Source organism: Chitinophaga filiformis (genome assembly GCF_900102545.1).
In the GTDB taxonomy this organism is placed as follows: Bacteria; Bacteroidota; Bacteroidia; order Chitinophagales; family Chitinophagaceae; genus Chitinophaga; species Chitinophaga filiformis.
The window spans coordinates 115,343-230,685 of the sequence record NZ_FNBN01000004.1; the positions used below are offsets into that span (position 1 = coordinate 115,343).

The 115,343-nt window shown below is 45.9% G+C and carries 91 protein-coding genes and 2 tRNA genes (2 of these 93 running past the window's edge); 37 read left to right on the forward strand and 56 right to left on the reverse strand.

Going from position 1 to position 115,343, the window contains the following annotated elements:
* Nucleotides 1-441, forward strand: the end of a protein-coding gene (locus BLR32_RS18265) for a sensor histidine kinase (RefSeq protein WP_089834292.1). The gene continues 657 nt to the left of window position 1, outside the view; only the last 441 of its 1,098 coding nucleotides appear in the window; the start codon falls outside the window, past its left edge; the stop codon is at nt 439-441.
* Nucleotides 425-841, forward strand: a complete 417-nt coding sequence (locus tag BLR32_RS18270; RefSeq protein WP_089834293.1) for a response regulator — start codon at nt 425-427, stop codon at nt 839-841. Before BLR32_RS18265 ends, BLR32_RS18270 begins: the two co-directional genes overlap by 17 nt.
* 10 nt (nt 842-851) lie before the next feature.
* Here the strand turns inward: BLR32_RS18270 and BLR32_RS18275 are convergent, their stop codons facing one another.
* Nucleotides 852-3,140, reverse strand: a complete 2,289-nt coding sequence (locus BLR32_RS18275; RefSeq protein ID WP_089834294.1) for a tetratricopeptide repeat-containing sensor histidine kinase — start codon at nt 3,138-3,140, stop codon at nt 852-854.
* Between the two features lie 925 nt (nt 3,141-4,065).
* On the opposite strand from BLR32_RS18275, the gene BLR32_RS18280 reads away from it, so the two are divergent.
* Complete coding sequence (locus BLR32_RS18280) at nt 4,066-5,625, forward strand: BACON domain-containing protein (RefSeq protein WP_218124218.1); 1,560 nt, start codon at nt 4,066-4,068, stop codon at nt 5,623-5,625.
* A 56-nt stretch (nt 5,626-5,681) separates the two neighbouring features.
* On the opposite strand, the gene BLR32_RS18285 is transcribed toward BLR32_RS18280, so the two are convergent.
* Nucleotides 5,682-5,755 (reverse strand) — tRNA-Ala (locus tag BLR32_RS18285).
* Nucleotides 5,756-5,908: 153 nt separating this feature from the next.
* On the opposite strand from BLR32_RS18285, the gene BLR32_RS18290 reads away from it, so the two are divergent.
* The 3 genes from BLR32_RS18290 to BLR32_RS18300 all read left to right on the forward strand — a co-directional run bounded on the left by BLR32_RS18290 (nt 5,909) and on the right by BLR32_RS18300 (nt 11,393).
* The gene (locus BLR32_RS18290; RefSeq protein WP_089834296.1) at nt 5,909-6,466 is read left to right on the forward strand and encodes a GNAT family N-acetyltransferase; all 558 of its coding nucleotides are present in this window, start codon (nt 5,909-5,911) and stop codon (nt 6,464-6,466) included.
* A 48-nt stretch (nt 6,467-6,514) separates the two neighbouring features.
* Nucleotides 6,515-7,828, forward strand: coding sequence for an amino acid permease (locus BLR32_RS18295; RefSeq protein WP_089834655.1), 1,314 nt, complete (start codon nt 6,515-6,517; stop codon nt 7,826-7,828).
* Nucleotides 7,829-8,078: 250 nt separating this feature from the next.
* Nucleotides 8,079-11,393, forward strand: a complete 3,315-nt coding sequence (locus BLR32_RS18300; RefSeq protein ID WP_089834297.1) for a TonB-dependent receptor — start codon at nt 8,079-8,081, stop codon at nt 11,391-11,393.
* 399 nt (nt 11,394-11,792) lie between these two features.
* Here the strand turns inward: BLR32_RS18300 and BLR32_RS18310 are convergent, their stop codons facing one another.
* Complete coding sequence (locus BLR32_RS18310) at nt 11,793-13,721, reverse strand: gamma-glutamyltransferase family protein (RefSeq protein ID WP_089834299.1); 1,929 nt, start codon at nt 13,719-13,721, stop codon at nt 11,793-11,795.
* A 183-nt stretch (nt 13,722-13,904) separates the two neighbouring features.
* Between BLR32_RS18310 and BLR32_RS18315 the strand changes: the two genes are divergently transcribed.
* A complete protein-coding gene (locus BLR32_RS18315; RefSeq protein ID WP_089834300.1) occupies nt 13,905-14,387 on the forward strand; it encodes a DUF4240 domain-containing protein in 483 nt (160 codons plus the stop codon).
* 44 nt (nt 14,388-14,431) lie between these two features.
* Here the strand turns inward: BLR32_RS18315 and BLR32_RS18320 are convergent, their stop codons facing one another.
* Nucleotides 14,432-14,791: a SnoaL-like domain-containing protein gene (locus BLR32_RS18320; RefSeq protein WP_089834301.1), complete on the reverse strand. Its 360-nt coding sequence runs from the start codon at nt 14,789-14,791 to the stop codon at nt 14,432-14,434.
* A gap of 248 nt (nt 14,792-15,039) precedes the next feature.
* On the opposite strand from BLR32_RS18320, the gene BLR32_RS18325 reads away from it, so the two are divergent.
* The 8 genes from BLR32_RS18325 (at nt 15,040) to clpX (ending at nt 23,636) form a co-directional block, all read left to right on the forward strand.
* Complete coding sequence (locus BLR32_RS18325) at nt 15,040-16,041, forward strand: AraC family transcriptional regulator (protein WP_089834302.1); 1,002 nt, start codon at nt 15,040-15,042, stop codon at nt 16,039-16,041.
* Nucleotides 16,042-16,057: 16 nt separating this feature from the next.
* Nucleotides 16,058-17,227, forward strand: coding sequence for a M20 metallopeptidase family protein (locus tag BLR32_RS18330; protein WP_089834303.1), 1,170 nt, complete (start codon nt 16,058-16,060; stop codon nt 17,225-17,227).
* A 35-nt stretch (nt 17,228-17,262) separates the two neighbouring features.
* Entirely contained in the window at nt 17,263-18,462 is a 1,200-nt protein-coding gene (locus BLR32_RS18335) for an MFS transporter (protein ID WP_218124220.1), read from the forward strand.
* Nucleotides 18,463-18,887: 425 nt separating this feature from the next.
* Nucleotides 18,888-19,805 (forward strand): arginase family protein, encoded by a 918-nt coding sequence (locus BLR32_RS18340; protein ID WP_089834304.1) that lies wholly within the window; start codon nt 18,888-18,890, stop codon nt 19,803-19,805.
* Between the two features lie 106 nt (nt 19,806-19,911).
* Nucleotides 19,912-19,993, forward strand: a tRNA-Leu gene (locus tag BLR32_RS18345).
* A 232-nt stretch (nt 19,994-20,225) separates the two neighbouring features.
* Nucleotides 20,226-21,602 (forward strand): trigger factor, encoded by a 1,377-nt coding sequence (locus BLR32_RS18350; protein ID WP_089834305.1) that lies wholly within the window; start codon nt 20,226-20,228, stop codon nt 21,600-21,602.
* Nucleotides 21,592-22,293 carry an ATP-dependent Clp endopeptidase proteolytic subunit ClpP gene (clpP, locus tag BLR32_RS18355; protein ID WP_089834306.1) on the forward strand — a complete coding sequence of 234 codons (702 nt, stop codon included), beginning with the start codon at nt 21,592-21,594 and terminating at the stop codon, nt 22,291-22,293. Before BLR32_RS18350 ends, clpP begins: the two co-directional genes overlap by 11 nt.
* A gap of 107 nt (nt 22,294-22,400) precedes the next feature.
* Nucleotides 22,401-23,636: an ATP-dependent Clp protease ATP-binding subunit ClpX gene (clpX, locus tag BLR32_RS18360; protein WP_089834307.1), complete on the forward strand. Its 1,236-nt coding sequence runs from the start codon at nt 22,401-22,403 to the stop codon at nt 23,634-23,636.
* A gap of 69 nt (nt 23,637-23,705) precedes the next feature.
* Here the strand turns inward: clpX and BLR32_RS18365 are convergent, their stop codons facing one another.
* The gene (locus BLR32_RS18365) at nt 23,706-24,443 is read right to left on the reverse strand and encodes a hypothetical protein (protein ID WP_143011519.1); all 738 of its coding nucleotides are present in this window, start codon (nt 24,441-24,443) and stop codon (nt 23,706-23,708) included.
* Nucleotides 24,444-24,576: 133 nt separating this feature from the next.
* Here BLR32_RS18365 and BLR32_RS18370 point away from each other — a divergent pair, with 133 nt between their 5' ends.
* Entirely contained in the window at nt 24,577-24,786 is a 210-nt protein-coding gene (locus tag BLR32_RS18370) for a hypothetical protein (protein WP_089834309.1), read from the forward strand.
* A 408-nt stretch (nt 24,787-25,194) separates the two neighbouring features.
* Here BLR32_RS18370 and BLR32_RS18375 read toward each other — a convergent pair whose 3' ends face one another.
* From BLR32_RS18375 to porX, 7 genes are all read right to left on the reverse strand, one after another.
* Nucleotides 25,195-26,820 carry an NADP-dependent glyceraldehyde-3-phosphate dehydrogenase gene (locus BLR32_RS18375; protein WP_089834310.1) on the reverse strand — a complete coding sequence of 542 codons (1,626 nt, stop codon included), beginning with the start codon at nt 26,818-26,820 and terminating at the stop codon, nt 25,195-25,197.
* A 280-nt stretch (nt 26,821-27,100) separates the two neighbouring features.
* Complete coding sequence (locus BLR32_RS18380; protein WP_089834311.1) at nt 27,101-28,240, reverse strand: acyl-CoA dehydrogenase family protein; 1,140 nt, start codon at nt 28,238-28,240, stop codon at nt 27,101-27,103.
* A complete protein-coding gene (locus BLR32_RS18385) occupies nt 28,237-29,241 on the reverse strand; it encodes a ComEA family DNA-binding protein (RefSeq protein WP_089834312.1) in 1,005 nt (334 codons plus the stop codon). Before BLR32_RS18385 ends, BLR32_RS18380 begins: the two co-directional genes overlap by 4 nt.
* 196 nt (nt 29,242-29,437) lie before the next feature.
* On the reverse strand, nt 29,438-29,800 hold the full coding sequence (locus BLR32_RS18390; protein ID WP_089834313.1) for a hypothetical protein: 363 nt from the start codon (nt 29,798-29,800) through the stop codon (nt 29,438-29,440).
* Between the two features lie 413 nt (nt 29,801-30,213).
* Nucleotides 30,214-30,978: an MBL fold metallo-hydrolase gene (locus tag BLR32_RS18400; RefSeq protein WP_089834315.1), complete on the reverse strand. Its 765-nt coding sequence runs from the start codon at nt 30,976-30,978 to the stop codon at nt 30,214-30,216.
* A complete protein-coding gene (locus BLR32_RS18405; protein WP_089834316.1) occupies nt 30,975-31,322 on the reverse strand; it encodes a hypothetical protein in 348 nt (115 codons plus the stop codon). The genes BLR32_RS18400 and BLR32_RS18405 overlap by 4 nt, the downstream gene beginning before the upstream one ends.
* A 31-nt stretch (nt 31,323-31,353) precedes the next feature.
* On the reverse strand, nt 31,354-32,907 hold the full coding sequence (gene porX / locus BLR32_RS18410) for a T9SS response regulator signal transducer PorX (protein ID WP_089834317.1): 1,554 nt from the start codon (nt 32,905-32,907) through the stop codon (nt 31,354-31,356).
* Between the two features lie 294 nt (nt 32,908-33,201).
* Between porX and BLR32_RS18415 the strand changes: the two genes are divergently transcribed.
* The 10 genes from BLR32_RS18415 to BLR32_RS18460 all read left to right on the forward strand — a co-directional run bounded on the left by BLR32_RS18415 (nt 33,202) and on the right by BLR32_RS18460 (nt 43,964).
* Nucleotides 33,202-34,428 carry an HD domain-containing protein gene (locus BLR32_RS18415; RefSeq protein WP_089834318.1) on the forward strand — a complete coding sequence of 409 codons (1,227 nt, stop codon included), beginning with the start codon at nt 33,202-33,204 and terminating at the stop codon, nt 34,426-34,428.
* Nucleotides 34,429-34,528: 100 nt separating this feature from the next.
* Nucleotides 34,529-35,578, forward strand: coding sequence for a UDP-3-O-(3-hydroxymyristoyl)glucosamine N-acyltransferase (gene lpxD / locus BLR32_RS18420; protein WP_089834319.1), 1,050 nt, complete (start codon nt 34,529-34,531; stop codon nt 35,576-35,578).
* 33 nt (nt 35,579-35,611) lie between these two features.
* Nucleotides 35,612-37,027: a bifunctional UDP-3-O-[3-hydroxymyristoyl] N-acetylglucosamine deacetylase/3-hydroxyacyl-ACP dehydratase gene (locus tag BLR32_RS18425; protein ID WP_089834320.1), complete on the forward strand. Its 1,416-nt coding sequence runs from the start codon at nt 35,612-35,614 to the stop codon at nt 37,025-37,027.
* Between the two features lie 9 nt (nt 37,028-37,036).
* Nucleotides 37,037-37,831, forward strand: coding sequence for an acyl-ACP--UDP-N-acetylglucosamine O-acyltransferase (gene lpxA / locus BLR32_RS18430; RefSeq protein WP_089834321.1), 795 nt, complete (start codon nt 37,037-37,039; stop codon nt 37,829-37,831).
* Nucleotides 37,828-38,445, forward strand: coding sequence for an ABC transporter ATP-binding protein (locus BLR32_RS18435; protein ID WP_089834322.1), 618 nt, complete (start codon nt 37,828-37,830; stop codon nt 38,443-38,445). The genes lpxA and BLR32_RS18435 overlap by 4 nt, the downstream gene beginning before the upstream one ends.
* 77 nt (nt 38,446-38,522) lie before the next feature.
* Nucleotides 38,523-39,824, forward strand: a complete 1,302-nt coding sequence (locus BLR32_RS18440; RefSeq protein WP_089834323.1) for an MFS transporter — start codon at nt 38,523-38,525, stop codon at nt 39,822-39,824.
* Between the two features lie 35 nt (nt 39,825-39,859).
* Entirely contained in the window at nt 39,860-40,699 is an 840-nt protein-coding gene (locus BLR32_RS18445; protein WP_089834324.1) for an MBL fold metallo-hydrolase, read from the forward strand.
* A gap of 99 nt (nt 40,700-40,798) precedes the next feature.
* Nucleotides 40,799-41,149, forward strand: coding sequence for a co-chaperone GroES (locus BLR32_RS18450; RefSeq protein ID WP_245705459.1), 351 nt, complete (start codon nt 40,799-40,801; stop codon nt 41,147-41,149).
* A gap of 152 nt (nt 41,150-41,301) precedes the next feature.
* A complete protein-coding gene (locus BLR32_RS18455) occupies nt 41,302-42,864 on the forward strand; it encodes a helicase HerA-like domain-containing protein (RefSeq protein WP_089834325.1) in 1,563 nt (520 codons plus the stop codon).
* Nucleotides 42,865-42,917: 53 nt separating this feature from the next.
* Complete coding sequence (locus BLR32_RS18460; protein WP_089834326.1) at nt 42,918-43,964, forward strand: Gfo/Idh/MocA family oxidoreductase; 1,047 nt, start codon at nt 42,918-42,920, stop codon at nt 43,962-43,964.
* 67 nt (nt 43,965-44,031) lie between these two features.
* Here the strand turns inward: BLR32_RS18460 and BLR32_RS18465 are convergent, their stop codons facing one another.
* Nucleotides 44,032-45,936 (reverse strand): RecQ family ATP-dependent DNA helicase, encoded by a 1,905-nt coding sequence (locus BLR32_RS18465; protein ID WP_089834327.1) that lies wholly within the window; start codon nt 45,934-45,936, stop codon nt 44,032-44,034.
* Between the two features lie 51 nt (nt 45,937-45,987).
* Complete coding sequence (locus BLR32_RS18470) at nt 45,988-48,093, reverse strand: heavy metal translocating P-type ATPase (RefSeq protein ID WP_089834328.1); 2,106 nt, start codon at nt 48,091-48,093, stop codon at nt 45,988-45,990.
* A gap of 194 nt (nt 48,094-48,287) precedes the next feature.
* Between BLR32_RS18470 and tsaE the strand changes: the two genes are divergently transcribed.
* Nucleotides 48,288-48,710 (forward strand): tRNA (adenosine(37)-N6)-threonylcarbamoyltransferase complex ATPase subunit type 1 TsaE, encoded by a 423-nt coding sequence (tsaE, locus tag BLR32_RS18475; protein ID WP_089834329.1) that lies wholly within the window; start codon nt 48,288-48,290, stop codon nt 48,708-48,710.
* A gap of 67 nt (nt 48,711-48,777) precedes the next feature.
* Nucleotides 48,778-49,995: an alanine dehydrogenase gene (locus BLR32_RS18480; protein ID WP_089834330.1), complete on the forward strand. Its 1,218-nt coding sequence runs from the start codon at nt 48,778-48,780 to the stop codon at nt 49,993-49,995.
* On the opposite strand, the gene BLR32_RS18485 is transcribed toward BLR32_RS18480, so the two are convergent.
* From BLR32_RS18485 to BLR32_RS18500, 4 genes are all read right to left on the reverse strand, one after another.
* Nucleotides 49,992-51,236 (reverse strand): outer membrane beta-barrel protein, encoded by a 1,245-nt coding sequence (locus tag BLR32_RS18485; RefSeq protein ID WP_089834331.1) that lies wholly within the window; start codon nt 51,234-51,236, stop codon nt 49,992-49,994. The two genes, BLR32_RS18480 and BLR32_RS18485, sit on opposite strands and share 4 nt — an antisense overlap.
* A gap of 72 nt (nt 51,237-51,308) precedes the next feature.
* Nucleotides 51,309-52,109 carry an undecaprenyl-diphosphate phosphatase gene (locus BLR32_RS18490; protein ID WP_089834332.1) on the reverse strand — a complete coding sequence of 267 codons (801 nt, stop codon included), beginning with the start codon at nt 52,107-52,109 and terminating at the stop codon, nt 51,309-51,311.
* Between the two features lie 94 nt (nt 52,110-52,203).
* Nucleotides 52,204-52,470: a DUF3098 domain-containing protein gene (locus BLR32_RS18495; RefSeq protein WP_089834333.1), complete on the reverse strand. Its 267-nt coding sequence runs from the start codon at nt 52,468-52,470 to the stop codon at nt 52,204-52,206.
* 25 nt (nt 52,471-52,495) lie between these two features.
* Nucleotides 52,496-53,371 carry a cell division protein FtsX gene (locus BLR32_RS18500; protein ID WP_089834334.1) on the reverse strand — a complete coding sequence of 292 codons (876 nt, stop codon included), beginning with the start codon at nt 53,369-53,371 and terminating at the stop codon, nt 52,496-52,498.
* Between the two features lie 139 nt (nt 53,372-53,510).
* On the opposite strand from BLR32_RS18500, the gene leuS reads away from it, so the two are divergent.
* Entirely contained in the window at nt 53,511-56,279 is a 2,769-nt protein-coding gene (gene leuS, locus BLR32_RS18505; RefSeq protein WP_089834335.1) for a leucine--tRNA ligase, read from the forward strand.
* Between the two features lie 133 nt (nt 56,280-56,412).
* On the forward strand, nt 56,413-57,087 hold the full coding sequence (locus tag BLR32_RS18510) for a peptidoglycan DD-metalloendopeptidase family protein (RefSeq protein ID WP_089834336.1): 675 nt from the start codon (nt 56,413-56,415) through the stop codon (nt 57,085-57,087).
* A 2-nt stretch (nt 57,088-57,089) separates the two neighbouring features.
* On the opposite strand, the gene BLR32_RS18515 is transcribed toward BLR32_RS18510, so the two are convergent.
* Entirely contained in the window at nt 57,090-58,388 is a 1,299-nt protein-coding gene (locus BLR32_RS18515; RefSeq protein ID WP_089834337.1) for a M28 family metallopeptidase, read from the reverse strand.
* Between the two features lie 102 nt (nt 58,389-58,490).
* Here BLR32_RS18515 and ruvB point away from each other — a divergent pair, with 102 nt between their 5' ends.
* On the forward strand, nt 58,491-59,516 hold the full coding sequence (gene ruvB, locus BLR32_RS18520) for a Holliday junction branch migration DNA helicase RuvB (protein WP_089834338.1): 1,026 nt from the start codon (nt 58,491-58,493) through the stop codon (nt 59,514-59,516).
* Nucleotides 59,517-59,716: 200 nt separating this feature from the next.
* On the opposite strand, the gene BLR32_RS18525 is transcribed toward ruvB, so the two are convergent.
* The 7 genes from BLR32_RS18525 to BLR32_RS18555 all read right to left on the reverse strand — a co-directional run bounded on the left by BLR32_RS18525 (nt 59,717) and on the right by BLR32_RS18555 (nt 66,037).
* Nucleotides 59,717-60,628 carry a bestrophin family protein gene (locus BLR32_RS18525; RefSeq protein WP_089834339.1) on the reverse strand — a complete coding sequence of 304 codons (912 nt, stop codon included), beginning with the start codon at nt 60,626-60,628 and terminating at the stop codon, nt 59,717-59,719.
* A gap of 20 nt (nt 60,629-60,648) precedes the next feature.
* Nucleotides 60,649-61,128 (reverse strand): hypothetical protein, encoded by a 480-nt coding sequence (locus BLR32_RS18530; protein WP_089834340.1) that lies wholly within the window; start codon nt 61,126-61,128, stop codon nt 60,649-60,651.
* Between the two features lie 159 nt (nt 61,129-61,287).
* Nucleotides 61,288-62,661 carry a HAMP domain-containing sensor histidine kinase gene (locus BLR32_RS18535; RefSeq protein ID WP_089834341.1) on the reverse strand — a complete coding sequence of 458 codons (1,374 nt, stop codon included), beginning with the start codon at nt 62,659-62,661 and terminating at the stop codon, nt 61,288-61,290.
* Nucleotides 62,658-63,371, reverse strand: coding sequence for a response regulator transcription factor (locus BLR32_RS18540; RefSeq protein WP_089834342.1), 714 nt, complete (start codon nt 63,369-63,371; stop codon nt 62,658-62,660). Before BLR32_RS18540 ends, BLR32_RS18535 begins: the two co-directional genes overlap by 4 nt.
* Nucleotides 63,372-63,469: 98 nt before the next feature.
* A complete protein-coding gene (locus BLR32_RS18545; RefSeq protein ID WP_089834343.1) occupies nt 63,470-64,171 on the reverse strand; it encodes a response regulator transcription factor in 702 nt (233 codons plus the stop codon).
* 120 nt (nt 64,172-64,291) lie between these two features.
* The gene (locus BLR32_RS18550) at nt 64,292-65,080 is read right to left on the reverse strand and encodes a DUF3108 domain-containing protein (RefSeq protein WP_089834344.1); all 789 of its coding nucleotides are present in this window, start codon (nt 65,078-65,080) and stop codon (nt 64,292-64,294) included.
* Between the two features lie 9 nt (nt 65,081-65,089).
* The gene (locus BLR32_RS18555; protein WP_176842337.1) at nt 65,090-66,037 is read right to left on the reverse strand and encodes a lysylphosphatidylglycerol synthase domain-containing protein; all 948 of its coding nucleotides are present in this window, start codon (nt 66,035-66,037) and stop codon (nt 65,090-65,092) included.
* Nucleotides 66,038-66,113: 76 nt separating this feature from the next.
* On the opposite strand from BLR32_RS18555, the gene ruvC reads away from it, so the two are divergent.
* Together ruvC and BLR32_RS18565 are read left to right on the forward strand one after the other, a co-directional pair.
* The gene (gene ruvC / locus BLR32_RS18560) at nt 66,114-66,674 is read left to right on the forward strand and encodes a crossover junction endodeoxyribonuclease RuvC (protein ID WP_245705460.1); all 561 of its coding nucleotides are present in this window, start codon (nt 66,114-66,116) and stop codon (nt 66,672-66,674) included.
* Nucleotides 66,675-66,831: 157 nt separating this feature from the next.
* A complete protein-coding gene (locus BLR32_RS18565) occupies nt 66,832-67,536 on the forward strand; it encodes a response regulator transcription factor (RefSeq protein WP_089834347.1) in 705 nt (234 codons plus the stop codon).
* Here BLR32_RS18565 and BLR32_RS18570 read toward each other — a convergent pair.
* From BLR32_RS18570 to rsmA, 4 genes are all read right to left on the reverse strand, one after another.
* Complete coding sequence (locus tag BLR32_RS18570; protein ID WP_089834348.1) at nt 67,514-67,909, reverse strand: HIT family protein; 396 nt, start codon at nt 67,907-67,909, stop codon at nt 67,514-67,516. The two genes, BLR32_RS18565 and BLR32_RS18570, sit on opposite strands and share 23 nt — an antisense overlap.
* A 90-nt stretch (nt 67,910-67,999) precedes the next feature.
* Nucleotides 68,000-68,473 (reverse strand): transcription elongation factor GreA, encoded by a 474-nt coding sequence (gene greA, locus BLR32_RS18575; protein WP_089834349.1) that lies wholly within the window; start codon nt 68,471-68,473, stop codon nt 68,000-68,002.
* 175 nt (nt 68,474-68,648) lie between these two features.
* Complete coding sequence (locus BLR32_RS18580; protein ID WP_089834350.1) at nt 68,649-69,578, reverse strand: NAD(P)-dependent oxidoreductase; 930 nt, start codon at nt 69,576-69,578, stop codon at nt 68,649-68,651.
* On the reverse strand, nt 69,575-70,324 hold the full coding sequence (gene rsmA / locus BLR32_RS18585; protein ID WP_089834351.1) for a 16S rRNA (adenine(1518)-N(6)/adenine(1519)-N(6))-dimethyltransferase RsmA: 750 nt from the start codon (nt 70,322-70,324) through the stop codon (nt 69,575-69,577). The genes BLR32_RS18580 and rsmA overlap by 4 nt, the downstream gene beginning before the upstream one ends.
* 113 nt (nt 70,325-70,437) lie before the next feature.
* Here rsmA and pdxA point away from each other — a divergent pair, with 113 nt between their 5' ends.
* Nucleotides 70,438-71,511 carry a 4-hydroxythreonine-4-phosphate dehydrogenase PdxA gene (gene pdxA / locus BLR32_RS18590; protein ID WP_089834352.1) on the forward strand — a complete coding sequence of 358 codons (1,074 nt, stop codon included), beginning with the start codon at nt 70,438-70,440 and terminating at the stop codon, nt 71,509-71,511.
* 61 nt (nt 71,512-71,572) lie between these two features.
* On the opposite strand, the gene BLR32_RS18595 is transcribed toward pdxA, so the two are convergent.
* From BLR32_RS18595 to BLR32_RS18645, 11 genes are all read right to left on the reverse strand, one after another.
* Nucleotides 71,573-72,424, reverse strand: a complete 852-nt coding sequence (locus BLR32_RS18595) for a class I SAM-dependent methyltransferase (RefSeq protein ID WP_089834353.1) — start codon at nt 72,422-72,424, stop codon at nt 71,573-71,575.
* A 180-nt stretch (nt 72,425-72,604) separates the two neighbouring features.
* The gene (locus tag BLR32_RS18600) at nt 72,605-73,252 is read right to left on the reverse strand and encodes a hypothetical protein (RefSeq protein ID WP_089834354.1); all 648 of its coding nucleotides are present in this window, start codon (nt 73,250-73,252) and stop codon (nt 72,605-72,607) included.
* A gap of 56 nt (nt 73,253-73,308) precedes the next feature.
* Entirely contained in the window at nt 73,309-75,459 is a 2,151-nt protein-coding gene (locus tag BLR32_RS18605) for a TonB-dependent receptor (protein WP_089834355.1), read from the reverse strand.
* A 190-nt stretch (nt 75,460-75,649) separates the two neighbouring features.
* Nucleotides 75,650-77,227 (reverse strand): F0F1 ATP synthase subunit alpha, encoded by a 1,578-nt coding sequence (gene atpA, locus BLR32_RS18610; RefSeq protein ID WP_089834356.1) that lies wholly within the window; start codon nt 77,225-77,227, stop codon nt 75,650-75,652.
* A gap of 87 nt (nt 77,228-77,314) precedes the next feature.
* Nucleotides 77,315-77,875, reverse strand: coding sequence for an ATP synthase F1 subunit delta (atpH, locus tag BLR32_RS18615; protein WP_089834357.1), 561 nt, complete (start codon nt 77,873-77,875; stop codon nt 77,315-77,317).
* Nucleotides 77,876-77,974: 99 nt separating this feature from the next.
* On the reverse strand, nt 77,975-78,469 hold the full coding sequence (atpF, locus tag BLR32_RS18620) for a F0F1 ATP synthase subunit B (RefSeq protein ID WP_089834358.1): 495 nt from the start codon (nt 78,467-78,469) through the stop codon (nt 77,975-77,977).
* A 118-nt stretch (nt 78,470-78,587) separates the two neighbouring features.
* Complete coding sequence (gene atpE, locus BLR32_RS18625; protein ID WP_012788904.1) at nt 78,588-78,869, reverse strand: ATP synthase F0 subunit C; 282 nt, start codon at nt 78,867-78,869, stop codon at nt 78,588-78,590.
* Nucleotides 78,870-78,914: 45 nt separating this feature from the next.
* On the reverse strand, nt 78,915-80,054 hold the full coding sequence (atpB, locus tag BLR32_RS18630) for a F0F1 ATP synthase subunit A (protein ID WP_089834359.1): 1,140 nt from the start codon (nt 80,052-80,054) through the stop codon (nt 78,915-78,917).
* Nucleotides 80,055-80,181: 127 nt separating this feature from the next.
* Entirely contained in the window at nt 80,182-83,949 is a 3,768-nt protein-coding gene (locus tag BLR32_RS18635) for a transglutaminase family protein (RefSeq protein ID WP_089834360.1), read from the reverse strand.
* A 54-nt stretch (nt 83,950-84,003) separates the two neighbouring features.
* Nucleotides 84,004-85,677: an ABC transporter ATP-binding protein gene (locus BLR32_RS18640; protein WP_245705461.1), complete on the reverse strand. Its 1,674-nt coding sequence runs from the start codon at nt 85,675-85,677 to the stop codon at nt 84,004-84,006.
* Between the two features lie 161 nt (nt 85,678-85,838).
* On the reverse strand, nt 85,839-88,034 hold the full coding sequence (locus BLR32_RS18645; protein WP_089834362.1) for a hypothetical protein: 2,196 nt from the start codon (nt 88,032-88,034) through the stop codon (nt 85,839-85,841).
* Nucleotides 88,035-88,159: 125 nt separating this feature from the next.
* Between BLR32_RS18645 and BLR32_RS18650 the strand changes: the two genes are divergently transcribed.
* The 3 genes from BLR32_RS18650 (at nt 88,160) to BLR32_RS18660 (ending at nt 90,960) form a co-directional block, all read left to right on the forward strand.
* A complete protein-coding gene (locus tag BLR32_RS18650; RefSeq protein ID WP_089834363.1) occupies nt 88,160-88,906 on the forward strand; it encodes a DUF1003 domain-containing protein in 747 nt (248 codons plus the stop codon).
* A gap of 171 nt (nt 88,907-89,077) precedes the next feature.
* On the forward strand, nt 89,078-89,761 hold the full coding sequence (locus tag BLR32_RS18655; RefSeq protein ID WP_089834364.1) for a response regulator transcription factor: 684 nt from the start codon (nt 89,078-89,080) through the stop codon (nt 89,759-89,761).
* A gap of 152 nt (nt 89,762-89,913) precedes the next feature.
* Entirely contained in the window at nt 89,914-90,960 is a 1,047-nt protein-coding gene (locus BLR32_RS18660; protein ID WP_176842362.1) for a sensor histidine kinase, read from the forward strand.
* Between the two features lie 3 nt (nt 90,961-90,963).
* Here the strand turns inward: BLR32_RS18660 and BLR32_RS18665 are convergent, their stop codons facing one another.
* From BLR32_RS18665 to BLR32_RS18735, 15 genes are all read right to left on the reverse strand, one after another.
* Nucleotides 90,964-92,271, reverse strand: coding sequence for a porin (locus BLR32_RS18665; RefSeq protein ID WP_176842338.1), 1,308 nt, complete (start codon nt 92,269-92,271; stop codon nt 90,964-90,966).
* 70 nt (nt 92,272-92,341) lie between these two features.
* Nucleotides 92,342-93,826, reverse strand: coding sequence for an MBOAT family O-acyltransferase (locus BLR32_RS18670; RefSeq protein ID WP_089834366.1), 1,485 nt, complete (start codon nt 93,824-93,826; stop codon nt 92,342-92,344).
* Entirely contained in the window at nt 93,823-95,097 is a 1,275-nt protein-coding gene (locus BLR32_RS18675) for a GDSL-type esterase/lipase family protein (protein ID WP_089834367.1), read from the reverse strand. The genes BLR32_RS18670 and BLR32_RS18675 overlap by 4 nt, the downstream gene beginning before the upstream one ends.
* Complete coding sequence (locus BLR32_RS18680) at nt 95,069-96,490, reverse strand: SGNH/GDSL hydrolase family protein (protein WP_089834368.1); 1,422 nt, start codon at nt 96,488-96,490, stop codon at nt 95,069-95,071. The genes BLR32_RS18675 and BLR32_RS18680 overlap by 29 nt, the downstream gene beginning before the upstream one ends.
* 44 nt (nt 96,491-96,534) lie before the next feature.
* Nucleotides 96,535-97,065 carry a glucosaminidase domain-containing protein gene (locus tag BLR32_RS18685; protein WP_143011520.1) on the reverse strand — a complete coding sequence of 177 codons (531 nt, stop codon included), beginning with the start codon at nt 97,063-97,065 and terminating at the stop codon, nt 96,535-96,537.
* Between the two features lie 211 nt (nt 97,066-97,276).
* Entirely contained in the window at nt 97,277-99,025 is a 1,749-nt protein-coding gene (gene aspS / locus BLR32_RS18690) for an aspartate--tRNA ligase (RefSeq protein ID WP_089834370.1), read from the reverse strand.
* A gap of 86 nt (nt 99,026-99,111) precedes the next feature.
* Entirely contained in the window at nt 99,112-100,167 is a 1,056-nt protein-coding gene (locus BLR32_RS18695) for an NAD(P)/FAD-dependent oxidoreductase (protein WP_089834371.1), read from the reverse strand.
* Nucleotides 100,168-100,206: 39 nt separating this feature from the next.
* Nucleotides 100,207-102,579 (reverse strand): ABC transporter permease, encoded by a 2,373-nt coding sequence (locus BLR32_RS18700; RefSeq protein WP_089834372.1) that lies wholly within the window; start codon nt 102,577-102,579, stop codon nt 100,207-100,209.
* A 4-nt stretch (nt 102,580-102,583) separates the two neighbouring features.
* Nucleotides 102,584-103,978: an alpha/beta hydrolase-fold protein gene (locus BLR32_RS18705; RefSeq protein ID WP_089834373.1), complete on the reverse strand. Its 1,395-nt coding sequence runs from the start codon at nt 103,976-103,978 to the stop codon at nt 102,584-102,586.
* A gap of 242 nt (nt 103,979-104,220) precedes the next feature.
* Nucleotides 104,221-110,337: an alpha-2-macroglobulin family protein gene (locus tag BLR32_RS18710; protein ID WP_176842339.1), complete on the reverse strand. Its 6,117-nt coding sequence runs from the start codon at nt 110,335-110,337 to the stop codon at nt 104,221-104,223.
* Nucleotides 110,338-110,557: 220 nt separating this feature from the next.
* A complete protein-coding gene (gene sucD, locus BLR32_RS18715) occupies nt 110,558-111,439 on the reverse strand; it encodes a succinate--CoA ligase subunit alpha (RefSeq protein WP_089834375.1) in 882 nt (293 codons plus the stop codon).
* 64 nt (nt 111,440-111,503) lie between these two features.
* The gene (locus tag BLR32_RS18720) at nt 111,504-112,307 is read right to left on the reverse strand and encodes an ABC transporter ATP-binding protein (protein ID WP_089834376.1); all 804 of its coding nucleotides are present in this window, start codon (nt 112,305-112,307) and stop codon (nt 111,504-111,506) included.
* A 78-nt stretch (nt 112,308-112,385) separates the two neighbouring features.
* Nucleotides 112,386-113,129, reverse strand: a complete 744-nt coding sequence (locus tag BLR32_RS18725) for an MlaE family ABC transporter permease (RefSeq protein ID WP_089834377.1) — start codon at nt 113,127-113,129, stop codon at nt 112,386-112,388.
* A gap of 56 nt (nt 113,130-113,185) precedes the next feature.
* Nucleotides 113,186-114,217: a hypothetical protein gene (locus tag BLR32_RS18730; RefSeq protein WP_089834378.1), complete on the reverse strand. Its 1,032-nt coding sequence runs from the start codon at nt 114,215-114,217 to the stop codon at nt 113,186-113,188.
* A gap of 112 nt (nt 114,218-114,329) precedes the next feature.
* A protein-coding gene (locus BLR32_RS18735; protein WP_089834379.1) for an NADP-dependent malic enzyme crosses the window boundary here: on the reverse strand, nt 114,330-115,343 show its end. 1,269 nt of this gene lie beyond the right edge of the window; 1,014 of the gene's 2,283 nt are visible here — the last part of the coding sequence; its start codon lies beyond the right edge, outside the window; it ends in the stop codon at nt 114,330-114,332.

A 115,343-nucleotide genomic window follows, 5' to 3' on the forward strand; every position in this document is an offset into this window, starting at 1 on the left:
CTTATCCAGGAATGCATCGGATCCTTCCGTCATCAGAATACTGCAATACAATTCGAGGTGAACGTGGATCAGCCGGTTGACTTCAAGGGAGATACCTTCCGTATCAGTGTTATTCTTAATAACCTGATCTCGAATGCGGTAAAATACCAGAAACCGGATGAAAGCCATCCGAAAGTAACACTGTCAGTGAAGGTAGAGCCTCATAAAGCGACCATGTCCATCGAAGATAATGGGATAGGTATACTCAGTGAGCATCTCAACAACATCTTCAAAATGTTCTTCCGTTCAAAAAATAATAATAAACCAGGTAGTGGTATTGGTTTGTATATTGTAAAAGAAGCGCTGAATAAAATTGGCGGTACTATCAACGTTGAATCAAAGTATGGAGAAGGTACACAATTTGAAATAAGCATTCCCAACAGAAATGATTTCGATTCCTGATTTACGTGTAATACTGATAGATGACAATGAAGTAGATCTGCTGCTGCATGAGCGATTGATCACGCTGCAGCAGATCAGCAGAACTGTGCTTGCCTTCAACAACGCAAACAAAGCGCTTGAGTTCCTGTCTTCCAATATTACCCTGCCAAAAATACCGCCTACCGTACTGCTGCTGGACATACAAATGCCGGAGATGGATGGCTTTGAATTCCTGGAAGCATTTTACAGCTATCCCGCCAGGATCAAGTCGCAATGTCATATTATTATGGTATCGTCTTCGCTTGACTATGGAGACCTCAGCCGTACCTATGCCAATCCAATGGTGTTAAAACTATTAAAAAAGCCACTGCTGGCGTCGGAACTGAAAAGTGCTATTGCTGAAATTTTTAAGGATATGTAATAACAACGTTCTACACATAATCAGTTACATTTTCCTCAATAGCTACCGGTTCATCAAAAGTTTCCTTTTCCTGATATTTAAAACTGATAGTAATAGCAACACCGTGACGACTCTCAATATGTAAACTTCCGTCCAATTGCTCTGCCAGCGTATGCATCAGCATCATACCCATTGAGCCCCGCTGAGTAGGTATCTCCCCTTCCGGAAAGCCCTTCCCGTTATCGGCGATTACAAGAGTGAGATAACCTGTATCTGCCGGCTGCAGGGAAACAATGATGGTACCATTGCCGGTAAACGCATATTTAATAGCGTTGGTAATGGCTTCGTTAAGAATCAATCCTACCGGTACTGACTGGGCAACGTCAAGTTTCACCGGCGCTATCTGAAGATCGAATTTTATCCTGTTGACATCTGAGAAACCATCTTTCAGAAATACTATAAGCTCGTTAATATAGTTACGCATATCTATCAGCGCCATATTGTCTGACTGATAAAGCTTCTGATGGATAAGAGAGATCGCCTGCATCCGGTAACGGCTTTCCCTGATAGCATTCAACGCATCTTTGTCACCAAGAAATGCAGCCTGGGTATTCAGCAGGCTCATAACAATCTGAAGGTTGTTTTTAACACGGTGATGAATTTCTTTAACCAACCATTCCTTTTCACCCAGTAGTTTATTCTGAGCGGCAATCAACTCCTGTAATGATTGGTTTTTGCGGTTAATCTCGTCCTGCTGTTGTTTTAGTTGCCGGTTGCTCTGCAATTTCAGCTGATAACGATTGTAGCCTAACAGCAATAACGCAATAAGCATACCTGCGCCGCCAATGATCACATTCCTGGTAAAACGTGCCGCCTGCGCTTCCTGTGTCAACAATTCAATATTCCGCTGTTTCAGTATCAAAGCCTGATCTTTCTGCTCGGTTTCAAACTGCACCTGCAAGTAACCGATCTTCTGCATTTTGGCTATATTAAACAAGGAATCATTCGCCAGTTTATACAGCCGGAAATGCTCAAGCGCTTCCTGGTAGTTGCCCAGGGCAGAATCCGCAGTGTAAAGGAAGGAACATGATTTTGCCCGGAAAGACAGGTTGCCGTTCTTGCTTGATGCTGCCAGCATTACCTGGGCATACTGGTGCGCTGTATTGTATTGGTGAATGCCGAGGTAATAGTTGACCAGTGCTGTATAGACGAATTCCAGGAAGGCATCATCAGGATGCATTGCGCGCCGCATATCCTCCAGCTGTTGCGCATAGACTGCCCCGCTCTTAAAATCACCCAATAAGCAGTAGGTATTTAACATGCATTCCCACATCAGAATCTTATTCTCCGGGCTTTTCGGTGGATAATAACGCTCTTCCTGTTTCAATATCTTCAACGCTTCCCCAGGTTTATTCGTCTTCTGGTAGATCTGACCAATATTACGGGCCAGTATCTGCATGGCGGGAGTGTCCTTTAACCTGAACGCAATTTCCTGGGCCTTTTGATAGCTCTGCATTGCCTTAGGAAGATCCACTACCCTGGCATAGACCATTCCTAACCTGTTATAAATTGTACAAAGTTGCGTTGTGCTGTCTCCAACTGCCTGTGCTGTTTTTAATGACAACAACGCATATTTCAGCCCATTATCAGAGTCTCCCACCTGACTATACATTGCACCCAACAGGTTATATATACCTTGCAGCTCTTTAACATGTAGCTGTTCGAAAATGACCAATGCCTGTAGCAATACTTTTATCGCTTCTTTGTAGTCAGGAAGGAAGGAGTAATAGTCGCCAAGCCTGTAAAGCGCGTTTGCCTGTTTTAATTTCGAACCTGACTCTCCGTAAAGTGCGGCTGCGTCACGATAATACTTAAGCTTTATATTGAGCGTTTCAATATCCACCGGTGGATAGTAGTCACACAATTCCATGTACGCATCAGCAAGCAATTCCTGTTGCTTCTGTGCCTTAAAAATAGCCTCCGCTTTCAACGCATCATCCTTCCCTTTCATATCACCCTGTTCACGCAGGATCTTCGAATGAAGCAGATAACTTTGACCTTCCCATACCTTATTACCGATACCTACCGCAGATTTAAGCACTTTGGCAGCACATATTGAAGCAGTATCTATGTCACCCCGCTCAGTGCCTGGCCTGTTGATATATGAATTACCTGTATTGAACAGCATCCGCAGATCAGCTGTATCCGGACGCTCCTTCCTCAGGAGCTGCTGCAAGACCGATGGAGACACTTTATCCTGTGCCAGACATGGGATCAAACAACTCATCATACAATAGAAGAGCATGAGTAATCTGTTCATAACTTAATTTATTTTAACATCTCTATTAGGTCTGCTGTATAGCGCTATCGGCGCTGAGTTAAACAAGCTATGGAAGAATTAATTACAGATAGCAATACTTCAAACTGGCGTTAATTGTCCCTTGTACAGTTATAAGCATAGTATGCTTTGGTATCTCTGCCGACTTAATTTCCTATTAAGCAGCGGTTCTTTTACAGTTATGGTTCAAATAAAATATGTGTATGAAATCCTCCTGTAAGTCTGTGATTTTGCCGGCGATTGTCAGCGTGGGAGGATCATCTGTCCCATTTCGCATTTCCAGGCTACTATCATAACGTGTAAACTATTCAGCTATTACATGTACAGTTTGTGATTTCCGACTTATCCGGCATCACTATCTTGGCTGATATACTAAAATATTTCCCGCAAAGTTGCTCCTGCTTTTCAGCGTATTCTACGACCAAAATAATTATCTAGATTACCCTGAAACTCAATTATTAGGAGCCGAAGATACAAATCTCTTTTAATTTTTTACCCTCAACTGCCTCCCTGCCTCTGAATGGCAGTTCTCACCGACCAACATCCCATACTGAAACCCGAGCTATTTAGCGCACATAAAAAAAGAGGTTATATCAAATTACCTGATACAACCTCTTCCCCGAGAATACCTCCTCTTATTGCAATAATGTTACTACCCCCTTTCGCTCTACTTCACCACAAAGTGTCTTAGCTTTAATAAAATATACGTATGAACCTATAAGTTGCAATACACCTTTACAAGCCCCAAAGCCCTCATTAGCACTGAAATGCCCTAAAACAAAGATTAGCTTGTTATTATACAAACATAAAAACTTATTTATATTTGTATTATTAACTGTCTATTTAACATTTTTTACCCAGACACCCAGATCTCAATATGAATTTTACTAAAACCCTGATACCTCTTTTGTGTTTAGTTGTAATAGTTCTAATAAATGCCTGTAAAAAAAGCAGCAGTGACGGCGGCGCTGCAGGCACGCTTTCAGTAAGCAGAGCGGCCATTGATCTTGATACAACTGCCGGATTCACCGATACACTAACGATTCATTCAACCTTGTCATGGAAGGCTACCCTTTCCTCAGGCGCCAGTTGGTGCAAACTAAGTAAGGCCAACGGCGATGCAGGCGATGCGGCTCTAACCATTACCATACTTTCAAATAATGGCACTGCTACCGCACAAACAGCTGTTATTACATTCACGGCAACCAATGGCCAGGCATCTCCCGTTACAGTGACCCTGACACAAAAAGCGTTTCCCATAATCAGTCAGTTGGTGGGCGGCTCTAAATGGGATTTCGCTTATGATGTGAAAAAAACATCCGATGGAGGAATGATCATAGTCGGTTCTACGCAAAGCGCAGACGGTGATTTAACCAACAACCAGGGATCTGAGGATATAATGGTGGCAAAGCTCGATGCTTCAGGCAACAAACAATGGGTAAAAACATTTGGCGGATCGGCTTCTGACTATGCCAATGCTGTTACACCCACCACGGATGGCGGCTATATGGTAGCGGGCATTACTTCAAGTTCAAATGGCGATATGCCAGCTAACCTGGGAGGAGGTGATATTGTGGTGATAAAACTGGATAACTCGGGAAATAAATTATGGGTGAAAACTTTCGGCGGATCGAAAATCGATGAAGCGACCAGCATCATAGCAACTCCAGATGGCGGTTATGTATTGGCCGGACGTACCGTAAGCACAGATGGTGAGGGAACCGGCAATCATGGTGACAGTGATATTATGATCATAAAACTCGATGCTTCGGGTAATAAGCAATGGGCAAAAGTGCTGGGCGGCACTACAAACGACTTATGCGGCCATTTGATAGCAACTGCCGATGGCGGCTATGCCCTTTGCGGATATTCTACCAGCGCAAACGGCGACATCAGCATTAATAAAGGCAGTTTTGACTACCTGTTAATGAAACTGGATGCTTCCGGTAACAAAGTATGGGATAAAACATTCGGCGGGTCAGATACCGATTATGGCTATGATTTAAGAGTTACTACCGATGGGGGATATGTCATCACCGGATATACCGAAAGCAGTGATGGGGATGTAAACAACTACCATGGCAACACAGATATCTGGGTTGTAAAAACAGATGTATCAGGAGATAAGCAGTGGACCAAAACCATTGGCGGATCGAAACAGGATTATTCGTATTGCCTTACCGCTACTCCCGATGGCGGGTGCATTATTGGTGGCATGAGCACCAGTACCGATGGCGACCTTACCGGTAACCGGGGCACTATTGATTTGTTAGCTATAAAAATAAATGCCGCAGGCAATAGCCAAACAATCAGAACATATGGCGGGTCGTATGACGATGAGCCTTTGGCTATGATTGAATTTACCAGTGGGAGATATGTATTCGCGGGTACTTCTGCCAGCTCAAATGGAAATGTAGGTAACAATCATGGCGGTTACGATGCATGGGTACTAAACCTGCCTTTCTAAATCACCTGTCCAAATAAAAAGCCTTCCCGACAACTCGGGAAGGCTTTTTACTTCTGTGGAGAATACCGGAGTCGAACCGGTGACCTCTTGCATGCCATGCAAGCGCTCTAGCCAACTGAGCTAATTCCCCGCATAATGGAGTGCAAATGTATACTTTTTCCTGAAATAGTCAAATTTTACCCTAAAAATCCATTTCCCGCTGAAAATCAGCTTTCCCCCTATTAGGGGATGCACTATTCCTGCCCATTTTTGTTTCTTTACACAATCGGAAACCGGATAACCTATGTACATAACTAAATTTATCAGTTCAGACGACGAATTAAGACAAGTTGCCGAACTATCCAGGCTGAATTCAGCCGAGAGTATTACAGAGGAGGAGAAAGCCGAGCAAGGCTATGTTTCCTGGAAATATACTTTCGAAGATCTCAAAGCACTCCATGAAATCGCCCCTTCTGCCATTATCAAAGACGGTGACAAAGTGATCGGCTATCTGCTGGTACTCGTGATGGAATCTGCTGCCGTATATGCACCTCTCAAAGATGCGCTGAAACTGTTTGATGGCCGGTATTACAAAGGAAAATCACTCATGGATTACAAAGTATATTTCCTGGGCCAGACCTGTATTGACAGCAACTACCGCGGCAAAGGTCTCTTACGACAATTGTACCAGTTTCATAAAGATAACTTCGAGTCGGTATACGACTTTGCACTTAGCTCCATAGCCAGAGACAATCCGAAGTCCATGATGGTACATGCCAGGCTGGGCTTCCGCACACTCTTCCCTTTTACTGATGGTGGAAAAGAATGGGATGTGGTAATATGGGATTTTAATCTCGGATAATCCGATATTTACAGCCAATCTCTATCCTGCCGCATGAAAGAAACAGCTATGGAAAAAAACAAACTCGGTCTCTGGACAAGTACATCACTCATCGTTGGTAATATGATCGGAGCCGGGATCTTCCTGGCGCCCGCTGCACTTGCCTCATTTGGCAGTGTCAGTCTGCTGGGATGGGTGATTTCAGCTATTGGTTGTTTCTTCCTGGTAAAGGTATTCGGCAATCTAAGTAAACTGGTGCCGAATGTAACCGGCGGCCCGTATGCCTATACCCGTCGCGGCTTCGGCGACTATATGGGCTTTTCCATTGCCTGGGGATATTTCCTGGCCGTCTCCTGCGCCAATGCAGCTATCACCATCGGGTTCGTCAGCGCATTGAGCACCTTCATACCTGCGTTGTCTACCAATACCTTCAGTGCAGTAGGCACTGGTCTCGGCACCATCTGGTTACTGACCTGGGTCAATAACAGGGGTATCCGAACTTCCGGTTCCGTGCAGATGGCCACCACTATTCTCAAGCTGATACCGCTATTACTGGTGGCCTTCGGGGGCCTGTTCTTTATCAAAGCTGCCAACTTTCCAGCCTTCAATAGTAGCGGCACGTCGCTGTTCACTGCCCTTTCCAACACCGTTACCTTCACCATGTTCGCCTATGTGGGTATTGAATCTGCCACCATTCCGGCAGAGAAAGTGCAGAATCCGCAGCAGACCATTCCAAAAGCCACCTTATTAGGATTATTGATCGTTACGGTAGTCTATGTGTTAGGCACAGTCAGCGTAATGGGTATCATTCCCTCAGAGCAGCTGAGAAAAACAGTGACACCTTTTGCTGATGCAGCCGTAATTATGTGGGGCAATAATGCCCGCTATTGGGTGAGCGCAGGTGTAGCTATAGCCGCCTTCGGAGCATTGAATGGCTGGATGCTGGTGCAGGGGCAATTACCCTATGCTATTGCGAAAGACAACCTGTTTCCGCAGATATTCAGTAAAGAGAATAAAAGAGGCGTCCCTTATGTAGGCACCCTGTTCAGTAGTGTACTGATATCCATTCTCATGGCAATGAATTACACCAAAGGACTGGTAGAACAATTCAAGTTCCTGGTCTTACTGTCTACCCTGTCTGTCCTCATACCCTACCTGTTTTCAACAGCTGCTTACTTTATATTGAAAATCAAAAGCGGCGTACTAAAGACAAGCGAATGGATACAATGTATCTTACTATTCGCCATTTCGTTTAGCTATGTACTCTGGGCAATTGCAAGCGCAGGGCAACAGACTATATACTATGGATTTCTGTTGCAGATGATCGGAATACCTTTGTATTTGTGGATGGCAGCAAAAAAAGAGAACTCCTTATTTCAGTAATACACTCATTCCTTATATAATGAGTATTTCGATAAATACTCATAAAAAAACAGCACTCAGCGACGTACTTGCCGCTCCGGCAGATTTACCCCTAACGCACCTCCGAATTCAGCTAACTTGCCTCCAAAATCTTTTCGTAGGGCACAATTCTGAAGACAATCTGTCGAATCAAAATCTAAATAATTTGTTAACGCACTAACTGCTGTTTTGTGCGAATTTTTTGAGTATTTCGAACAATAAATCAAACTGCATGCTTTTCAAAAAATGTCTGTCGGCCATTATCGGGCTGATTAGCCTACCTATGCTATTATTCGCCCAGGAGACTACCTCCGAGATCCACGGGCAAGTGAAGGATGGGCAAACGGGAGTTCCCGGCGCTGTCGTTATTGCACTCCACAATCCAACCGGTACAAAGTACATGACAACCACCCGTAAAGACGGGCGCTACAACGTACCAAACGTCCGCGTAGGGGGACCTTACACCATTTCAGTATCCTATATCGGATACAAAGACCAAAAGATCGAGAATGTCATACTCTCCCTGGGACAAGAGTATACCGGTGATTTCAACATTGTACCTGACACTAAACAGCTGAATGAAGTTGTAGTAAAATCAGGTAAACAGGACAAAACATTCAACAACAACCGTACAGGTGCACAGGAGATCATCAGCCGTGATCAGCTGGAAAAACTGCCTACCATCAACAGGTCTGCTCAGGACTTCACAAGACTGGAGCCAACTGCCTCCAATCCTATAGGTGGACAAAGCTTCGGCGGCCGTAGCAACCAGTACAACAACTTCACCGTAGATGGTGCCAACTTCAACAACTCATTCGGGTTATCTGGTACTCTCGGCGGACAAGCAGGTGCGCAGCCTATCAGCCTGGACGCGATCGATCAGATCCAGGTAAATATTGCGCCTTATGACGTACGTCAGGGTGGATTCTCCGGCGCTGGTGTAAATACCGTTACCAAAAGCGGTACCAACACCTTCAGAGGATCTGTTTACACTTACTTCAAAAACGAAAACACACAGGGTTACAAGGTAGGGAACGTAGTCGTACCGAAAACTGACCTTTCTTTTAGTATTCGTGGTGCTTCCATCGGTGGACCAATCATTAAGAATAAATTATTCTTCTTCGTGAATGGTGAATCATCCCGTCAGACAGCTCCTGCTACCAGCTGGATCCCTTCTGATGCTTCACATGCACCCAACCCGGGTGGTGTTTCCACCGCCAATGCAGATACGTTAGCGGCCCTGGCCACTTTCCTGAAGGATACTTACGGGTACGATCCCGGCGCTTATTCCGGTTATTCCTTTAAGACTAACAGTGATAAGATCACTGCAAAGATCGACTGGAATATCAACGATCATAATACCCTGACCTTAAAGTACAACTACCTGAAATCAATGTCTGACCAGTTTGCAAGTACCAGCAGACCGGCAGGTGCTACAGGTGGTCAGCCTGGCTTTAATGCGATGCCTTTCTACGGAAGCGGATATGTGATCAACAACAATTTCAACATCTTCATCGCAGAACTGAACACCCGTTTCGGTAACGCTGCATCCAACAAGTTCCAGGTTGGATACACTGCGCTGCGTGACTACCGTACGCCTCACTCCAGCTCTACCACAATGCCGTTGGTGGATATCCTGAACAACGGTAACATCTATACTACTTTTGGTTACGAGCCGTACACTTATAACAACACCCTCAATACTGACGTATTCCAGATCTCTGATATCTTCACTTTCTACAAAGGTGCTCACGAGATTACAGTAGGTACACAGGATTATTACAGAAAATATAAGAATGCATTTGCTCCGGGTTACCAGGGCGCTTATCAGTTTGCAAGTCTGACTGATTTCTACAATAGCGCTAAGAACGGTGCACTGAATGCAAAAAGCTATTACCTCCAGTACTCTGCATTATCTGATGGTTCCTTCCCATGGGCATATGCAGGTTCTACAGAACTGGGCTTATTCGCACAGGACAAATGGCGTGTATCAAACAATTTCACGCTTACTTATGGTCTGCGCTTTGATATGACGATCTACAAACAGGACTTTGAAGACAACCCACAGTTCAATGCACTGAAGTTTAAAGACGGTAAGAGCTATGATATCGGAAAAGCTCCGGGTAATGCATTGCTGGTATCTCCACGCATTGGCTTCAACTGGGATGTACTGGATGATAAGACCTTACAGGTTAGAGGTGGTTTAGGTATCTTCTCTGGTCCTCCACCATTTGTATGGATCAGCAACCAGGCCAGCAACAACGGTGTACAGTGGGGTTCTTTCACCAAAAATGGTGTAGCATTCAGCGCTGATCCTAATGCGTACCGCCCTGAATCAGCCTCTGCGAACACAGCTTATGCCGTTGCATTGACCGACAAGAATTTCAAATATCCTTCCGTACTGAAAACCAGCCTTGCAGTGGATAAAAAGCTGCCTGGTGACTGGGTATTCACCGTAGAAGGAACTTACTCCAAAGATATCAACGCTGTATACTTCCAGAACATCAACCTGAATGAAACCAACGGTTATGCACTGAGTAACGGAGGCGATAACAGGATGCGTTACAATACATCCCTGACTACCTCTCTGAATACCAGCAATAAATATTATTCCGCAGGTACTTCACTGGCCGATCCTAATATCGGTAATGCTATCCTGATGAGCAATACCAGCAAAGGATATGCTTACAATATCACCGGCCGTGTACAGAAAACGTACAAGAATCTGTATGTAAGCGTAGCTTATACACATGGTGATGCACGCAACGTAGCAGAAACAGGCAGCACCGCTTCTTCACTGTGGAGCGCCCGTGCTGTAAGTGCAGATCCGAATGCAGCAAACCTGACATATGCATCTTACAGGCTGCCTAACCGTATTATCGCAATGGCTTCCTACAAAGTATCATATGCTAAATACTTTGCTACTTCCTTCGGTCTGATCTACGAAGCTGCACCTGCAGGTGTAACTTCTTACACTTATAATGGTGACCTGAATGGTGATGGTTTCAACAATGACCTGATGTATATTCCTACCAACGACAAAGATATTAATCTGATCAACGTAGGTTCTTACAACGCTACTACCCACACCGGTAGCACTACAGGTACTGCAAACGATCCAAGAACTGCTGCCCAGATCTGGACACAGCTGAACAACTTCATCAACCAGAGCGATTACCTGTCTTCTCACCGTGGACAAGTAGCAAAGGCGAATGCAGTAACTTTACCGTTCTTCAAAAAAGCAGATGTTAACATTACTGAAGACATCTCTGTTAAAACCGGTAAAGAGCGTCACACGCTGCGTTTATCCCTTGATATCATCAACGTGGGTAACCTGTTGAATAAAAACTGGGGTATCGTAAAATCTACTACAGTAACCAACCCACTGAAGTTTGAAGGTATCGCTGCTGATGGTAAAACACCGCTGTTCTCCTTCCCTTATTCGGATGCGAGCAACCAGGTGCACTACTCCAACAGCTTTGCCAACAACACAGGTATTACTTCACGCTGGCAGATGCAATTCGGCGTAAGATATATCTTCAACTAAGCATTAAAACATGTTAAAGAGGATGAACTCAAAATAAACGAAGGTCCTCAGAATCGCTTAAATAACTACCTGGCTCCATCAGGTATACGAATGAAAACAGGGTGTATCGTACTTTTGATACACCCTGTTTTTTATTATGGATATGGCGAAAAAAAAACAGTCCCGCATAAATGATGCGAGACTTTTGATCTAATTCAGGATTGTTTAATTTGAGGTTGAACATACAATACTCTACAACTTGTTCTTACAATTTTTACCAGTCGATCATACAGTTGAACACTGTGTTAATTGCTGATACAAAAATCATAAAAACGAAGGCCCATTCAAATGATCTAAGACAAGAAAGCCACTTGACATTTATCAAGTGGCTTTTCTGTATATATAATGACTCATCTGAAACTACCATCCAATACCGTAGTCCTCGCCATGGTTACTACTTCCTCCCCACAACGAACCATGCTTACTATCTAATAAAATAGCATTAACAGGACCGCTTGTACGTTCACCGAAAGAGGTGATATATCCCATTTTCTTTAGTGTAGCGCGTACTGATTCCGGTGTATTATTATTCAGTAATATGCTGCCGGGATGCGGCATGCGTTCCTTTGTACTGGTACCTCCCAGCGATAACCACAGCTGATTGGTATTAATATTGGCCGCCTCTGTGGCTTGTTGTACTGTCATACCAAATTCCACTACATTCAGGAAGAACTGTAACAGGTTCTGATCCTGTGTATCTCCACCCTGTACAGCAAAAGAGAGGTACGGTTTCCCATCTTTTAATGCCATGGATGGCGTCAGTGTTACCCTTGGGCGTTTCCCAGGCGCTATCACATTGAAAGGGCATAAAGCGCTGTCAAGTACAAAACTCTGCAAACGCTGGCTCATACCCACACCTGTATGTCCTGCAATACATGCCGGTGTCCATCCACCACTGGGGGTAACAGATACCACCCAGCCCTCTTCATCAGCTGCTTCCACACTGGTAGTACCTCTCCAGAGACGGTCCATATAGAGACTATCTGTATCATTAGCCGCATACATCTGATCTGTAAGCGGCACATTCAGCAGACTGGTAGCGTCATGTTTCGGAACAAAACCTTCCGGCTTTTTCTCAAGGCTTGTATCTGTCAGGGAGCTGCGTTGCTTTAATAGTCGCAGATATGGATTGGTGCCGCCTTCAAAAGGATAAGGATCTCCCGGAGCTGCAGCAGGGTCATTATGATCAGGATTGATCTGTTTTGCCCTCTCCTTTGCATATGCCTTGCTGAGCAGTCCTTTGATCGGCGTTTTAGTGAAATAAGGATCTCCGTAATAGAAGTCCCTGTCCGCAAAGGTCAGGTTCATCGTCTGATACAGGGTATGTATATATTGCGCAGAATTATATCCCATTCCCTTCAGATCAAAATTTTCCAGGATATTCAGACTTTGCAGCAACATCGGTCCTTGTGTCCAGGATTGGAGTTTATATACTTCAATGCCTTTATAATTTACATGCAGTGGCTCCTCCTCTATCGGTTTCCACTTTGCCAGGTCCTGCTCTGTGATCAGCCCTCCCTGTTCCCGGCAGCCACGTACAAATTCCTTTGCTATATCTCCCTTGTAAAAACGCTCGTAAGCGGCCATAATAGCCTCTTTACGGGACTTTTTATTCTTCAGTGCGGCCTGTTCTGCCTCCACCATTTTTGTGAGGGTAGCCAGCAGGTCTTTCTGCACAAAGATCTCTCCTGCTTCCGGCGCCTCTCTTTTCTCACCCGGGTGGGTCAGGAATACTGCTTTACTGTAGGGCCACTCTTTCAGGCGATCTTTGCTTCTTTCCATACTATTGGCCGTCTGGGCCTCGATAGGATAACCGGCGGCCATTTCCATGGCGGGCGCCAGCACTTCTTTCAGGCTCAGGGTACCATATTCTGCCAGCATATAGCACAGGCCTCCGGGAGTACCCGGCGTTACTGCTGCCAGCGGCCCATATTCCGGCGGGAAATTGTATCCTTTACTTTTAAAGAACTCCACCGTAGCCCCGGTAGGCGCTACACCAAGAGCGTTGATAGCAATGACCTTTTTAGTTTTCGGATTAAAGATCAGGGCCTGTGTTTCCCCGCCCCAGCTTAACACATCCCACATCGTGCAGGTGGCTGCCAGCATGGCGCAGGCTGCATCTACGGCATTACCGCCTTTCTGGAAGATCATCGATCCTGCTGTAGCCGCCAATGGTTTGCCGGTCACCGCCATCCAGTGTTTGCCATGTAACGGAGGCTTCTGAGTTTGCTGTGCGCTCGTTGCCAGTCCGAGGGAAATAAGGGTGGCAAGAAAAAAGAGACGTTTCATAAAATAATATGCGATTTAGAAATGTTATTATTCTGGTCATCGACAAAATAGGAAAATAGGAGGTATACTAGGAAAATATGGGATGAACTTTGCTATTACTCCGTTGTTATACTAAAAGTGCCCACGTAAATACATTGGTTATGCCTGGTGCACTTATTCCACGATATTATAAATCTGTCTTTTATGAACGCAACAAGATTCTGGGAAATCATTGAAACCGCGTGGACAACAGATAGAGATTTATTTAATTTAAGAGAAACAGCGCTTACGACCAATGATCCCACTCTAATCAGGCAACTTGGAAATATCGTTTCCGATCAGATTGCCAGCCACATCAGAAAACAGCTCCTTTATATGGATGAACGGGAGCTGACCAGGTTCAATCATGTGATGGAAGAAAAGCTCTTCCATATAGACCGCGAAGAGATCCATGAACGTGTCAACGGATCAGATGAGGGATTTCTTCACCGACGATGCTTTATAGTAGGCATGGGGGAGAGATACTATGATATGATTGACGACAATCCTGCTGCCGCCACCATGAATGTGTCCGCAGGGGACATAGGATTCATCGGCTACAGTGTATATGAGGAAAAATTCGGTGAAGAGTTTGAACGATATTGTCTCCATTGTATTGAGTCCGGCTCCAACTCGAGGGGCTGGTAACAAGAGAAAGGGCCGCGCTGATCTGCGGCCCTTTTTTATTTTCACTACATATAGAACTGTTCGGAAATTACCTTTCCGTCCTTTGTAGTGTACACACAGAGTTCCTCCATGTTCATTCTGCCCCGTCCTTTCATCGTCATGTCCATCTTCAGCACAAAGGCAAATGAATTACCTGCAACAACCGGTGTAGAAGTATCTACGCCATGTACTTCCTCTACCATGGACATGAATTTGTTTCCTTTCTCAAAGATTTTGTCAAGGCCCTTTACTTCCTTTTCAAATTCGGGTGTAGCCTCAGGTTCAATACTGATGCAATCCTGGGCATACAACTCTTTCTGTGCAGTTTCAAATTCTCCTTTTTTGCATAGCTCCGCAAGGCGGGTGGCGATTTCTTGTGTAGTCATGTTTGGTGGATTTGGAGTTTGTTCTAAGTTAACATAATCCTGAGAGTTATTGTTTGTTGAGGCCGATACAATACATATGCTTGCCACGAAGGAGATCTTTCTATACGCTTTTCAAACAAAAGACGCGATAAAGCATACGCTGCGATCGATCTGAAGTTTCATCGCAGTACCGGGATATATATTTGGGTAGTAACCTGAATTTATACAACCAGAATTATTACAGTCACTCACCGGTTAAATGCCTGAACATGACCTCCAGCTTATATCCCCCTGCGCTGCATTTTGGGATCCCTGAAAAAATGCAGCCACATGTGCGGGTCTCCGCAAGTTTGCCGGACAGATATCAGCAATACCGGATTGCACAATCGACAGATACCACGTATGTAGAAGCACCATTCGGCAGTTATATTACCCAGGAGATCAGAGATCCCAATTGGATTATCAGCTGGCAACAATGCTTTGTAAAGGAAAAGATAAGATTGCGCCCATCCGTGTCACAACCCATGCTGGCAATGTATTGCATCCTGCAGGGCAACATTTCCTGCCGGCTGCAGGGAAAAGGAAAACTGATGATGATCGAAAAGGAATTCGGCATCTACTACATCCCTTCTCATTCCCAGAATATCGCTGACCTGCGGCCGGGATATTATGAAATGATCTGCATTTCTTTTTCCCCCGCCTTTGTCCGGAAATTCATCACCCATCATCCCTCCTTTGAAGAGATCTATCAGCAGCAACAGCGGCAGGCCCGCAGAGCTGCCTTATTACCTGCTATCAGGATGGATGTATCTGATCTGAAAGTGCTGCATGAAATGCGGCATGCGTCGGAAGACCAGGAACTGGCGCCTTACCTGGAGTCAAGGTTGAACGACCTGCTGTCCCTCTATTTCAGCGCGCTCACCCCCAAATATCTCCAGAACGGCGATCAGGCCCAGAAACTGCGTCAGATATGCATATACATCCAGAATCACTACCACCAGCCGCTCAGCATAGCAGAGCTGAGCAAACAGGCTGGCATGCATATCAACACTTTCGAACGCGCATTTAAAGAGTTGCTCAGTGTTTCTCCCCGTGGGTATATTGAACACCTGCGATTAAAAAAAGCAGCCTCTCTCCTGTCGCAAACCACACTCAGCATCAAAGAGATCAGTTACAGCACCGGCTACCGGGGCGCGAATTATTTCACCGCTGTTTTCCGTAAGCGTTACCGTTGTTCTCCGAGAGAATATCGGAAAAACCGCTTAACTTGACGGAAATTGCTGATTGATGGACGCACAATTAACGGACAGGCTTATTGATATCAGAAGACAAATTCATGCACAACCGGAGTTAGGGTACGAAGAACAACATACTTCCAGCCTGGTGAAACAGGAGCTGGACCTGCTGGGAATAGATTACATCTCCAACATTGCGGGCACTGGCGTTATTGCGTCCCTCACTCGGGGAAACGGACCTTGTGTGGCCATCCGTGCAGATATGGACGCCCTGCCGATGCAGGAAGAAACAGGTTTGCCGTTTGCCTCAAAGGTGAACGGGAAAATGCATGCCTGTGGCCATGATCTCCATACAACGATGCTGATAGGTGCAGCAGCACTACTAAAACAGACCGACTTCCAGGGAACGATAAAACTACTCTTTCAACCTTCAGAAGAGGGCCCCGGCACTGATCCTGAAAAGAAGAGCGGTGCACGCCGCTTTGTGGAAGCAGGTCACCTGGACGATGTACAGGCGGCCCTGGGCCTGCATGTAGACCCTTCCCTTCCTGTAGGACAGATTTCTTACGCCATTGGCCCTGCCCTGGCATGTACAGGGTTCTTCACCATTGAAGTGAAAGGCAGGGCGGCACATGCCGGCGCCTCTCCCCAGCTGGGCATTGATGCGGTAGTTATCGCATCCCAACTGATACAGACAGCACAAACCATCATCTCCCGGCATACGCCTCCCATGGAAACGGCTGTGCTTTCTTTTACGAAGATCAACGGGGGCGTTGCACCCAATGTAATAGCCGACAGGGTTGTACTGGAAGGTACCATCCGGGCGCTGAATCTGGACGTTTACGAAGAAGTGATCGACCGCCTCCGGAAGCTGGGTGAAGGGCTGGGGCTCATCAATCAGGCAGAGATCATTTTTGATCTGTATTTCAGCATTCCCAGCGTGCTCAATAATGACAAAGTACACAGCAAACTGCAAGGCAGCCTGAATGGCATTTTCGGGCAGCAAAATGCCCTGGAAAAGATTCCTCTGCTGGCAGGCGAAGATTTCTGTTATTATTCACGGAAAGTACCCTCGATGTTTTACCTGCTGGGTGCGCAGGACCCGACATCTCCCGGCTACTATCTCCATCATCCTAAAGTGATCTTTAACGAGCAGTGTATCCCCCTGGGAGCATCCTTCCTGGCCAAAGGGGCCGTTGAGCTCCTCGACGGCTTCCGCTAATTGTCGTAACTTGCGGCCTCATTGACTGAAACAGGATGGAGCACAAACATTTAGGAAAGGGAGATACGGCGTTTATGGCGGCTTGTACAGGACTTATTGTTGCCAACATTTACTATTGCCAACCACTGATCGTTCTTATTTCAAAAGAATGGGGATTACATGAAAGCGTTGCCGGCAGGGTTACCTATCTTACCCAGATAGGATATGCACTCGGGCTGTTACTGATCGTACCCATGGGAGATATCCTGGAGCGTCGGAAACAGATCCTGATCAGCACCGCGGCTACCGTACTGGCGCTGTTACTGGCTGCCACTGCCCCGAATTTTCTCACCCTTCAGATAGCCAGTGTACTCATTGGCACTTCCTCCATCGTTCCACAGCTTATTCTGCCACTGGCTGCCCATCTGACACACGACCACAAGCGAGGCAGTACTATCGGTACCATCATGGCAGGTCTACTGGTCGGCATCCTGGCATCCCGCAGTCTTAGCGGGACAATCGGATCATTATATGGCTGGCGGGCGATGTATTACATTGCGGCAGGGGTCTGTCTGGTACTGCTGTTATTGATGCGGTTACGTTTCCCTAAGAGTCAGCCGACATTTAAAGGTCACTACGGCCATCTGATGAAGTCCGTTGCACATTATGCCATGACACAGCCCTTACTTCGGCAGGCAGCGGTTACCAATGCCCTGTCCTTTGCAGTGGTAAGCGCCTTCTGGGTAACGATGGTGCTTTTCCTGTCCGGAGCGCCATTCGGGTTTAAATCCTTCGAGATCGGCCTTTTCGGCCTGGCAGGAGCCGCCGGTGCCCTTGCCGCTCCTCTGATCGGCAAGATCAGCGATGGCCGCGATCCGGGTAACAACATCATTATCGGGCTGATCTGTGAATTGCTCAGCTTCATAGGATTCTATTTTACCGGCAGCGGTATCTTCCTGCTGCTGGCCGGCATTATCATACTGGACGTGGGGCACCAGTCTGTCCAGGTTACCAACCAGACTATCATCTACTCTATTCTTCCTGAAGCCAGGAACCGCTTTAATACCGTCTTTATGACCTCCACCTTTATAGGCGGTGCTACCGGCTCGGCTTTCGGGCTGTTCCTCTGGAATATTGGTCACTGGCCGGCTGTATGTGTCGGCTGTAGCGGAGTTGTCCTGATAAACATTTTCCTCTTCTTCAGAAATAAGGCAAAAGCCACCCGAAATGCGGAATTAGCCGTTCAAAAAGCCTAAGAATACAGTACTGTTCGCCGACCAGCGTTCGCTCTGGTATCGATCTGTTATTTATTCGTCGCCGTCACTTTACCGGCATTTTATCGGTATTTCATCGGCATTTCCATATCGCTTCACCAGCATTTCCATATCATTTCACCGTCATCTCTATATCGAATGGATATACATATGACGGTGAAATGATATCCAGATGACGGTATAGCGATATGGAGATATAGAGAACAGATCGAACACTGAAGCAGTCTACGTTGCAGACGAACCCCATTTTCTTCCCCTGACGGGCGTTCCAACTGAAGGGTATTTATTCACTTTCAGCATTAGGTTTTTGGAAATTTCTGCGGACTGCGTCCTTGTTTTACCAGAAAGCCCTTATCTTCGGTTAACAACCAAATTTTTGCCCTAACATAGATCCCAAAACAGTCACCATGCGCCATTTCATGATCATTGAGGCTCCATCCAACCTCGGTTTGAAGGAATTACGCCCGGGTGTGGAACCAGGTGTCCGGCTGCTACCAGAGGCCCTGCGTAAAACAGAACTGGCCAGAGAGGCTGGCATCACTCACGTTATTTGTATACCAACTTTGCCTTACAGCATGGATATAGACGGGGAAAGCGGCGTCCGTAACGCAGAAGCCATTGCCGCCTATAGTGAGAAACTGGCCGCCAGGGTCAGGGAAGCTGTAGACAAGGATGTTATCCCGATAGTGATAGGCGGGGACTGTAGTATTCTCATTGGTAATGCGCTGGGATTGAGAAGCACGGGCAGGCATTATGGCCTGTTTGCCATGGACGGCCATCACGACTATATGTGGCCTGAACATTCCGGCACTGCCGGAGCGGCAGGAATGGCCCTTGCCATCGTATCGGGAAAGGGGCATGCAAAACTGACAGACATCGGGCAATTACGCCCATATATCAGGGAAGAGCATATTTATGCATATGGCAACCGGGAGCTGGACGCCGACTATGTGCAATTGATCACTGACAGCCAGGTTAACTATTATGACCTGCTGACCATCCGGGAGCAGGGCACACGTGCCATTACCTCCCGTTTCCTGACAATGATCGGCCAGGCGGGGCTGGACGGCTTCTGGATTCACCTGGATGTGGACGTACTGGATAATGATATCATGCCCTGTGTTGACAGTCCGCAGCCTGGGGGACTGTCTTACCGGGAATGGGAAGAAACCCTGCAACCGCTGATTGCCTCACGGTACTTTAAAGGCATGAACATTACTATCCTTGACCCGAGCATGGACCGGGACAACAGGTATACAAAAGCCTTCTCTGAGCGTTTGGCTGCACTGTTAAGGCCGGCAGTTAAGGGTTTGAGTAACAGTTAAAAAAACTGGGCCCTACATTTTTTTTAATAAATAAAAAAACAATACCTTCGCAGTCCTTTTCTCAGCATGTGCATGCTGGGAAATGAAGTTCTTAAAAATACTGAATGCGGGTGTGGTGAAATTGGTAGACACGCCAGACTTAGGATCTGGTGCTTCACGGCATGTAGGTTCGAGTCCTATCACCCGCACTTTTTTTGACGCTTAATGCCCGATGCTGACCGCTTAACGCAGACTCTGCCTCAGCATTAAGCGTTTTTTTTATCCGGCAATCCGGTACCCAGCTTCAAATTATTGCCATTAAGGCGCTAAGTCACCTAGTAACTCCCACATAGCTGCCATTCCTTCGTGCCTTTGTGACTTCATGGCAGAAAATTCAAACAAGGAATTATTATTGCTTCATACAAGAACATTTAAACTATTATGGCAACCGTTACCAGAGAAAACATCGGTTTATTGAATGATAAGATCACTGTGAAAGTGAGCCAGGAAGACTACCTTCCAAATTTTGACAAGGCAGTAAAGCAACTCAGCAAAACCGCTAATATACCTGGATTCCGTAAAGGCATGGTGCCTGCTGGCATGGTAAAGAAAATGCACGGTCAGGCCATTTTTGCAGATGAAATACTGAAAACTGTTGAAAAAGAGCTGATGGGATATCTCCAGAATGAAAAAGTGGAAATATTCGCACAGCCACTCTCCCTGGATAAAGAAGCGAAAACTTTCGACCACAATAATCCATCTGAATACAATTTTGACTTTGAAATAGGTCTGAAACCAGCTTTCGAGGTTACTCCGCTGGTGTCTGGCAAGACTACCCTGACCCGTTACAAGATCAAAGCTACCCCTGAAATGCTGAACGAAGAGATCGAGCGTCTGCAGTTAAGAGGTGGTAAATCCAACGAAGTTGAGTCCGTTAGCAGCCCTGATAACGTTCTCGGCCTGAATGTTGTTGAAACAGATGCTCAGGGTACTGCTGTAGAAGGTGGTCTCCAGAAAGACATCTCTTTCCTGGTGAAAAACTTCAGCGCTGCTACCCAGGCAGAACTGCAGGGTAAGAAAAAAGACGATAGCATCGTGGTACTGGCTTCTGCAGCTATTGACGCTGACAAGCTGGTTTGGTTCCAGCATGATATACTCGGCCTGCACGAGGATATCTCTGCGAAACATTACAAACTGACTATTACCAAGGTAGAATTAATAGAAAAAAGAGAACTGAACGAAGAGTTCTTCAAAGAAGTGTTCCCTGCTGAAGAAATCACTACTGAAGCAGCCTTCCGCGAAAAACTGCAATCAGAAATAGAAAAATCCTGGGATGCCGAAAGCCGCAACCGCCTGCACAACGACCTGTTCGAAGTGCTGGTTCACGAAACGCCGATAGAGCTGCCTAAGGATTTTCTGAAACGTTGGCTGCAAACCGGCGGCGAAAAGCCAAAAACCGCTGAAGAAGCTGACAAGGAATATCCAGGTTTTGATCATCAGTTGCGCTGGACATTAATCAGCGATAAACTGATCCGCGAAAATCAGCTGGACGTTTCTTTCGACGAAGTGAAAGAAGCAGCCAAACAGAAAGTACTGGGCTATTTTGGTGGCGCTGCCGCTACCGATGGTGCAGACTGGCTGGATAGCTACCTGGAGCGCCTGCTGCAGGATGAGAAATTCGTGGACCAGACCTACCGCGAGATGGTGACTCAGAAATTGTTTGATTGGGCAGAAAATAAGGTAAATGTGAAGGAAGAGGAAGTAACAGCCGAAGAATTTGCTAAATTACCTAATAAACATCACCATCATGAACATTAATAACGAATTCAGGAAATATGCCATCCAGCATAGAGGGATCAGCAGCCTGGTAGTAGATAGCTATACCCGTCATCAGATTAATGCCTTAACGCCAAACATCATCGAGGAACGCCCGATGAACATGGCGATAATGGATGTGTTCTCTCGTTTGATGATGGATCGTATCATTTTCATGGGAGACCCTGTAAATGACTACGTAGCCAATATTATCACCGCACAGTTGCTGTTCCTGGAGTCTACCGACCGTACCCGCGATATACAGATGTATATCAACAGTCCCGGTGGTAGCGTATATGCAGGCCTTGGTATATATGACACCATGCAGATCATCGCTCCTGATGTAGCTACTATCTGTACCGGTATGGCCGCTTCTTTTGGCGCCGTATTGCTGGTAGCAGGTACAAAAGGTAAGCGTACTGCGCTGAAACACGCCAGGGTTATGATTCACCAGCCTCATGGTGGTGCAGAAGGCCAGACCTCCGATATCGAAATCACTGCACGTGAGTTCGTTAAGCTGAAAAAAGAGCTGAACGAGATCATCGCTACCCATTGCGGCCAGCCAGTGAAGAAAGTAGAGAAAGACTCTGACCGTGACTACTGGATGACTGCCGACGAAGCGAAAGAATACGGCATCATCGATGACGTACTCACCAGGAATCCAAGAAAACAGCAGGAAAACAATCCGCAATAACAGATTACGGAAAAAGTAAATTGAAAAAGGGTGCGAAATGTGTTTTTTGCACCCTTTTTCATTTCATGAAGTTCCCCTTTCCCCCATTTAACGTACCTTTGTAAGCTATGAAAGAGTCTAAAATCCGTTGCTCATTTTGCAACCGTTCAAAAGATGAAGTGCAAATACTGATTGCCGGTGCAGAAGGTCATATCTGTGAGAACTGCGTAGCAAACGCGCAGGAGATCATAGAACAGGAACTGTTTCAGCAGCAGGGCAAGAAAGCGCCCTCCCACTTTGTTCCTAAAGTGGCGAAACCTGTCGAAATCAAGAAGTTCCTGGACGAATATGTGATTGGTCAGGATGATGCAAAGAAAATACTGGCAGTAGCCGTATATAACCACTATAAACGACTGAACCAACAGGTTGGGGATGACGATGTAGAGATCGAGAAATCAAACATCATCATGGTCGGTGAAACCGGTACAGGTAAAACCCTGCTGGCTAAATCCATCGCCCGCCTGCTCAATGTACCCTTCACCATCGTAGACGCTACCGTGTTTACAGAGGCAGGTTACGTAGGTGAAGACGTGGAAAGCATCCTTACCCGCCTGCTGCAGGTTTGTAACTACGACGTGGAAGCTGCCGAAAGAGGTATCGTATACATCGACGAGATAGATAAGATCGCCCGTAAAAGCGATAACCCTTCCATCACCCGCGACGTAAGCGGTGAAGGCGTGCAACAGGGTCTCCTGAAGCTGCTGGAAGGTACAGAAGCACTGGTTCCCCCACAAGGTGGCCGTAAACATCCTGAACAGAAACTTATCAAGGTAAATACCCAGAATATCCTGTTCATCTGCGGTGGTGCGTTCGACGGTGTGGATAAGATCATCAGTCGCAGGGTACAGACCCACTCTATCGGTTTCAATGTGAATACTGACAGGGAAGAGGAAAACAAAAAGCACATCCTGCGCTATGTAAATTCTCAGGACCTGAAATCATTCGGATTGATCCCTGAATTACTGGGACGTCTGCCGGTGGTGACCTACCTGAACTCTCTCGACTCCGATGCACTGAAAGCGATCCTGACAGAACCTAAGAATGCCCTTGTAAAACAATACAAGAAGCTGTTCAAGGTAGAAGGTATCGAGTTGGTAATAGAAGATCATGCCGTGGATTATATCGTGGAAAAAGCAATGGAATACAAACTGGGCGCCCGTGGTCTCCGTTCCATCTGCGAAGTGGTACTGAGCGACGCTATGTTTAACCTTCCTTCTTCCAGCGAAAGCACTTTTGTGCTGACAAGAACTTATGCAGAAGAAAGACTGGATAAGTCTACGCTGGTGCAGCTAAAAGTTGCCTGATCAAACTAAATATAATGAAGAAGGCGTCCGTTGTCACGGACGCCTTCTTCATTTATGATACAATCAGGCTCACGGCGTTCTATCCTGCCTGTCACTTACGTTCTGTTTAGTCGTTCCTTTGCAAATTTGATAAAATGACATGCTACCGATATTAAACAGCGTAGTATCGTATCCACGTCCAGCTTCGGTTCCAGCCATTTCCTTCAATATTCTCTTACTTATCCATTCCGGTTGCCTTTTATGGATACTATCATTAGCAAACAAAGTGTCAAGGTCATGACAGCTATAGTTTTTACTATTTATTTCAGATGCCGGCTGTAGTTGAATAGCTGTTTCACTTATGTTGGTCACTTTCGTCCAGAGAAGCCCCTGACCACTGACATTAAATTCGAAATAGTCATTCAACGTCGGATGCATGATATTTCCTATCTCCACTTCATTCTCATGCTTCCGGAATGCCCTGTAGTCCCGTTCTTCAATATAGTCCCGTACCTTCATCGATAAAAAAAGGGCCAAAGGAACGGTTAAAAAGAGAATAAAGCCTATATACGCCCGCCAGGGCACCCCCTTCTCATGCTTCTCAATAAGCTCGTCTTCTAGGGAAGAATCTGTTATTGCGATCAATTTATTATCATCAGTACGGGCCACCCATTCATAGTAGCCGGGTAATGTCGGAATGAAGAAAAAATGCAGATAATACTGATGCAGCTCAAATTGCCTGATAACCGGAGGAACCGCCACAGCTAATTCTGACGGCAACACCTTCTTTCGGATATATCGCCTGCGGCCAAATATTATGAAATACATAGGGTAGGATTTATGCTGACTTAAGTCAGTTTTTGTATGCCAAAGAAAACAGAAATTATTCATATATAATTCCGGTAAACCTTTATTTCCTCTTTTTTTCATTTCTCGTTACCTTTAAATCAAAGCATACGATATGGACCTCTTAAAAGAACTCAAAGAAAAAGCAGGACTCTCCAATGAGCAGGCGTTAAAAACCTTCGAAATCCTAAAAGAATACGTAAGGGGTAAAGTGCCCGTTTTTCTGTCAGGTACTGTTGAAAAATGGTTTGCAGACATCGAAAAAAGAGCAGGCTCTCAGGGCCCGGCAGAAGAGAATAAAGACAACGACTTCCTCGAACACTAGAGAATAATATTCCAATGATAAAAGGCCGATCTGTCTATGACAGGTCGGCCTTTTATTTTCTGACAGTGTCCGGTTGTGAATAACATACCAGGGACAAATTGAACAGTTGAAGATCGTTACAGCTACGCTTTTCAAAAAAACATCCGCTTATTCAGCGGATGCTTTCCTTGGGTTGCGTAAAAATGTTTCGATTGTCTTTCTTTTTGTTGAAGGTTGATAAATGGTAAAGAGTGATGAATTAACCCAAATTTAACGTTCTTAATTCACAATTCCATCACCCAAATCAACTAATACTCATTTTTCTGTAAAAAAGTACGAAAGGCAATAATACATTAATATTTTATCACATGGTTAAAACACTCGTGTTTAACCCCGTAATATGCTTTTTAGTCGCTAATAGAATTTTGACTAAAAGATATATTTTGTTGACAAAAAGTTTGAAGTCTGATCATTTACGATCTTATTCAACAGATTTTTGTTCTGTTCAGTTTGTTTTGTAGCTACCATTGAACGAATAGAGAACGCACGCAATGCATCAGGTACGCTGAGTGTTCCCTCTGCAGAATCTTTACGACCGGTGAACGGATATACATCCGGGCCTCGCTGACACTGACAGTTGATGTTTACACGGCTTACCTGGTTTACCAACGGATCTATCAAAGAAGCCAGTTCGTCTGCATCATTGGAGAACAGGCTTACCTGCTGGCCGTGGTCAGATGCAATCAGGTATTCGATAGGTGTTTCAATATCATCGAAAGGTAATACCGGTACCAGCGGTCCGAATTGCTCCTCCCTGTATACTTTCATCTTGTTATTCACAGGATATAAAACTGCCGGATATACGAAAGATTCGAAGACAGATCCTCCGTTCTCATTGATCACTTTTGCTCCGTTGGCAATCGCGTCGTCAATGCACTCTTTCAGATAAGCCGGTTTCTGCGGCTCAGGCAATGGCGTTAAGAACACGCCTTTCTCCCATGGCATACCCATTTTTAGCTGGCTGATAGCGGCGCTCAGTTTCTGCAGGAACAAGTCGGCCACCTTACTATGCACAAAAACGATTTTTAAGGCCGTACAACGCTGTCCGTTGAAAGATAACGAGCCAAGTACCGTTTCCTGTACTGCAAGGTCAAGATCAGCCTTATCTGTGATAATAGCGGCATTCTTGGCATCCAGACCCAGGATAGCCCTCAGGCGGTTCACCTTCGGATGCATCTTCTTCAGCTGGTTAGCCACCTTACTGCTGCCTATCAGGGTCAGTACATTGATCTTACCAGACTCCATCAACGGGCCGATGATCACGTTACCACGCCCGTAGATGGTATTTACCACTCCTTTCGGGAAACAGCTGGCAAATGCTTCGAGTAGCGGATAGTGCAATAAAGTACCATGCTTCGGCGGTTTGAACAGCATTGTATTACCCATGATCAGTGCCGGGATCAGTGTAGTGAAGGTTTCATTCAGCGGATAATTGAATGGTCCCATACAGAGCACCACACCTAATGGAGAACGCCTGATCTGTCCGATAATACCCTGCTGGATCTCGAAACGGCTGGAGTTACGGTCCAGGTCTTTTAATGCATCAATGGTGGTATTGATATATTCTACCGTACGATCAAATTCCTTGATGGAATCTGTGTATGATTTACCGATCTCCCACATGATCAGTTTTACGATCTCTGGTTTCTTCTCGATCATCTTGCCTGTAAACTTCTCCATACAGGCAATACGTTCAGATACTGTCATAGTCGGCCATTCCCCACGGCCGTCATTGTAAGCCAGTACTGCTGCGTCCAGGGCAGCCATTGCTTCTGCCTCTCCGCATAAAGGGTATGAACCGATCACCTTTCTTTCCAGTCCATTCGGTGTCTGTATACAGATTGGAGATAATACCGTATGCACATCGCCATTCCATGGTTTCATTTCGCCACCTGACAAATATTCCCGCTGGTGCACTTCTGCCGGCAACTGGTATTCGGCCGGGATCGCATCTGCTGTGGGGAACATATGGTGTAATTGTTCTTCAAAGCTCATGACATAGTTATTTAATTGGGTTGAAGATAATAAAAGGGTTCTTATGACTATGGTACTCAATTAACCGTCTTTGAAATTCATAAGAAATAACCTCTTTTATACAACCAGGGCCAAAGGTAGTGGCGTTCAGGGGAAACGGGAGATAACAAAAATTGATAAGCCTATTGAGGAAGTAGATAAGAAACAAAAAAGAAAGCCCGTGAGTGAATGCTCACGGACTAACATATACTATAAACAACGAAATGATATTACACGATAACAGGCAGCTGTATACTGTCGTTTATTTCAACGCTTCACGTGCAATGACCAGTTTCTGTATTTCAGAAGTACCCTCTCCTATTGTGCAAAGTTTTGAATCACGATAAAATTTCTCTACGGGGAAGTCTTTCGTATAGCCATATCCGCCAAAGATCTGTACGGCTTCATTGGCAGTTTTCACAGCTACTTCAGATGCGTAGTATTTGGCCATCGCAGCCTGTTGTGTTACTATGCCTCCCCTTGTTTTAGTATCAGCGGCCTGCATAGTCAGCAATTCTGCCGCCATGATCTCTGTGGCCATATCCGCCAGTTTGAAGGAAATACCCTGGAAACTGGCTATTGGTTTATCAAATTGATGGCGTTCCTGTGCATACTTCAGCGCTGCTTCATAGGCGCCTTTGGCAATACCCAGAGACAGGGCTGCGATGGAGATACGCCCTCCGTCCAGTACTTTCATTGACTGTATAAATCCTTCACCTTCATTACCCAGCATATTAGCGGCTGGTATGCGGCAATTATCAAAGATCATCTCAGCTGTTTCTGATGCACGCATGCCTAGCTTATTTTCCTTCTTACCACCACTGAAACCGGGTGTTCCGCGTTCTACCACAAAGGCTGTCATACCATGACTGTCGCGGACGTTACCGGTACGGGCTATTACTACTGCCACATCTCCGCTTTTACCATGGGTGATCCAGCATTTGGTGCCATTAATAACCCACTCATCACCATCTTTGTGTGCTACACATTTCATGTTCATGGCGTCTGAACCGGTATTGGGTTCAGTGAGGCCCCAGGCGCCTATCCATTCTGCGCTGGCCAGTTTTGGGAGATAACGTTGCTTCTGCTCTTCTGATCCGAATTGTAAGATATGGCCGGTACACAATGAATTATGCGCAGCCACACTCAATCCGATGGCGCCACAGATCTTAGCGATTTCGCTGATGACGGTCACGTATTCCAGGTATCCCAGTCCGCTACCACCATATTGCTCAGGAACAAGTACCCCCATTAACCCCAGTTCTCCCAGCTGTTTGAACAACTGCGCCGGAAACGTCTGATTTTCATCCCATTCCAGTACGTAAGGTTGCATGTGAATTTTTCCAAAGTCGCGTATCACTTGTGTAATCTGTCGCTGCGTTTCTGTAGGCTCAAAGTTCATAATGGGGAATTTTCTGTTTTGATGTAATGTTCAATTTTACGATAAATACTATCATCTACCAATGGTATGCCAAGAAGGTCTTCCGGCTGCCTGAAAGGCCCGTGGTTACTGCGATACAGTACTATTAACCGCGCCAGTTTGTATCGTATGTATGGATGTTGCGCCAAAGATTTTTCATCCATGTGGTTGAGGTCTAGTTTTTTTAGTGAAACCTTATGCAATCGCAGGGAAGCTTGAATTTTATTAAATGTCGTGTCTGCCAATCCGTAGGTTTCTCCTACCTGGCTGATAGAGTAAAAGCCTCCCAGCTTCTCCCTGAATTTTACAATGCGGGCTGCCAGCACAGGTCCTATACCCGGCAGGGACTCCCATAGCGCGGAATCTGCCGTATTAATGTCCAACACAGGTAAACTACTACGATATTCTTTCCTGCGGACGCCTTCACGCTGTACTCCAGGCATATGCATGGTATTCCTTCCATATCCTGCATGCTGCGTATCCTGGCGGTATGACGGGTATGCGGCATAATGCCGGGATGTATCAGCCTTATATGGCCGCGCAACGATACGTACATAAGGCATCAGCTCATTACACAGCCCCGGAGCTAATCCATAGATCTTTTTCAGATCTTCTTTCCGCCAAAACCGCCCTCCTTTTGCCAGGTACCGTTGTATAGTACTGATCACTCCTTTCTCCAATCCTAATGCTTCCCATTCCGCAGCGTCAATTGTATTCGGATCAAATGTAAAACGGCGGAGCTGTACACCGCTATCAGTATTTCCCGGGGAAACTTTCGCACCGTTCAACAACGCATCATGAAATGCTGCTACTTCAGCAAGTAATATGCTATCAGTTGTATATACTTCAGCTGAATGGGAAACGTAGCGCTCCCAGAAGGAGGGCATTGCCACACAAATACCTGTTAGTACCAACAGGAATAAAATACCATGTCTTTCCTTCCGGGAAAAGCTGTTGTAAGCTTTCCATAACGCCTGCTTCATGGGTTAACAGTTAAAGCCGGGCAAGTTATTGCATAAACCTGGGAAAAAGGTTAATACGAAGTTAAATAGTGGCTGTCACGGCATAAGGCATACGGCGTATGTCCTCATTTTTTTCCGGCAGCCACTGAGACACAAACACAGGCATACAGTAAATAGTAGAACAGACCTCAATTGTATAGTATGGGTACGTAGCTTATTAATCACCGGTAATTACAATTGTTGCGAATGTGGGAGGATTACAATCCACCATATCACACCGGAACTGCGGCTCATCCTCAACAATATTGAAACTGAACTCCACTCCCGCCGCTATACCATTCCTGTTCACAATATTGGCGTCAATCATGTGTTCATACACTTTCTTGTCCACACAGCTGGTCCAGTCTGTACCAATATCTTTGTTAAGCACCTGGACGGCTACTGTAGCGCAGGAAGAATACAGGATCTTTCCTCTTAATCCTTTTTGCAGGATTGGCCTTCCACCTTCTTCATTTTTCCGGCAACCGGAGGAAAGTATGAACAGGCATATCGTAAACAGTAATACAGGGACAGGTTTCATGACTAAGAATATTTGATCAGTCTTTTATAATAGCAATCGTAAAGGATTGTGAAGGCCCGCAATCGTACATTGCACATCTGCCATATGGTTCATTTTCCACGATATCGAAAGTAAACTCCCCTTGAATGGACCATATATCCAGGTTTGTAATTATCACATCGATCATATGCTGATACTTTTTCTGATCGTGACAGTTAGTCCAGTCGGAGCCAATATTTTTATTTAATACCTGCACAGCAGTAGTCGCACAGGAAGAGTATATGACCTTTCCTCTAAGTCCTTTTTGTAATACAGGATGACGGTCATCTTTTCGGCAACCACAAAAGATTGCAAACAGGCATATTACAGACAAGAATACAGATGTAGGCCGCATAAAGGGGATTTCCTGTAAAACGCTCAGCTCCCCGGGAAAGTTACAGTATTACTTCCAGCCCGTCATAGGCCAGGGCCATACCTGCAGGCAATTCTGCAGCAACCTCTTCATGCCTGCCCAGCTGGTGACTGATATGGGTAAAATAGACCTGCGGGATCTCCAGTTCACGACCAATGGCAATCGCTTCATCCAGCGTAAAATGGGAAATATGTTTCTCTTTTCTCAGCGTATTGAGTACAAGCACTTTAGAACCTCTGATCTTTTGCTTTTCCTCTTCTGCTATGAAATTGGCGTCGGTAATGTAGGTAAAATCGTTGAAACGGAAACCCATCACCGGCATACGGTGATGCATCACATTGATCGGAATAATATCCAGGCCATTCACATTAAAAGGGGCGGTTCCGATAGTGCGTAAGTTCAGTTCCGGAATACCCGGGTATTTCTGTTCAGCAAAGGCATAGGAGAATTCATTTCGGATAACCTGCTGTGTAAATTCGGTAGCATAAATGTCAATAGCCCGCTGCTGGAAATAATTAAAGGCACGGATATCGTCCATACCAGCAATATGATCTTTATGGGAATGGGTGATCAGCACCGCTTCCAGGTGTTTTAAGCCTACCCTGAGCATCTGGTAACGGAAATCCGGTGTTGTGTCGATAACAATATTACCGGCAGGCGTATCTGATATCAGGATACTGCTGCGCAGGCGCTTATCTTTCGGATCGGATGAGGTGCAGACCCGGCAACTACAGGCTATTACGGGTACACCCTGCGATGTACCTGTTCCTAAAAAGGTGACTTTCAATTCTCTGAAGGTTGTTCTGGTGAAGGTGGTATTGATGTATCATCGTTGTTGTCTGCTGCCGCTGCTGCATCTGCCGCATTCTTATTATCGACTATCTGCCTGTACAGCTTCAGCGACTCAGGAGTCAGCATGGTTTCATCCAGCGCCATCGTGGACAGGATATCCAGCAAAGTATTGATACGTCCCTCCAGATTCAGGAATTTATTGATAACAACTACCTTCTTGTGTTCAAGTACACAATAGCCGGAGTTGAACGTTCCCTTTTCGAAACGCAACTCATACTTGGCCTCTCCAAAGATCTTTTCGAGGCGGGTCAGGTTATTGGGTGTGACTTTAAAGTTCATTCAACAAAAATAAGGAAAAAGCCCGGAGTCCCTATTTACTCACCAGCCTTGCTACGGGCACGATCACTTCTTCCAGTGAAATACCGCCGTGCTGGAAAGTATTCCGGTAGAAATTAACAAAGTAATTATAGTTATTCGGATAGCAGAGGTAGCCGTCCTCCTTAGCGAAGATGTAAGATGAGTTCACATTCGGCCTTGGCAGACCAGCCTCTTTTGGATCACGGAAGGCCAGTACTTCTTTTGCATCATAGTTCAGGTTACGACCATGCTTATACCGGAGGTTGGTAGTGGTCTGTTTGTCCCCAATCACTTTAACCGGTGTTTTCACTCTCACATTACCGTGGTCTGTCGCTATGATCAGGTTGATCTTTTTGTCTGCCAGTTTACGGAGGGCCTGATGCAGCGGCGAGTGCTCAAACCAGCTGGCGGTAATAGAGCGGTAAGACATTTCATCGGCGGCCAGTTCTTTCAGCACCTCCATTTCAGTACGGGCATGGCTGAGCATGTCTACAAAATTATACACGATCACATTGATCGGGTATGACATCAGGTTATGCACATTGTTAACCAGGTGCTGACCGTCGTTGTGCGTGGTTACTTTTGTATAAGAGAACCGTGTGTCCATCTTCAGCCGGCGGAGCTGATCGGCAAAAAATATTTCTTCGTGCAGGTTCTTCCCTCCTTCCTCGTCATCGTTCTTCCATTCTTCCGGGAAGCGCTGTTCGATATCCACCGGCAGCATACCGGCAAAAATGGCGTTACGGCTATACTGGGTGGAGGTAGGCAGGATACTGTAAAAAGTATCTTCCTGCACCAGGCGGTAAGACTCCAGGAAAATGGGCAATATCGCCTTCCACTGGTCCCAGCGGAGGTTGTCTATTATAATAATAAAATTAGGTACGTCGTTGTCCAGGGCCGGCACAATCTTATCCCGGAAGAGGGTGTGCGACATTACCGGCGCCTCTTTTGATTTCGGGCTTACCCAGCTGGCATAGTTCCGGCTGATGAATTTGGCGAACTCGGTATTGGCCTCTGCTTTCTGGGAGTTTAACACTTCCAGCATTTCAGGACTGTTTGTTTTACCCATTTCCATCTCCCAGTACACCAGTTTCTTGTAGATGTCCATCCACTCGTTATAGTCCGGGTTGGAGTTCAGGGCCATGAACAGTGTACGGAATTCCTGCTGGTAGGCAATGGTTGTCTTTTCTGCCACCAGGCGTTTATTGTCAATGATCTTCTTAAGGGAGAGGAGTACCTGGTTAGGATTCACCGGCTTGATCAGGTAATCGGTGATCTGTGATCCGATAGCATCATCCATCACATTTTCTGCTTCATTCTTGGTGATCATCACTACGGGGATCTGCTGATCGATCTCTTTGATCTTCCCCAGGGTTTCCAAACCAGTTATACCTGGCATAGACTCATCCAGCAGCACGACATCCACCACCTGGTCACGCAGGAATTCAAGGGCGTCATACCCATTGGTGAGGGCCGACACTTTATATCCCTTGGTTTCCAGGAACATGATCTGCGATTTCAGCGATTCTATTTCATCATCTACCCAAAGTATATTTATTTGACTCATTCAAGTAAGGTGTTTATGATAAAGCAAATTTTAGTTGGCAGTGACAACTATCCTACTCAAGTTACGTATTCATGTTGTCAAAAACCGTTCCCGGCAGCTCATCGGGGCACAATAAATTGTTAAAAAACAATATGTTCGATGACCAGTGATTAAATATTAATAATTTCGATCATAAAAATAGGGAAAATAGCGTGGAACATAGGGGGATTCCTTTCGTCCCGCGTCTATACATTAGAAAAAGTTACAGATAATAATTCCTTAACGTAGCTTTGTCTAGCTAAAGGAGAACGGTAAATGGCAGAACGCAAGCGAAAAATTGTGAACGATCCGGTATATGGCTTCATTACGATTGACCATCCGTTGATCTTTGCATTGATTTCCCATCCTTACTATCAGCGTTTGCGCAGGATCCACCAGATGGCCCTTGCACACCTGGTATATCCGGGCGCAATGCATACCCGTTTCCATCATAGCATGGGCGCCTATCATCTGATGTGTTTTGCCTTAGTGGAGCTCAAGGCCAAGGGGGTAGAGATCACAGCAGAGGAAGAGGTTGCTACAAAGATGGCCATACTTTTGCATGATATAGGTCATGGACCTTATTCTCATGCCCTGGAGAATGGCATCATTGAGGGGGTATCCCACGAGAAGATCAGCCAGTGGCTGATGGAGGAGCTGAATAGAGAAATGGATGGGGCGCTGACGCTGACAATAGAGATCTTTAACGGCCGTTATCACAAAACCTTTTTACATCAGCTGGTTTCCAGCCAGTTAGACGTAGACAGGATGGATTATCTGAACCGCGACAGTTTCTATACGGGCGTTTCTGAAGGAGTAATAGGATACGATAGAATAATAAAAATGCTCACTGTACACCGTGACGAGCTCATGGTGGAAGAGAAAGGGATCTATTCGATAGAAAAGTTTATAGTGGCGCGTCGCCTGATGTACTGGCAGGTTTACCTGCACAAAACGGTGCTGAGCGCGGAGAATATGCTGGTTAAAATACTGCGCAGAGCAAAGGAACTGGCTTCACAAGGTGTATCCCTCTTTGCCTCGCCTGCATTGCAGTATTTCCTCTATCATACTATCACAGCTGCCAACTTTGAACAGGAACCGGCTTGCCTTCAGCAGTTCTGTCTGCTGGACGATTATGACATTCTGGGGGCTATCAAGGTATGGGCGCAGCATCCGGATAAGATATTATCGCTGCTTTGCAACTGGCTCATTAACAGGAATTTATTCAAATGCATCCTGAGTAATGAGGCCTTTGACACGGAAAGTATTCATCTCCTCAGGCAAAAGATTCAGCAACAGTACGGCATTAGCGAGAAGGATCTGGACTATTTCGTTTTTACGGGCACAGCCTGTCTCAGTGCTTACAATGTGAATAATGAGAAGATCAATATTCTCTTTAAGGACGGAACTGTAAAAGACATTTCCTCCATCGACAATGCACTGGTTAGTCATACGCTGGCTATACCCGTAAAAAAATTCTACATTTGTCATCCAAAAATCTGATGAATGGCTAATTATCAATTACAAATTCCGGAAATACGAGTTGTGCGACAGGAATAGGTTGATAGCTGGTCAGATCGGGTAACATTATTAATTAATAACTATGCAGTTTAGCGCATTACAATTGGCTACCATGCTGGATGGTAGGCTGGAAGGCAACCCGGACGTAAAAGTGAGCAACATCGCCAAGATTGAAGAGGCCGGTGAAGGGATGCTCAGTTTCATTGCCAATCCTAAATACGAAGAGTTCATTTATACTACCAATGCTTCGATACTGATAGTGAATGAGAGCCTTGTAACGGAAAAACCTGTTAAATCAACCCTGATCAGGGTAAAAGATGCGTACAGCAGCTTCGCCCTTCTCCTGGAAAAATATAAACAGATGGTGGGTAACAAGACTGGTATTCAGCAACCGTCTTATGTGCCTGCATCTGTAAAGACCGGCCAGAACGTCTTCATCGGCGCTTTCGCCTATTTGGGCGAGAATGTGGTGCTTGGAAATAATGTTAAAATATATCCCGGCGTATATCTCGGCGACAATGTTACCGTAAAGGATGATACTGTCATCTTCCCGGGTGTAAAGGTATATGACAACTGTATATTGGGCAGCAGGGTAATCCTTCATGCGGGTTGTGTAATTGGTGGAGATGGTTTTGGTTTTGCACCGCAGCCTGATGGAACCTATAAGAAAGTGCCGCAGATTGGTAACGTGATTATTCACGATGATGTGGAAATAGGGGCTAATACCACAATAGACCGCGCTACAATGGGTTCCACTGTTATCCGCCAGGGCGTAAAACTGGACAACCTGATCCAGATAGCGCACAATGTGGATGTGGATACTAATTCTGTAATTGCGGCACAGACCGGTATATCCGGCAGTACCAAAATCGGCAAGAACTGTGTGATAGGCGGACAGGTAGGCCTGGTGGGACATATCCAGCTGGCAGACGGTACCAAGATCAATGCGCAGAGCGGTTTGTCTAAATCGATAGTGGAACCCAATACAGCACTGATGGGATCTCCTGCCTTTGATTATAAAAGTTCGCTGAAAAGTCAGGCAATTTTTAGAAATTTGCCCGACCTTGAAAAACGTGTGAAGGAATTGGAAGATATGGTAAAACAACTGCTTTCGGTGCGGGAAGGTGTTTGAAGAACAAAGTAGGATAAACAGTTATAAAAAAATATGGATAGTCAACAGTCGTCTAACCAACACACGATAAAAGCCCCAGTAACTATATCGGGTGTTGGTTTACACACAGGTGCGCATGTAAACATGACCCTGAAGCCGGCCACTCCCGGTTACGGCATTAAATTTCAGCGTGTAGATCTGCCTGAACAACCTGTAGTTAAAGCCGATGTCGATTATGTCGTGGATACTTCACGCAGCACGACCCTCGAACACAACGGCGCACGCGTAAGCACGATCGAGCATATTATGGCTGCCCTGGTAGGAACAGGGGTCGATAACGTACACATCGAGATCGATGGTCCTGAAATTCCGATTATGGATGGTAGTTCCTATCCCTTTATCCAGAAGATAGAGGAAGTTGGTATTGCCGAACAGGATGCTAAAAAGGTTTGGTATTCTATCGACACCAACATCAATTACTACGACGATAACAAGAACGTTGAAATGGTAGCCCTGCCTGCAGTGGATTACCGTATTACCTGTCTGATCGATTTCAATTCTCCTGTTTTAGGAACACAACATGCTAATCTGAACAGTCTGCAGGATTTCAGAGCAGAAGTAGCGCCATGCCGCACTTTTGTGTTCCTGCATGAACTGGAATACCTGATCTCCAACAACCTGATCAAAGGTGGCGATATCAACAACGCTATCGTAATCGTTGACAAACCGGTAAGCGATGAACAACTGGGCGGCCTTGCCAAAGTGTTCAAACGTGAAAACATCAGCGTAGCACAGAGAGAAGGCATCCTCAATAACATACAGCTTCACTTCCCGAATGAACCAGCACGTCATAAGCTGCTGGACATCATAGGAGACCTGGCACTGGTAGGCGTTCCTATTAAGGCGCATATCATTGCAAACCGTCCGGGACATGCTTCCAACGTGGAGTTTGCCCGTAAGATCAAACAGTATATCAAGAAGAACAAGCACATCAAGGATGTGCCTGTATACGATCCTAATAAACCCGCTATCTTTGATCTGCCACGCATTGAAAGAACGCTGCCACATCGTTATCCGATGTTGCTGGTAGACAAAATCATCGATCTTACCGATTCACAGGTAGTAGGTATCAAAAACGTTACCTTCAATGAGCACTTCTTCCAGGGCCACTTCCCGAATAATCCGGTAATGCCGGGTGTATTGCAGGTGGAAGCACTGGCACAGTGCGGAGGTATTCTTGCACTCAACACCGTACCAGATCCTCAGAATTACGATACCTATTTTATCAAAATCGACAACTGTAAGTTCAAGCAGAAAGTATTTCCAGGAGATACCATGATCCTGAAGATGGAATTGCTGAGCCCTATCAGAAGAGGCATAGTAGAAATGAGAGGAACCGTATTCGTAGGTAACAAGGTAGTAACTGAAGGTGACCTGACCGCTCAAATCATTAAAACAAGAGAAAGCTAAACAATAGCAATGATCCATCCGCTAACTTACATTCACCCGGACGCCAAAGTAGCGCCAAACGTAAAGATCGATCCCTTCACTGTTATTCATAAGAATGTTGAAATTGGAGAGGGCACCTGGATCGGCTCCAATGTCACAATTATGGATGGCGCAAGGATCGGTAAGAACTGCCGTATCTTTCCCGGGGCTGTAATTTCCGCCATTCCGCAAGATCTTAAATTTGCAGGCGAAGAAACCACAACTGAAATCGGAGACAATACCACCATCAGAGAGTACGTAACCATAAACAGAGGAACCAAGGATAAATGGAAAACCGTTATTGGCAGTAACTGCCTGATCATGGCTTACAGTCACATTGCACACGATTGTGAAGTGGGCAATTACTGTGTGTTTTCCAACAATACTACCCTTGCAGGCCATATCACCGTGGGCGACCACGTAGTACTGGCGGGCATGGTAGCTGTTCAGCAGTTCTGTAAAATAGGCGCACACGCCTTTGTTACAGGTGGTTCCCTCGTGAGAAAGGATGTACCGCCTTATGTAAAAGCAGCACGTGAACCGCTGTCATACGTAGGTGTGAATTCCATCGGTCTGAAAAGAAGAGGTTTCTCTCTCGAAAAGATCAACCACGTACTGGATATCTACCGTATCATATTCGTGAAAGGATACAAGCTGTCAAAAGCGATCAGTATCATTGAAGCAGAATATCCCGCCACTGATGAAAGAGATGAGATACTTTCCTTCATCCGTGAATCCGGCAGGGGCATTATGAAAGGTTATACGTCACTAGCCAGCGACGAATGAAAATAACGCTTCACCAGACGGGCAAACGTTTCAACTACGACTGGATCTTCCGTCGTGTATCCGCCACTTTTGAAGCTGGCGGAAGGTATGCCATACTGGGTCCCAATGGCTCGGGAAAATCTACACTTTTACAGGTTATCAGCGGACACCTGCATCACAATGAAGGTACCGTTACTTATAGCACACCGGAAGAACTGCTCAGTCCTGATCAGTTTTTCCGGCATTGTGCCATCGCTGCTCCTTACCTCGAACTGGTAGAAGAGTTTACACTGGCAGAAAGCCTGCAGTTCCATCTACAGTTCAAACAATTCATTCCTACCATCACTCCCGCAGATGCTGTAGCCCTGGTGGGCCTGGAGAAATCCATGAATAAACAGATCCGCTATTTTTCATCCGGCATGAAACAACGACTGAAACTGGCATTGACCATTTTCTCTGATGTTCCTGTGCTGCTGCTGGATGAACCCTGTACCAACCTGGATGCTTCCGGTGTCCGGCTCTATCAGCAACTTATTACCGATTATAGCGGCGACCGCCTTATCATTGTTAGTTCCAATGATGAGCAGGAATATTTCATGTGTCCGGACCGCATCAGTATACTGGATTATAAATAAGCGTCCGTTTACTGTGGCTGTGATGATCCACAGCGCTCCGCATTCCTTATTTTTGATCACTAACTCACTTACTTCGTATGCAAACCGCCAGTAAAAAAGTAATCAATGGCTGGGCAATGTATGACTGGGCCAACTCAGTATACAACCTGGTAATTACCACCACTTTTTTCCCTATTTATTTCACTACCATTACGCATTCTGATGCCAATGGTGATAATGTATCCTTCTTTGGAAGGACCTTCGTGAACTCTGCATTGTACGACTACTCCATGGCTGCTGCCTTTATACTGGCGGCTCTGTTGTCTCCCATCCTGTCTTCCATTGCGGATACAAGAGGGAATAAGAAAAGATATCTCATGATGTTCACCTGGCTGGGTGGACTGAGCTGCTGCGCCTTATATAACTTCACAGGACCGAACCCCAGTGTTGAATATGGCGCCATCTTCTTTATTCTTGCCACGCTGGGCTATTGTGGCGGGCTGGTATTCTACAATTCTTATCTGCCGGAAATAGCTGCGATAGAAGACCGTGACCGCGTCAGCGCAAAAGGTTTTGCTATGGGATATATAGGCAGTGTGTTATTGCAGCTGATCGGGTTTGCCCTTGTGGTAGTAAAACCATTCGGTATTACTGATGGTATGCCTGTACGTATTACATTCCTGCTTACAGGTATATGGTGGATAGGCTTTGCACAGATCACCTTTTTACGTCTGCCGGCCTCTAAGGCAACCGTACAGCAACATAGTGCCAGTGCATTGACAGAAGGTTTCCGGGAGCTCAAAAAAGTATTTGCACAGGTAAGGCTGATGCCTGTATTGAAAAGATTCCTGCGTGGATTCTTCTTTTACAGCATGGGCGTTCAGACCGTAATGATGGCTGCTACCATCTTTGGCAGCCAGGAGCTGGGACTGCCTGCCGACAAACTGATCATGGCCGTCGTAGCCATCCAGGTGGTAGCTGTACTCGGCGCATGGGGAATAGCCAAACTGTCCGGCAAATTCGGTAACCTCCCGGTATTAATGTGTGTTGTTGTGCTGTGGGTTGCCATCTGCCTGGCAGGATATCGCATGCAGACAGCCACAGACTTCTATCTGCTGGCCGTGGCAGTAGGCCTGGTAATGGGCGGCGTACAATCCCTGAGCCGTTCTACCTACGCCAAACTGATGCCTGAAACAGATGATACTGCATCTTTCTTCAGCTACTATGATGTGGTAGAGAAATTATCTATCGCCATTGGTATGATCACGTTCGGCTATATCCATGAGCTGACTGGCAGCATGCGCAACTCCGTACTGGCGCTGATCGCATTCTTCGCGATAGGATTGATCTGGCTCTACGCAGCACTGCAAAAACAAAAAAGCCTTACTGCCAAAAGCTGAAATTCACGAACTTCAGCACGCAAACTGATCTAATCATGAAATTATACAGTATAGATACAGGCCATTTTAAACTGGACGGAGGCGCTATGTTTGGCGTAGTGCCAAAGAGCATCTGGAATAAACTGAACCCGGCAGACGAGAACAACATGTGCTCCTGGGCCATGCGCAGCCTGCTGATAGAAGACGGCAACCGACTGATCCTGGTAGATACCGGTATAGGCAATAAACAGGATGAAAAATTCTTCAGCCATTATTACCTGCATGGAGACACCAGTATCGATACGGCGCTTGCAAAACACGGCTTTCACCGTAATGATATTACCGACGTATTCCTGACACATCTGCACTTCGATCATTGTGGCGGTAGTATAGAAAGACAGGGAGACAAACTGATACCGGCCTTTAAGAATGCCAGTTTCTGGAGCAACCAGGAACATTGGGAATGGGCTACCAAACCTAACGACCGGGAAAAGGCCTCTTTTCTGAAGGAAAATATCCTGCCTATACAGGAAAGCGGACAGCTGAAGTTCATTCCACGGGAGGAAGGCATTCCTTTCACCAACGACTTCAATATCCGCTTTGTATTCGGGCATACGGACTCCATGATGCTGCCGCAGATCCAGTATAAGGATAAGACCATCGTTTACATGGCTGACCTGCTGCCCAGCACAGGGCATATTCCTATTCCGTATGTCATGGCATATGATATGTTCCCGCTGACAACCCTGCAGGAAAAAAAGAGCTTTTTACAGGAGGCCGTGGAGAATAACTATATCCTCTTTTTTGAGCATGACCCTGTTACAGAGTGCTGTACCGTGCAAATGACAGACAAAGGCATCAGGACGGCAGATACGTTCCGGCTGGCAGATGTATAACTGTGCCATATTGGCACCATATACCCTGCTGCACGCATTTTGCAATACATTTGCCGGAGGTACTTTACCATGGCGATACATTTGACTCAAGACAATAAATTGAAGAAGTTAATAGTTGTAGGAGACCGGGTGCTCATTAAACCAACCACCCCCAACGAGCGCACAGAAAGCGGTTTATATCTTCCTCCCGGCATGCAGGAAAAGGAGAAGGTACAGCAGGGTTATGTGATCAAAACAGGACCTGGTTACGCGCTGCCACTACCCAGTGAAGACGATGAGGCATGGAAACCGGAAGAGGAGAAGGTGAAATATATTCCCCTCCAGGCAAAAGAAGGAGATCTGGCTATCTTCCTGGTAAGCGGTTCTACAGAAGTAGTCTATCAGGGCGAAAAGTATTTCATCGTTCCGCAGGGAGCCATACTGATGCTGGAAAGAGAAGAAGAACTATAAGACTGTCAGCGCACAGCGAAAAATAAACATCAGGAATTAAGCATGAAGAGTAAATGCATCTGCATTATTTTTCATGTTTAGTTCCTGATTTTTTTATCCCCGCTTTTGTCCAAAACCGCTTTTCCATATCTTCAACAAAAATTTGATACACCATGGCTACGAAAGAAGCATTTCTGGAGTACATTCAGAACGGTTATTCCTTTAAAGGCGAACATATAAAACTGGGATGCGCCATGCTGGATGGCGAAGTAGTAACCGGAGCGGAAGTATCTCTCCCACTGAAAACGCTGAACAGGCATGGCCTGATAGCTGGCGCCACCGGTACCGGTAAAACCAAGACCCTGCAGGTAATTGCAGAAGCTTTAAGTGATGCCAGCGTACCCGTATTACTGATGGACATCAAAGGTGACCTAAGTGGTATTGCTGCTGCAGGCACAGGGAATGCAAAGATCGAGGAACGCTACCAGAAAATAGGTGGCAGCTGGTCGCCTGCAGCCTATCCAACGGAACTGCTATCCCTCAGTAAGGAAAAAGGCGCCCGTCTGCGTGCTACCGTAAGTGAATTCGGACCAGTGCTGCTCTCCAAGATTCTGGAGCTGAACGATACCCAGGAAGGCCTGGTATCCATGATATTCAAATACTGTGATGATAATAAACTGCCGCTGCTTGATCTGAAAGATTTCAAGAAAGTGTTGCAGTATGTGAGTGATGAGGGTAAAGCTGACATGGAGAAAGACTATGGTAAGATCTCGACTACGTCAGCAGGCACCATTCTTCGTAAGGTAGTAGGTCTGGAGCAACAGGGTGCAGATCTTTTCTTTGGAGAAGCTTCTTTTGAAGTGGATGACCTGATGCGCATCAGCGATGATGGCAGGGGTATTATCTCCATCGTAAGAGTGGCCGATATACAGGACCGTCCCAAGCTATTCTCTACTTTCATGTTAAGCCTGCTGGCAGAGCTTTATGCCACACTGCCGGAAGAAGGCGATCTTGAAAAGCCTAAACTGGTGATGTTCATTGATGAGGCTCACCTCATCTTCCAGGAGGCCAGCACCGCATTGCTACAACAGATTGAGACGATCATAAAACTGATCCGTTCCAAGGGAGTGGGCATTTTCTTCTGTACACAGAACCCTATGGATGTACCTCCATCCGTGCTGGGTCAGCTGGGTATGAAAGTGCAGCATGCCTTACGTGCTTTCACGGCCAACGACAGAAAATCCATCAAACAAACAGCAGAGAACTACCCGTTGTCTGAATTCTATAAAACAGATGAATTACTGACACAGATCGGTATCGGGGAAGCACTCTTTACCTGTCTGAACGAGAAAGGTCAGCCTACGCCGCTGGCAGCTACCATGCTGGTATCTCCCCGCTCACGTATGGACGTGCTTACACCGGAGGAAGCAGATGCTATCGTCAATAACTCTAAGCTGGTTAAGAAATATAACCGCGAAATTGACGCTGAAAGTGCTTACGAGATACTAAATGCCAAACTGGAAGAAGCAGCCGAAAAAACGGCCCAGGAGAAGGAAGAAAAGGCATCATCCAAAGGAGGTGGCAGACAGAAAGAAGAAAAGAGTATCCTGGAAACTGTACTGACCAGTTCTGCTGCACGTCAGGCCGGCCGTACTGCTGCAAATATCATTACACGCAGTCTGCTGGGCGCGCTGGGACTGGGTGGTAAAAGCAGTAAGAAAAGCAGTTGGTTCTAAGAAATACCGAATATTCACTATCTTATTGCCCTAACAGCTAAAACCAGGATTTCATGGAAAGAATTATCAAGACCGGTATATGTGCATATGGCATGTCAGGCCATATTTTTCACGCGCCCTTTATTCATGTACATCCCGGGTTTGAATTTACAGCCGTAGTGGAAAGAAGCAAACACATGGCGCAGGAAAGATATCCGGAGGTGAAAGTTTATAAGAGTGTGGAAGACATGCTCCAGGACGATTCACTGGAACTGATCGTTGTAAATACACCCAACTATACGCACTACGAGTATACTAAAGCGGCATTGAATGCCGGTAAACATGTAATTGTGGAAAAGCCTTTCACCGTTACATCTGTAGAGGGACAGGAATTAGTGGAGCTGGCAAAAAACAAGGGACTGTTATTGAGCGTGTACCATAACCGCCGTTTTGATAGTGATTTCAAGATCGTACGGCAGGTAATTGCCAGCGGCGACCTTGGGGACATCCTGGAGGCAGAGATCCACTATGACCGCTACCGTGAGGAATTAAGCTATAAGAAACACAAGGAAGCTGCTTTGCCCGGCACCGGGGGACTGTATGACCTGGGTTCACATCTGGTGGATCAGGCCCTGCAACTGTTCGGCAAGCCAGATGCAATATGGGCGGATATCCGCATCATCCGTGCTGAGTCTATTGTAGATGATTATTTCGAGCTGGTATTCTTCTACGATAAATTACGTGTACGCCTGAAATGTAGTTACATCACAAGGGAACCTATCCCCTCTTACCAGTTCCATGGACGTAAAGGCTCTTTCATCAAGACAAAAGCCGATACACAGGAAACGATGCTCCAGCAAGGCCTGATGCCAGGTGCTCCCGGATGGGGCGTAGAAGGCATCCACGAATGGGGCCTGATGCACACAGAGAAAGATGGTAAGGTGATCAGGGAATACCTGCCTTCTCCTAAAGGCAACTACCTGGAATACTTTGATGGCATGCACAAGGCACTTGCCACGGGCGCTCCGGTACCTGTAGAACCGGCAGATGCTGTAAATGTGATTCATGTAATTGAAGCGGCTTTCCAGAGCAGTAAAGAAGGGAAGATCATCAAGCTGTAACAGCAGGATATAAAAGCAGAGAGGCCGTATCAAACGATGATACAGCCTCTCTTGCTTTTATAAATACTTACAATAAATGTACTTTCCCATGTGCATCCCTACCCACTCTTCCTTCAGCTATCAGGAACTGCATTACCTCCAGTAAAGCATCCTCTTTTACTGATAATAATCTGTTGCGCACATCAACCCATTCCATTGGCTCTGCCTGTAGCTGCGCCATCAGTTGTACCGCTATTGCTTCTGCTTCTTTTCCTTCCAGTGGCTTTTTCTTCTTCTCTATGCATACATCACAGATGCCACAGGCTGTGGTGTTCTTCTCTCCAAAATATTGCACCAGTGCCTGTGTACGACAAACCTCCTTATTACCGATGTAACCCAGCATAGCATCCAGCCGCTCCTTATAGACCTGCATTCTTTCTTTTATACGGGTCGTATCAATACGCAGATGTTGTGCTGAAACACGTTCCTGTGTAAAACATAACTGTGGCTCTTCTTTGCGCTGACTATACTTCAGGATACGGCGCTGATGCAACTGCTGTAACCATTCTATGATCTGTGATTCCGGCTTTCTCATCAGTCGCGCTACCTGCTTTTCATATACCGGCACAGGCGTATCGAAGATGCCTTCGTAGGTACGCAGTAATGTTTGCAGCAAGGGATCGAATACAGGCTGCATATCTGTAAAATCATACAGTGTTTGTTTGCTGATCACAAACTCGACACGGGAAGGCATAAACACACTTTCACTCAACTGCAGGATGCCTTCCTGCTCCAGGATCTTCAACGAACTATATGTAATCGTAATATTCAGTTCAAACTTGCGAACGAAATCATTGATATCAAAATCATAGTACACACCTTCTGCGCTCCCTACGGGTACCTGCAGATAGTTTACCAGGCACTGGTATACCTCACGGATCTCTGCCACTTCGGGGAACTGCAGCTCCATCATTTTGACCATTTCCTTCAGTTCCTGTTGCTGATACATCAGTACTGCATAAGCCTTCTTCTCATCTCTGCCGGCACGTCCAGCTTCCTGGTAATAAGCCTCCAATCCGTCGGTAGCGTCGTAGTGAATCACCACACGTACATCAGGCTTGTCTATCCCCATACCAAAAGCATTGGTACATGCCATGACCCTGATACGGCTGTTCAACCACAGCTCCTGCCTTACAGCACGTTCTTCTCCTGTCAGTCCCGCGTGATAATAAGTGGCGGCAATACCAGCCTGTTCCAGCATATCAGCCACTTCCCTGGTACGCTTGCGGTTACGGCAGTATACGATGGCACTGCCCTGCACGCGCTGCAGGATATGCTTTAATTTCTCGGGTTTATTGTCTTCTTCAATAACACTATAGGAAAGATTATGACGGGCAAAACTTTTGGTGAATATGGCAGGCTGTTTCATCAACAGCTTCTCACAGATGTCCTGTTGTACTTTTGGCGTAGCTGATGCTGTCAGTGCCAGCAAGGGAACTCCGGGAAAATAACTTCTGATAGCTGCAATTTCAAGATAGGCCGGCCGGAAGTCATATCCCCATTGGGAGATACAGTGTGCTTCATCAATAGCCAGCAGGTTCACTGGCATACCATCACAATATTCGAGGAAACGCTTGCTTTGCAGACGTTCAGGAGAGACATAAAGGAACTTGTATTTACCTCTACGAGCCTCTTCCAGCAGTCTTTCCACATCCTGGTAGTACATGCCTGCATAAATAGCGACTGCAGGTATATTCCGCTTTTGCAGATTGGCCACCTGGTCTTTCATCAGGGCGATGAGTGGGGTAACCACTATACATACGCCTTCCCTGAGCAGGGCTGGCACCTGGAAACAGATGGACTTTCCACCACCTGTCGGCAGCAGGGCGAGTGTATCCTTCCCGTTGCTTACAGATTGGATGATCTCTTCCTGTAAAGGACGGAATTGTGTATATCCCCAGTATTTTTTGAGTATGTCGGATGGATTGGCCATATGGTGCAGCTGTAAAAATAAAGAATTGCTCACATCTGCACATGCAGGCTATCAGATCACTTTCTTATAGCGTAGTCTCACAGAGTTTACTGCCAGTACAATATCAGAAAGCGCCATGACACCCGCTCCGGATATCGGGCTTAAAACGCCGAAGGCCGCAAAAGGAATAGCGATAATGTTATAAATGAAAGCCCAGAAAAGATTCTGTTTGATGGTGAGATAAGTATGACGTCCCAGTCCCAGCGCCAATGGCAGGGAAGAAAGACGATTATTCAGCAGTATTACATTCGCGCTCTGCATAGCCACATGAGTAGCATCGCTCAGGGAAATACCAATGCTGGCCCTTGCCAATGCAGGAGCATCATTGATACCATCTCCCACCATAGCTACGGCGGCCTCCTTCATGAGGGCGTCTATCTTTTGCAGTTTCTGTTCAGGCGTCTGCCCTGCAAACACTTCCGTAATGCCTGTCTGAGCAGCCAGCTCTCTACATTTGCGCTCGGTATCCCCACTCAGCAGCACAGTTTTGATCCCCTCCTGCTGCAGCTGTTTAACCATCAATGCAGCGTCAGGTCTGATCTCATCTATCAAATCAATCCAGCCTGCCAGTTGTCCGTTCTTCAGCAAATAGATGTTATGACTGTCATCTGAGGTGACTTTTTCTGCCAGTACAAAGGAGCCAAGTTGCCATTCATTGCCTGCGCCATCCCTGGCCCGCATACCCCGGCCTTTGATCTCTCTTACCTGCTGTAAGGGCATTTCTCCCTCGCCTTTCCATAAGCCGGCAAGTGAGCGGGCAATAGGGTGAGAGGAGTATTTCTCCAGGCTATACACTACCTTTTTGAATTCCTGTTCTGTCATTCCTTCAAAATGATAGTTCCCTACCTGTAGTTTACCGGTGGTGAGGGTACCGGTTTTATCCAGCACCACATACCTGATATCTTTGAATGCTTCCAGTGTATTGGCGCCTTTGATGAGTATCCCGTTGTGGGCAGCGCGTCCCAGGCCAACCATTACTGCGGCAGGCGTAGCGAGTCCCATTGCACAGGGACAGGCAATCACCAGCACTGCGATACTTTTCATAATAGCTTCTCCTGTGGTCACATTTCCGAAAATGGCCCATCCCAGGAAGGTAGCAATAGCAATACCCAGTACCAGTGGTACAAAAATGCCGCTGATCCTGTCGGCCAGCTTTTGCATATTGGGCTTACTGTTCTGCGCCTGTTTTACCAGTTCTATGATATAGGATAATACGGTGTCCTTACCGGTGGCAGTAATAAACATTTTGATACTGCCTTCTTCGAGGATGGTTCCGCCAATAACCTTATGCTTTTCGCTTTTGGCCACAGGCGCACTTTCACCGGTTATCATAGATTCGTTGACATGCCCGCTGCCCCAGTAGATCGTACCATCCATCGGGATCTTGTCGCCTGTATTGACCAGTACTTTATCACCCGGTTTCAAGGTCTGGTTCTCTACAACATGAATATGCTCATGGTTACCATGTTCCTGGATCAGTCTTGCAGTGGTGACCTGCATCCTTGCCAGGTCGGCAATGGCGGTGGTGGTTTGTTTTACTGAGCGCTCTTCCAGCAGGTTACCCAGGAACACAAGGGTAATAATGGCTGCTGCTGTTTCGTAAAACATGTACTCACTACCAAGGTGCAGTAAGGTGCCGGTAAGACTATACCCATAAGCGGCTGTAGCGCCCAGTGTGATCAGTACATCCATATTGGCCAGCCTGTTCACCAGCGATCTCCAGGCGCTGCGGCCAAAGTGCCACATACCCATCAGGTATACCGGGGTAGCTAAGGCTAACTGTACATAGGTATTATGCAGCCATGCCCAGTTTACCCACATATGCAGCAGTAAGGGAGCGGTAAAGACAGCGCAGAAGAAAAATTTAAAGGTCAGGGTATTCAGGAATAAGGTCCTGGGCTGAGGTTGGTCAGGCAATATCACCTGGTAGCCCATCTGACTGATGCCGTTCAACACATCAGTGGCAGAGGTAATTCCCTCCGGTAAGGTAAAGCTCAAATCTTCCGTGGCAAAGCTCAGGTTCACATCCTGCATCCCTTTATGTTCCAGGTATCTTGACACCGATTGCGCGCAGCTGGTGCAATGCATACCTCTTACTTTACAACTGATCGTTTCCATGATTCAGCGAATAATATTAATATCAAAATACCTTATCAAAGGTACCGAGCACTGTTTTACGTGAATAAAATATTAATGCAACGGAGTATCGACGTATCCGCTTATTGCACAGATTATCAATTCGTTCCGGATGGTTGAACTTTTAATGCAACTCGGTAGCAACCAATGATATAGTAATTAGCTAAATTTACTCCATGGAATGGACATTTTCTCAGGAAGAGCTGCCGGCTACCGCCGAAAGCTTCTGGCAACATTACAAGGGGCAACATATATTCACCCTGGAAGGGCCGATGGGAGCAGGTAAGACTACTTTTGTGAAGGCGCTTTGTGCTGCCAGAGGCGTGGAAGATGCTACCGCCAGTCCTACTTTTTCAATCATAAACGAATATGCTTTCCGGGAAAACGGTCAGGAATATACCATATATCATCTGGACCTCTACCGGCTGAAGGACGAAGAAGAAGCCATAGCAGCGGGCGTTGAAGACACTATATACCGTAATCATGCAATCAGTTTCGTAGAATGGCCTGATATCATCAATGACTTACTACCACCGGATACTGTCCGGTTGCAGCTATCAGTATTACCCGACAAAAAAAGGCTTTTACGCGCCGGATAATGCTTTGAACAAATGACGTATCTTTGGATACGCGGAAAAAATCACCCGGACCAATCTTGATAATCATATGGAGCAAAGGCAAAAACCTGTTGTGAGTGCTGGCTTTACGTATTCACCACTGGAAGAAACGTTAGATATTCCACAAAAGAACTCCCGTTTATTTATTGGCATACCTAAAGAGACTTCCTTCCAGGAGAACCGCATTGCACTTACACCCGATGCGGTCAGTATATTAGCCAGCAATGGTCATCATATTGTTGTAGAACATAAAGCGGGCGACGGCTCACATTTCTATGATACTGATTTTTCAGAAGCCGGCGCTGAGATCCTGTATGACAAGAAAGAAGTTTTCAAAGCGGAGATCATCGTAAAGTCTGCTCCACTGAATGACGAAGAAATAGAACTACTGCATCCTCATCAGATTGTCATTTCCCCTATCCACCTGGCAGCCCTCAAGATAGAGCAGGTACAGAAGATGATGGAAAAAAGGATCACCCTTCTCTCTTTTGAAAATCTGAAAGATGATGCAGGTACTTATCCAATCGTAAGAGCCATGAGTGAAATAGCCGGTGGTGCAGTCATGCTGCTCGCAGGTCAGTACCTCAGTAATGGCAATAAAGGAAAAGGTATTCTGCTGGGCGGTGTAACGGGCATCCCTCCTACCAAAGTAGTGATCATAGGAGCTGGCATAGTAGGCGAATTTGCCGCCAGAACGGCGATGGCATTGGGTGCGTCTGTAAAAGTATTTGACAATAATATCTACAAGCTGAAACGCCTCCAGAACAATATCGGCGTGCGTATATTCACTTCTGTTATACAGCCTAAAGTACTGGCAGAACAACTCCGCAATGCGGATGTAGCGGTAGGCGCCTTATCTTCCCAGAGCGGCCGCACACCTATCGTTGTAACAGAAGCGATGGTCAGCAATATGAAAGCAGGATCGGTGATCGTAGACGTCAGTATTGACCGTGGTGGTTGTTTCGAAACCTCAGAGATCACCAGTCATGAGAACCCTGTCTTCAAAAAATATGACGTTGTGCATTATTGCGTTCCCAACATCCCCTCAGGGTTCGCCCGCACAGCATCAGAAGCGATCAGTAATGTACTGATGCCTCTGTTGCTGGAAGCTGCCGATGATGGCGGTTTTGAAAATCTTGTATGGATAAAACGCGGTGTACGTAATGGTATTTATCTCTACAAAGGAGCACTGACCAATTACCATCTCAGTGAAAAATTCAAACTGAAATATACCGACCTGGAATTGCTGCTGGCAGTAAAAGGTTAGAAGCCGATAGCAGCCAGGATCTGGAAGCTGTGAATAGCGGTTCTCCCGGCTGGATAAGGAGAGAACCCATTGCCCGTTGTATATCTTGCTTCGGCACTCACTTTGTAGATCTTCACGCCTATTCCGCCTATGAGTGTCTGCTCATATTTACGTGGCTCGTCAATGGCTACCTCCCATTCCCTGTCAGGACTTCTCAATAGTCCGTTCTCATTTGTTTTAATTACGAATCCATTTCCTAATCCGACATTGATATAAGGCCTTATTGGGGTTTTAGTCGGATAGGTATAACGGAATAATGTATTCACCTGCAGATAGGTGAACCCGAACTTCACAATCTGGCCGGCGTATATGCCATGCAAAGCCCCGGTTGTTTCCAGCTTTTTATATAATAGTTCCGGCACAAATGAAATATTACGCCCGTTACGGCCCAGCGGAATATCAGCCCAGATACCACCTATAGGACCTTTGGAGTTTTCATATTCACCCAGTCCGATATAAGCAGAACCTTTAAAAGGATAGCTGGTAAAAGCCATTCCGCCCATAATGCCGAAGGTTACCGGCAGGCGTTTTTTCTTCTGTACAGTTACCGGTTCACTTGTTTGGGCTCCTGGTTCCTTATAGTTGTTGTACGCGAGGAAGAGCTTTTTCAGATTAGGTTCCCGGTAAGCTACCTGGCTGGCTTTTTTGGCCAGCGCTGCATTATCCGCAAATAAAGCCGCCAGCTGATCCTTGTATTTTTCTTCAGTAAAAATACCGCTGCCGGAAGCACGCTCTACATACTGTTGTATATATTCCAGCTCAGTAGCTGGTACATCAACCGCATCATATACGTAGTGAACCCTGGAGAATTTATCAACATACTCATACAGGTTATAACGACCTGTTACCATTCTCATCAGGAATACCGGGGTATCCTGTACAATGCGTTCTGTTTTTTCATTCAGACTATTGACATCCTGTTTGGTTATATCAATACGCAGTTTCCGGCTTACATATACTACTTCCGGTTCAGCCATTTTAAACCCATTGATATCTGCAGGTTTAAAGTGTTGTTCATTTCCGTTCGACAGGCTTTCCTTAAAGTCAATTTCATTGGGAGACTGGTACCAGTTGCGGAAATCAATAAATCCTTTCAGGGAATCATTCTTTGAAGTAACGATCACACCAGGAACATAATTACGTTGTGCTACGACAGCATAGGTCATCAGCATACAGCACAGGCAGAGGGATATAACTCTCATATAGGCACAGGTGATTAATGATAAGGTCCCGGACCAGGTGGCCCGGGACCTGTCTTTTATTTTAAAGTTTAATTAAACAGATAATTTATAACCAAGTCCGATAGCTGCCAGGATAGCGATACCTACCACAATACGGTAGTATCCCCACACCCTGAAACCATATTTCTTCAAGGTGTTGATGAAGAATTTTATGGCGATCATTGCTACGATGAATGCCACGATGTTTCCTACGAGCAGGAGCTTCAGGTTATCGGTATTGGACATCAGCAGTTCACGGCCTTTCAGCAGTTTATAACCAGTAGCGGCAGCCATGGTGGGTACTGCCAGGAAGAAGGAAAATTCTGCAGCGACATTGCGTGTCAGCTTCTGTTGCATACCACCGATGATGGTAGCGGCACTACGGCTCACACCTGGTATCATGGCTACACATTGCCAGAAACCAATACGCAAGGCCTTGAAAAGGCTCATTTCTTCATCCTTTTCTATGGTTGGATTGGTGAACCAGTTGTCTACAAATAACAGGACAATACCTCCCAGCAATAAAGTGATGCCTACAACCAGGGGGCTTTCCAGCAGTGCGTCAATACGATCTGCAAATAAGTATCCTACAATCAGTGCTGGTAATACCGCCACGACCAGTTTGATATAAAAACTGACCCTGTTCTTATCGAATACCAGGAATTTCCTCCAGTATAAGACCACAACAGCGAGGATGGCACCCAGCTGGATACAAACTTCAAACAGTTTGGTAAATTCGTCCTTATTGAGCTTTAACAATGCACTGGTGATCACCATATGCCCTGTTGATGATACAGGTAAGAATTCGGTTAATCCTTCCACGATCGCAATAATAATCGCCTGCCAGAGATCCATGACAATAAAAGAGTTTAAGTGCTGAAGTATTGTTATCAAAAAAAAGGCGATGAGCATTTCATCGCCGTGAACATTCAATATCTTATATGCATCCTTATTTAGGCTTACGCATGATTGCGTAGATCTCTACGATCAGTCCCAGCACAATCACGATTGGCGCCAGGGTGATACGACGGAAGCTATAAACTTCTTCAGGTTTGAATGAATTGGGATCATCGCTGTTACCTCCCATCATTAACAGGAAACCTACGACAACGATTGCCAGTCCGGCGATCATGAATTTGTAATTCTCTTTTGCAAAAACAGGGCGTACTTCTACGCCTGCTTTCTCAACGGTAATATGCTTGGATGCTTTACTCATAGTATCGTGTGGTGAAATTATCAGATTAATATAGATCGTCCAGTTTTAAACGCAGGTACTTCATTACTGAACGGTGTGTACTTACCAGGGAAATACAGATTCCGATGATGATCATGCCAATGAAGAGCAAGGCCATCATGAAATAGTCTCTCATGCCTGCCAGTTCTGGCAGCAGCTGGTCTGCACCATAAACAATACCACATACACCGGCAATGGCAAGAATGGCGCTCAGGGCCCCGTTAATGATACTGCGCAGGTCAAATGGCTTGGCAATGAACCAGCGGGTAGCACCCACCATCTGCATGGTCTTGATCAGGAAACGGTTGCTGAACATCGCCAGGCGGATAGTATTGTCGATCAGTACGATCACTACCAGGGAGAGTAATATACAGATGCCGAGTATCACCAGGCCTATCTTCCTTACATTCTCGTTCAGCTTGCTAACCAGCCCCCTTTGATAAGAGATCTCTCTCACAATACTCTGTTGTGTGAGGTTCGCCTCAATCACTTTCAGGCTGTCAGGATTTACATAAGGAGCATTTCCCTTGATGTTGATACTGGCATACAATGGGTTGTATTGCAGGAGGGTGATGAAATCCTCGCCAAATTCCTTTTTAAAGCGCTCGGCAGCCATATCTTTGGATACGTATTCAATGGACTTCACATAGGGACGGGAAGCGATGGAATCACGCAGGGCTATTGCCTGTTCTTCCTTCACATTATCCCTCAGAATCACCTGGATCTCAATACTTTCCTTGAAGAATTCGCTCAGTTTATTGGCATGTATAACGATCAGGCCAAGGGTTCCCAGTAGAAAGAGAACTAAGGCCACCCCAATAATAGAGTAGAGATAGGAAGGTTTGGATTTTTTTGATGATGATTTGCCGGGTTGCTGCGCCATTAATCTACCGTTTAATGGCGAAAATAATAAAAATTAGCAGTTATGTTTACTTTTGTCGTCCTTTAACGTTATTTTAAGCTCAACGCATGGGCCTTAAATTAAAGCCCATGTACAATAAGACAGATTATTTAATTATTATATGGAATACAATTTCAGGGCGATTGAGAAAAAGTGGCAGGCACACTGGGTAAACACGAAGGCTTACCAGGTTAGCAACAACAGCCCCAAACCCAAATGTTATGTAATGGATATGTTTCCCTACCCATCAGGGGCAGGGCTCCATGTGGGACACCCACTGGGGTATATTTCATCAGATATATATGCCCGTTATAAAAGACTGAAAGGCTTTAATGTGCTCCACCCTATGGGCTGGGACGCCTTTGGCCTGCCGGCAGAACAGTATGCACTGGAAACCGGTCAGCACCCCGCAGTTACTACCGCCAACAACCTGGCCGCCTTCCGCAGGCAGCTGGACAATATAGGATTCAGTTTTGACTGGGATCGTGAAATCAAGACCAGCGATCCTGACTATTATAAATGGACACAGTGGATCTTCCTGCAGCTGTTCGACAGCTGGTTCAACCGTTCCCTGCAGAAAGCAGAGCGTATTGAAACCCTGATCGCCGCTTTTGAAAAAGCAGGCAATAAGGAGCATGAATGTCCCGGCGACCGTAATATCAGCTTCACAGCGGCAGAATGGAAACAATTCAGTGAAGTACGTCAGCGTGAGATACTCATGCACTACCGCCTGGCTTACCTGGCTTTTGCCGAAGTGAACTGGTGCCCTGCTCTTGGAACCGTACTGGCCAATGATGAGGTAGTGAATGGCGTTAGTGAGCGTGGCGGTTACCCTGTTATCAAAAAGAAAATGAGACAGTGGTTCCTCCGTATCACAGAGTATGCTAACCGCCTGCTGGAAGGACTGGAAATCGTTGAGTACAGCGACGCTATGAAGGAAATGCAGCGTAACTGGATCGGTAAGAGCCAGGGAGCTGAGATCACTTTTGCGTTTGATGGTATTGCTGATAGTGCAGTGACTGTTTATACGACCCGCCCTGATACCATCTTCGGTGTTGATTTCATGGTGCTGGCGCCTGAACACGACCTGGTAAGCCGTATCACTACTGCAGATCAGAAAGCAGATATAGAAAAATACCTGGACTATGTACAGAGCCGCTCTGAACGTGAGCGCCTGGCTGAGGTAAAACAGATCACCGGTTGCTTTACCGGTGCATATGTGCTTAATCCGTTCAACGGACGCCGTATCCCCGTATGGATCTCTGAATATGTACTGGCGGGATATGGCACCGGCGCTATTATGGCGGTACCATGTGGCGACCAGCGTGACTACTCTTTTGCAAAACACTTCAACATCCCGATCACTAACATTATCGGAGATGCCTTCAACGGTGAAGAGGCCAATCCTACAAAAGATGCCATCCTGCAGCATAGCGACTTCCTGGATGGCATGACCATGCGTAACGCCATGGATGTAGTAGCTGAGAAAATAGAGGCAATGGGCATCGGTAAACGCCAGATCAATTATAAGATGAGGGATTCCGGCTTTAGCCGCCAGCGCTACTGGGGTGAGCCATTCCCGATCGTATACAGGAACGGTGTTCCTTATGCACTGGATGAGAAGGATCTGCCGGTTACCTTACCGCATGTGGAGAACTACAAACCCGGTGAAGAAGGTGAAGGTCCGTTGGCCAACATTACCGACTGGGTAAATATCGATGCAGACACCAAACGCGAAACCAATACAATGCCTGGTTATGCAGGTAGCAGCTGGTACTTCCTGCGTTATGCCGATCCTAAAAACAAGGAAGTATTTGCAGACCGCGCAGCGACAGACTATTGGAACCAGGTAGATGTTTATGTGGGTGGTACAGAACATGCCGTAGGTCACCTGCTGTACTCCCGTATGTGGACAAAAGCGCTGTATGACCTGGGGTATATCAGCTTCCAGGAGCCGTATAAAAAACTGATCAACCAGGGTATGATCGGTGGTAGTTCCCGTATGGTATATCGTGTTCGTGGTACTAATACCTATGTTTCCCATGGCCTGAAAGACCAGTATGAAACAGACGAATTGCATACCGATGTTAATATCGTAGATGGTCTGGAACTGGATATTGAGGCTTTCAGAAACTGGAGACCTGCCAATAAAGATGCAGAATTCGTACTGGAAGATGGTAAATATATCTGCGGTGTTTTACTCGAAAAAATGAGTAAAGGAAAATACAACACTGTCAATCCAGACGACGTAGTTGAGAAGTTTGGTGCTGATACTTTCCGCATGTACGAAATGTTCCTCGGACCGGTAGAACAGTCCAAACCATGGGATACCAAAGGTATTGAAGGGGTACACCGCTTCCTGAAAAAGCTGTGGCGCCTGTTTGCCGACGAGCAGAAAGGCATCATTGTAACAGATGCTGCGGCTACACCTGAAGAGCTGAAGATCCTGCACAAGACCATTCAGAAGATAGATGCTGATACAGAAAACTTCTCTTACAATACGGCGGTCAGCCAGTTCATGATCTGTGTGAATGAACTGAGTAGCCTGAAGTGCAATAAGCGTAGTATACTGGAACCAGTATTGATATTACTGACGCCATATGCACCGCATATAGCCGAAGAACTGTGGCACCAGCTGGGCAATACCACCAGCATCCTGGACGCTCCTTATCCTGTATTTGAAGAAAAATATACTAAGGAAAGCGCGTTCACCTATCCAATCGCTGTGAATGGTAAAACTCGTACTGAACTGAGCTTCCCACTCGATGCAGACAATGAAAGCATTGAAAAAGAAGTACTGGTTAATGAGGCCGTTCAGAAATGGATCGATGGAAAACCGGTAAAGAAAGTGGTGATCGTAAAAGGCAGGATGATTAACATAGTTACCTGATCCTGAATAAGCTATAAAAGTAAAAGGCCCCGGTGTAATTCCGGGGCCTTTTACTTTTATAGCTATAGCCTTTGTACACTGCTTATTAACATAAAGCGCACTTTTCGTATTTTGCCCCTTTCAATCCATCAGTATGTTAGAAAAGATCCTGGAGCGTCATCAACCCTTTCAGCCAGTAGTATTGTTTGACCCGGAGAATGATAGCCTGTTGGCTATGGATTTTACCGACAACAATACAACCCTTACTGCAGCAATACTGGACGATACTCAAAAGTTCACAGATTATGTAAATCAGCTGCTGGCCGACCATGAGTGCCTGTTCGGTATAGGTGGCTATGCAGAACACCGGACCATCTACTCACGCAGTGAACACTTTTCTACAGCCGATGAACCCCGCCGACTGCACTTAGGCATTGACATATGGGGCGCCCCCGGAACGCCGGTATTTGCCCCTATGGAAGGCACCGTTCATAGTTTCCGGTTCAATGATATCCATGGCGACTATGGCGCTACTATCATCCTTCGTCATCAGCTGGAGGGACATGTTTTCCATACCCTGTATGGCCATCTTTCCCTGCGCGACCTGGAAGGTCTGCAAGAGAATATGCGGATCGTGGCAGGTCAGCAGATAGCCCATTTCGGGGATATTCCGGAGAATGGTCATTGGCCTCCTCACCTTCACTTCCAGATCATCACTGACATGGAAGGCAATAAAGGAGATTATCCCGGCGTGTGCCGATACAGTGAAAGGGAGAAATACCTGGCCAACTGCCCCGATCCAAACATCATCCTGCAGATGATCCCTTAAAATTATCTGCGACTGCTCACAGCTGCTTTGTCTATCCGGGTAGGCGTATCCTTACCATCTACGATAGAAGTGGCGCTGGTCGCTATCGCCTGGATAATGCTGGTAATATTGTCCAGATCCATGCTCTCCATCTCATCATTCACGCTGTGATACAGGGTATCCTTATCGATCTGCGTTGTGGAGATCGTGTGTGCCGGTACGCCCAGTCTTGCCAACGTAGCATTATCAGAACGGTAAAAAAGCTGCTGTTCAGGATATGGATCAGGATAGAAATGGAATACGGAAGATTCCAGATTACGACCCAGTATCTGCCCGAAGTCAGAACGCTCGTAGCCTGTGATAAAAGCACTGTTCTTTCCAAACTTAGACTCCTTACCGATCATTTCTATGTTAAACATGGCCACGATCTTTTCGGGGTCCAGCTGGCGGGAAAAGTAACGGGAGCCATAACCACCAATCTCCTCACCTGTAAATGCCACGAACAGGATACTACGTACCGGAGGATGCTTTTTAAAATATTTCGCCAGCATCAATACTGCGGTTACTCCACTTGCATCATCGTCAGCGCCGTTGGCAATGCTGTCCTGTTCTACTGGTGTCAGGATCCCGATATGATCATAGTGACCGGAGAAAATCACATATTCATCCGGTTTACCGCTACCAGTGAGCATGCCCGCCACATTGCAAAGCGGCAGACGGGTGACCTCCTGTGAGGCCTGTACTGACCACTTTCCGGCATCATCTGCTACATCCTGTTTTAAGACGAATACAACAGTAGCTGTGCTATCCTGTTTGCTGCCGCCATGCTGTTTTAGTCCACCGGCAAACTGGTTGAATTTTTCGGCCTGTGCATTATCCACCCAGACAAGGGTATTACGCGGAGCGCGTTTCAGTTCCCTTACCTTATTATCGAAATTATCTCCGGCGTTGATATGGGCTATTTCAACCTGGGTATCCTGTGTCCAGCTGATCTTACTTTCGACACCGGTTACAAACACTCTTCCATCAACAGGTTGCCCGTTCAGTATCAGTTCCTGCTGTACCGGCTTAGTGTCGTATTGAAAAAAGGATTGTCTGAAGTCGTTATCTCCGGCCAGTGGTTGCAGGCCTGCAGCTGCGAATTCCTTTTCCAGGAATGCAGCGGCCTTTTCCGCACCAGGTTTGAAGGTTTCACGTCCCTGCATATCATCGGCAGCTAATGTGGATAATATGCGTTTTACTTCTGACTTTTTAATCTGTTGCCCCTGGGTCATGAGGGTGATCAGGCATAGGGCAGGTAGTAGTGTATAATATTTTCTCATTGTTTCGAGCCGGGTTAGATTTAGTGGCGTTACATAAATATACCACACAATGTATTACCGGCTGCCGCCAACAGCTATATTTTTGGTAACTTTCACCCCGATATGTCTAATCCGCTAAGACCAGAAGAAAACCGCCAGAGCGCGGCAGAAAAGGAGTTTGAGAATAGCATCCGTCCCCGGGAGATCGTTGATTTCTCCGGGCAGGATCAGATCATTGACAACCTGAAAATATTTATCAAGGCAGCCAAATTGAGAGGGGAAGCATTGGACCATATTCTGTTCCATGGTCCTCCCGGATTGGGAAAAACTACCCTTTCCCGTATAGTGGCCAATGAAATGGGGGTGAATATCAGGGAAACTTCCGGACCGGTAATAGAAAAACCCGGTGATCTGGCAGGCCTGCTCACCAACCTGGAAGATAAGGACGTGCTCTTCATCGATGAGATCCACCGGCTCAGTACTGTGGTGGAAGAGTACCTGTACTCAGCCATGGAAGACTACCGCATCGATATTATGATCGATACCGGTCCCAGTGCACGCTCCATACAGATCACACTGCATCCTTTTACACTGATAGGCGCCACTACCCGCTCAGGATTATTGACTGCGCCACTGCTCTCCCGTTTCGGTATCAAGTCGAGACTTGAATATTATAGCGCCGCTACCCTGCAAAAGATCATCTGGCGGGCAGCCGGATTATTACAGACTAAGATCACCTCAGATGCAGCCATGGAAATAGCACGGCGTTCCAGAGGTACTCCGCGTATAGCCAACGGTTTGCTCAGACGCGTGCGGGATTTCGCACAGGTTATAGGTAACGGTATTATCGACCTGGACATAGCACAACATAGCCTGAGAGCACTGAACGTGGATGAATACGGACTGGACGAAATGGACAACCGTATTCTCCAGGTGATTATTGAGAACTTCAAAGGCGGCCCTGTAGGTATTACTACCATCGCTACCGCAGTTGGAGAAGAAGCGGGCACTCTGGAAGAGGTGTATGAGCCATTCCTGATACAGGAGGGTTTTATCAAACGAACACCCCGTGGCAGGGAAGTCACAGAGAAAGCCTATGTGCATCTGGGCAAAGCCCCCAGGGGAGGCGGCAGCGGCATGTTATTCTGATCATACGCGATATAAAAAATAAAAGGGAGCGAAAGCTCCCTTACTTGTTTCCTCCATATAACACTCTATATCCATATTGGAATGACGCCCCGGCACTGTAGTAATCCTTCCGTTAATCCTTAATTGTGCTGTTGTTTGTATGCACCGGAACGTTATCCCTTCTCCAACAGAGTAAGATAAGTGTAGGCTTAAAACGGTTATTACATTACATAGAATTTATGTTCTGCAGCTATGGTTTCAGGCAAATGATGATCATTCAGCATCTGCTTCAGATCACGCTCAATATTCCTCGATATTGCCGTCATCGGCGTATCTGTAGGTTTATTGTCAAACGGATCCTGCAGGTGGATCGCCATCTTTTCTATCAGCAGGAAAGAAGCGGCGATGGCTACAACCATTGGTACTTCAACCAGCCCGAAATACTCTATCAGCGCAAATGGCAGTAACAGGATGAAAAAGTTCAGGGCAAAATGGATGTAAAGACTGTAAGTAGCCGGGAAGACCGTATTCTTGATACGCTCACATTTACCCATTCCGTCACACAAACGGCTCAGGGTCTGATCTAACTGTATCTGCTGGTACTCATTGATCCATCCCTGTTTCAGCGCATAGTTCAGATCACGTGCATGCAATTCAAGCAACGCCATTGGAACATTTGTGTACTTACATACATGTGATATCTCTCTCTTCGGAATATGCCTGTCAAGTCCTTCCCTGGCATCCAATCCACGCAGGGACTGACTGAGCGCATAACACCAGGCTATCTGCCTGCGTACCATACGTTCTCTGAAATGCCCTATTTCTTCTCCGTCGTAGGAACTATCTATGAATGAAAGTACCTGCCTTGAAAACGTACGCGAATCATTTACAATAGCCCCCCATACCGTTCTTGCCTCCCACCAGCGGTCATATGCCTGGTTGGAACGGAAGGCCAGCAACAGGGAAATGACTGTACCCATAATCATAGGCACAGACAGGGGAATAGCCATATGCTTCAGATTAAACCTGTCGTGCAGCAATACTATCACCAGCGTATATACCGCTACGAGCAGGATCTCATATTTTATTTTCCCGAAAACATATTTGAACGGGATATTCTTTTTCAACAACATCTTGTAACGGTTTAAAAGTTCTATACTTCAAACAACTCTGACATAGCAGACACCAGGTATTTCTCTTTCCTTGGTGCCAACTGTATATGATGTACAGGGTATTTGCTTTTTCTGATCAGTTCTACCGGGTTGTAGCTGTTCGGGCCTGCTTTGCGGAATTCATCCTTTGCAGCGCATGCTATCACATCTATGTTGTGATATAGCAGGAAGTTCCTGAACAGACCTTTACCATTACCGACCAGGAATTCAGTTTTCAGCGAATGAATAACAGAGGCGTATTTATTCTTAATGATCTCGCAGGCATCTTTATAATCAGCCGTAATGAGATCGTAGTGAGATGACCTTCTGGACAGCATCATCAGGTCCATTATAGAGCCGGGCATTTCCACCGCATGCATCAGGACAATATTGAGTGGTTCACCACCAAAGCGCTCAACCACACCGTGCACTACGCGAAGAGACCGGATAGAAAAATCTGTAGGAATCAATACATGCTTCATGGGTAATTCTTTTGATACAAAACTACCAGCACGAGGTTAGGAACAGGTAAGGGCCGGATAAAAGGAACTTAAAAAAAAGGTAAAAATGTTGTAAGAAACTGCTGTCAGGGTAAGAATGAGGTCAAAAACAGGTAAGAAAACGGTAAGAATAAAACATTATCATGAACGCATATATGTCGGTAACATAATCCTGATCTCGGTTCCCTGGTTCTCTTTACTGTTAACAACAATATTACCTCCATGCAGGCGTATGATATTACGTGCCAGTGGCAGACCGATACCATAGCCCTTATAGCCGCCGGTATTGGAAGCACGGTAAAAAGGATCGTAAATAAAAGGCATATCCCGGGCAGGAATACCTATTCCATTGTCTTTGATAATAATGATATTATTCTTGTCAGTAGCCGCCAGTGCTACGGATGCAGGGCGATTGTCGGAGTATTTACAGGCATTCTGTACAATATTACTTAATGCCAGTTGCAGGAGCTGTGCATTCCCTAATATGATAAGTTTATCCTCTTCTTCAGGCAGCATGGTATAGTCAATCTCCACCTGATTGCCTGGATTAATACGATCTATTGTTTCTTTTACTGTAAAGATCAGTTCATCTGTACGTATCTTCTCCAGCTGTTGCTTCTTTCCATCAAATCCTGTCTGGGCAAGGCTCAGTAAGCTCTTGGTAATATGCTCCAGCCTTTCTGCTTCTTTCAGAATTACTGACAGTGACTGCCTGTACTGTTCGTCATCACGTTGTTTATTCAGGGCCAGTTCTGCCTCTCCGATGATAGCAGTCAGCGGGGTACCCAGTTCATGAGAGGCATTACTTACGAAGTTGTTCTGTGTTTCAAATGCGGTTTCCAGGCGGTCCAGCATGTTATTGAAGGTTTGGGCCAGTTCCGTCATTTCATCTTTACTCGTAGGCGTGTCCAGCCGCAGATGCAGATTATGCGCTCTGATATCTTTTACACGGGAAGTGATATGACGTACCGGCCGCAGGATATACCTGGAAAAGAAAAGCCCTGTAGTTACAACTACTACTGCAGCAATAGCCATACAGATCACAAGGGTCCTTCTCAGTTCAGTCATAAATTGCTGGCCAAATACATTACTCGCTGAAACAATCACGATGTATTTGCCGGCTTCATTCTCAAATAATACACCCTGATAGAAAGTGTCCTTATAACGGTAAGTGGCCTTCCCTTCTGCCTTTACATTATCATAGAACTGCTGGCGTAAGGGCTCAAGATCGGGCTCCAGGGCCGGAATACCGGTCGTATCCACTCTTATGAAATATTCTTTTTCATGCGGCAGACGTTCCAGGTGTTCATTCCGGATCTCGGCATAAGCCGCACTGTTGTCTTTATCCTGCGTGAATCTGGCTCTGGCCGCGATATAGGCCCTGATCTCAAGCCGTTTATAGAAGTCGTCGAAAGACTGACGATTGATAAGAAAATAGGCAAAAGCCGCCATCATCAGGATAATGGAGACAGTGAGTGCAGTGAATAAACCTAATATCTTGTTACGTATAGTCATTCTTCTTCTTTCAGCATATATCCCATTCCCACTACCGTCTGGATCAAGGCAGGCTGCTCTTTACGGTTTACTTTCTTCCGCAGGTAGTTGACATAAACATCCACTACTTTGGTGTTCATATTAAAATCCACACCCCATACATTCTCCAGTATTTCCATCCTGGAAAGCACACGTCGGGGGTTTCTCATCATATATTCCAGCAGTCTGTATTCAGTAGCGGTCAGCACAATGTTTTCGCCGTAACGGCTGGCGCTTTTAGTGTTCAGGTCCAGTTCCAGATCGGATACCTTCAGCACATTGGTATTGTGATTATTGTTAGTTGTGGTATTAACAGCATTGGCTGTATTATCAGGACTACGGCGCAGCAAAGAGCGTATACGGGCCAGCAACTCGGCCTGCTTGAAAGGCTTGACAAGATAGTCGTCGGCGCCGCTATCCAGGCCTGCCACTACATTTTCAGTAGAGCCCAGGGCAGTAAGCATCAGGATGGGAGTTGTGTCGTTTTGCTGACGCAACGCTTTACAAACGGCTATCCCGTTCATACCAGGCAACATCACATCCAGGATGATCAGCTGAAAACTGTGTTCTGTGGCCATCTGCAGACCGGATTGCCCATCCATTGCCACACTTACGTCGTACCCCGCTTCTGTAAGATAACGGTGTATGAACGATACTACTGACGGTTCATCTTCAATAAGTAAAAGTTTCATACATCTCTATGATTTGCCACAAACAGAAAGCTCCGGGCGGAGGCCGAAATGGTCTGGTCTCTTCGCCGGGAGCTCTCCCAATATCTTTCTTAATATGATCAGTCCTTTACTACCAGGCGGAAACCATTACCGTGGATATTGACAATCTCGATATCCGGATCTTCTTTCAGGTATTTACGGAGTTTGGCGATGTAAACGTCCATACTGCGTCCGTTGAAATAGGTATCACTACCCCAGATCTTCTTCAGCGCCAGTTCTCTCGGCAGCAGGTCATTCTTATGTTCACACAGCATACGCAGCAATTCATTCTCTTTAGGAGACAATGTGTGGGAATCCCCTTCCCTTGTCAGGGTACGCAGGCGGGCGTTGAATGCATAACGTCCGATCCTGAATTCATGCTGTTCTTCCTCCTTACTGTTGAGCTCCTGGTTACGTTTCAGAATAGCCTTTATTTTCAGCAGCAGCAGTTCGCTGTCGAAAGGTTTGGCAATGTAGTCATCTGCTCCGAGTTTATAACCATGGATCACATCTTCCTTCATTGTTTTGGCTGAGAGAAAGAACAGCGGGATGTCCGGATCCACGTCACGGATCTCTTCTGCCAGCTTAAAACCATCCATATTGGGCATCATGATGTCCAGCAGGCAGATGTCAAATTTCTCGCGTCTGAATGCTGCCAATGCCAGTATACCATCGCGGCACAGCTCCACATCATAGTCATTCAGTTCAAGATAATTCTTCAATACCATCCCAAGGTTGGTATCGTCTTCCGCCAGCAATATTTTTGGTTTACGTTCTTCCATATTCAATAAAGTATTAATGTGCAAACAAATATAGGTATTATTACAGTGTGCCAGTGCCAGGCCCTTGCATACAGAAAGTTAAAATTAGGTAAAAAGGGATGAAGGGTGTCGGTCCCGGGGCTATTTACTGATCAGGGAAGTAAAGTTATAACGCAGGTTCTTGTATGCCACCATATCCACCTTTACACTACCTACGGAGATAGGGCTGTCGATGCGCAGGGGTACCTTATTAGCATCATCACTCACCCATACCGTCATTTTTTCGCCTCCCTCAAACATAGACCCCTGCAGGAGTAATGGCGCAAACTTGATAGCGCGGAACTTACCAAACTTGGTCTCCACAGTCTCTTTGCCTATATAACGGATATAGATATTGTAAATCTTGTTATCCAGGTACATGTCAAAGTGGATCTTGTCGCCGGGTTTATATTTATCAAAATTGATATTCCTTGCATAGTAGATAGCGCTGATCACATCCTGCACACAGGCGGGGGTTTTAATGGTAGCCTCATTACTTACAGCGGTATTATGGATCTGATCGAAGGTAACGTTGGCGTATATCTTGTAGCCGCCTTCATTGACGTTCCTGATAAAGCGTTGGGGCAGCAGCGTAGCGGTATCAATATAGCTTTCGTACTTATCTCTTACTTTAAAGAACCAGTCATAGGTACGGAATGTTTTACCCTCGCCCGTTACGTGATAGACGTCTCTTCCATTGAGCTTTTCCAGGTTGCAGGTAAACACCGCTTCGCCTGCGCCGATAAAGAGCTTACCGAGGGCATAATAAACCTTGAGTGTTATACTCTCTCCGGCTATGAAGCTGGTATTGCGAAGTCCGCAGAATTCGGTCTGTGCAATTGCGGGGCGGATAGTGGCCAGGCTAATGATAATCAGTAGAAGACACCTCATTGATGAAAGCTATTTTTCCTTAAAAATCTTTATTCCCAGCAACAACACACTTCCCAGGATGGCTGGCAAAACCAGGTTGATAAACCAGATGCATACAGTGGCTGCGATAATTCCGGGACCATTGGTACTCAGTAATCCCATAAAGTACAGGCTGACCTTTCCTCTGAGTCCAAGTTCCGCAATAGCGATAGTAGGTACCAGGGCCATTACAAGATAAACAACAGCATTCATCAAAAAACCTTGCCACCAAAGCATCTCCACGCCCAATGTGTCAAGCAAAATCAAATACTGTGCCGAGAAGACAATGTATCTGATGGCGGAAAGCAGCAGTAGATGCTCAAGGTCGCCGGCTGAGTAACGAACAATGATCTGGACAAATATCCGGGCTTTTCTCAACAATGGGATCTTTTCAAATATCGCCAGGATGATCTGCAACCGAAAATATAACAATATGACCAAGGCACAAATAACTATTAGCAATCCTAGCAGGATTTTCTCCCAGAAATGGGGAGCAAAATAGCCGTTTCCCTTTACCAGCGGGAATTTGTTGATATAGTAGCAAAGGCCTGTTAACCCAAAAATAATAGTGACAATAAGCTGGCTAAAACTACCTACCATAGTGGCCGCAATAGCTTTCAGCTTACTTCTGTTACTTCTGAGATATAAGACCCTTCCGCCGTACTCACCGATACGGTTAGGGGTATTAATGGAAAAGGATACCCCCGACAATACGGCGCTGTAGGCACGGGGAAAGGATATATGTTGTAACGGCTTGACCAGCAACTGCCATTTGCGGGCTTCCAGTCCCCAGTTCACAAACATGCCGGCTAACACCAGCAGTAATCCCCCGCGCCCCCTGTTCTTCAGGGTCTCTGCCATTTGCCACAAAGATGCCTTCAGATTGGGATGATGCAGCAATTGTGTATAGATGGAATAGGCTAACCAGGTAAAAAGCACTGCTCCCAGCAGGTAATTGAGAATTATTTTGGTATTTTTGTTCAGACATCAAGATTTTGGCAAAAATAAACTGTGGTTGGCAAACAAGTCAAAAATAATTCTGGGCATTGACCCCGGTACACTTGTGATGGGTTATGGACTGATACTGGTGGAAGGATCTAAGGCCAGCCTGCTGGAAATGGATGTGCTGAAACTGTCCCGTCATAAAGACCACTACGAAAGGCTACAACTGATACATGCCCGTGTAAATGAACTGATACGAGTGCACAAACCGGTATCCTGCGCAATTGAAGCTCCCTTCTTTGGTAAGAATGTGCAAAGTATGTTAAAGCTGGGCCGTGCTCAGGGCGTAGCTATTGCCACCGCAATGCAGGCAGGAGTGCCTGTTACCGAGTATTCTCCCAAAAAAGTTAAACAGTCCGTTACCGGCAATGGTAATGCGGATAAAGAGCAGATTTGGCAGATGTTACAAAGAATCCTACATTTCAAAGAGCGACCTGAATTTCTGGATGCTACCGATGCTCTCGCCGTGGCGGTGTGTCACTTCTTCCAGGAGTCCAGTGTCTTACCGGATACACGCAAAGCCAAAGGATGGGAACAGTTCCTTCAACAGAACCCCGAAAGGATAGTAGAATAATCATTGTTATGACAGATAATTCCAGGTTTAAGGCAGACGTTTTTCCAGAAATTGATAAATTGTATTTACTTTGAATTAAAATCTTCATAAACGCTCCCAGTCGATAATTGGGGCTTTACACCATGAATTATGGTATTTATAATCAGCATCACAAGCTATGAAAGCAAGAATCCTATTGGTGGAAGATGATCAAAATGTTGGTGCGGTAACGAAGAAACGATTGGAAGAAGCGGGCTACGATGTGGTACATAGCACAGACGGACAAATGGCCTGGGAACAGTTCCAGTCGCGGACCTTTGACATATGTTTACTGGATGTTGTTATGCCCAAAAAAGATGGTTTTACACTGGCAGAACAGATCCGTAGAAAAAATGACTTCATCCCCATACTCTTTCTAACCTCGAAAGCGCTGGATGAGGATAAGATCAAAGGTTTCAAAACCGGCGCAGACGACTATATTACCAAGCCTTTTAGTATGCAGGAACTCCTGCTGCGCATTGAAGTATTCCTGAAAAGGAGTAAAACTGCCAACAGCGTAGCGGAAAAGCGTACCCAATACAATATAGGCAAACTGACCTTTGACTATAATGATCTTATACTCCGTGAGAAGAACGGAGAAGTGTCCAGCACTCTCACCCAAAAAGAGGCCGACCTTCTGAAATATCTCTGCGACAATGCCAATAAGACCCTGAAAAGGGAAGAAATATTATTTCACGTATGGGGCAAAGATGACTACTTCCTGGGCCGCAGCATGGACGTATTCATTACCAAGCTCAGAAAACATTTCCGGTCAGACCCCTCTATCAAACTGGAAACCCTCCATGGAGTAGGGTTCCGCTTCAACGTTCCAGGTCAGCTGTAATCTTCTGCTGTATTGCCTTGAATTCTTCTTCCGACAACTTCAGCTTGGGACGTGAAAAGTTCATGTCATCCGCCGTATTGATAGGTATCAGATGCATGTGCGCATGTGGTACCTCTAAGCCGACAACGCTTACACCTACACGATTGCAGGGAAAATGACGCTCTAAGGACTCCGCAATAGGTTTTGCAAACAGTAACCACTCCCCCAACAGATCATCCGTCACATCAAAAAACTTGTCTATCTCTACTTTAGGTACGATCAGCGTATGGCCTTTCACTAAAGGGAAGATGTCCAGGAAGGCATAGAAACTATCATTCTCGGCTATTTTATAACTGGGGATCTCGCCTTTGATGATCTTTGTAAAAACAGTCATGGTCCTCATTTTTAATGGACATAAAGGTATAAAAAAAAGCCCGCCCCTGTTGAACAAAGGCGGGCATTTCATTACGATGATCTTATTCCTTTATACTGTAATATTTTCAATCTTAAACTTCAGACTACCATTCGGTGCCTGTACGTCTGCAATCTCTCCTACAGCTTTGCCCAACAGGCCTTTTCCGATAGGAGAAGTTACAGAAATCTTGTTCTGTTTCAGATCAGCTTCCTTCTCGGAAACCAGCTGATAAGTAACTGTCTTCTTATTAGCCATATTTGTAATGGTTACCTTACACAATATGGATACTTTAGAGGTATCAATGGAATCAGCTTCCACCACTCTTGCAGTTGCAATCGCACTTTCCAGTGACGCAAGTCTTGCCTCATGCATTCCCTGCGCTTCCTTGGCAGCATCATACTCAGCATTTTCTTTGAGGTCACCTTTCTCCCTCGCTTCTGCAATAGCTCTGGCAATCTCCGCCCGACCTTTGGTCTTGAGGTAGTTGAGCTCTTCCCGCATCTGGTCCAGGGTCTCTTTGGTAACGTAGTTTATACCAGACATAACGTTATGTTTTAGAAATAAGAAAAAAAATCAACGCCCCCGTTTGCACAGAAGCGTTGTAAAATTGGTATACAGCAAATATAATATTTTTTACATCACCTTGTTGAAATACACGCAATAAATATTGTCATATTTACGGTATTTATAATGGAAGAGGTTGAAATGCGAAACAATCTTAAATAACATGCAATTTCTCCAGTACAATCCTTGCCATTTTCACGCTGGCCTCATGAGAATACCCTCCGATATGCGGCGTCATAATCACATTAGGCATATGTAACAACTTCTCAAACCGCTCTTTTTCTGCTGCACTGTAAGTCGATAGTTTTTCATTCTCCAGCACATCCAGGCAGGCGCCTCTTATGGTTCCTGCTTCCAGCGCGCCAACGATGTCATCTGTGTTTACAATCTTGCCCCTGGCTGCATTGATGAACCAGATAGGATGTTTGAAAGAATTAAAGAAGGCAGTGTTAGCCAGGTGATGTGTTTCTGCGGTCAAAGGCAGATGAACGCTAACCACCTCTGCTTTTTCGAACAGCTGGTCCATAGTTGCCTCCTGTACGTACTGGTCACTGAAGCCGGTCTTGTACTTATCATATGCCAGGATCTCTACGTCAAAGCCCCTTAATTTGCGTGCAAACGCTCCACCGGTGTTACCATACCCTATGATACCTACCGTCCTGCCATTCAGCTCAAAACCACGGTTACCGTCGCGTTCCCAGATTCCCTGACGAAGCTCCAGGTTACTTTTCTGGATATTATTCAGCAGGCTCAGTAACATACCTACTGCCTGCTCTCCCACTGTATCGCGATTGCCTTCCGGACTACTCACACAATGAATGCCCTTACTTTCTGCATAAGGTACGTCAATCAGCTCCATACCGCTACCTAATCTGCCAATCCACTGCAGCTGACCGGCACGGTCTATCATTCCCTTGTCCACTTTGATCCTGGTAGTAACAATCATACCCATGAATTCATGGATCGCAGCCACCACTTCATCGTAAGTAATGGAAGGCTTGTAGCTTACTTCATATCCTTTTTCTTCCAGTTTGTTGATCAAATACTCGTGCACCTTTGCGGTGATCAATACTTTCCTGCTCATATCATCTTATGGGATAATGCTGCAAAATCTGCTATACTCAGCTCTTCTGCTCTTTTATTAAAAATACTATCCTGCAAAAATTCCTTATCAAATAATGGCTTCAACGGATTGCGCAACTGCTTGCGGCGCTGGCCAAAAGCCGTTTTCACCAGTACCAGGAATTTGCGGTCGCTGGCAATATTATAAGGCTGTTCCAGCCGGTGTAACCGGATTACTGCCGATTTTACCTTGGGAGGTGGATTGAAACAGTTTTCATGTACCTCAAACAGGTATTCCACCTTGTAGTAGGCCTGTATCAGCACACTCAATATCCCGTACTCCTTTCCCTTGGTAGCGGCAATACGCAGTGCCACCTCTTTCTGGAACATGCCCACTACCACTGGTACCTGCTGCTTCCATTCAAGAATGCGGAACATGATCTGCGAGGAGATATTATAAGGGAAATTGCCGATCACCGTAAACTCGCCCCCGTAAGGCGCTGGTGTATCCAGGATACTTTCATGTATGATCTTTCCCTGGATGGCAGGGTATGTCTTTTCCAGATATTGTACTTTTTCGGCATCCAGCTCCACTGCCTTGAAGTGTACATCTGGTATTTCCAGCAGATATTTGGTAATGGCGCCCGCTCCGGGGCCCACTTCCAGTATCTGTTGACCGGGAATTACAGGTAAGGAGTCCACAATCTTCCTGCAGATGTTCTCATCTTTCAGGAAATGCTGCCCCAGCGATTTTTTGAGTGTATACATGGTTAGCCTGCAAAATTAAGGAAAACTTGGCGCAATGCTGCAAGATACCGGGGTACTGCCTGTACAGCTTCCCGGCTATTATTCTTATATTTGCCCATTATTCTCAAATTAACATGAGTAGCAACACCCATACAAATAAACCGGTAATCGGCATTACTGTCGGCGATATCAACAGTATCGGCGCAGAGATCATCATCAAAACCTTTGCAGACAACAGAATGCTGGAGTTTTGCACCCCGGTGATATTTGCTTCCAATAAAACCATCAACTTCTACCGGAAGCTGATGAATGAAAACAACTTCAATTACCAGAGCCTGAAAGACTTCACCCGTCTGAACCATAAGCAGGTGAACGTATTCAACTGCTGGGAAGAAGAGGTACAGATAACGCCGGGTATTCTGAACGAAGTGGGCGGTAAATATGCAGCCCGCTCCCTGGCAGCTGCCATTGAGTGCCTGAAAGAAGGCAATATACAGGGCCTGATCACCGCTCCTATCCATAAAAAGAATATCCAGAGCGAACAATTCAATTATACCGGCCATACTCCCTACCTCCGGGATGCATTTGAAGCGAAGGATGTACTCATGTTCATGACCGCTGAAAATATGCGGGTAGGCCTGCTCACCGAACACGTTCCGGTAGCAGAGGTTTCCAGATATGTAACAAAGGAAAATATACTGGCCAAACTGCAGATGATGAAGGAAAGCCTGATCAGGGATTTCGGGATTGATAAACCCCGTATCGCTGTATTAGGTCTGAATCCTCATGCAGGAGACGATGGCCTGATAGGACAGGAAGAGATCAAAGAGATCATTCCCGCTATCCAACAGGCAAAAACTAACGGCATTCTGGCCTTCGGTCCTTACAGTGCTGATGCCTTTTTTGCCCGTCAGATGCACAGCCAGTTTGATGGCGTATTGGCGATGTACCACGATCAGGGCCTGATTCCATTCAAATCACTGGCCACCGGCAGCGGTATCAACTATACAGCCGGTCTGCCTATCGTACGTACTTCTCCCGATCACGGTACTGCATTTGATATTGCCGGTAAGAATATGGCAGATGCCGACTCTTTCCGTCAGGCTATCTTTACCTGCCTGGACATCCTGGAGAAGAGAGAAACATATGAAGAAAATACCCGTAATCCACTAAAGAAAATAGAGCTGGCTTCAGAAAAGTTAGCTTAAGCCATAAAGAGAAAGGGAGTGCCGGCGTTGAACAGCACTCCCTTTTCTCTTACAATCAGATTCAGATATGAAAGGAGATAATTTCCAGTAAGCCTTTCCGCTCCCCACGATAGACCTTATTCTGCCCATTGAGCACATATTCCGCTGCCTGCATATCATACACATCCAATTGGTCAGCTTCCAGCAATGATAACAGATTCTGTATCTTTTTGCGGCTGAACTGCTGCAGGCGACTACCTATATAACTTTCCATGGTATCCAGCATCTCTTCTGCCTTTGTGGATGACCCCACCGGCAGTCCTTCTGCATGCACCATATAATCCATGATCACAGCATTCGTTTTCGTTCTTGAACAGAAATTCCGCATGATGCTCAGAAACTGTTCCTCAGAAATGTAATGTATAATACCTTCAAATATGATCAGTGCTGGCTGCTGCGGATCATACCCTGCATCAATCAATGTATTCATCAACTGGTGAGTATTGTTGATATCGGCCTGCAGCGTATGCAATCTTTCATCATGGAAAGAAATAGCGGCATATATCTCCTGTTTTTCCCGCATGTTGGCGCTATCTACTTCATAGATGCTGGCCAGCTGCTGCTCAGGGAAATATTCTGTGAGCTGCAGGGCAAGAGGATCCAATCCGGCTGCCAGTATACACACCTGCTGCCGGGGATGTTGAATCATTAACTGTTTGATCAGATACCTGATCATTCTTTTTCTGAGTAATAATGCTTCGCGGAATAAGGGGGTAATACGGCTCAATTCATCGGCCAGATTTTTTACCTGACTAAAATCAATATGGGCAAGATATTCTCTTCCCAGTCCTTCTTCATACAAACTTTTGACATAGGTCAGTACCAGTGCAGAAGTGGATGCCACGCTCAGCTTGTTCACACCACCAGTTTTCATTGGAATTTACTTTTCAAGGTTAACAGATGACAGGGTTAATTTGTTAACGCGTCTGATTAAAGATAACCCGAACAACTGATACTGTATTGCAGGATGGCTGACCTGACAGTAAAAAGCCAGGAATTAACGGGATAATAATTCCCATTAATTCCTGGCTCATGATGCCTGATTTCCGGTCTGTTATTTTATCTGTGCCAACAACCCTTTTGTATATGCTTCTCCCCAATGAGGCGCAATGCTGCTGGCTGGTTTAAATGTGCTGAATTTTGCCAGGGCAGTCTCAAATTTTTTCTTTGCTTCGGTCTTGCTGCCACCAAATTGCTCTGGTGTGTAGAACAGAGATTGCCCCTGCAGCATATACACTCTCGGATTCTCCTGGTTGATCTGGTTAGCCTGTACTAATAATTCGGCCGATTCCATACCATACTTCATACCTCTGGTTTGTGGATCTACACGAATGCGTGAAGTAGCTACCAGCGATTTGATACAATTTATCTCATCGTTTTTAGGACTGATAGCTTCCGCCTGCTCGATGTTTACTGCGGCCTTATCTGCCAGATCATCTACTTTGTCATTGTCACGCTGCATGAATGCACTCATTACATAACAATAACTTGCATAGTAAAAAGGTAACCACTGTGTTTTCTCTGCAGCAGCAATACGTTCAAAGGTGTTGCCGATTTCGAGTAATCTGTCGGGGTTAAAGTTCGTGGAGTCATCCAGCATTGCAACATTCTTTGCCATAACGCTCTCGTACTGAGCACTCTGCGCCATGGATACGGATGCCAGGCCAACGAACAGACAAATGGAAAACAAAATACGCTTCATTGTAAAAGTGTTTAAGTGTTAATTGTGGTTTTTATAATAACGGTTTTAGAATGGGCTTATAGATTATTGATCACGTCCTGCCTTCTGTCGATTCCGAAGTTCATGAACATACCGAGGTAAATGAACCGGGGAATGTTAGGCACAACCTCCTGTCTACGCAATTTATCTGATGAATAACGGTAACCATATACCTGTTTGAAGTTCGGAGCATTGGATACCGACAACACAAATATGGTGAACGCCTTACGGATGGATGTCAGGTAGCTGGCGCTTAATCCGATGGAATTGTAAGTCATGGTCTTCTCTGACATGAACTTACTTTCCGGCAGATTAGGATTGTAATAAGGCCTTCCTGATGAGAAACTGTATGTAATACCCAGGTTAGTGGAAATAGCAGGAATATTATACTTGTACACCACACTAAAGGTATGTTTCGCGGCGAAATCAGGCTGTACCTCGAAAGGATAGTTCAGGTAATTACGCTTTGTATCCAGGTAGGAATAAGAGATCCAGTAATCTGTGTTCTTAATTGTTTTACGATCACGCCAGAATAACTCGATACCCTTTGCATAACCTGTTCCTGAAGTGGTTGTATCCGGACTGGTTTTAACCAGGTCATGATATTTCTTGTAAAAGGCTTCCACTCTTAGTGTATAGTGTTTGGCAACCCACTGGTAAGTGGCAATGTAATGTGTTGCCTTCATATACCCCAGATCAGGTTTGAAACGGAGGTACTGTTGTTCCGGTTTCTCATAAAAATCACCGTAGGCAAGAGATACCTGGCTTAAGCCTGTCAGTTTATAAGCAAGCGACACACGGGGCGCCACATTTGCCTTAGCCAGTACAGAAGAGTATTCTACCCTGCCTCCAAAACGACCTACCAGTCTCGGAGTAACATAGATATCACTTTCCACGAATCCTGCAGTATAGTTGTCTACATAGTTTGCCGGCCAGTTGTTAAAGGCTGACTTCTCCACACTATACTGGTATTCTCCTCCGAAACGCAGCAGGGAATATTGTCCCAGCCCCTTGGTCAGCATCGCTTTCACCTGCGCCAGTTCCGATTGGTTCTTTATTTTTGCTGGTGTGCTTTTATTCAGGGTATCCAGGTCTATCTTATCAACATTCGTGCTGTAAGATAGTCCGGCGTTGAACTTCCAGTCATTACCCAGGCTTTCCTTATATGTCAGGTTGGTATAGATATTATGGTTCTTCAGTTCAAACTGCTCCTCATAGCCGGGAAGTTCCAGACTTGGACGAATAGTACCCATATGGGTCTTGTTGGCATATCCGTAGAATTTCAGCATACCGGTTTTTGAAGTCTTTCTCCGAAAATTGGCGGAACCGCCCATTATCACAGGATTGGCGCTGAATTTATATTTTGGCTTCAGCACATCCAGGTAAGGCCCCAGGTTGGTATAATCCGCTTCAATACCATAAGAGCCCTTTTTATCTTTCGACAGTTCTTCCAGTCCACCGCTTATTCCGATTACGGAAGCGCCCAGGCTATAAGAAGAACGCTGTGGCAGGTCTGTCGATTCCAGGATCAGTGCAGAAGACAGTCCCTGGCCGTATTGGGCAGAATATCCACCACTGCTGAAGGTCGTACCCTTAAACAGGAAAGGCGAAAAACGACCGCGCCCAGGTTGATCAGGAAGACCAGAGTAGAATGGATTGCGCACCAGCATTCCATCTATGTAGGTCTGTGTTTCATAGCCGGTACCACCACGTACGAACAGCCCTTCTCTGTCATTCGTCTGCTGTGTACCTGGTAAAGTTTTCAGCGCGTTGACGATATCGGCCCCTGCACCTGCGGTAGTTACGATATCCAGTGGTTTCAGCACAGTAGTCTTTCCCTCATCGCTGGCTTCAAAACTACCGGCAGTAATAGTCACAACTTTCAGATCATTCACATTATTACGCATAATTATATTCACCTCCAGCGCACCGTTAATGAACACTTTCTGTTCCTGGGTGGTATATCCCAGCAAGGTAGCGGTAATGTACTGAACACCTTTCACATCGGTGGTGAAGGAAAAACTGCCGTCGGCAGCACTGGTAGCCCCGTCGTAGGTATCTTTTATAGCAACATTCACTCCTTGTAAAGGACGTTTTTTGCCATCGGTTATCTTTCCGGTGATTCGCTGCTGTCCCATCATGCAGACCGGTAAGAGTAGTGTAAACAGAATCAGGTTGAGTTGTTTCATGGGGGATTTGATGTTTAATAACAGAACAAAGCTACTCGTACATTCATCCCTTTTCAATCCATAAAAGGTAAAGACAGGGAAGATTGTCGGTAAAAACAGGGGATTTGTCGGCAGGAATTGAACGTAAAGATAGGGAATAAAAAAAGCTCACCGGCGAAACCGGTGAGCTTGATAAAAAGATGTATGCTGATTAAGCGAATCTTGGTTTCAGTTCGTTTACCAGTGTCACCATACGTTTCAGGCCATCTTCAGGCAGGTTACCCTTCTTGAATTCGCCCAATACTTCTGGCAGACGTACTTCCATTTCATGCAGGAAAGCCTCTTCGAATGCTTTTACATTCTTTACCGGCACTTCACGCAGCAAACCGTTAGTACCCAGGTAGATCATTGCGATCTGTTTTTCCACGGAGTATGGAGCGAACTGGGCCTGTTTCAGGATTTCCACGTTACGGGCGCCTTTATCCAGTACTACCTTGGTAGCAGCATCCAGGTCACCACCGAATTTGGAGAAGGCCTCCATTTCACGGTATTGCGCCTGGTCCAGTTTCAGGGTACCAGCTACTTTCTTCATGGATTTGATCTGAGCGTTACCACCTACGCGGCTTACAGAGATACCCACGTTGATCGCAGGACGGATACCGGCGTTGAACAGGTTGGATTCCAGGAAGATCTGACCATCGGTAATGGAGATCACGTTGGTTGGGATGTATGCAGATACGTCACCAGCCTGTGTTTCGATGATAGGCAGCGCTGTCAGGGAACCACCACCTTTTACCAGGTGTCTGATGGACTCAGGCAGGTCGTTCATCTGCTTAGCGATTTCGTCCTTACTGATCACTTTCGCAGCACGTTCCAGCAAACGGGAGTGCAGGTAGAATACGTCACCAGGATAAGCCTCACGACCAGGAGGACGACGCAGCAGCAGGGATACTTCACGGTAAGCAACGGCCTGTTTGGACAGATCATCATAGATAATCAGAGCAGGACGACCGGTGTCACGGAAGAATTCACCGATAGCAGCACCAGCGAATGGAGCGTAGAACTGCAGTGGTGCAGGATCAGAAGCAGAAGCTGCAACGATAGTAGTGTAAGCCATTGCACCAGCTTCCTGCAGGGTTTTCATCACACCTGCAATGGTAGATGCTTTCTGACCTACTGCTACGTAGATACAATAAACTGGTTTACCAGCGTCGTAGAATTCTTTCTGGTTGATGATGGTGTCAATACAGATAGCGGTTTTACCGGTCTGACGGTCACCGATCACCAGCTCACGCTGACCACGACCGATAGGGATCATAGCATCGATCGCTTTGATACCTGTCTGCAGTGGTTCTTTTACTGGTTCACGGAACAGAACGCCCGGAGCTTTACGTTCCAGTGGCATTTCATACAGTTCACCAGTGATAGGGCCTTTACCATCAATGGCAGCACCCAGGGTATTTACAACACGGCCAACCATGCCTTCACCAACTTTGATGGAAGCGATCTGGCCAGTACGACGTACTTTAAAACCTTCTTTGATCTCACCGGATTCACCCATCAATACCACACCCACGTTGTCTTCTTCCAGGTTCAGAGCGATGGCCTTAACACCATTTTCAAATTCCACCAGTTCTCCATAACCAACGTTGTTCAATCCATATATACGAGCGATACCGTCTCCCACCTGCAATACAGTACCTACCTCTTCCAGGTCGGCAGCAGCATTGAAGTTGCTTAGTTGCTGGCGTAATATCGCCGAAATTTCATCAGGTTTTATCTCCACCATAATGTATGCTTTTTATAAAAGGTCGTTAAAGTGATTAAATATAACGACAACAGCTTTGCGTGTACGCAGCGGCTGCTGTGAATTGTCTTATTTGATTGCAGGCACGTAAATGTTCTCTGCAAACTGTTTTCTGATATCATTCAGATCGCGCAGTACGGAAGCATCAAACAGTTTGTTATCAGTTTCCAGTACAAAACCACCGATCAGGTCAGCATTAACAGCTGCTTCCAGCTTTACCTGCTTGTCTGTGCCGGCCTGTACTTTATTTTTGATCAGATCCAGCACAGCTGCATCCAGCGGAACAGCGGTTGTGATCTTCACTTTGCTGATGTTTTTCAATGCATCATACTGCTTACTGAACTCCTGTGCAATTTCCGGCAGGTTGCCTTCCCTTCCCTTTGCTACCAGCAGCTTAACGAAAGCAGCGGTGATGGCGTTTGTCCGGCCTTCAAAAATGGCAGCTAAGATCTGCTGCTTTTTGTCAGGCTTAACGATAGGGCTTCTCAGCAGCGCAACAACGTCCGGATTGGTTTTAGACAGCTGCTGCATGAACAGCATGTCAGTATTTACCGCTTCCAGCTGACCTTTTTCAGAGGCCAGATCTACCAGAGATTTTGCATACCGGGATGCTAAACGGGGATTCTGCATATTAGTTATATATCTTTTAGCCTTTCAAGGGGAAAGCTACAGAGGAAAGACAATCCTGTTATCTATCTCCTGTAGCTTCCGGCTTGCCAGCCTATCTCTTTAGTTTAATTTGATTTCTCCAGCCAGTTCTTTGATGTAGCTTTCCTGAGCTGTCTTGTCAGACAGTTCTTTACGCAACACCTTCTCAGCTACCTCTATCACCAGTTTACCTACCTGGTTCTTAACATCCGTCAGAGCAGCCATTTTCTGGTTGTCGATAGCGGTATAAGCTTCGGCGATAATCTTTTTAGCTTCCAGCTGCGCCTGTGCTTTTGCTTCGCTGAGGATCTGATCTTTAGCATCTTTTGCTTCCTTCAGAATCTTGCTTCTCTCAGCTTTAGCTTCTGCCAGTACGTGCTCATGTTCAGCTTTCATCTGCGCCATTTCTTCCTTCACTCTTTCTGCAGATGCGATGGCATCAGCGATAGAGGTTTCCCTTTCTTTCAGTGTGGACAAAATCGGCTTCCACGCAAATTTCTTCAGGATAAGGAATACAATAATGAATATGAGTAACGAAATGAAAAACAAGCCTAACGCGGGCTGCAACAGATCCATGATTATGAATATTTAATTTGTTCGCAAGTTGAATTGATAAGCAATCCGGATACACATCCTTTGTAAAACATTACTGCATCCTTTGCCCTGTGCGCCGGATGCAGTAAAAAGTTTAGCCTTACAGCACTACTGCCAACAGACCAGCGATAACGCCGAACAGGGCAACACCCTCTACCAGCGCCGCAGCCAGGATCATGTTTGCACGGATGTCGTTTGCAGCTTCTGGCTGACGAGCGATGGATTCCAGCGCGCTTTTACCGATGTTACCTACACCGATACCAGCTGCGATAGCAGCGATACCAGCACCAATAGCACCACCAGCCTTAGCCAGACCTGCTGAAGCAGCAGCAGCTGCAGCAGCTTCAGGAGCAGCCTGCAATAAAACAGTTAAAATTGCCATAATGAATGTGTATTTATAATTGATTACTAATTTGTCCTATAATAATTAATGATGACCGTGACCGTCGTCATGATGATCATGATGCGGCTGTTCCATACCCTGTCCGATGAATACCGCAGTCAGATTTGCAAAGATAAACGCCTGGATAAAGGCTACCAGCAGCTCCAGCATCATCATCACGATGTTGAACACTACAGTGATCGGTAAGAAACCGTAACCTGCAGCCTTGTTCAGGGAACCAAAGATAAATACCAGCGAAATAATGCTCAGGATAATGATGTGACCAGCCAGGATATTGGCGAAAAGTCGTATCATCAGGGAAACAGGCTTGGTGAAGATACCGATGATCTCAACAGGCACCAGGATAGGCTTAACCCATCCCGGAACCGGTGGGTTCAGCGTATGCGCCCAGAAATGCTTGTTAGCACTGAACGTGGTTACGATGAAACTGATCAGGGCCAGGGCAAAAGTCACCGCAATGTTGCCGGTAACGTTAGCAGAACCTGGTAACAATCCTAACAGGTTGTTGATCAATATAAAGAAGAAAATAGTCAGAATGAATGGAGCGAAACGCTCAGCATTGCCACCCGGGATATTTGGTTTTACCACCTCATCGCGGATGAAGATGATCACCGGCTCCAGGAGACTCTGCATACCTTTCGGCGCTTTCTTGGAACCTCTGGTCGTATAGGCTTTCGCTACACTGGTCATCAGCCAGATCAGCAGGATAGCCGCCAGGATCATAGAAGTAATATTCTTGGTGATAGAGAAGTCGTAGATCTCAGCACCGGTAGGGGTATCATTGGCGTCTACCGCAATGATCTTTCCATCAGGGTATTTAGCCTCTTCCAGCCCTTTTTCCTCACGGTAATGCTTGTTTACCAGGCGGTAACCGTCATGAGCCTCATGGCCATGATGAAAAGCAGAAGATGAAAAGGCGGAAATTCCTTTATCCTTGTTATAAATAATTACAGGCAGGGGAATAGTAACATGTGTTTCTCCCAGACTGAACAGATGCCAGTCATGTGCGTCCTTGACGTGACCAAGAAGCACTTCCTTGGCATCAAAACCCTTCTTCTCCTCTTCGTGAGATTCAGAAGTATTCGCAAACGTACTAAAACCGCTTATGCTAAGTGCAACAATAAGGGCTACCAGTCTATATTTGGACAGATTGTAGGAAATCACCGCTTTCTGAAATTTTGCGCAAAGATAGCAGTTTTATTATCAAAAAGGTAAGCGACTACAAAAAATATGTACAACTAAAGAGGGACCGTAAAATACGGTCCCTCTCCTTCATAACATATTGAATTATTTACTTAAATGAAACATATTTCTGCTCAGCTGCTACAATCAGATTAAAGAAATCCTTCATTTTCGGGAAGACATCCGGTTGTATGTTGTCACGGATATTTGTCTGAAATACCCGCTTGATTAACAGCTTGTTAGGCGCGGTCTTCACATATGTCAGCTCATATTTCATATCGCCGAAGCTGGCCTGCACATTCCCAGGTACCTGGTCGAACGCCTTTCCAGCTGGTAACTCAATCTCTACTTCCGTGTTATAATGGTCCACATTCTCATATCTCCAGTACTCAAACGGATACTGACGGGGCTCATTATTGAAAATATCGGCAGTCGCTACTATATCAAGTAATGGTGGTTTTACCATATTCAGGTCGCCCACACTGATCACATCATTCTTTACGGTATAGGTCGCATCCATGATAACGGTATCTTTCAGGTTGTCCAGGTTGCTGAAAGAGAACTTCTCCAGGGTAACCGGATTCCGGAATTGTCCGGAAACTGACTCCTGCAGATCCTGTTTCAGCTCATCCTGCGCCTTGTCGCTATAACTGCTGCGTAAACCGGAAGCCACTTCCCCATTCGCCGTCAGGATAGTATTGATATGCAGATCGGTATTGTCCACTACTATCTTACTCTTCCTGTTTTTCGTCACATCAAAATGCCCCTGAGGTTCAAATAAGCGGATCGCCTCCCCAGCCTTGTACTCATAAGGGATATTTAATACCTGTGCACCCACCAGACTTTGCGGCATTGCATTGAAAGGCAAATGGTTATCAGTGAGTTCCAGGCTACGGTAATCATTACCGTCTTTATACCGCACTATGCAGTGATTGAACTCCATAGACGGTAAGCGCATGCCCTGCTGACCATTTCCACGGGTACTTACCAGCACCAGGTTGGCATCCATCCCTGCTTTACGGGCAAAGGATACAAACAGGGCAGATAGATCCTTACAATCTCCCAAACGGGTATTCAGCGTTTTAGAGGCACGTTGTGGTACATAAGCGCCCTGCCTGAAGGAAACCGAGCTATAGCTGATGTGCTGCTCTATATAATTATAAATGCGCTGTGCTTTTTCATTATCGCTTAACCCAGCTACCCCATTCGGGAACACCTCTTTGTAGGCAGCATTGACGTCAAAGTCTTCCTTAGACTGGATACGGGTAATATCACTATACCACTCCGCAATGAAATCCCACGACTTCACAGTAGATACGTGTAACACCTGTCCGATGTCATTGACACTGGGGCTATATCCTTCATCTTTAAAAGCGGGTACATTACGCATCTCCCAGGTATATAAACGGAAATTCTCATGTTTGCTTTCAACCGGTTTTATACCCTGGCTGTTTGTCAGTTCGTAGTACATCGGCAGCTGATCAGCTACCAGGATGCTATACCTCGCCATCAGTGTCGGACTGAAGGTAGAAAAGTAAAACTTGTCCCAGTATTCACGTCCCAGGCGGCCGATACCATAGTTGCTCACCTTGTAATGCAGGTACACCACATCTCCCGGTTCCAGGCGTGTATACACCACTTCATTGTCGTATGTCTCTGCAGGTACCTTTGCTCCACTCGCTTTTACTACTTCTGCCTTAACAATCGTCATATCCTGGTATACGCTGTTATACGGAATGCTCACTTCCTTCCAGCGCTCAAGACCGTCTTTGTTGTTGATATAAACAGCAATATTATTTACCTGCTCACTCGCTCCCTCAGCATACAACACTACTTTCTTCTCATTGAAGATGTAATAATAGCTCTTGGAAGTATCCTTCTTTGCTTTCAGGTTTTTATTGATCTCAGCGTAATAATCCTGCTGAGGAAAATAGCTGAATACATCCGGCTTGCTTTCCAGCTCACGGATCTTCTCGCGATAGGTATATCCGCCTGCATACAGCTCTAATGCGCGCTTATAGTATTCCAGCGCTTTTTTCTTATCACCCATCTGCAAATAGCAGCTGGCAATATCTCCCAGTGGCTGATGCTGATAAGGGCTTATCTGATGTTCTATCTCCAGGTAATGTATAGCTGAATCATATTCCTGGCGGGCAAAGAAGTGCGACACCAGCGGCGTGTAAGTATTGATATCATAAGGCGCTGAGGCGATGATCCGTTTCAGCGTAGCCACACCCTTTACAGGCTCATTCTGCTGAAAATAAGCTTCTGCCAGCGCTTTCATCATGTCGTACTCGTAGTACTTAGCCAGGTATTTTTCCAATACTTTCAGGCCTTCTACAGGGTCTTTCAGCATCTGTTCGTGATACTGGGACATAGCACCAGCAAACTGGGGATTCTCCGGATACTTCGCATAGGCTTCTTTCAGCAGATATACCATGCTGTCCACCCGTTGCAGGTAAGCATTCAGATATAATCGCTTTGCAACAGACCATACCCTCGGACCATTCTTCGCATCCATCTGGTTGATCATATCCAGCGCCTCTGAATACTTCTTCTCTTTCTCCAGCTGATCTTCATTATTCTGCATCACCTGGTAGTTTTCCGGATCCATTTGTTTGATCTTCTCTGTCAGTTCAGCCAGCGCAGTTCTGTCATATTTGTAAGACATGCAGTCCATGTACTGATAAAGCACCAGGGCATTGTCCGGGTATTTTTTATACAGTCCGTACATAGTTGCTTTCGCCTTATCACGTTCCTTGTTGCGTGTATATACTTTAGATAAGAGAATGGGATACATAGGATCCTGCGGATATTTCGCGATCTGCTCCTTGAAATATGCCTCCGCAAAATGAGGCAACAGTTTAGGCGCATCCGTACTCTTATCCGGCTGATACGATTGTACATCGCTCGTGATACTGATACCTTGCAGTGTTTCATACTTTTCATCCGCCAGGCGCACGATGAAGTTAGGTATCTCATCATTGGTAAATCCTATCTGGAGCAGGATCCGGTTATATCCTTTATTGAGATGACAGCGTACATTGTACTGATCCAATTCTGTTGCACGTTCCTCTTCTTCGGCGATCAGCAGCTTATCATTGACCCATACTTTCAGGGAACCTCTGCCACCCAGGCAAAGGATTGCATCCTTGTCGGTATCTGCATTTACAAAGGTTTGCGCATAACCAACAGCCGTATTAGCAGGGAATAATGAACCCACAAATACCCAGCCCTGCTGCGTTATCAATAAGGGCTTAAACCAGTCGATAGTAGTGTTATTGTAAGAAGTGAATCCTTTGCCTTTGGCAGGATCTTTCACGGGACCGTACTCCTTGTTGAAGCCACTGCCGCTGATATTATCGAAAGCACCGACGAACTGCCAGCTTTCCAGGGCCCCTATCTTTGGAAAGGCCAGTGCAGCACTATCCATCATTTGTCCGCTGAAATAATGAAAGCCTTTAAAATAGTTCGCAGCGGCTTTCAGCGAACCATGAAAACGGGGATCAGCCAGTATCCGTTCCAGGTTAGCCCGCTGTTTACCGGTTTTGACGCCGTAATCACCAAGGATAGCGTCATTGAACCAAAGCGCGTAGACATAAGGATTAATGTCAGTAAAAACATCCAGTGGATTGGGATACCTGTCAAGGAAACCGGCGCTATTCATTTCATACGCCTCCAACAGGATCAATGCCGCCATGGCATTACTTTTTCGGGCAGGATCGCTTTTCAGCGCTTTCCTGAAATACTCAATTGCATGAGGTTTGTCGTTCTTATTCAATGCGTCCCAGCCTTTGTCATAGTCCCCGGCAAAGGTAACAAACGAAAAAAGTGACAGCAATGCACAGACAATAATAGATTTTTTAGAGCAGCTCATAAAAATAGGAAAGGGATTATAATTGTTTCACTACTCTAATGTAATGAAACTAACTCACATAACCCCTGTCTGCTTGAACTGCATACTATGCAACTTGTAATAAAATCCGCCCAGTTTAAGGAGTTCTTCATGGGTTCCCATTTCCCTGATCTCCCCCTTATCCAGCACAATGATCTTACTGGCCTTACTGATGGTAGATAATCTGTGGGCAATAATGATAGAAGTGCGATCAGAGATCAGCTTGTCTATAGCCTGCTGGATCAGCATTTCTGACTCTGTATCTACAGAAGAAGTGGCCTCGTCCAGGATAAGGATGGAGGGATTATACAGCAGTGCACGGACAAAAGAGATGAGTTGCCGCTGTCCCAGTGACAGCGTGCTTCCGCGTTCCATCACCTGGTAGTCGTACCCACCCGGTAATTGCATAATGAAATCATGCATTCCTATAAGCCGGGAGGCCTGTTCAACCTGTTCTTTTGTAATAGCAGGATTACGAAGCGTTATGTTTTCATATACAGAGCCGGCAAAGAGGAATACATCCTGCAACACTACTCCTATCCTGCTGCGGAGCGCTGACAATGAATAATCTTTAATATCAGTACCATCTATCAGGATCCGGCCTTTCTGTATTTCATACAAACGGTTCAGGATACTGATAATCGTCGTTTTACCGGAACCGGTATGCCCCACAATGGCAATGGTTTCTCCCGGACGGGCAGCAAAGTCAATATCCTTAAGCACATACTCCGCATCTTTATACGCAAAGTACACATGGTCAAAGGTAATAGCACCTTTCATGCCGGTAGCTTCCTTAGTACCTGTATCAGCAATGTGATCATCACTATCCATGATCCTGAATACACGCTCACTGGCTACCATTCCCATCTGCAGTGTGTTGAACTTATCGGCCAGCATACGCAGCGGACGAAATAACATATTCAGGTACATAATGAAAGCGATCATCACCCCCTGGGTCACCTCATAGTTCAGTACCTTGTTGGCGCCCCACCATACCATCAGGCCAAGAGAAATAGCCAGGATGATCTCCACTACCGGGAAGAATACGGAATAGGCAAAAATTGCGTCTATGTTAGCTGTGCGGTGCTCTTTATTGATCTGGCGGAAGCGGGCATATTCACGCTTTTCACCTGTAAATGCCTGTACAATCGCCACGCCTGTCAGGTGTTCCTGCACAAACGCATTCAGCGCCGATACAGCATTCCTCACACGGTAGAATGACTTGTTCACGCTTTCTTTGAAAATATAAGTAGCAATGATCAGTATCGGGAAGGGAGAAAGGCTGATCAGTGTAAGCCGCCAGTCTTCGATAAACATTACCACAAGGATTGCAATGATCATCAGCATATCTGCAATGATAGAGATCAATCCTTCGGAGAAAACATCATTAATAGCCTCGATATCATTGATAGTACGGGTAGTGAGGGTACCGATCGCTGTCTTGTCGAAGAAGCCCAGGTTAAGATGTACAATCTTCTTATAAACAGTGACCCTGAGGTCTTTTATCACAGATTGTCCGAGCCAGTTGCTGAGATAGGAGAAGTAGAAACGCATCACTGTTTCCAGCAGCAGTAAGAGCACCTGGATAACAGTAATAATGATCAGCATCTGCATCAGCTGACCGGCGATATATTTGTCTACTGTTAGCTGTATCAGGTATGGCCGCATAGGCGATATAACGGCAAGTAATACCGTTAGGAACATCGACATATAGAACGAGCGCCTGTATGGAACTGCAAAAGTGAATATCCTCCTTAATAAGCTAATATCAAAAACCTTCTTGACCGCTGTATTTTCCACTGTACAAAAGTATAAAGAAAAAGCCCTCCGGCAATATTGCCGGAGGGCTTTTTCTTTATTTCATCATTCGTTTACTTATCCTCTTTCATGATCTGTTTGTAGGCCTTGATAAATATAGCGCCCAGGTTCTTATGCGGCGGCACATAGTCGCTGAACAGCTCCTTATTGCGCGCATCTCCTGCAAAGCGTTTGCCCAGGGCAGCCCACATCTGTACCCAGTCTACATTTTTACCGCTGCGGATGGTTTCATCCAGAGTGCGGATAATCGGCTCATTAACGAAGCGTGTTCCCACCTGTTTGGAAGAAATGATATGCGCTTCCGGCGATTTCTGCAATACAATGGCCAGGTTATGATAACCACCACAGGATCCTAATACCACAATCTTGGCTGAACTCTGCAGATTGTCCAGCGTTGTATTCACATGATAACTATGACCACGGTGAATAAAGACGGTCGGGTGAATATCGTTCTCATCCAGGTATTCACTCAGTTTCTGAATAGCCTCCTTATCTGCCGGCTCTTCCAGCGGAAGGTTCGCGTAGATGGTCACCGGTTTGCCTTTGGTAGACTGGATGGTCGTCCAGTACTTATTCTTGCTGATCTTCCACTCACTTGAAGGGAAGTTGCTCATAAAGCTTACATAAGAATCGTGGCCATCCTTGTCTCCATAGAAGAACACCTGCTGGTACACCATACCACTGTCACTCAGCAACGCATTATAAGTTACGAAGTTAATAGGCGGCAACTGCAGTTTTGCAGCCATCTCACTGGCTTTCGATGAGTCGCTGCCTTTATCCGTTTCCGTATCAAACAGGCTTCCCAGCAACTGGTAGATCACAGTACCTCTTCTCTCTTTTTTGCGGGATACAAAAACGTAATTCTTCTGTACTTCTTCGCGCAGGAAGGCTAACAGTTTCGGATCGCGGATGCTGCCGAAAGAGTTGGCTACATCCACCGCATCTTCGAGGTCTTCCGTCTTTTCCAGGCTGCTCACATATTTCTTCATAAGGTAGTTAGCATTCTCAGGAGCCATGGATTTCAGGAAGTTATCCAGGGTATTGAAACCAGCCGCCATCGCGATGAACTTCTTGAACCTGTCAAACTCCACCAGCATCAGCAAGCTGTCTCCGCGCGGCGGTTTCATACGCGCCATCATCTGGTCATAGATACCTGCATTATTGTGATTGGTATAACTGGATGTGTATAGTTCTTCCTGGCCATTTATGATCAGGTAATAGAGCTCTTCAGGTGTAAAGTCTTTTACTACACGGAAACGTACATTTGCCGGTTCTTCGTGCAGATCGTTTATCTCGCGGATGTAACGCAGCGAACGGGCCTGCAGGTTTTCCAGCATCGCTTTCAGACCGATAACATTCTCCCCGTTATTCTTACGGCTTTGCAACGCAATAGCGCTTTTCACCAGTTGTTTGAAGTACAGGTCTTCATTGTCGGTAATGGCAGACAATTTTTCCACTGTAGTAGTCCCGGCCATCAGTTCATCAATGAATGGCAGTATCAGGGTAGATTGCCCTGAATTACCTATCTGAACGATCAGCTGCACGATCGGATCCTGGTTCTTTTTTATGGCAGTGGCAACCGGCGTATAGGAAGTTGCATAAGTCAGTACCTGGTTAGGGTATTTCCTTGCAACTGCTGCTATTATCGAATCTGTAGCCGGATATTCCAGGTAATTGCCTATCTGCGACATTACCGTCGGAAGATTATTGAAGGCATATTTTGCAAATAACACCCCACGGGCCTCCTTATAGCCTGGATTATCGTGGAAAGGCTCTATCATCTTTTCTCCAGCGTCGAAAGACAGGTTCTGTATATAAGGCAGAATGCTGGCACCCTTAATATCGGCCTTCATCATATCGCGGTAAGCCTGCACCATGGCTGGCGCTTCTTCCGGCGCTATCCTGCGGTAGTTACGCTTGATATTGTAGTCATGGATCATCACATACAGGCCTGAAAGATATTTGATCTTCAAACGGTGATCCAGCGCAGAATCCAGCTCAATCTGGGTCTGCATATCGTCTATCTGTTTAATCAGTGCATTGGTGACCTGCAGATTGATAGTCTGATCGTCTGATACGCGTACCAGGTCATCTGCCTTACCATCAAATTTCAGGGCAGCCGCCTGCTCTTTGTCAATATTATCGTGGAAACCAATTCTTCCGATAGGTATTTCAACTTTTTGCGCTTGGGCATGAAGCGGGTCCTGTAGGGAGACCAGTAACAAGATAATAGTTATAATTCTTTTCATTAATATAAATATGCTTTACTCTGACATACTAAAGCCAGTATAGCAAATTTACTACCAAAATACCACAGCTCCGCATTTCCGACCTATTAAGCGTACTTTTAAGCCTGCAAAACAGCGAGTTCCATATGCAAACCTTTATTAGCGATATGTCGGGAAAACCATTCCCGACTTCAGAGAAAGTACACTGCCGAAGCGTCAGCAAAAACATCCTGGAGCTGGTCCGCAAAGATCACCCGCATGTCACCACCAAATCCCACCTGGCCGTTTCAGAGCTGAACGAATACCGGCAAAAGTACCTGGAGCACCTGTTTGCCAGAGAAATCGGGGAACTGACGGAAATGGAAAAGATGGTCCTGGAAAAGCTCAAAGAGCATGAAACGCTCACCGATAAACTCCAGGATGGCGATAATCCCGCCGCTTTTACCTTTGGACAACGCCTGGCGGATAAAATCGCCTCTTTTGGCGGCAGCTGGACCTTCATCATCATGTTCCTGCTGTTCATCCTGATCTGGATGGGCATTAACGTATACTGGCTGGCAAACAAAGCCTTTGACCCCTATCCGTTTATCCTGCTGAACCTCATTCTATCCTGTCTCGCAGCCCTACAGGCTCCGGTCATCATGATGAGCCAGAACAGACAGGAGGAAAAAGACCGGCAGCGGGCCAAAAATGACTACATGATCAACCTGAAATCTGAGCTGGAGGTAAGGATCCTGCACGAAAAAATAGACCACCTCATTCTACACCAGCAGCAGGATATGATGGAAATACAACAAACCCAGCTTGAAATGCTCAATGAAGTAAATCAGGCACTAAAAAAGATTGCCGGAAGCACTAATAATCACAAACATACGAATGGCGACTCTCAATAATAATAGTATTATCGCATCTGCAGCCACCAGTAAAAAAAAGCGTAAATTTGAGGACCGGCATTCCTTTACAGTTGCGCATTCTGTCCGAATTAACAATTAGATAATGTTAACTTTTCATTAATAGCGGAGACGGCGTTATAATTTTGTGCCGTCTTTAAAAAGTCAATATATATGATAGACCAAGTGGTTGCAGGTAAAATCTTGGTGGTGGACGATGAAATTGATATTCTGGAAATCATCAGCTATAATCTCAAATCAGCCGGATATGATACAATCACGGCAAAAGATGGCAGTGAAGCTGTTCAGAAAGCAAAGGTGTTCCGCCCCGACCTTATCATGCTGGATATCATGATGCCGAATAAAAACGGTATTGATACCTGTCGCGAGATCAGAAAGATCCCTGAATTTAAAGATACTATGGTGCTGTTCCTCACTGCACTGAATGATGAAAAATCAGAGATAGATGGTTTGAACATGGGTGCTGACGACTATATCGCAAAACCTATCAAACCAAAATTGCTGGTAAGCCGTATCAACGCGCTTTTCCGCCGCCTGCACAAACCTGAAGATATGCAGGTACAGCTGGGCGATCTGATCATCGATCGTGAAAAATTCACAGTAACATACAAAGGCCAGGAAATTATCCTGGCGAAAAAAGAGTTCGAACTATTGCAGCTGCTGGCGTCAAAACCTGGCCGTGTATTTCTCCGCAATGAGATCCTGAACCAGGTATGGGGTACAGAAGTAATTGTTGGCGACCGTACTATCGACGTACACATCCGTAAAATACGCCAGAAAATAGGTATTGACCTCATTACTACAGTGAAAGGTGTGGGCTATAAGTTCGAGATGTAAACTGCACCAGCTCACCCACTTACCATTTAACCATTATTTCTTCTACTCAGAGATGCGCAACCGGGCATTGCGTATATCGAGCTTTGTGTTTTATGTCAAGTGAAAAAATTGGTTTAATTTCCCGCTATTATAACGATTACTCACTATGGAGTATGTTTAAAGCCAAGAATCTTTCTCCACAAAAACTGGCAGGATTTACTGCCCTCATACTTTCAGTTATTATCACACTGGGCACCCTCGTGATAAATGCTCACTGGAAAATAGTGCTGATTGCGTTTGTACTCACCTTCCTGGTGTCGTATTACCTGTATCTGTATACGCTACAGAACTTCATTTACAGGAAAATAAAACTCATTTACAAATTCATTTACCAGACCAAGGCCTCCAAACGGGAAGAGTTCTTCAATAAGAACATCCTGCCGCTGAAGACCATCGAAGAGGTAAGTGAAGATGTGGAAAAATGGGCCAGCCAGAAGAAGGAAGAGCTGGACATGCTGCGCCGCAATGAAGAGTTCCGTAAGGAGTTCCTCCTGAATCTCAGCCATGAACTGAAAACGCCCATCTTCGCCGTACAGGGATATATTCATACCCTTCTCGACGGGGCACTGGAAGACCCGAACGTCAACAAGATTTTCCTGAAAAATGCTACCAAGAACATTGACAGGCTTTGCCGCCTGATTGATGACCTGGATGAAATATCCAAGCTGGAAAGCGGAGAAATGACCATTAACGGTGAAAACTTTGTTATCCAGGACCTTATCAGGGATGTGTTTGACACGCTGTCCCTTAAAGCCAATACCAAAGGCATCAAGTTCAGTGTGAAGAAAGGCTGCGAAGCGCCTATTCACGTACTGGCTGATAAGGAAAAGGTAAGACAGGTGCTGATCAATCTTGTAGACAACTCCATTAAGTATGGCCGTCCTGACGGACATACCGTAGCCAGTATTTACATCATGGATGACAAACGCGTACTGATCGAAATATCAGATGATGGTATTGGTATCGCAGAAGAACATCTTCCCCGAGTATTTGAACGCTTTTACCGTACCGACAGAGCCCGTAGCCGGGATATAGGCGGTACTGGTCTGGGACTGGCGATTGTAAAACACATCGTGGAAGCACACGGTCAGACCATCAATATCCGTAGTAAACCGGAGATAGGCTCTACCTTCGGCTTTACCCTGGAATCCGGCGAATAAGCGCTAAAAACGGTATTGGAGCCTGCAGGTGAATACATTGTCCGGCAGGTCTTTCTCGTACCCTTCCAGGGAAGTAGATTCGTTTTTAACCAGGTCGTAGTACAACATCACCTTCATATTGGCATTGAAATAATGCACAAAGCCGACGCCGAGGGTATTATACCGGATGTCTGCAGGTGTCGTTCCACTATTAGCAGCGCCTATTTCCTTCCCTTTTACTTTCTTATTAGGATCGTACCAATCATATTTCACTACTATCAGGTTCATTGGATCGCCCAGGTTCTGTAAAAGATACAGATAAGCTCCGTCAAAATTCCTGATATACAGGGGGGCATTCACACCGCCACTCACTGGTATAGTACCGGGCGTTTCAGTACTCGATGCTGTCGCTGTTTGAGAACCACGCAGGTATTCCAGCCTGATCTCTGTAGCGCCTTTGTTTTCCCCGTCAGGTATCCTGAATTGAACGTCTGCTCCATAGTAATGACGAGGTGCAATCTTCCCCTGATTAGTTACCGAAGAATCGACATAATAGGCCGGCTTACCTGCGCTTTGTCCCATTTTATAAATATACCGGGTAAACTGCTCCATTCCACCGTATAGCATAGACACTGCTCCTGACAAGCGCCAGTTCCTGCTGTTCAGTTTAATGGGTTTTACTGCTACACGGGTAATAAAGTCTTTATGGCTGTCGAAATCGCTGGTAGCTGTCAGGCCCTGTCCGTTAAACAGGCCTGCATCTATTTTCAGGAACTTTAAAGGATGATTGGAACGGCGGGGTTCAAAAGAGACCATAGCGCCTATATCACGCTCCGTCTTCATCAGGATCTGCGACATGCGTCCACGTTCCGGTGTTTCACGATCGCCTGAAGATAAATTGACCTCATAACTGATCGGACGGGCGAACATCCCCGCGGTCAGGGAAAAGACATCCCACTTATTCTCGAAAATGCGGCCGAAGAAGTCACGGATAAATACCCCTCTTTCCGTACCGTCAAATTGAAAGGCAAACTGTACTACCGGCATATGTGCTTCGTCATACCGGGCATAATCGAGACGAAAGCGGCCACGGCGCAAAGTGAACCTGTTATCCACTTCCGACGGGAAATCGCCACCGGCATAACTTTTTATGCCTTTTGATGACGCATACTGAAACTGAGGCTGAATATAACCGCTGAAACGCACAGCGTCGTATTTCTGATACAATGAAAACATACCCTTCCCTACACTGGTAGTGGTATCTATCATATCCATCAGAAACTGTGCTTTGGCAATACCGGAAAATAACAAAGGCAAGCAAATGATTGCCATATGTTTAAATCGCATTCAGGAAATTTTGCGCAAAACAACGGAAAAAGAATGATAACAAAAAGATAACAGTCTAAAACTGTAGATAAATAGGCATCATTGGTTGAGAAGACTTCACCTGTACCAATAACCAGATGAACACCACCATGACTACGACGCTACCCGCTACCGGAACACGGGACAAAGCATGCTCTGTGAACTGTTCCGCACGTTTCGGAAGGAAATGCAGGACAAAGCCCAACAGCATTACCCAGAATACCGCCGTATAACCATTATACAGTTCCAGCCATACTCCAGGCTGGAAGTCGTATACCACCTGGTGCAACAGCGCCCATGAGTCCTGGAAAGTAGTGGCCTTAAAGAACACCCAGCAGAAACATACAAAATGGAAAGTAAGCAGAATACCTCCTATTTTCAGTAATGTGCCTGCCCAGCCGCTTACGCCACCTCCACGTTTCTTTAGCCAGTCCAGCCTTACTTTATCTACCGCCAGCGCACTTCCATGCATAGCGCCCCAGAAGATGAAATTCCAGCTGGCGCCGTGCCAGAAACCACCTATCAGCATGGTCAGCCCCAGGTTGATGTACTGGCGCACCTTGCCTTTACGGTTACCACCCAATGGGATGTACAGGTAATCTCTCAACCAGGAAGAGAGTGAAATATGCCAGCGGCGCCAGAATTCTGTGATACTGAAGCTCTGGTAAGGAGAATCAAAGTTTGGCGGAATCTTGAAACCGGTCCACCGGGCTATACCCAGTGCCATATCAGAATAACCGGAGAAGTCGCAGTAAATGATCAGGGCATAGCCGTACACTCCCAACAGGCATTCCAGCCCGGTGTGTTTGGACGGATCATCAAAAATATACTGAACGAAGTTCTGGTTAATGAAGTCAGAGATCACCACTTTCTTGAACAACCCTCCTATGATCAGGTACATGCCTTTACCAATATCTTCGGAATCGAGCACATAAGGCTGTGAGATCTGCGGAATGAAGTCAGCTGCCCTCACAATAGGCCCCATCATCAGCTTCGGAAAGAAAGACAGGAAGAACAGGTAGTCCATAAAATTGTCTACCGGCTTTATTTCCCGCCTGTACACGTCAATGGTATAGCTGAGGTTCTCGAAAGTATAAAATGAAATTCCTATAGGCAGGAGCAGTTTCAACGGCTCTACCTTACCCAGGTGCAGGTCATTGATGATACCGATGAAGAAGTCGGTGTATTTGAAGAAGAACAGCAATCCCAGGTTGAGAATAATACTGATGATCAGCAATCCTTTCTGTTGCCGCTTACTCTCCGAATCATAGATGTACCTGGACAGGTTAAAATCGACGATAGCCGAAAGAATAACCAATCCCACATACATACCGCAGGCCTTATAGAAAAAGTAAAGTGAGAAGATGGTAAATACCCATACCCTGCCCTCCTTACTCCGGCCCACAGCCAGATAGCATAACAGGAAGAAGGCAAAGAAATAAAAGAAAAAAGCGCTGTTGAACAGTATAGGATCATCTTTCTGGTATAGTAAGATCTCCAGCAGCTTATTCACGTCAATCATTCAGCTTGATTTTTATGGGTCTTTTCTACTTTTAAAAATTTATCATAGCTATTACGCAATGCCTCATACAACAGTTTTCCCTGCAACTGATAACCTCTTGCATTGAAATGGATATGATCTCCGGACCATCCACTGGCAAAGTTTTTTGCCATGGCCTTATTCACTCCATTAAAATTCCAGCAGGCTATCCCATTTTCCCGGCAGTAACTCATGATCTGCTGGGTGACAACAGCTATGTAAGGATTAGGATAATATGCTGTACGGTAATAGGTTTTGTATTTCTTCCCCACTTTTCTTCTGTACGGCCGTTTGCTCACACGCTTACACTCGGGCGGCGTTGTCAGCACGATAGACGCCTTAGGCTGATACCTCCTGATCATCTTCACTGCCTCGTCGATCTGCTCACGGAATGCCGATGCGCTCAGACTGCCATATGCTTCATTAGTACCAAGAGAAATGATCACCAGTTGTGGTTGCATCACTTCCATTTCTGCTATCAATGTGCTGTTGTTCTCATTATAATGCTGGTACATGGCCCCATTGATACCTACAGCGCTGTAAAGGATCCCATTTTCTCCGTTTTGCAGCAGCGCTCCATAAAACCGGAAAGGCTGTGCATTCTGCCTGTCCCATCTTACCTGGAAGGTCTGAACAGGCGCTGCAAACGTCAGCGATGCTTTTCTTAGGGTAGTGGCGCCACCTTCGAAGGGAGCGGTAGAAATATCCACTCCGGCTCCCGGCACGCTAATGGTAGAATCGTCAGTACCCGGATCATAGAATAATTCTGCCTGACGCACATTGTTATCCATCCGCTCATCGTCCTGCCGGCCATTGAATGCCAGTGTGGGCGCATCATTCCTGGAAGTGAGCACTATTGCACCCGGTCCCAGTACGTCCGTAGATTTATTCCTGTCAATGATCCTATCTGCATCCCATCTGCTGGTACTGTTCCAGCGATAGTCTGAAGGCCCATTCGTATTAGCGAGATTATAGGGGAATACCCATCCTCTGCCGGCGCTTCCAAAATCCTGTTGCAGGAAGAAGGCTGTAGTGAATGGAAAAAAACCCGCCTGTATATGAGAATCTCCCAGATGTAAAACGGATATAACATTACTATCAGACTTACGCAGCGCAGCAAAGAAACGGTACAATGCTGTATCCTGTGCTATGCCGTTGTTTTGCCCCACAGCCATACTGCTGATGGTGGTCAATACTCCCGTAAATAAACTGATAATTACTTTCTTACTCGTGTTCCAACTGCTTATATTCATCCATCATCGCTTTATACAGCAGCGCTCCCACCCTGGCCGCTCCCTGTCTGTTAAAATGAGTGTAGTCCTTATTTGCCAGCACCGGATCTCCCTCTACCCAACGGATCATGGAGTTCTCTCCACCCATGGCAGCATACAGGTTCCAGTAAGCTGCGCCATGTTCTTTGGCCAGTTCATGCTGTACCTTCAGCAATGCGGTCACACCTGGTGCGGTGACATAATTCCCACTTTTTTTGTATGATTTATCGGCTGTACTTATTACGAGGAATGAAGCATTTGGCAGGTCATTACGGAGGGAGTCCAGCACTTTCTTCATTGGACTTCCATACCATTTATAGTCGGTCAGTTCGGGCTTCCACAACACATTTGCGCCATAATGCAATACGATCAGGTCATAGGGATGTTCAGACTGCATCTGCTGCAACAGCTGGCCAGACAGCTTACCGAGCTCAATTCCGCTGATACCGCGGAATGAATAGTTATCTACATATACGCCACTGTCTCCTTCAAAACACACACCGTAAAATGGCGCTGCGGTACCACCAGCCCACTTGATCATGACCTGCTGAGCAGAGTCCATCTGAAGGGACAGCTTATTAACAGCGCGATTACCGGAAAGCGCATATGCTTTATTATTTACAGAAATATTGCCGGAAGAAACAGGACCATACAGCACACTCACTCCTGTAAACCTGCTCAGGCCACGTTTTTTAACAGGCATATACTTGATCCAGCTGGACTCGCCCGGTACAAAAGTGTGACCGGAGATACCCAGATAAAGATTGGAAGGCGGTAATTGCTTATAGCTATAATCTTTCCAGTCTTTAGAAAAAGTATGTGTGATAGTAGTCCGGAATCCGGCCACTACAGAGGTAACAGGCACAAACCCCACGCCTTCTCCGCCAAAGAGATGCTGCAGGCTATCCCGCAGATCTTCGGTGATCAGGTCTCCTTCTATCATGGAGTCGCCAAAGTAGGCGATACGTACTTTCTTTCTTTTCCTCGCTTTCAACTCATCGAGCGCCAGGAGGAAGTGCTGCAGACCTGCCCTTACAGTGGTGTCAGCCCCTAGCGGAGGGAGGTAATTGATAATCCCTGTATAAGTAGCAAAATTGTGTAAGTGATCAGGGTCTGGTATTACCGGCATCTCTGCTCCCAGGGAATCAACGGCAGCTGTATTGGTAGTATCTTCTGGTAAATCAGCTGCGATCAGGGCGCTGTCAGTACCAATATCTTCAGGGGCATCTTTTCTTACATCAGCTAAAAGATCAAGGGGACGGGTTGTAAAATCATTGAACGAGAAGCTGTTTTTTACCAGTGACAATGCCACCAGGCATATTAAAGTCCCCGCGATAATGTAAAAGGGATAGGCAGATTTGTTTTTGCCGGACATAAATGCTGAATCTGATTTGTTCGTATAAAACTACAGACTATAAATTAACCTCCGGTATATGCCATTTGCTCATCCAGTTTGTATAATTTATAGCGATTAATCATGCTGGTTACTCTTTTCACCCATTCATGTCCTGCAGAGGAATACCCGGCAGTGTTCATGTGTTTGAGCCAGAGTTTGTATTCAACGTTTCCCTTCATTTTAGGGAACCATTTTTTGCGGGTTACCATGTTGGCAAAGTAGTTAAATGAAGCCTCTGCGTTGGCGAACTCTTTATACCGTGAGCGATAGGCTACTCCTTTTTTCTTGTGGAGACTATTACGTCCCACAATTCCAAAATGGTTATACAACAATTTTGCATTCTTACTCGTCCCCATCCCCGATTCCAGCATCGCAATTCCCAATATTACACTTGCAGGGATACCTTTCTCATTCATGATGCGCATAGCAACCGGCTTGTATTTATTCACATAGTTAGTGGCGTAACGTTGTGAAAAAGCGGTACTACTGATAAGCAAAAGTATACCCAGCAAAGCACAAAACCATCTCCCGCGAAACATTTTCTTAGATGTCATGGCAGAATGTTTTTTTGTACCGGCAATATAGTTGAAATAATTGTACAATATGACTATAACTTATTAAAATTTACTAATCTATTCCTTCTTTAATTCCTGTTAATTATATGCGTTCCTTAGTTTGCACCAATCCCCCTTGACACCGTTTTTTGCAGCATCAAGGGGGATTCAGTTTTATTTTGCCACCCATTTAAACAAAGTCCGTGCCAATCTATTTCACCAGACCGATCTTCAGCTCATTCAGCTGAGCCTGATCGATGGCGCTAGGCGCGTCCAGCATGACGTCGCGGCCGGAATTGTTCTTAGGGAAGGCGATAAAATCACGGATTGTTTCACTACCACCCAGCAGCGAGCAGAGGCGGTCGAAGCCAAAGGCGATGCCTCCGTGCGGAGGTGCTCCATATTCGAAAGCGCCCAGCAGGAAACCGAATTTGTGATTGGCCTCTTCCGGAGTCATACCCAGCGCAGCAAACATTTTCTCCTGCAGGTCGCGCTGGAAAATACGGATGGATCCACCACCTACTTCTGTACCATTCAGCACTATATCGTATGCATTTGCCTTGATGTCTGCATATTTGGACAGATCAGCCATCCAGCTGATATGTTCCGGTTTGGGTGAAGTAAACGGATGGTGACGGGCTACCCAACGGTTTTCATCCTCGGCATACTCAAATAGCGGGAAGTCGATCACCCACAATGGTTTAAATACATTCTTATCTCTCAGGCCCAGACGCTCACCCATTTCCAGGCGTAACTCACTCATTGCCTTACGGGTACGCTCTTCCTTACCTGCCAGCACCAGGATCAGGTCGCCCGGTTGTGCCTGGCATTTTTCGGCCCAGCCTTTCAGTTTCTCTTCATCAAAGAACTTATCAACAGAGCTTTTTATTGTTCCATCAGTATTATATCTGGCGTAAATCAGACCGCTCATACCTATCTGCGGACGTTTTACCCAGTCAGTCAGCTCATCCAGCTGCTTACGGGTATAATCAGCACAGCCTTTCGCACAGATAGCCACCACCAGCTCAGCCTCGTCAAATACTTTAAAGTTGTTCCCCTTAACTGTATCATTCAGGTTTACCAGTTTCATTTCAAAGCGGATATCCGGCTTATCATTGCCATAGAACTCCATCGCGTCATCCCAGGTCATACGAGGGAAATTGCCATCGAAAGTGATGCCCTTGATCTCCCGGAAGATATGTTTCAGCATATCCTCGAAGGTGTTGAGGATATCTTCCTGCTCTACAAAGCTCATTTCACAGTCTATCTGGGTAAATTCCGGCTGGCGGTCAGCGCGGAGGTCCTCGTCACGGAAGCATTTTACGATCTGGTAATACCTGTCGTAACCACTCACCATGAGCAACTGTTTGAAAGTCTGCGGAGACTGAGGCAGCGCATAGAACTCATTGGCATTCATACGGCTGGGCACCACGAAGTCACGGGCGCCTTCGGGAGTGGACTTAATGAGAAACGGTGTTTCTATATCCATAAAGCCCCTGCTATCCAGGTAGTTACGGGCAGCCCGGTTTACGCGGTAGCGCAGTTCCAGGTTCTGCTTCACGATATTACGGCGCAGGTCGAGATAGCGGTATTTCATACGCAGCTCATCACCACCATCAGTATCGTCCTGAATGGTGAAAGGAGGCGTTTTGGCGCTGTTTAATATGGTAAACTCCCCAACAGTGATCTCAATGTCACCAGTAGGGATATTGGGGTTCTTATTGGAACGTTCTGTTACAGTACCGGATACCTGTATAACGAACTCACGGCCCAGCGGCTGATTATCCAGCTGCTGATTCAAAGACTCTCCAAACAGGAGTTGCGTAACACCATAACGGTCACGTAGATCCACGAATGTGATACTTCCGAATTTCCTGACTGCCTGGATCCAGCCAGACAATGATACCTGTGTGCCTTTATGCTCCAGTCGTAGTTCGCCGCAAGTGTGCGTTCTGTACATATACTTATATTATAAAGTTCAACCTTTGTGTTCTCCGGGGTCAAGGCCCAAACGGTCGGCAAAGATACATTTTGCCGCCTGCATTTCTACCCCCTGTACCTGTTAAAAAAGCGTTTAATATCTGTATCTGCCTGCAGTGGCTCGTTTCGAAGAACGTGAGCGACAAATTCGGCCGCCATGGCGGGAGCCAGAGAAGTGCCTTTGGTCCCCAACCCGTTAAAGATGCCCAGAGAGGGGTATTGAGGGTGTAATCCCATTATCGGACGACGGTCCGTACCCGAAGGCCGTACAGCTGCCAGCTGGTCCAATACCTGGTAAGGAACCTTCAATAGCTGCTGCAGGCCCTTTTCCAGCACCTCCCGTTTTTCCTCCGTAGGAGCTTCATCGGGATAATCCCAGGCAAATGTAGCCCCTACCCAGTAGGTATCCGGACCCTGTGGCACAAGTGATACGCTCCTTTTTACAATATCCGGAGTGGAGAAACCGGGGATCTGTACCTGTAGTACCTCCCCTTTATTTAAAAGGAATGGGATATAATTAAACCAGGGGTTATTCACAATGGCGGCGCCTTCGCAAAAGATCAGGTAACGGGCGCTGATATCGGCATATCTGACGCCTTCGGGGCCGATGTCAAGACCGGACAATTCCAGTCGCTCCTCCCGCAGGCTGTTATGACTCTTCAGATAATTTCTCCAGGCAGGCAGGAGGTTGTGTAACAATACTGTAGCGCCTTTTACAATAGCCGCACCATGGGGCTGGTCCAGCCATTGCCCATAGGCACTCACCTTCTCTTCCGAGGGGTCTTCCATATAGGATAATCCCGTGGTACGCGCCACAAAGGCCCCCTTCAACTGCTCAGAGGGCAATACATTATAGATATCCCTGGGCTTGAATACCGGCACTCCGAGCAACTGTTCCAGCCCCTGGTATACCTGCACAGCCACAGGATAGATCTGGTCATATTGCCAGGCTACCGTAAAGCGGCGGCCGGAAACAGGGTTGATCACTCCTGCCGCTATACGTGACGCGCTATTGGGCTTATATTCATCCATGACCAGCACAGACTGCCCTGCCTGCATCAAAGTGTAACTTAACACGGTACCTGCAATGCCCTGCCCTATGATCAAAAAGTCTACTTTCATTTGGGCTGCAAAATACGATAGAAAGCATTCTGCAGCTACCTATTCCGCTTTAAGACTCTTTACAGGATTCGCCAATGCGGCTCTTACAGACTGGAAACTGATCGTGATCAATGATATCATTACAGCGGCAATACCTGCCAGCAGGAATATCCACCAATGAATACTCACGCGGTAAGCATATTGCTGCAACCAGGAAGACATCGCCCACCATGCAAGCGGGAAAGCCACTGCACAGGAGATAATCACCAGTTGCAGGAAATCTCTGGACAATAAGCCGGTTATCCCCGCTACACTGGCGCCCAATACTTTTCGGATACCGATCTCCTTTGTTCTGCGTTCCGCTGTATAAGCTGCCAGCCCAAATAACCCGAGACAGGAAATGATGATGGCAAGTCCTGCAAATACCCTTGATAACCTGTTCACCAACATCTCTGCCTGGAACATATCATTAAACTGGTCATCAACAAAAGTATATTCAAACGGATAGCCGGGGTTCGCTTTGGTAATTACTTTTTCGATAGCAGCTACAGCCTTTACAGGATCAGCAGTCCCCTTTAAACGCAGGTACATAATGTTCCCGAACTGCGTAAGATTATAGAACATCACAGGATCCGGTGAAGCATACATATCACCGTACACATAGTCTTTCACTACCCCTACAACTGTCAGGAAAAGTGTCGGACCATTGGTGGGCGCCTCAATCTTTTTCCCCAACGCACTTCCTGCCCCCATCATTTTGGCCAGGGAAGACGTGATAATAACGCTCTGTGAATCTGTATTAGCCGCGTTGAAATCCCTACCCTCCATCAACTGCATTCCCATAGTAGGAATAAACCCGGAACTTGCCAGTCTTGTAGAGATCAGTATATCACTATTCTCCGGTTTGCCCTGCCATTTCAATGAACTGGTGTTATTACCACCATAAATAGTTGGATGATCAGATAAGGCTACATTTTCCACCATTCCCGTATTTAACAGGTCCTGCCTGATAGCGCTGAAATTATTCAGCATGTTTGCTTTCAGATCTATACTCAATAAATGTTCTTTATTAAACCCCAGGTCCCTGCTTTTTACATGTTGTATCTGTTGATAGATGATCGCGGTACAAATGATCAGCATAATAGATATGGAGAACTGTAGTACTACTAAGCCTTTCCGGATAAATGCGGCCCCTCCTGTTTTTGTTTTCAATCCTTTCAGCACCGCTACGGCATTAAATGAAGAGAGATATAAGGAAGGATAACTTCCGGCTACCAGTCCACAGATCAGCGTGATCACCAGCAATGCCAGTATATGTACCGGTTCCTGTAATCCCAGTGTCAGGTTCTTTCCCATCAATGCATTTGCTGCCGGCAATACCATCCAGATAACGAGCACTGCCAGTATGCAGCTAAACATAGCCATCAGCAACGCCTCTCCGATAAACTGTGCGATCAGTCCACTCTTGCCGGCCCCCATCACTTTGCGCACGCCTACTTCACGCGCCCGTTTTTCGCTACGCGCAGTAGCCAGGTTCATAAAGTTGATACAGGCTATTAAGAGAATGATCCATGCAATGAGAGAAAACATGCGGACATAAGTGATACGTCCACCAACCTGTTTCCCATTTTCAAAATTCCCGCGCAAGCGCCAGTCATTCATACTGAACAGGAACAGGTGATTAATCGCCTGGGGATTTTTCTGCTGTATAAAATTGTACAGCTTTTTATCAATTGCCGCCGGATCCGCATTAGGCTCCAGCTCTACATATGTGTAAGGCGAATTACTTAACCAATCGGATAATGATTCTTTCCGCTGCTGAAAATAGATTTGGAAAGGCAGCACCCAATCAAACTGCAGTGTCGAATTTTCAGGCAGGTCTTTCAATACGCCACTTATTACATATTCCTGCTGATTATCTACCTTGACTCTTCTGCCTACTATGTTTTTATCATCACCAAAAAACTTCTTTGCAGTCTTTTGAGTGATCACTATTGCATCCAGATCTTTAAACGCGGTCTTCGCATTTCCCTCTGCAAAGGGCAAAGTAAACATATCAAAAAGTGAAGCCTCTGCATATCTGCCGCTTGCGTAAACCGACTTCTCACCTATGTTGAACAGCAACGATGGAGCAAAATCCGTCATACGACAGGTATTCGCAATACCCGGAATCTCATCTTTTACAGCCGGTCCTGCCAGTCCCGGCGTAGAGGAGAATGTACGAATACTTCCCTCGTAATTCCAGTTCGCCTGCAAAGAGTATAATCTATTTCTCTTCACATATGTGCTGTCAAAATTAACTTCGTCTTCCACCCATAAAAAGATCACACCTGCACAAACAATCCCTATAGCTAAGCCGAATATATTCAGGAAGCTGTAGGTCTTGTTTTTCCAAAGATTGCGAAGCGTCGCTTTCAGATAACTCTTAAACATCTTGTTATTTTTTATGGTTGCCTGTTCCGGTATGATATTGCAGCGCTGCAGGGATCGGCGTTGGTTCTTCCTTGCCGGGACCTAAATACATCAGGCTGGGTATCTTCGCGGCAGCATTATAAGTCATATCAAATTGATAAAAGCCCTTATCCAATGGTACGATATAAGACTGAGCGTCATCATCGTCCGCCTTTGCTTTATAATCGATCAATACCTGCTTGTTCAGTGAAAATGTAGCATCCGTCCCTGACTCTATACCGAAAATATAGTACCCCGGTTCTTTTAGTTCTATAAAGCCAGTAACCTTTCCATTCAGTGTATCCAAACCACCCGGTAATACCTTCTTTGGCTTATCTATTCCATGCCACATCTCTCCTGCAACAAAAGTTCCTTTCTTTGTTTGTGCATATCCATCTCTTGCGGTGAATACTTTCACAGTCAGTTGCACAGGCACGGTAATTTTCGTCTCCCCTGCTGTCAACTTCGGTGATGCAGCCGTAGGTTCCGTTCCGTCTGTTGTATAATGCACATCCAGATGCTCTTCAGGGAAACAATACAGGCTAAATGGTTTGTCTTTCAGGATAATACCCGACATTGGATGATAGTTGAGTTCCTTGGTCATGTAACCGTTATATGTATACTTTAATCCATCGTACACCGTTTTAAAGATCATAGAATTATGCGTTTCTCCACTATAAACCAAAGTCTTCCAATGCAACGCTGCAGGCGCCTTTGCATGGAAGATGGAATCCATGTCTTTGATGCCCATTCCCTTCAGTGCCTGACCCTCTCTTCCTGTGAACAATAACGTTCTCTCCGGATTAGGCAAGGATGGTAAACTGTCTCCTGCCATTTTCATCAGGAAACCATTCCCCCACCAGAAAGCAGGATCTGCCAGCAAGTAAGACTGGAATAAGGTCGGCTCTTTAAAAAAGGTATAGAGCCCAAATACACCTCCCAGCGAGCCTCCATAGTATGTTCTAAATCCTTTAGTGGGATATTTCTTTTCTATGTAAGGGATCAGCTCAGTTTTCAGGAATGACAGAAAATCGTCTGCTCCACCGGTTAACTTATTATCCGGAATCTTGTAAGGTGTAAAGTCTCTTACTCGATAGTTGTCTTTGTTTACATAAGTGTTCGGCAGGCTCACAATAATGTTCGGCGGCATGAACTGGATCTGGGCGAAGCGCTGCAATTGCGCTACTATCTTTGTATTCCACTCCCCATCCGTCACATAGGTCACTTCAAATCTTTCTCCCGGTTTGTAGTTATCGGGCATCACTACTTCAATCTTCCTTTGTTCTTTCAGTACATTGGAGTAGATAGAATCCCTGACAATCTCCTGTGCAGAGGCAGTCAAAAATGAAAGGACGAGAAATGCGGTAATAATATGTTTCATAGATGGATGCAATTTGGAGTAAACAGATAACGGATTAAATGTACTAATTACTGTCCGTATTTGTAACTCGTGCAATTATGATCCTAAAAGAATGCCACGTCAACACATTATTGGTTATCAATCATTTAATAGGAATCCCGGGAATATGAGTGTCCGGTTTTGATACAGGGATGTCCGGTTTCAGAAAAGAAAAATGCGGATGGTATCCCACCCGCATTTCCTTATCGATTGTAAGAATTACCCTACTCCACTACCTTCACCCTTATTCCCTCACTATGCGCGCTAAACTCAGGCGCATACATACACTGTGCAGTAGTGATACCATTACTGAAATTACCCTGATGTGTCACGAACAAAGTATACTCAAACACATAGGTTCCTTTCCTCAAACTACTAAAGAAGAAATTAGTGCTCGCATCCTTTGTGCTTTCATAATAACTCACCCCGTTCTGCCACTTACATTCACTGATCACATTCAGCGGCTCGAAACAGGCAGCGCGCATGTCCTTCAGGTGAATATATTCCATATCACGGTCTGATTTCATCACGATACGCACTTTCACCTTATCACCCACTTTAAGGCTGTTTCCATCTTCAATAGCAGTCAATACTGGGCCATTGCTCGTATTCCTTTCGATGAACAATTGTTTCTCCAGTTTCAGCGGTGTCTCTGCCGGTGTGATCTTATCCAGCTGCTCGAAATACTGCCAATACACAGCGCCCCAGGACGGCTGACCTTTACTGCCTTTCACTGTTACTGCAATGTTACCCATTGCAGGTTTCACTTCACTGGTATTGAAACGCTTTTTAAAGTAACCGGTACCAGCTTCTGTTTTCTCCTGTGCACTGCTTACGGTCACACTACCTGCTTTGATATCTATTTCCGGTGTAGCTGCTAGCCAGTTGCTACCGCCCAGCAGCATTGCATAACATGCATCAGCTGTCGCTTTGGTAGTATTCCAGTTATTGGTCTGTTTATTCTTCAGCAACCATGTTTTCATATCACCAACAGCTGTAGTATCGTTGGTCACCTCTTTGAAAGCAGCGATCAGCATTGCCTGCGATTCTACAGGCGCCTGATACCACCAGTAACCGCCGCGCAGCTCTTTCCAGCTCATTCCCATTTCCTCATTGATAGTAGCGCGTTCTTTTAGGGAGTTGATAATCTCAGTAGCGGTCTTAACATCTCCTCCTTTCTTCAGTACGATAGCCAGCATTGCCTGTGGATATACATCCATTTTCATCCAGTATTTCTTACACTGTGTCAGATAATACTGATAGGCTTCGCGATATGCCGCGGGAATCTCTTCACCTTTAAACAGACTGCGTGTATACAGATAATGTGTTTCAATATACCCGATCTGCTGAGCGTTCATATCTGCCTTATTCTGTTTCAGCCTGTGGTAAGTTTCATCAATCGCTTTATCAAGATATCCAAGCCCCTTGGCGATCATATTTCCGGCTTCGCCTTCATTCCTCAATGCCCCAACTTCACGTAAACGACCGAAACCTGCGATGATGTATTGTGTGATGTAACGATCTTCCCACATGCCATTAAACCATGGGAAAGCACCATTGCCCATCTGACGTTCCACCAGCTGATTCACCGCCCTTTGTTGTTCGCTGCTCATACGCTGCAGATCAAACAACAAGGCTATACGCTTCTTCTGTTCAGATTCATTTTTCGCTTCCAGTACCCATGGAGTTTCCTGCAACAGTACCGCTTTCAGTTCCTCATTCTTCTGCAGATTACTCTGTAAAGCAGATGTATCTGTAGTACGCCATTTCTCAAAGATGTTCTTCACACCTGGTAATGCATTAGCAATGTAAGCTGCCAGTGTATTTGCATAGAATCTATTAAAGATCTGTTCAGAACATTCATACGGATACTCCATCAGGTAAGGCAGTGCCTGCACTGCGTACCAGGCCGGATTACCAGAGAACTCCAATGTGAAGGAATGCTGTTGTAAAGTCTCAGACTCTTCACTCTTTAATAACTTAGGCATGGTGAATGTACGGGTACCATCACCGCGCATAGACAATGGTAATGTCTCAGTCACCAACGTATTGTTGGTCAATACCGGCAATGCATTTTCTTCACCATCACTATAGATGCCTGATTGCGCTACAACACGGTATACCAGTGAGCTGTTGAAGTTGAACGGGATCTGTACAGGGAAGCTTACCGCTGTGCTCTGTCCCTTCTCTACAGTAAAATGCTGTACCGGGAACAGGTTCTGGAACCATCCATCCACTGGCTGCATAGTCTTTGCGTCCAGCAGTTCCAATCTTGCTTCTCCTTTCAGTGTACTGTCTGCCAGGTTGCTGATCTTTGCAGAGAACTCCATCCTGTCACCTTCACGCATGAAACGTGGCGCATTCGGCTGTACCATCAGTGGTTTCTGTGTTACAATACTGGCTTCTGCCATACCGAATGCAGCATCTTTTGTATGTGCGAGCGATAGGAAGCGCCAACGGGTCAATGCTTCCGGTACTGTAAAGTCGAAGCTGATATTGCCGTCCTTGTCTGTATGCAGTTCAGGCAGGAAGAAGGCTGTTTCATTGAAGTTTTTACGCGGTTGAATTTCAGATGGTTTAGAAGCTGCACCTCCTACTGCAGCAGACGCTGAGTCAACAACAGCTGCATCATTTGCAACAGCATACCCCAGTTCCTTCTGCTCCCTTTTTATACCAAGTGCAGTAACAACTACATCATTTAGGGCAGCCGGTGCCGGCATAGCTTTCGCCATCGCAGATTCAGCCATTATTCCCGGAGCTCTTCCAGCCACTGCACCATACAACCTGCGTCTCATTCCTTCTGAATACCCCACGATGCTCACCTCCTTATCATCCAGCAACACATACGCACCTGTCAGGTACCAGCCAAACCAATTCAGATTATCATATGCGAAAGATGGCAGCTTCGGCCTTTCCTTACGGGTAATACCATCGCGAACCATAGCCATTGTCTCCTTAAAGTTGTCCGCGGCAACCCAGAAACGGAAAGCATCCAGCTGCGGCAATACTGAAGGCACAGACCAGTCTTGTCTGCGGAATTCATCGAGGGAAGCATCAAACATGGAAGCTACCATTTCAGCAGCTACCTGCTCTCCTTTATATCCCTTGATCTTTACCTGCCATTTCTCTTTTTCACCGGGTAATAATTTATCACGATGAGATGCGATTGTTACATCCAGTTGCTTATTAGACCAGGGCACATTTACAGTTTCTGCCAGTGTATATACCCTGTTATCTTTTACAAAAGCATACTGGAATACAGCATTGCCCCTATCAGATTCCAACGCTGTATAATCCCTGTTTTCAATCGTTCCGTTGATATTAAAACTGCTGAAAGTCTCTTTGTTCTCCGACTGCGTTAACAATTGCAGTACGTGTACATCCGTCGCCGAAGAACCTATGCGGATCTGTTTCTTTTCTCCCGGCTCTACAGGCTTTGCATCCGCATATTTCCATACATATACAGGATAAGACAATTTCTTCGCCGACAGATCCACTACTTCAAACACCTGTTTCTGCACTACTTCTTCGCCATATTTATCCTTAGTGCTGGCTTTCAGTTCATACCATCCTGCAGACAGTTTTTCTTTCGCCAGATGGATATTACCTTTTTCACTGGTAGTAACAGATTGTGTCAGTACCGGCTGTTCCCTTTTCCAGCTCTCATGGTTATCTTCATCATTGTAAATATCATGCGGGAATGCCTTTTCATACTCCGCCTGCGGTATTACAAACTGGTCAGGCTTAGACCAGTATCTGCTGCGTAATAAACGTGCAGGCGGTTTAACAGGACTTACACTCACCGCTACTTCCGCAGCTTCAAATGAGCCATTAAGATTCTGTGTGATGATCTTAACAGAATCCAGGTCTTTCTGTAATACAGTACCCGGCAGATTTACTTTTATTTCCAATGCCTGGTAACCGGCACTTACTATCTGATCACCGCTATGTGTCTCTCCATTGATATCAGTAACAGTAGCAGCAACAGCATATGAGAATACGGGCTTCAATGACGCTGGTACTTTGAGATCAGGCAGAGCAGGGAAAGTAATACTGAAAGTACCATCCGCAGCGGTCTTCACTTCTCCGTGAACGATCTCGCGGGATTCACTCTGGAATGGCATTCTCCACATCAGCCATGGATAAGGAAAACGCGCTCTCCTTGTTACGCGATATTGTACCTGTGCACCGTCTATGTTGTTACCAGCATATGCCAATGCTTTACCGGTCACTTTTACTGAATCATTCACGCGGTAAGTACCCTTCACTGGTTCAAATTCCACATAGAATTTCGGACGCTTATACTCTTCCACCTGGAAAGCAGTATATGCGATGCCACCGGTTTCCTGCAGGTGGAATTCACCATTCAGACGTCCTGTGGGCAGTGTGAACTTGCCTGAGTAAGCACCATATTCATTGGTTGTTACTTTAAGTGTATCTACCAGCTCTCCGTTCACGTCATACAACTCTACCTTTGTCTGCAGCCCCGGCATCACTTTGCTCTTTGCACCACCGGGATTAGCAGTCAGCGCAATTCCTTTAAAATAGAGCGTCTGACCCGGACGGTAAATAGCCCTGTCTGTGAAAATAAAGCTGTTATGCTGGTCTTTTAACTCGCTCGACTGTTGCTGATACTTATAGTTGTATACGTACTTAAAATCGTCTATAAACAGCTCATCTTCGCCATTCTTCCATTCCAGTCTTACATTCTGACGTTTGTTATCCCATTTTACGTCTATAATGCCGTCTTTATTGGCGGTATAAGTCTGCAACTGTTTTAACTTACTCGTCCTTCCACTTTCACTGTACCCCCAGACTGTCAGCTTTGCATCCGGCAGCGGCTGGCCTGTTTGTCTGTGTAATGCATAATACCTGCTGGTGATATCGTCTTCATTGTATTCGCGAAGTATATAACTGATGTTCGACACATGGATAAACTGCATGGCCAACAGATTCTCATTCAAACCAAAATCCTTGTTCACACTGGCCAACAGCATATATATACCCATCGGCAAGGCATCTATTTTTATCTCAGCAGCATGCTCCCTGAAATCTGTTGATCCTGTCAGTGCTTGTTCCCATGCTTTCAATGCCTGCTTACCTACGATTGAACGCCAGTATTTATTGGTCGTATCCCGGTAATCTTCCTGCGCTTCACGCAACGAATTACGGAATGCCTCATCTATGCGTACTACTCTTAAATAGATCTTATCGGTATTACGATAGCTCACCAGTGTTCGGAAAGGCATTCCCGGCAGATTAACCAATTCAGTTTCCAGCCTGAGTGCTTTCCCTTTGATGCCCTGTAGCAGATCAAAACAGTTTGCTCCTCCCACGGACGCAGGGGCCAATGCTATCGCCTTTTCACAAATTGTTTTCGCCAGTTGCATCGCCGCCGAAGGAGTCATGCCTTCAGCCACAGTAGCTTCTTTCTTACTGCCTTCATTAAAGTAATAATAGGCCAGCTGAGACATCACCTGCGTCACTTCTTTTTCCCCTTCATAAGCCTTCTCCTGGGCCTTCAGCAGCTTTACATACAAAGCTTCCTTATCAGGCATCACCGCTACCTGATTCATATAAGTTGTTCTTTCCAGGTCGAGATCCAGCAGCGCAGCCTTGTCATTCGCATGGAAACGCATCAGGTCCTGCAGCAGCAACAAAGCCTTATATTGAAGGGAGGCCGAATCTGTAGTAGCAAACTTATGTTGCATAAAAACATCCGCGGTAGCGAAAGCCGCAGGATCTGTTAGCTCAAACTGATTCTCCGGACTGGTGATCTGGCTTTCCCCTGACTTATAGTAATCCAGGGCACGGTGTGCGACGAGATCATATAATGTAGGTCGCAGTTTACGACCATTTCCTTTGGCTACTTCCAGGATATCCCCGTATTTGCTGATATCCACCTTCTTCAGCGCAGGCACATCCTGTAAAGAGGCTTCATAAGCAGCAGTTATCTCTCTGTGAAGCCGCGCTTCACTCCAGCTGGAAACATCCGTCGAGGTGTCGCCTTTAATGTCTGTACGCTCGTATAATTGAAACCTGTTATTCTCCAGGTACCGCTGCAGGGTCTCACCCTGCAGACTTTTCATAATGGCCCGGGCAGTCGGCGAAAAGGTCTGCGTCTTCCAGTTCGCATTCCTGTCCTTTTCATTCTTCTCCTCCTCCAGGTTAGCCACATATTTAATGCGGTAGATATAGGTCTTCAGTAACTGTACCTCGTTCTGCTGCTTTGCAGCATTCTCCGAGATCACATCCAGTTCCAGCAAAGCCGATCTGAGCAGGCCTTTCCCGTCTAATTCCTGTACCTTCTTCCAGTGGGTGTCATAGTTAAATTGGGCCATAACAGTTTTACAGCTTAAAATTGAAAAAATAAAAACGGCTACGATAAGACGCATATGGGATAGCATTTGATATTTCATTTATCTCCGGAATAGGATGCGAAAAAAGTTCCTATTCCACAGGGTTTTGGTATAAAAGTCAACAAAATACGGTCGGGGGCAAAAAAAATCCTCCCAGGGATGCACCCGTGGGAGGACAATATATTACATAATCTATTGATTATTACGCTTTCACAGTTTTCAGCACCTCTGCCATTGTCTTACCAATGTTAGCAGGGCTTTCTACTACGTGAACACCACATTCCGCCATGATCTTCATCTTGGCAGCAGCTGTATCATCAGCACCACCGATGATAGCACCAGCGTGACCCATACGACGGCCCGGAGGAGCAGTCTGGCCCGCGATGAAACCAACTACTGGCTTGGTACCGTGTTTCTTAATCCATTGTGCAGCCTCAGCTTCCATACTACCACCGATCTCACCGATCATGATGATACCCACGGTTTCAGGATCGTTCATCAGCAGTTCAACCGCATCTTTGGTAGGGGTACCAATGATTGGGTCTCCACCGATACCGATAGCGGTAGAAACACCCAGACCAGCTTTAACTACCTGATCTGCAGCTTCATATGTTAAGGTACCGGATTTGGATACGATACCAATATTACCTTTCTTGAAAATGAAACCCGGCATGATACCTACTTTAGCTTCTTCAGCAGTGATTACACCAGGGCAGTTAGGTCCGATCAGACGGCTCTTACGGCCAACCAGGAAGTTCTTAGCCCTGATCATATCCTGAACGGGAATGCCCTCAGTGATACATACGATCAGTTCGATACCGGCTTCCGCTGCCTCCATGATTGCGTCTGCTGCGAACCCTGGTGGAACGAAAATGATAGAAACATCAGCGCCGGTAGCCTTTACAGCATCATCCACTGTATTGAAAACCGGGCGATCCAGGTGCTTGGTGCCGCCTTTTCCCGGCGTAACGCCGCCTACTACCTGCGTGCCATATTCTATCATCTGTGTGGCATGGAATGTGCCCTCTGTACCGGTAAAGCCCTGTACAATCACTTTGCTATGCTTATTAACTAAAACACTCATCGCGCTTGGTTTATTGTTTTATAATGATATCGGCAAAATTAAAGTCCTAATCCCAAATTCCAAATCAATCTTTTTTGATCTGATTCCGCCAGTTCTGGTCCTGGAACATTTCCATCTGCCTCATCTCTTTCGCATCTCTCAGGAACTCGGATGCGAAGATAAAGTCATTCAGCTTCTCATCTTTACTGAAAACGATGTCTTTATTACTTCCTTCCCACTGTTTACGCCCCTGGTACATATATACTATATGGTCTCCGCTTTCCATTACGGTATTCATATCGTGGGTATTGATCACCGTGGTAATATTATACTCCAGTGTTAATTCTTTGATAAGCTTGTCTATCAGCAGGGAAGTCTGAGGATCCAGACCGGAATTAGGCTCATCACAGAACAGGTATTTAGGGTTTAACACGATTGCACGGGCAATCCCTACCCTCTTTTTCATCCCCCCGCTGATCTCAGCCGGGTACTTTTTGGCCGCTTCCTTCAAATTCACCCTCTCCAGGCATTCCATCACACGGGTTTTCTTTTCCCTGAGGGTGCCTTTCCCGAACATATCCAGCGGAAACATCACATTCTGTTCCACCGTCATACTATCAAACAAAGCCGATCCCTGGAAAAGCATACCTATCTGCTGCCGGATCTCCTTCTTCTCATGCTCCTGCATGTTCGTAAAATCCTTTCCGTCGTACAACACCTTACCCGCATCCACCGGCATCAATCCCACCATACATTTCATCATTACCGTCTTTCCACTGCCACTGGTACCGATGATCAGGTTCACTTTTCCGGTCTCCATGACGGCAGATACATCCGGCAGAATGATCTTATCTCCAAAGCCTTTCTTAATATTAACCAATTCAATCATAAACAATTACGAATTATGAATCCGGGGCTACCAAACCGGGAATGAATCCCTCTTCGTTCGCTGTAGCAGATGGATTACTTATAACAAGAGCGCTGCCAGCAGGTAATCCATGAACAATATCAGCACACAGCTTACTACTACGGCGCTGGTGCTGGCTTTACCGATCTCTAAAGCGCCACCCTCCACATTATATCCATAGTAAGAGGGTACACTGGCAATGATGAAGGCAAATACGAACGATTTGAACAGGGCAAAAAAGATATTATATGCCCTAAACTCCTGCCTGAGGCCCTGCCAATACTGATCTGAAGATAAAATACCTCCCAGCTCACCGGCCTTTTCACCTCCCCAGATCCCCAGGAAGCCGGCAATACAGATCAGGCAGGGTATCATGATCAACGCTGCCATGATTTTGGGCATGATCAGGTATCCTTTTGTATTGATTCCCATGATCTCCTGCGCATCTATCTGTTCAGATACACGCATATTACCCAGTTCTGAAGCTATCTTGGACCCTACCACACCTGCCAGTACGATACAGGTCAGCGTAGGTGCAAATTCGAGAATAATCGTATCCCTCACCACCTGTGCAATGGTGGATTTGGGAATGAGTGGGCTTACCAGCTGATAAGCGATCTGCAGGGTGGTCACCCCTCCCATGAACAAAGAAATAATAAATACAATGCCAAACGATCCGATGCCTATATCCACACACTGCCGCATAAACTCCCGCCAGAACATCCGCATGTTTTCCGGGCGGGAAAACATGCCTTTAAGCATAAGCAGGTAGCTTCCGAAATGATGAAAGAATCTAAACTCCATAACTGGCCAAAGATAGCGAAAAATAGTCGGGACTACATAGCCCGGACGCCATCCGCTCATTTAAGACTTCTTACCAGCAACCGCTTCAGACTGCGTTCAATGATCTCACCCATTGTTTTACAACGCGAAAACACGGGGTCATCATAATACTCTGCCAGCTCATGACCCAGCTGGGATACCTTTTCCGGGAATGATACCTGGTCTGTCATGATCACATCCCTGAGATCTTTTATGCGGTGTCGCTGCGTCTTGATCCTCCGGGCTATTACCGAACGCTCCTCCTGCTGATATTGCTTCACCACTTCTGCATTCAGGTGTTTCATCGCCAGTTCCACAAAAACGCGGTTCTCCTTGAAGAACTGCGGCATATAGAGGGTCCGTTTTCCTTCATAGAATTGCTGATCAAAATCAATAGCGCGTATGCGGAACTGTACATCATCAAAGTCCTGGGTAATGTCAAAAACGAAATTATAGGAACGCATATCCCCCAGCAGACGCACAAAACAACGTTCATTGAACTTGACAAACTCCTTGGCTATACGTTTTGGGTTAAACTCAGGCCTGTTCAGGTAGTGAAGTATGAACTGATCGCCCGGCACCCCGGCAATATGCTCTTCAACCAGCGTATTGCCATCTATCAGATAGCTGATCCAGTAGGGCGACAATATATGTTCCAGCTCCAGCCCATAAATACGGGAAGCATCTGCTATCTTGACATAAAAATAATCGTACACGTCATTGTACGTGTTCCGGATCCTGATCCGGAATGGGTGGGAATTACCAAACGTACAATAATCGATACGTTCCACCTCCAGGTGCTCTTCTGCGGTCTGATCACCACCAGCTTTCAGGATGGAATAGATCCTCTTCAATCCCGCCTGTAACTGATGGTACATACTCTGCGGATAAAATACCGATTCCCATAAAGTATCCTTACCATCTTTATCATACACCGGGATGCTGTTATCAAAATAACGCAGCTCCTCGTAAGACACAGGAAGCCTCACCTCTCTCTCATACAGTTTGAGATATCCCCTGAAAGCGGGGTTCAGCGGGAAAAAAGCCTTTTTCTTGGATATGTGCTGCATACCCAAATATCAATCAAAAAATCAGGAATTAAGCATCCTGGATCTGATATTGCGGCACTTACCGTTGTTATCAGATACAGGATACTCAATTCCTGATCACTTATCTTTTCTATTATTTTCCGTCGCAGCACTTATGCTGGGCATCCACCACGGCAATGTTCACCATGTTCACAATAGAACGTACGGTGCTGCCCAACTGGAGGATGTGCACAGGTTTCTTCATACCCAGCAGCACCGGCCCGATAGCATCGAAGCCCGCTACTTCCTGGAGAAGGTTGTATGCGATATTACCTGCAGCAAGGTTAGGGAAGATCAGGGTGTTCACTTCCTGTCCCAGCAGCTCACTGAAAGGATAACTATCCTTCAGGATCTCCTGGTTGAAGGCCATAGCAGCCTGGATCTCACCGTCTACTATCAGGGTAGGATCTTTCTGTTTTACAATATCACGCGCCCTGCTTACCAGCTGTGCTTCAGGAGTTGGGCTGGACCCGAAGTTGGAGTACGACACCATCGCAATACGCGGTGTGATGTTGAATTGCCTTACCTCATTCGCCACCAGCATGGTGATCTCTGCCAGTTCTTCTGCAGTAGGATTGAAGTTTACGGTAGTATCTCCGAGGAACAGTGGTCCGCGTTTGGTATTGATGATATACATACCGGCCACGCGTTTAGCATTTGCCTCTGTACCGATCACCTGCAAAGCCGGACGGATGGTATCAGGATAGTTACGTGTCAGACCGGAGATCAGCGCATCCGCCTCTCCTGTTTCCACCATCATACAGCCAAAGTAGTTACGCTCACGCATTACCTTCTTCGCCTCATACTGGTTGAAACCTTTACGCTGGCGCTTCTTGAAGAACAGCTCTCCGAAATGGTGACGCTTATCATGCATCTCATCGCTCTTAGGATCGATGATCACGGTGTCATCCAGTTCGATACCATGTTCAGCAGCCAGGTTACGGATACGCAGTTCATTACCCAGCAGGATCGGATAGGCAATACCTTCTTCCCTCACTACCTGGGATGCTTTCAGCACTTTCAGGTTATCTGCTTCTGCAAATACCACCTTACGTGGGTCCTGACGGGCTTTGGTACCAATAACGCGGAACAGCTGGTTATCCAATCC

Bases quoted from the DNA above. Each gene is read 5' to 3' on its own strand.
- BLR32_RS18725 (WP_089834377.1), bottom strand. From the start codon at position 113,129: ATGGAGTTTAGATTCTTTCATCATTTCGGAAGCTACCTGCTTATGCTT.
- BLR32_RS18540 (WP_089834342.1), bottom strand. From the start codon at position 63,371: ATGAAACTTTTACTTATTGAAGATGAACCGTCAGTAGTATCGTTCATA.
- BLR32_RS18480 (WP_089834330.1), top strand. From the start codon at position 48,778: ATGGAGCAAAGGCAAAAACCTGTTGTGAGTGCTGGCTTTACGTATTCA.
- tsaE (WP_089834329.1), top strand. From the start codon at position 48,288: ATGGAATGGACATTTTCTCAGGAAGAGCTGCCGGCTACCGCCGAAAGC.
- BLR32_RS18545 (WP_089834343.1), bottom strand. From the start codon at position 64,171: ATGGAAGAACGTAAACCAAAAATATTGCTGGCGGAAGACGATACCAAC.
- BLR32_RS18300 (WP_089834297.1), top strand. From the start codon at position 8,079: ATGCTTTTCAAAAAATGTCTGTCGGCCATTATCGGGCTGATTAGCCTA.
- porX (WP_089834317.1), bottom strand. From the start codon at position 32,907: ATGAGTCAAATAAATATACTTTGGGTAGATGATGAAATAGAATCGCTG.
- BLR32_RS18295 (WP_089834655.1), top strand. From the start codon at position 6,515: ATGGAAAAAAACAAACTCGGTCTCTGGACAAGTACATCACTCATCGTT.
- BLR32_RS18455 (WP_089834325.1), top strand. From the start codon at position 41,302: ATGGCTACGAAAGAAGCATTTCTGGAGTACATTCAGAACGGTTATTCC.
- BLR32_RS18485 (WP_089834331.1), bottom strand. From the start codon at position 51,236: ATGAGAGTTATATCCCTCTGCCTGTGCTGTATGCTGATGACCTATGCT.
- rsmA (WP_089834351.1), bottom strand. From the start codon at position 70,324: ATGTATACACTCAAAAAATCGCTGGGGCAGCATTTCCTGAAAGATGAG.
- BLR32_RS18710 (WP_176842339.1), bottom strand. From the start codon at position 110,337: ATGGCCCAATTTAACTATGACACCCACTGGAAGAAGGTACAGGAATTA.
- BLR32_RS18415 (WP_089834318.1), top strand. From the start codon at position 33,202: ATGGCAGAACGCAAGCGAAAAATTGTGAACGATCCGGTATATGGCTTC.
- atpF (WP_089834358.1), bottom strand. From the start codon at position 78,469: ATGGATCTGTTGCAGCCCGCGTTAGGCTTGTTTTTCATTTCGTTACTC.
- BLR32_RS18600 (WP_089834354.1), bottom strand. From the start codon at position 73,252: ATGAAGCGTATTTTGTTTTCCATTTGTCTGTTCGTTGGCCTGGCATCC.
- BLR32_RS18645 (WP_089834362.1), bottom strand. From the start codon at position 88,034: ATGAAAAGAATTATAACTATTATCTTGTTACTGGTCTCCCTACAGGAC.
- BLR32_RS18335 (WP_218124220.1), top strand. From the start codon at position 17,263: ATGGAGCACAAACATTTAGGAAAGGGAGATACGGCGTTTATGGCGGCT.
- BLR32_RS18550 (WP_089834344.1), bottom strand. From the start codon at position 65,080: ATGAGGTGTCTTCTACTGATTATCATTAGCCTGGCCACTATCCGCCCC.
- greA (WP_089834349.1), bottom strand. From the start codon at position 68,473: ATGTCTGGTATAAACTACGTTACCAAAGAGACCCTGGACCAGATGCGG.
- BLR32_RS18495 (WP_089834333.1), bottom strand. From the start codon at position 52,470: ATGAGTAAAGCATCCAAGCATATTACCGTTGAGAAAGCAGGCGTAGAA.
- BLR32_RS18665 (WP_176842338.1), bottom strand. From the start codon at position 92,271: ATGGCAATCATTTGCTTGCCTTTGTTATTTTCCGGTATTGCCAAAGCA.
- clpP (WP_089834306.1), top strand. From the start codon at position 21,592: ATGAACATTAATAACGAATTCAGGAAATATGCCATCCAGCATAGAGGG.
- BLR32_RS18320 (WP_089834301.1), bottom strand. From the start codon at position 14,791: ATGACTACACAAGAAATCGCCACCCGCCTTGCGGAGCTATGCAAAAAA.
- BLR32_RS18315 (WP_089834300.1), top strand. From the start codon at position 13,905: ATGAACGCAACAAGATTCTGGGAAATCATTGAAACCGCGTGGACAACA.
- BLR32_RS18310 (WP_089834299.1), bottom strand. From the start codon at position 13,721: ATGAAACGTCTCTTTTTTCTTGCCACCCTTATTTCCCTCGGACTGGCA.
- BLR32_RS18290 (WP_089834296.1), top strand. From the start codon at position 5,909: ATGTACATAACTAAATTTATCAGTTCAGACGACGAATTAAGACAAGTT.
- atpE (WP_012788904.1), bottom strand. From the start codon at position 78,869: ATGGCAATTTTAACTGTTTTATTGCAGGCTGCTCCTGAAGCTGCTGCA.
- BLR32_RS18370 (WP_089834309.1), top strand. From the start codon at position 24,577: ATGGACCTCTTAAAAGAACTCAAAGAAAAAGCAGGACTCTCCAATGAG.
- BLR32_RS18515 (WP_089834337.1), bottom strand. From the start codon at position 58,388: ATGAGAAAATATTATACACTACTACCTGCCCTATGCCTGATCACCCTC.
- BLR32_RS18675 (WP_089834367.1), bottom strand. From the start codon at position 95,097: ATGAATATAAGCAGTTGGAACACGAGTAAGAAAGTAATTATCAGTTTA.
- BLR32_RS18635 (WP_089834360.1), bottom strand. From the start codon at position 83,949: ATGAGCTGCTCTAAAAAATCTATTATTGTCTGTGCATTGCTGTCACTT.
- BLR32_RS18510 (WP_089834336.1), top strand. From the start codon at position 56,413: ATGTTAGAAAAGATCCTGGAGCGTCATCAACCCTTTCAGCCAGTAGTA.
- BLR32_RS18695 (WP_089834371.1), bottom strand. From the start codon at position 100,167: ATGAAAGTAGACTTTTTGATCATAGGGCAGGGCATTGCAGGTACCGTG.
- BLR32_RS18365 (WP_143011519.1), bottom strand. From the start codon at position 24,443: ATGTATTTCATAATATTTGGCCGCAGGCGATATATCCGAAAGAAGGTG.
- BLR32_RS18375 (WP_089834310.1), bottom strand. From the start codon at position 26,820: ATGAGCTTTGAAGAACAATTACACCATATGTTCCCCACAGCAGATGCG.
- BLR32_RS18605 (WP_089834355.1), bottom strand. From the start codon at position 75,459: ATGAAACAACTCAACCTGATTCTGTTTACACTACTCTTACCGGTCTGC.
- BLR32_RS18465 (WP_089834327.1), bottom strand. From the start codon at position 45,936: ATGGCCAATCCATCCGACATACTCAAAAAATACTGGGGATATACACAA.
- BLR32_RS18580 (WP_089834350.1), bottom strand. From the start codon at position 69,578: ATGAGCAGGAAAGTATTGATCACCGCAAAGGTGCACGAGTATTTGATC.
- BLR32_RS18460 (WP_089834326.1), top strand. From the start codon at position 42,918: ATGGAAAGAATTATCAAGACCGGTATATGTGCATATGGCATGTCAGGC.
- atpH (WP_089834357.1), bottom strand. From the start codon at position 77,875: ATGCAGAATCCCCGTTTAGCATCCCGGTATGCAAAATCTCTGGTAGAT.
- BLR32_RS18470 (WP_089834328.1), bottom strand. From the start codon at position 48,093: ATGGAAACGATCAGTTGTAAAGTAAGAGGTATGCATTGCACCAGCTGC.
- BLR32_RS18390 (WP_089834313.1), bottom strand. From the start codon at position 29,800: ATGAAACCTGTCCCTGTATTACTGTTTACGATATGCCTGTTCATACTT.
- sucD (WP_089834375.1), bottom strand. From the start codon at position 111,439: ATGAGTGTTTTAGTTAATAAGCATAGCAAAGTGATTGTACAGGGCTTT.
- leuS (WP_089834335.1), top strand. From the start codon at position 53,511: ATGGAATACAATTTCAGGGCGATTGAGAAAAAGTGGCAGGCACACTGG.
- BLR32_RS18565 (WP_089834347.1), top strand. From the start codon at position 66,832: ATGAAAGCAAGAATCCTATTGGTGGAAGATGATCAAAATGTTGGTGCG.
- pdxA (WP_089834352.1), top strand. From the start codon at position 70,438: ATGAGTAGCAACACCCATACAAATAAACCGGTAATCGGCATTACTGTC.
- BLR32_RS18525 (WP_089834339.1), bottom strand. From the start codon at position 60,628: ATGTTGTTGAAAAAGAATATCCCGTTCAAATATGTTTTCGGGAAAATA.
- BLR32_RS18670 (WP_089834366.1), bottom strand. From the start codon at position 93,826: ATGATTGACGTGAATAAGCTGCTGGAGATCTTACTATACCAGAAAGAT.
- BLR32_RS18435 (WP_089834322.1), top strand. From the start codon at position 37,828: ATGAAAATAACGCTTCACCAGACGGGCAAACGTTTCAACTACGACTGG.
- BLR32_RS18490 (WP_089834332.1), bottom strand. From the start codon at position 52,109: ATGGATCTCTGGCAGGCGATTATTATTGCGATCGTGGAAGGATTAACC.
- BLR32_RS18440 (WP_089834323.1), top strand. From the start codon at position 38,523: ATGCAAACCGCCAGTAAAAAAGTAATCAATGGCTGGGCAATGTATGAC.
- BLR32_RS18385 (WP_089834312.1), bottom strand. From the start codon at position 29,241: ATGAAGCAGGCGTTATGGAAAGCTTACAACAGCTTTTCCCGGAAGGAA.
- BLR32_RS18655 (WP_089834364.1), top strand. From the start codon at position 89,078: ATGATAGACCAAGTGGTTGCAGGTAAAATCTTGGTGGTGGACGATGAA.
- BLR32_RS18730 (WP_089834378.1), bottom strand. From the start codon at position 114,217: ATGCAGCACATATCCAAGAAAAAGGCTTTTTTCCCGCTGAACCCCGCT.
- BLR32_RS18530 (WP_089834340.1), bottom strand. From the start codon at position 61,128: ATGAAGCATGTATTGATTCCTACAGATTTTTCTATCCGGTCTCTTCGC.
- BLR32_RS18650 (WP_089834363.1), top strand. From the start codon at position 88,160: ATGCAAACCTTTATTAGCGATATGTCGGGAAAACCATTCCCGACTTCA.
- BLR32_RS18445 (WP_089834324.1), top strand. From the start codon at position 39,860: ATGAAATTATACAGTATAGATACAGGCCATTTTAAACTGGACGGAGGC.
- clpX (WP_089834307.1), top strand. From the start codon at position 22,401: ATGAAAGAGTCTAAAATCCGTTGCTCATTTTGCAACCGTTCAAAAGAT.
- BLR32_RS18660 (WP_176842362.1), top strand. From the start codon at position 89,914: ATGTTTAAAGCCAAGAATCTTTCTCCACAAAAACTGGCAGGATTTACT.
- BLR32_RS18380 (WP_089834311.1), bottom strand. From the start codon at position 28,240: ATGAACTTTGAGCCTACAGAAACGCAGCGACAGATTACACAAGTGATA.
- BLR32_RS18640 (WP_245705461.1), bottom strand. From the start codon at position 85,677: ATGTCGATGTTCCTAACGGTATTACTTGCCGTTATATCGCCTATGCGG.
- BLR32_RS18720 (WP_089834376.1), bottom strand. From the start codon at position 112,307: ATGATTGAATTGGTTAATATTAAGAAAGGCTTTGGAGATAAGATCATT.
- lpxD (WP_089834319.1), top strand. From the start codon at position 34,529: ATGCAGTTTAGCGCATTACAATTGGCTACCATGCTGGATGGTAGGCTG.
- BLR32_RS18270 (WP_089834293.1), top strand. From the start codon at position 425: ATGATTTCGATTCCTGATTTACGTGTAATACTGATAGATGACAATGAA.
- BLR32_RS18570 (WP_089834348.1), bottom strand. From the start codon at position 67,909: ATGACTGTTTTTACAAAGATCATCAAAGGCGAGATCCCCAGTTATAAA.
- BLR32_RS18595 (WP_089834353.1), bottom strand. From the start codon at position 72,424: ATGAAAACTGGTGGTGTGAACAAGCTGAGCGTGGCATCCACTTCTGCA.
- BLR32_RS18275 (WP_089834294.1), bottom strand. From the start codon at position 3,140: ATGAACAGATTACTCATGCTCTTCTATTGTATGATGAGTTGTTTGATC.
- BLR32_RS18340 (WP_089834304.1), top strand. From the start codon at position 18,888: ATGCGCCATTTCATGATCATTGAGGCTCCATCCAACCTCGGTTTGAAG.
- BLR32_RS18680 (WP_089834368.1), bottom strand. From the start codon at position 96,490: ATGTCCGGCAAAAACAAATCTGCCTATCCCTTTTACATTATCGCGGGG.
- BLR32_RS18535 (WP_089834341.1), bottom strand. From the start codon at position 62,661: ATGACTATACGTAACAAGATATTAGGTTTATTCACTGCACTCACTGTC.
- BLR32_RS18405 (WP_089834316.1), bottom strand. From the start codon at position 31,322: ATGAACTTTAAAGTCACACCCAATAACCTGACCCGCCTCGAAAAGATC.
- BLR32_RS18425 (WP_089834320.1), top strand. From the start codon at position 35,612: ATGGATAGTCAACAGTCGTCTAACCAACACACGATAAAAGCCCCAGTA.
- BLR32_RS18350 (WP_089834305.1), top strand. From the start codon at position 20,226: ATGGCAACCGTTACCAGAGAAAACATCGGTTTATTGAATGATAAGATC.
- BLR32_RS18500 (WP_089834334.1), bottom strand. From the start codon at position 53,371: ATGGCGCAGCAACCCGGCAAATCATCATCAAAAAAATCCAAACCTTCC.
- lpxA (WP_089834321.1), top strand. From the start codon at position 37,037: ATGATCCATCCGCTAACTTACATTCACCCGGACGCCAAAGTAGCGCCA.
- BLR32_RS18330 (WP_089834303.1), top strand. From the start codon at position 16,058: ATGGACGCACAATTAACGGACAGGCTTATTGATATCAGAAGACAAATT.
- BLR32_RS18700 (WP_089834372.1), bottom strand. From the start codon at position 102,579: ATGTTTAAGAGTTATCTGAAAGCGACGCTTCGCAATCTTTGGAAAAAC.
- aspS (WP_089834370.1), bottom strand. From the start codon at position 99,025: ATGTACAGAACGCACACTTGCGGCGAACTACGACTGGAGCATAAAGGC.
- ruvB (WP_089834338.1), top strand. From the start codon at position 58,491: ATGTCTAATCCGCTAAGACCAGAAGAAAACCGCCAGAGCGCGGCAGAA.
- atpA (WP_089834356.1), bottom strand. From the start codon at position 77,227: ATGGTGGAGATAAAACCTGATGAAATTTCGGCGATATTACGCCAGCAA.
- BLR32_RS18685 (WP_143011520.1), bottom strand. From the start codon at position 97,065: ATGACATCTAAGAAAATGTTTCGCGGGAGATGGTTTTGTGCTTTGCTG.
- BLR32_RS18705 (WP_089834373.1), bottom strand. From the start codon at position 103,978: ATGAAACATATTATTACCGCATTTCTCGTCCTTTCATTTTTGACTGCC.
- BLR32_RS18325 (WP_089834302.1), top strand. From the start codon at position 15,040: ATGACCTCCAGCTTATATCCCCCTGCGCTGCATTTTGGGATCCCTGAA.